The organism is Campylobacter concisus (genome assembly GCF_002913045.1).
In the GTDB taxonomy this organism is placed as follows: Bacteria; Campylobacterota; Campylobacteria; order Campylobacterales; family Campylobacteraceae; genus Campylobacter_A; species Campylobacter_A concisus_AP.
In genome coordinates this window covers 56,724-172,066 of the sequence record NZ_PPAF01000004.1, presented here as the reverse complement: position 1 = coordinate 172,066, position 115,343 = coordinate 56,724, and the positions used below count along the sequence as shown (strand labels likewise).

Here is a 115,343-nt window from a genome sequence, read left to right as displayed (position 1 = left end):
TAGCAATGGATGTTTTAACACCAAAAGAAAAAAAGATAGCAAGTTTAGAAAAGCAAATTCAGCAATTAAAAGATAAAAAAAACTAGACAAAGTATAAAAATTGATATCAAATTAACAAATAATATGTTTATATAAAAATATTATTTAAGGCAATAAGACTAAAAAATATCTTTACAAATTTATATCTTATTTTCTGAAAGTAGGATGTTTATGTATGGATTTAGCAACGTTTCACCGCGTGCTGCGTATAGCAAGACCTCTTTAAAGTAGTTGTCGTTTATGCCATACGTGTGAAACTCGTACGCCCCTATGCCATATCCCATAGGCGTGATATCAACCCTTGAATACCACGCATTTTGCGCTAGGATGTAGCGATTCGTATCTCTTGAATAGACATATAGCTTGATCTTATCTTTGCTCTTTTGCGCCATATACCAGATGAAAGAATTTGTGATGTCGTTAAAAAAGTAGATGTCGCCGTTTGGCATGATTGCCTGGGCTGTATCGTTGTTATCAGCGATAAGCGTCCTACTCTCATAACATATAAATTTATTTGGCGTAAGTTGCTCGATCGGCTCTGATTTGCCATTATTTAAAACTAAAATTTTATCATCACTTATGTCGGCATTATAGGCAAGCACAGCTAGAACTAGAGCCAACAAACACAAAGAAAAAATTTGCTTTATCAAAATAAAAATCCTCTTAACAAATAATATTTTAGGACATAAAGCGAGCATATCAGCACGCAAATACCTAGCCAGATCGATGAAAATTTAAGCTTGTGTGAGTAGTTTGTCTTTGTGATTATCGCAACAAGATATGGCATAAGGCCGTAAAATACACCGAGAAACAAACTACCCCAGATAAGGTAGCCAACATAAAAATAGTCACCTTTTAGCATACAGTATGGACATTTATGGTTTGGTTGCTCGTAAACGTAAAGGCCAAAAAAATAGGTGATGGCGTAGTAGCTAAGCACCAAAAATAGCAAATTTGCCACAAAGCTTGCCATGCTTTGCTTTAAGAAATTTAGCACCAAAATGACAAAAAAGAGCACATAAAATGCACTCACTAAGCCAAAATTTGTATAGCCAAATGGTAACTTTGGAGCTTGAAAAGTAACAGAACAGCAAAAGACCGGCACTTTTAGTGGGATATTGTAAAAAAACGAAATTTCTATACCAAGTTCGACTAATATCATGACAAAAAGGCAGATAAAAATGGCGTATTTTTTCTTTAGATAAGGGAAATTTAGAGCCTGCAAGTCAAGCTTATTTATAACCAGCCAAATGCCAAGCCCAAAGATCAGCAAAATTTTAGTGAGCATCAATATACCACCAAATTTATTCGAGCCGATCACTCCAGCCGAGCACATAGCACCAGGTACGATGTCAGAGAGCTCATTTAGGCAAAGTGCAAAAAATATAAACAAAACGATCTTTATGCAGACGCAAAAAAGCAAGATCGTATTTACAAGATAGTTTTGCTTTTCAAGTGAGTATTGAAGCGATGTTAGTGCATTATAGTCCCACGACCTCACGATCCTAACGACGTAAAAGAGCGAAATACTCATCAAAACTAACAGTACAAACTCCGCTAACAAAAAGGCAATAACGGCGTTTGATAAAAAGACACTCATACTATCTCTCCGTTTTGTAAAGAAACAACCCTATCTGTTGCACTTAGCTCATCAAAAATGCTATCGTGGGTCGCTACAATAACACTCTTTTTTAGCTTCTTAAACGACTCTAATAGACCCAAAAACGCACGTGCATTATCTCTATCTAAATTTGCCGTTGGCTCATCAGCCAAGATGATATCAGCATCCATAGATAAAGCTCTAGCCACCGCACATCTTTGACGCTCACCACCACTTAAATTTGATACGTTCTCATCTTTTTTATGAGCGATATTTGCGAGGCTTAGAGCCTTTTTTATCATCTCATCTCGCACATTTGCCTTGAAATTTGTTAGAGCAAATGGAGCTAGTAAATTTTCATAGACACTTAACCCCTCGATGAGATTAAAATTTTGAAAGATAAGTCCAAGCCTTTTGTGTCTAAACTCGGAGCAAAAGGCATCAGGTAGCTTTGCGATGTTAGTGCCATCTATCAAAATTTCTCCACTAGTTGGCTTTTGAAGTAGGGCGATAAGAGAAAGTAGGGTACTTTTACCGCTTCCACTAATGCCTTTTAGTATCACTAGCTCGCCGTCATTAATATCTAAATTTATATTTTTTAAAGCACAAAACTCATTTTGTTTGTTTTGGTTATAAACTAGGCTAACACCTCTTATATTTATCATTTTAGCCCCTCATTTATGTCACTACTTGCTACTCTCCATGAAGGTATGAGTACAAACGCTAAAAATGGTATCACACCAAAAACAAAGATCAAAAAGAACTTATCAAACTCTAAAATAGGCGTAAAATTTGTAAAATTTAAAAGCTCATCACCTAAAAATATCCCTTTTAAAAGTGGAGCATCTAATACAAAAACAAAGAGATAAGCCAGCATAACACCGAGTAAAAAAGCACTAACACTAACGATGAAATTTTGTATAAATTTTAAAAATATAATGTCTTTTATACAAAAACCAATGCTTCTTAAAATAGCTATTTCACGCTTTTTGCTACCATAGGCGAGTGAAATTTGGTTTTTAAGCAAGACAAAGAATATAAGCATAACACTAACGTAAATGCTCATAAAAATTCCACCCTTATAATAGTAAAGGTGCCTAACCTTAGCCACCTCATCTTCTATACTAAGAGCGAAAGAATTTGGATATAAATTCTCTATCTTTAAAGCTACTTCACTGATCTCATCGGTATTTGGCACCTCAACGTAGAGCTTTGTATACTCTTCATCTTTTAAATTTAAGATAGCTCTTAGCGTATTTGGATGCAAAAATATAGCGTTATTTGTGATTAAACCACTTTGTACCGGCATAGTCTTTAATATCTTTACTGGTATCATGCGCTCTTCAGTTAGAAAATTAAAGCTCTCATTGTAGTAAAGCTCATTCATCGCCGCCTTTACACCTTCTCCGACGATCATCTCATCCTCTTTTAAGCTATCATCTTCATATAGATGAAACCAAACACGCTTTTGCACGAAGTAGTACTCTCCATCAACCACGCCCCTAACGTCAGCCACGCCATCAATCTTCGAGATATCGTAGATATAACCAGGGTGCATGAGATCATTTTTGCCAGCACGAAATGCACTCACTACGATACTTGATCTATCTTTTACTAAATTTATAAGATCATGTTGGATCGATCCAGAGATAAAAAGTACCGAGCTTAGCACAAAAATAATGAGTGCAAAGAGGCAAAAGCTAAAAAGGTGATCCTTCCTATCTTTAAAAAGCAGAACCACGGCGTAGTTTATAAAATTTTTACCTATCATAGACAAAGCCTTTTTGCCCCTTTTGATTAAAACTAAAAGCAGCATTTGCTCTTGTTATCTTAGAAATTTCTCTTAGCTCATCTTGCTTTGCTTTATGATCAAAGCTAAGATAGTGTGCCGCTAAAAGCGTATAAGAAAGTCCAAAAAATAACGCCAAAAAAACTAGAAATTTCACACTATTTACCGATAAAATTCTTTATCTCGTCAAATCTTATGACACCTTTGCCGGCATGATCTTTTAAAAAGCTCTCTGCCTTTGCTTCATCTTTAAATGGAATAAACTCATCGCCCATTGGTCCGTAAACGTTTGAGCCATGAACATAAAATGCATCTTTTGCATCAAGCTTTTCTAGCGTGTAATAGTCACTCACATAAGCATCTTTCATTTTACCGTCCGCAAAATAAAATTGCGCCATATCTTTTACGCCATCAAAATAATAATCCTTGCCATCTGCTTTGATGAGTGTCGCCCATGGAGAATTTTTGACAATCATGCCACATACCGCACATCTTGCGCCCTTTGGTACGACTATTCTCTCAGGTTTTTTTATTTCTTGTTTAGGTTTTGAAGCTTGGTTGCCAGTACCTAAATTTGCTGGAGCGTCCCATAGATAAAGAGCAGCGGCTTGCAAGTGCTTGTCGTACTCTGGAGCTTTGTTAGCCTCTTTTGAGTCACATACTTGTTTAAGATGAGCTTTTAGCTCGGAGATAGCTTTAAAGCTTTTTGGATCTGTTTTTTCGCAGTTTACTTCATAAAATTCTTTACCATGTGCGTAAACGCCGTCCTCACGCTTAGCTTTGATCATTTTATTATCGCCTGCGAAGTCTTGTCCAGCGATCTCGTAAGCTTTAGCAAAATTCATTATCTCACCGCCATTTTCTGCTTGAAATTCTTTTGCGTCAGCCTCAGTTGAGAAGGCATATTTGCTATTTCTAGTCATCGTGCCTTTAACACTACTGCCAACGACATAAAAAGCTTTATTGACATCGATCAAATTTAGATTTTTAGTATCTACAACTTGTGCGTCACTTGGGATCTTTCCTTCTGTTAGCTCGTATAAGCAGTGGAGTGATGCTACTTGCTTGCCATTGTAGACGTGATTAGTCTTATAAAATTTAACCAAATTCATTCCACAAACAGCACAATACTCCTTGCCCTCGCCACTTCCTACTAGTGTAGCCTTGCTAGGATCCACGCTTTGAAACATCGGTTTCATTTTGACGGCTTGTTCATTTGTAGAAGCACTAAAAAGTAGGCTCGCCAGTAGTGCTGAACTCAAGATAGAACGTAAAATCATAATTATCTCCTTTAGTATTTTTTATTTTTATATTTATAAGCTTTAAATGCCACTGGGCTAACTTTATCAAGCATCAATGCTTTCCTAAAATTTCTAAATTCTCGCACGCTTCTTTTAAGCCATTTTTGCAGCTTCTAGTAAAAATTTCACGTGCTTTCTCCACGTCTTCTTTTACGCCTTTACCTTCAGCTAGCATGATAGCGTAATTATTGCAGCCCTTTTCATATCCATATATACACGCTTGCTCATAAAGTTTTGTGGCTTTTGTGAGGTTTTGATCAACGCCTTGTGCATAAACATATAAAAAGCCAAGATTATCACACCCTATGCCAGCTTCGTTTGCACAAGCCATTTCGTAGTTTGCTTTGGCTTTTGCATAGTCTTTCTCTACACCTTCGCCCTGCGCGTATAGATAGCCAAGGTTGCTACATCCAATGCCATCACCTGCCTTGCAAGCCTTTTCGTAAAGCTCTTTTGCCTTTTTAAGATCCTTTGTCACGCCGGTGCCATTTGCATAAAGCAAGCCAAGCTCTGTGCAACCCTCATTATCCTTACAAGCCTTTTCATAAAATTTAACTGCTTTTGCTAGGTCTTTCTCTACGCCTTTGCCTTTTTCATAGACGTAGCCAAGATTACTGCAAGCCATAGAGAAATTTTGATCACAAGCTTTTTCATAAAGCATTGCTGCCTTTGCTTCGTCCTTTTTGACGTTGCCATCACCCCTGCTGTAAAGCACAGCTAGATTGTAGCAGCCTGATGCCTTTTTCTCTTTATCGCAAGCATCTTCATAAATTTGTGCTAGCTTGTTGTGATCATCTTTTGCGCTTAAAGCCTCTTTGATATAGCCAGCATTCAATAGTCCCAAACAAGCAAACAATAAAACTAAACTCTTTTTCATCATATCTCCTAAATCTCTTTTATATCCTTACCTCTATAAGCAAAGACGATTAGCAAAGCCAAGAGCGTTAAAAGCAAATAAAGCAAATTTGAAACGCTAAATCCATCGCCATTTGCGTATGAGTGGAGTCCGCTTAGATAGAAATTTACACCAAAATAGGTAAAAATAACTGAACCAAAAGAGAGCACGCTAGCTACTAAAAAGGTAAAAATATTTTTTAATCTTGGGATAAATCTTAAATGAAGCACAATGGCATAAATAATTATCGTAATGTACGACCAGCTCTCTTTGCTGTCCCAGCCCCAGTATCTACCCCAGCTCTCATTTGCCCAGACGCCGCCAAGAAAATTTCCAATAGTTAGCAAACTAAGTCCTATGATGAGGCTTAGCTCATTAGTTGCGGCGAGGTATCTTATCTGCTCGCTGAGCTTTTGCTCGTTTTTTTTGTTTTTTATAGCCATTAAAAGAAGCCCAAGAAGTCCAAGCACAAAGCTAAAGCCTAAAAAGCCATAGCTTGCCGTGATGACACTTACATGCACACTAAGCCAAAATGACTTTAAAACTGGGACTAGATTTGTTATTTGTGGATTTATAAAATTTAGATGAGCGACAAGTAAGCTCACACTTGCAAAAAGTGAAGCGGCTCCAAGAGCAAAGCTTTGACGTTTAAAAAATAAAACTCCAGCTAGTACGCTTGCGAACGAGATATACACTAAGCTCTCATAGGCATCACTCCAAGGTGCATGCCCTGAGATATAAGCACGAAGAGCTAAATTTAGCAAATGCACCACAAAGCCAAAATAAAATGCAAGGCTTAATGCGCTCTCAAATCTAAATTTCTTTCCAGAAAATAGCCTATAAAAGCCAAGAGCAAGCAAAACTAGCCCAAGAATCATGTAAAAATATATAAGAAATTTAAAAATTTCCATTTGATTATAAAGCACTTCAAGCTCCACCTTTGCCTCGCTTGGCGCAAGAGAGCCTAGAGTGCTTCTTTGATAGCTTGAAATTTTCTCCAAACTCCTATCAGCTCCAGCACACTCGCCACTTTTTACGCAAAGGCTTAAATTTTCTATATAAGCGCCTAAAACGCTTTTAAGCTCGCTTGAAATTTCACTTGAGCCAAAGGCTTCATTTACGCCTAGCCACGTTAGTTTATCACCATTTTTAGCTGGGATAAATTTTAAAATTTCTCCCTTTAGTGCAAGATATAAGACATTTAATCTCTCGTCAAATTTGATAACGTCGTTGTCAAATTTATCTCTTTTTGAGGCGGATTTTTCATTTGCAACTTCTACAAATTTAGCCAGCTTATACTCGCCATTTTCGTTAAAGACATCGTTAAAACTAGCAAATTTTTCATTAACCCCCAAAAGCTCACCCACACGCTCGCTTGTGATCTTTACTATCCTTTTATCCATCCACTCTTTTGGCGAGATGGCAAAAGAGAGCATTAGCTCCTCGCTGCTAAGCCCAAATAGCGTAGTTTTGGTTGAAATTTTACTTATCACAGCTCTTGAGTAAGAGCTAGCTGGAGCGATTCTGCTATCAGCTTGAGTCAAAATTTTGGCAAATTTGCTTGCATGTGCCTCTAAATTTTTATTATTTTCATTAGCAAAATTTGGAGTAGCATTTAAAAGCAAAATAGCCAAAAATACGATTTGCGAACCTTTTATGAAATTTAGTAGCCTAAAAAAACGGCTCTTTTTGCTAAATAAATTTGCCAAAAAGCCAAGGCAAAGCAAAAAATATCCGATATAAGTTGGGATTTTACCAGGATCACGGCTGATCTCAAAAGCGCTTCCAAGCTCATCAGGATCGTATGAAGACTGAAAAATTTTATAGCCATCAATTGTCAGTGGATTATTTAGCGAGATGTCGTACTTACCACCAGCGATACTTACTTTACTTGTATAAGATGATGGACTATTTAGCCCTGCATATCGCTCTAAAATAAACTCGTCAAGCTTTAATGAAAATGGTAAATTTAAAGCCTTTGAGCTAAAGTAAAATTTCACCTCTTGCCCACCAAAACTTAGCACACTAGGCTCTAGCTCATATCCAGCTCCGCCTTTTAGCTTAACACTCTTTTTTTCGCCGTTAAAACTTATCTCCAAACTAAGCGTAGCTGGAGCGTTTTTCTCATCTTTTTTATAGCCAGCTATCTTTATCTCAAATTCTTTGCCGTTTATATCTTTTTTGAAGTAAAAGTCATTGTTGCCAAGTAGGCTAAGTCTTAGTGGAAAGCTAAAGCTCTCATTTGGCATCTCCACTCTCAAATAAGGCTTTACGCTTTGCATAGTGTTGCCGCTCTCGCCAACTCTTAGATGTAGCACGCCCTCCTCACCAAAGTGTCTCGTAAGCGCAGCTCCGATAAAAATAATAATAAAAGCAAGGTGTATCAAAAATGCGCCAGGTTTTTTATACATCTTGGTTTTTACGATACTAATGGCTAAACAAATAGTGCAAGCAAACATAACACACTCGTACCAAAGCGCTTCGTAAACAAGCACTCTGGCCGTTTGTGTGTCATAAAAATTTTCTAAAAAAGTCGCAAGCCCTGCACCAAAAGCAAGAATAAATAATAATATCAAAGACAAGCGGTAGATATTTAAAATTCTCATCGCTCGCCTCTACTTTAAATGCTATAAGTTTGTCCCGCATAAAGTATAAACACCCTAAGCAGTAAAACACCGATAACAGCCGCTAATGAACTGATATAAAAGCTAAATTTTAGACTAGCTACTTTTTTGCCAAATGCAAAATTTAAAACAAAAGGCACAATAAAGCCAACTAGCACAACACCAAGCCAAAAGAAATTTGCCCAAACGCCACTATAAAAAGCAACAGCTGCATTTTGTTGATAACTTGAACCAAGTAAAAGCGATACAAAAAGCATTAAAATGAGTAAAATTTCAGCTCCCAAAACGCTAAATTCTATGCTATGAAGCGAGTGAAGGTCGCTTGAATGCGGATCTTCTTTAAATAAAGCTGCTGCAACCAAACTACTTCCACTTATGCCAGCACTTAGTCCTGAAGCTATAAATAAAGCTGGAAGCACAGCTGTGTTTAAGAGTGGAAATCTAATCAAAACTGAGATCAAAAATCCAGTGTAAGCACAAATTATTACAGCAAAAATAAGACAAATGCGACTTAAAAATGGATAAAGCGGTATTAAAATTTTCATTATTAGTGCAAAAAGAGCGCTAAATGATTTTAAACTTTTGGCTAAGAAATTTGAAATCTCATCATTAAATGCATAAAGGCACATCAAAAAGCTAAGCGGTATAAATACACAAAGTCCAGCAACACCTATAGACATAACTGATGTGAAATTATAATTAATCAAAATTTTCCAAAATAAAAGTGGCTTTTCAAGATCAGCTATCAGACAAACCATACCAAGCATGATGCTAACAAATGCTAAAAGTGAAGCAGCCTTAAAAAATGGGCTAAAGCTCTCTTGCTTTTTATAGTGTTTTAAAAGTATGGCAGCGATTAGCGCTCCACCACTCATACCAGCTAGCAAAAGATAAACAGCGATCGGCCAGCCCCACTCTACTCCATGCGAAAATGTTGCAGTAAAATTTAATGCACCATCCATCTTACACCCCCATTTTTACTTTAGGAATATATCTAAGGCTTGGTTTTGTGCCAAGCTCTGCTCTTAGCCTTATGCTATCTTTTACGGCTAGTAGCTTGCTGATGTGTGAATCTTCATCGTTAAGATCACCAAAGACGATCGCCTCATATCTACAAGCTTCTACGCAAGCTGGCTCTTTGTCGTCCTTTAAATTTGTATCTACGCAAAAGTTACAGCTTTGAGCTGAATGAGTAACCTTATCGATATATCTCACGTCATATGGACAGGCTACGATGCAGTATTTACAGGCGATACAATCATCTATATTTGTAGTTTGTATGCCAGTTTTTTCGTCTTTATGACAAGCCTTAGTCGGACAAACAGCTACACAAGGCGCATCGACGCACTGCTGACAAGACACTCTTACAAATCTTTTATCTAGTAAATTTTTAGGATTAGTCTTATCTTCTATAAAAAGTCTCATCTGTCCTTTTGGGACTAAATTTACCTTTCTGCAAGCTATCTCGCAGTCTGTACAGCCAACACATTTATTTTGGTCAAATATCATACCAAAGTGTGGTTTTTTTACACTTTCTTCACTCTTAAAAGCAAAACCACTACTTGCCGCACCAGCACCAGCAGCCACAACTACCATGCTTTTTAAAAAGGCTCTTCTATTTTTTTGATTTTGCATTTTTAACTCCATTTTTTATCTTAATGAGGCTTTTTAATGCCCTCATTTAGTTCTTTTTCGTGAATTTTCTTTGCAGCCTCGGCTAACTCACCTGGCTTTAAGACCTTAACAAGTTCTATCTCAAAAACGATAGTCTTGCCTCCAGGTATGCCCTCCATGCCGCTATCGCCATACGCAAGTTCTGGCGGGATAACAAATTTAAACTTATCGCCCTCTTTCATGAGCATTAAGCCCTCTTCAAGACCTGGGATCAAATTTAGCATAGAAAGATGAGCTGGAGCCTCTTTTGTCTCATCAAAGACCTTACCATCGATAAAGCTAGCTTTGTAGTTTGCTATGATGATACTCTCTTGTTTTGGAGTCGCTCCCTTTTTGCTTGATTTTAAAATTTCATATTGCAATTTTGATTTTGTCGTTTTTACATTTTTATTTTTTGCATTTTTATCCATAAAAGCCTTGCCTTGCTTTAAATTCTCTTTAAGTGCGGCGGCTTCTTTTTCTTTTACTATCTTGTCTAAATTTTCAGCTCTTTTGTTTAGTAGCTTTGCTATCTCATCATCGCTTAGTTTTAGCTCTCCTTTTAGTGCATCACTAAAACCTTTGATAACGGCCTCAGCATCGTAGCTAATGCCTATTTGTTTTTGTTCAAGTAACCCTTTTAAAACATATCCACCACTTGTTGCTCCCATAGCATAAGACTCATTTGAATCTACATTTGCAAGCAAACCAGAAGTACTTAAGCTAAGAAGTAGTGTAAATTTTAAAACCTTATTTTTCATATCAAACCCTTAAGATTAAAGGGGCTAAAACTAGCCCCTAAATGCTATAAATTTTTATTCAAAATTCTCTGAGCTTCTTTTATATACTCTTTTGATGCATCGAGTTTTTGTTTAGTAAATTTAAATCCGTGCATACCCCACGAACCATCTTTTTCAACCATATCGATGATCTCTTGAGCATTTTGGATAAGCTCATAAACTCTTACTTTATCACTTGCATCAAGTTTTTTAGTCTCAAGTAGTGAGTAAAGTCCTTCAATACCAATCTTAACTTCAGAGAATTCATTCTTAACTGGAGTTTGCCATCCCATAACTTCATCATAAACTTGTTTTTGGTTTTTGAAGTGAAGTGTTGGTTTTAGCTCAGATAATACTGGGCTGTGGCAGCCTTTGGTATCTTTCATATCTTTATCAGCCCAAGATGTTCTAGCGCACGCCCACATCAAGTCAACGTAGTTATGGCCATTTTTATCTCTCTCAAAGTGCCAATCTTTAGCATCTCTTGGACCTTTAGCAGCATCGCCTGGTACTAGAGATTTCTCTTTTGGATCAACCATAATCTTCCAGATGTGAGATCTTCTTTGAGTATCAAAGCCAGCGTTGTCTTGGAACTGAACAGCATAGAAATTCTCACAACTCATCATAAATGGCATGTGGCAAGATGCACAAGTGTTGTCTTTGTGAGTATCTGCTTTAGATGCGATATATGCTTGAGTCTCGTGGCAATCTTTACACTCTTTTCTAATTTTTGGCTTAGTATAGAATGAGCTTAGATAGCCTTGCTCTGAGTTATAGTTCATACCTGTTACGCTCTTATCACCTACAACTGGACCTGTGTTGTCGTGTGGATCGTGGCAAGTAACACATCTCATACCTTTGTCATAGTGAGCTGTAAAGTATGATTGTGAACCTTCAGAACCACATCCTGGTCCCATTGATTTAAATTTAGAGCTTAAAGAAAGATCAAGCTTGCCGTTATTAAGCGGATTAGCACGAGCTAGATCTGGGCTAAAGTTAAACCTTTGGTGGCAGCGTTCGCAGTTTGATGTTCTAAAATTTGTAGCCCCATCAAGGTGACCGCCAGCTCCGTGACACTCCTCACAGCTTACGCCTTTTGAGATAGTGTGTTTTTGAAGCTCTTTAGCATTACCAAGTGCTGCGTAAAATTCTGCTTTTGATTTAAAGTCGAATTTAACTGGGTGACAAACTTCACAATATGATGAGTTTGCTTGGAAAAACATTGATTTTTTATGTTTTGCGGCGTATGAAGCTAGACCTCTAACATATCCGCCATTGTCGCCATACTCTTCAAGAGTGCCAGGAAATTCTGGGACAAGCTCTTTTATCTTTTTAACAGTAGCGTCGTCTAAATTTAACGCCCATGTTCTTTGCCATTGGTTACCACCAGCTACGATCTGACCCGTACCATCTCTTAGCAAACCGCCCTCAACGTAGTAAGTACCACGAAGTAGCCACGCATCAACGTAGCCCATTTTGGTTCTTAAGTGACCAACAGTTGCGTAGATAACATCTGGAGTGATACCTTTTGGAAGGATAGAAGCCGTATCTTTGTCAAATACTGGCTCAGTTAGGTTGTTATTAACCTCTGGGTGCTCACCAGGAAAACGCATAGTAGTTGCGTGGCGAGATCTGCTCCAAACTTCATACTGAGCTGGGTGACACTCACCGCACTTTTCTGGTCCTACAAATTTGTTAGGAAACTGAAGTGATGAAGTGGCTGGAATTCTATACATCATAGAGCTATAGCCCTTACCGCCATCTCTTTTACTAAGCTTTGACATATCAAAGCCATGTCCCTCGGCAAGCCACTCTAAGCCACGGTCATGAACGACCATTTTACCGACGGTTTTACCACCATATTTTGTAAAAATAGGGTGGTTTTTAAATAACCAGTTATACATCTCTTGCTCTTCTACAACGTAGTCTTGCAAGGAGATAACACCTCTACTTTGCAGTGTGCCTTTAGGATTTGCGATAACATCACGTGCTTTATCGGACATCTGCATATTATGCTCTTCGCAACAGGCTTGTGAAGCGAAGATGCTAACACCCATGAGCAAACCAGCTAAGGCTTTTTGTAGATTTCTCATGTGCCCTCCTTTAAATTTTTTATCCTAAAATCAAAATGATTTCATACTGATAATACTAACACCAAAAAAGGGTAGAAAAGGGGGAATTTTAATAAATTATAAATTTTCGAAACTAATTGTAAATGTAATACTATTTTCATCTACGTTTCTAGCAAAGATTAGGGCGTTATTTTTGCTAGCGATTAGCCGGCTCATATATAGACCAAGCCCGCTGCCAGACTCTTTTGTGCTAAAGTGTGGCTCAAAGATAACTTTTAAAAACGAAGCCTTTATCGCTCCCGCATTATTTTGAACGCATAAATTTTTACGATTATCTTTTATAAAAGTATAAATTTTTATTACTCTTGGCTTTACATAGCTTTGTTTAAATGCATCTTTTGCGTTATTTATAATATTTATTAAAATTTGGATTATTTCATTAAAATTTGCAAAAATCGTAAAATTTTCTCTTATATCGATCTCTATTTCGATTTGATATTTCTTAAGTGAGGCGTTTAGAATTTTTATAGTCTGATTTACTACTTCCTCTACACTAAACTCCCTTTTTAAAGTATTTGGCTTAAAAAAGTTTTTAAAATCATCAACCGTTTCAGACATAAAATTTATCTGTTTGCTAGTCTCTTCTATAAACTCATAAATTTTTGCTTCATCAAGCTTTTTTCGCTCCTGATAGAGTTCTAAATTTATTAAAGCTGAGCTGATTTGAGCTAAAGGCTGCTTCCACTGATGTGAGATATTGCCTATCATCTCGCCCATTGAGGCTAGGCGACTTTGATGTATCATTAGCTGTTCGGTCTGTCTTTTGCTCTCTTCGCCACGCCTATGCATCTTATAAACAAGTAGCAAAAATATCCCAAATACAAAGGCTATCGCGCTCATTATGATTACAACCTCTTTTAAATGGTAAGAAAAAATAGCACGTAGTGGGATTTTAAAAGATAGCATTGCCATCATCTCACTTGCTTCAGAAATTTTTCCATTTGAAATTTCATAACGATCCAACATCTGTTTTGGAGCACTTTCGCTATTGTGACAGGCTAGGCAAGATGTATTTTGACTTTTTATAGGAAGCCCTACAAAAAATTGTGAGCCGTTTTCATCTTTTATAATCTTTGAAAACTCACTAAATTTATTCTCTTTGAAGCCTCTTAATACCTGCGCTTCAAATTCATTTGGCTCATGAGCTTTATTTAAAGGTGCCATAGCGACTAGCTTGTAGTCAAAGTCAAGATTGTATTTTTTCTTTTGGATATTATAAATTTCACGGCTTATATATGAAGATGAGAGCAGTCTCTCATCAAAAAAATCCTCTTTTATAATGCCATCACGCTTTAGCTGCTCTATCAATGGACGCTGAACGCCTGCAATGTACTCTCTTACAGAATTTATACTCTCAAGCACATAATATGCCTCTTTTTTGGCATCTTTCATTGCAAGATTATTATAAAAATTTAAAACAAGTGCGGATATTAAGAGATAAACAAAGATAAAAACACTAACGATTAGCTGAAATTTATATTTCACAAAGGTAACCTACGCCGTATAAATTTTTAATCACATCTTTGCCAAGCTTCCTTCTAAGCTCTTTTACGATCGTCTTTATCGCCTCTTTGCTTGGCTGCTCATACTCCCAAATATAATCAAAAATTTGTTCATAAGTTATAGTTTGATTTTTGTTGTTTAAAAAATACTCCAAAAGCCTGCTTTCGCTCTTACTTAGATGAGAAATTTCACCATTTATATAAAGTACTTTTTTACCAAAATCGTATTCTAATTCATCATTTAGTCTAAGAGTCGGCTTACGTCCAACAAGCTCTAAAGCAACGTCTTCTAGGGCTTTTATAAATGACTTTTTATCATATGGCTTTGCAAGATACCTTGTGATCTTTAGCTCAACTGCTCTCCACAAATACTCTTGCTCGACGTGGCTTGATAAGATCACGATAGGAATTTTTTGATTTATAGTTCTTACTTTTTTAGCGATCTCTAGGCCATCGATGTTTGGCACGCTTATATCAAGCACCAAAGCATCATAAGTATCGCTCATCGCTAGCTCAAGTGCATCATAGCCATCTGTTACGCCATTTACCTCGGCAAAAAATAGTTCCAAAGACGCACAAATATTTTTTAAAATCGCCTCTTCATCTTCAAGGCAAAGGACCTTTTTATTTGATAAAACGTCTAAAATATCATATTCTTGCATAGCTTCATCTCGCTTTTTGAGCAGATATTATCACTTGGTAGCTTAAAAAATAAGATTATCTAAAAAATAATTCATACCAATATAAAAAACAGATTACTTTTAAAAATTAAACTATAAATTTTTGTTGAAATGATTTGAAGCCTTGATTAAAATTTTCTATGAATACTATTTTTGGATTTTTCTAAAAATTTTAGCTATCGATCAATTTTAAAAAAGAAAGATAGCTATATTTATAGTATAAATTTTAGTTGCCTCTGCTTCCAGGTTTGATTGCTTTGCTTCCATTTTTACAAAGTGGGCAATGCTCAGGCTCATAAATTTCAAACTCAAAATTTCCTAAAGCAAAAAATGGCTTATCGCTTGGCAGTTTTGCATTTGGCTTAGCTTCATTGTCTAAATTTACAACCTTACAAAAGCCACGGTTTGCAAGCGCTGCAAAGCCAACTACCTCACCACCAAGGCTCTCTATCACGTGCGCTGCTTCAAGTGCTGATCCGCCAGTCGTGATAATGTCCTCACAAACGATAAATTTCTCGCCTTTTTTCACTTCAAATCCACGCCTTAAGCTCATCACTCTATCAACTCGCTCTGTAAATATAAAACGCTTCTTTGCTGCGCGAGCTAGCTCATAGCCAGCTAAAATTCCTCCAAGTGCAGGTGAGCAAACGCTATCAAATTTAATGCCAAATTTCTCTATCACACGGGCAAGCTCATAAGCTAGCTTTCCAGCCAAAGCTGGGTCTTCAAGCACCTTTGCGCTTTGGAGATAAAACTGCGAGTGATTGCCGCTGCTTAGTAAAAAATGCCCCTCTAAATATGCTCCAGCCTCTTTATAAATTTTCTCTAAATCCATCGTTTTTTCCTTTTAAAATTTACTCAAAATCTTAACACAAGCCCACTTAAGCCACTCTTTTTAAAATTTAATAAGCCACACATTTGTATAATCTCTCAACACTCACAAAAAGGACGCTCATGCTTATATTTAACCCTGTTGTTTTTAGCATTTTGGTAATGACGATACTTTGTCTATTGCGTTTTAACATTTTGCTTTCTATCCTTATCTCTGCTCTTGTTGCGGGAGTAATGTATAAGCATGGATTTAGTGGATTTGAAAGTGGCATTGCAGGTGGGATAGATAGCCTCTTTACAGCCCTAAAAGAGACTACACAAAGCCTCATAAGCGGTATGCAAGGCAATCTTGAAACATCGCTTAGTTATATTTTGCTTGGTGCTTTAGCAGCCGCCATCGCAAATACAAATTTAACTGCTATCTTGATAAATGCTTTGAGTAAATTCCTTAGCTCAAATAAAGTGATTTTTACACTAACCATCGCATTTATAGCGTGCTTATCTCAAAATTTAATCCCAGTTCACATAGCTTTTATACCTATTTTGATTCCACCACTTCTTGCTATTATGAACAAAATGGGGATAGATAGACGTGCCGTGGCTTGTGCTTTGACATTTGGTCTTCAAGCACCTTATGTAAGCCTTAGCGTTGGCTTTGGTCTACTTTTTCACAATATCCTAAAAAAAGAGTTAGCAAATAACGGCATAACCACATCTATTTCTGATATCTCTTCTGTTATGTGGATAGGCGGTGCTTCGATGCTTATTGGACTTATCCTTGCCATACTTTTTTATGGTAAAAAAAGAGTTTATAAAACTTCAAAATTTGAAAAAGAAGAGCTTGATGAGATCGAGCGCGCAAAAAGCCTTGAGATGACTAAAAAAGAGTGGGCGGTTTTAGCTGGTGCAGTTGTGGCTTTTGGTGTGCAAATTTATACTGAGCTGCTACCTCTTGGCGCACTACTTGGACTTTTGGTTATGGTCGTTTTTGGCGGTATCGAATACAAAAAAGTAGATAAGATCATGGACAATGGCCTTGCTATGATGGGATTTATCGCATTTATCATGCTAGTTGCTGCAGGTTATGGCACTATCTTAAGAGAGAGTGGCGGTATTGATGAGCTAGTAAAATACGCTAGCTTGGTATCTGGCGGCAAGATAGGTGGAGCATTTTTGATGCTTCTTATCGGACTTCTTGTAACGATGGGTATAGGCACTAGCTTTGGTACGATACCTATTTTAGCTTCTATTTATGTGCCACTATGCGTTAGCCTTGGTTTTGGCGTACCAGCCATCATCTTGTTAGTTGGTATAGCTGCAGCTCTAGGAGATGCTGGAAGTCCTGCAAGCGATAGCACACTTGGGCCAACAAGCGGTCTAAATGCTGATGGTGAACACAACCACATATATGATACTTGTGTACCTACATTTGTATTTTTCAATATACCACTTATCATCGGTGGCATCGTTGGAGCTATGATACTTGGATAAAATTTGGCGTTAATTACGCCAAATTTCTTTTTATTTTTTCTACTTTTTATCAATATAAATTTTTGGAACATCTTTTGCTTTTGAAAAATATAAAAATTTAAAATGCAAAAAGGATAAGTCAATGATGAGATCACTTTGGTCTGGTGTTTCAGGCCTACAAGCCCACCAGATAGCCATGGACGTAGAAGGCAACAATATCGCAAACGTTAATACTTATGGTTATAAATACAACCGTGCAAATTTTGCTGATATACTAAGCCAAACTCCAAGAGTCGCTACTGCTCCACAAGGTCAGCTAGGCGGTCAAAATGCTATGCAAATAGGTCTAGGAACGACTATAAACTCAACTACAAGAATTTTCTCACAAGGCACACTAACATCTACTGATAAGCAAACAGACCTTGCACTTCAAGGAAATGGTTTCTTTGTCGTATCTCCAGATGGTGGAACAACAAGATACTATACAAGAAATGGTGACTTTGTCCGTGATAAAGCTGGAAATTTTGTAAACAATAGTGGTTATATCGTTCAAGGCTGGACAAGAGATGAAGAGACTGGCACTATCGACTCAACTGGACCGATAAAAAATATTGTGATCAAAGAGGGTCTTACCACTCCAGCAAGAGCGACAACAGAAGTAAAGATAAAAGGTAACCTTGACTCAGGCAATACCATAGGACAAAGAAGCACGCCTATTTATTCACTAGACTCTGTTGCTGGCGGACGTGACTATAACAATGACGGAATTTTAGATCCAAACGAAGTCCATAACGAAAATGATGTAAATAATGATCAGTTTTATACAAACTCAAGAAAAGAACAAAGCTTAACAGAGCGTGGTGTAGATCTAGGTGTTACATTTGATGAGCTTGGAAATGGTCTTGCTTTAAGAGATGGACAAGGTATCTGGGTGAGCTATGCAAATGCTAAAACTGAAAAATTTACTATAGGTAGTGGATCACCAAATAATGTTGGTTCACTTACTAATGGAACTGCAAAAAAATTAAATATAACATTAAATGGTGTAAATATAACCGGAGATGTAACAAACATAAGTGATGTTGCTGCTGCTATCAATGCTCAGTACAATAAAACTGGTGTTAGAGCTGAAATTTCAGAAGGTAATAAACTAACACTTATAAATAGAAATAATTCAGGTACTACAAAAGAGACAAAAAATATTCACTTAACTGTCAATACTGGTGATGAATTAGTAGCAGCAACGACAGCAATGGGAGTGGCAAATGGCGGTTTAAAAAATCGAGATATTATTACAGCTTATCAATATGTCTATACGAGCTCGCAAACAACAGCAGTTCACGAATACAATGATGCGAAAGAAAGGCAAGTAACTACAACAGAAGATCTTCGTGCTGCTATGCAAAAAGATGCAAGAAGTTACGTTGACTATAATGGCGACGGTCAAATAAGAGTAAACTCAGCTGTACCTAATGCTATAAAAAAAGCAACAGAAGCTCATAATACAACTCCGGGTACTGGTGGAGCAGCTATAGCTGATACAACATGCCAAACAGCTTATAATAATGCTTATAACGCTGCAGCTGGTACTCCAGATGACAAGCACGCAGCTGGTATCGCAGCACTTAAAAAACTTGCTGATGATTTAAATGATGGTACAAAGATCACTGTAAATAAACTAGGTCAATTTCAACTAGAAAATCCATCAAATGAAGTAGCAGATCATGCACTTTATATGACAACAACTGGTCTTACAAAGCCAGCTCAAGGTACAAATAATTCAGCTGTAAATGAAAATGTTAGACTTACAACTATTATGAAAGCACTTGATGGCGCACTAAGTCCGGGCCAAGCTTTAAGAGCAAGTGGAAAGATGATGATGTCAAGCCACGGCTCAACGGCAGAAATTTTTGACTCACTTGGCTCAAAACACACAGTTAGTATCAAATGGACAAAAACGGGCACTACAACAGATGGAGGAACTGAGTGGAGCATGGTTATACAAGTACCAGAGCCAGCTAAGATAAACTACACAGGCGAAGGTCCAGATAACGTTATAACTGGAACAGCTAGATTTAACGCAAATGGCTCACTTGCAAGTTTTCACCCAGCAACGATAACATTTTCAGCCAACAACGGCTCACAAAGTGGTCAAAACATTAGCTTAAATTTTGGTCTTGGAACTGACTTTAATGGCTTAACAAGCTTTGATAAAGACTCATCAACTGAGTCAATCTCGCAAGATGGCTACACAGGCGGCACTCTAAATGGCATAAAAATAGATGAGACTGGAACGATAATAGGCTCATTTTCAAATGGTCAAAGCTTTGGCCTAGCTAAAGTAGCACTTGCTACCTTTACAAATAACGAAGGTCTTCAAAGCGAGGGCGGAAATGTCTTTTCACAAACCGCAAACTCAGGCGAAGCAGTTATCGGTGCAGCTGGCACAGGCGATAAGGGAACGATCGCGGCTTCAAAACTTGAAGCTAGTAACGTCGATCTAAGCCGTGCGCTAACAGATCTTATCGTAATCCAAAGAGGTTTCCAAGCAAACTCAAAAACGATCACAACAAGCGATGAGATGCTAAATACGCTTCTTCAATTAAAACAATAATAACTAAGACTTTTACAAAAGGGAGCATTTGTCTCCCTTTAAAATTTACGCTTTAAATTTACAAATAAAATCAGCCTTATTTTTGTAAAATGTTAAAAAATTTTACAAAAGAGAAAAAATGCAAGTAACACTACTAAATCACACTCCACTAAATATTTGCTCTCACGCTATTCGCACATGCTGGCAAAGCTTTGACAAAGGCGATAACGGCGGCGAAAAAGATGTTGAGCTAATAGATAGAGTAGGCAATAAATTTAAGCATGCCTCGACCTTAGAGCACCTATACTATAACTTCTACATCCAAGGTATCTCTCGTGCGCTACTTCAAGAGCTAGCTCGTCACCGTTTGGCAAGTCTAAGCGTCAAATCAACTCGCTACACACTAAAAGAGCTAAAAAAAGAGGAAAAATTTGAAGTAGGGCAATTTGAGCGTGCGGCTAAATTTATCGTACTAACAAATGACGAACTAGTCGATAACGCAAGTATAAAAGCACTTGAAAATTTACGTGAAATTTTAGCCTCAACTACAAAAAGCCTTGACATCGTAAAATACTGCCTGCCAGAGTGCTACAAAACCGAGCTTACATGGAGCATAAATGCTAGAAGCTTGCAAAATTTCATCTCTTTAAGAAGCTCAAAATCAGCCCTTTGGGAGATAAGAAATTTAGCAAATGCCATCTATGATGCCTTGCCTGATGAGCATAAATTTATCTTTGAAAAATGCTTGCCAGAAGATGAGCAAAACTAACATTTACGTTAGTGCGGTTTGTGATTTAGAAGTGATGAAATGAGCGCTAAATTTACTTTTTTAAAACGTAAAGAAGCTCGTCTACGTGGATGTTTCTAGCTTTTAAATTTCTGCTGCCACGGTAGGCGTTATACTTTTGGCGCAATAGTTGAACTTTGCCCATTTTATTTAGGTTTTGATCAAATTCATCTTGGTTGATAAAACCCTCTGAGTTAAACGAAATGAGTACAAATTTTGCCTTTAAATTTGCTATCAACTCGAAAAATGCCTCACTTGCTGACGATTTTTTATTAAAAACTGATCTGTTCCAGTCTTTTGCGATGCCTGAAACTTTTGAAATTTTACTTGGTTCAGTGTTGCTTGCGATGAGATTTAGCATGAAGTAGTTTGAGCCGTATGGATGCTGGTTATATGGCGGATCAAGATAGACTAGATCAAGGTCGTCAAGCTCTTTTGCGAGTAAATTTGCGTCCTTTTGATAGACCTCAAATGGCACACTAAAATTTGAAAAAATTGGCTTAGTCAAATTTATATCGGAAGTTATCCTTGATATGGCATTTTGTCCCCTGCCACCAAACTGGCCAATGCCCTCTTTATTTTTATGAAAACCTTTAAAAATTCCACTTGTATTTGCATGCACGCTTGCATTATAAAGAAGTGGAGCTATGAAAAATTTCCTCATTTCAGCTGGCACTAACTCGTCTATAAGTTTTCTTGTAGTATCAATAAAAATGGCATTTTTTCTAGTATAAAAAACTCTCTCGCCCTCGGTAATATTTTTATCATCTTGTGGCGAATAAAGTCTTGTAATAAAGCCAGGTATTAGGTTGTTTTCTATCTCTTTCTTAAGCTTTTTTTGCCAAAAATTTATCTCATTTTTTAGATCATTTGTGGCGTTTTGCAGGTAGCATGAGTTTGTGATAAAGCTGTAAAGTTCCAAGTCATTTGCAACTAGAAATTCGCTATTTTGCTTTAAAAACCTAGCCACCACGCCACTTCCGCTAAAGAGGTCGCAGCAGCTAAGTTTTTCTTTTTTAAGCTCGTCTTTTGCGTATTTTATGCCTAGATCTATAAAGCCTAAAAGAGAGCGTTTGTTACCAAGATAGGTTAAAATTTGCTCTTTTAGATAGGCTTGATTTTCTTGTTTTACTGGCTTCAAATCAGTGCTTTTTTAGTCCCATAGCATCAACGTCGAGCTTGATCTCATCGTTATTTATGATGACTAAGCCAAGATCAAGAATTTTCTTTGCTATGGCGTGTGCTTCATCAAGTGAGTGCATCTTGTAAGTACCGCATTGAAATTTATTTAGCTCTGGGATTTTATCTTGGTCTTTGACTTCTAAAATATCTTTCATAGAGGCTAACCATGCCTTTTTTACGGCTTCTTCGCTAGGCGTACCGATCACGCTCATATAAAAGCCAGTTCTACAGCCCATCGGTGAGATGTCGATGATCTCTACGCCGTTACCATTTAGATGGTTTCTCATAAAGCCAGCAAAGAGGTGTTCTAATGTATGAGTACCTTTTTCTGGCAAAATTTCTTCATTTGGCTTGCAAAATCTCAAGTCAAAAACACTGATATCATCGCCTTTTGGAGTTTTCATACTTTTTGCTAGTCTTACTCCTGGGGCTTGCATTTTTACATGATCTACACAAAAACTATCAAGTAATGGCATATCTTCTCCTTTAAATTTTTGGTAATTCTAGCGTAAAAAATGTTTAAAATTTAAAGGCTCATACAAAATTTCAGATAAACCTTGTAATATCTGAATGTTTGTGAGTATTAAAATAACAAAACTTTTACTTACTATTATAAATTTCTCATATATTCCGTACTATAAATACCTTGAATACGTCTTTCCATGTCACCATACCAACTTTTTGGAAGAGTGGTAAGAGAATTAAATTTCTCTAGTAAATTTAAATTTTTACTTGGAGCGCAAAAAAGTCTATTTACTTCTAAAATGCTCATATGAACTGGATCTTTTTCTATAACTTCTATCACGTCGCCCACTTTGCAAGATCCTGGTGTTATTACGCGGTAGTACCAGCCAGTTAAGCCAGTTTCAAAGATGTGAGTAGCCATATTTTCATTGCCCCATCTTTTTGAGAGCTTAAAGCATGGTTTTCTAGGCTGCGAGACTTGAAGCACAAGCGAGCCAATCTTATGGATATCACCCACATAAACGCAGCTCTCATCAAGCCCATCAACACATAAATTCTCCCCCATAGCTCCATAAGCCATATTTTTTAATCCTAAAAAACTCTCCCAATCAGCGTAATTTGCAAATGAATTTGCAAAAACTGCCTTTTCAGGGCCACCATGGTGTTTTGTATCAGCGACACTATCACCCTTAAAGCCAAGCTCATTTGCAAAAATTTCGCCATTTTGAACTACTTTAAAAATAGCTGAGCTCCATGGTGTATTTAGCTTATTAGTAGCACTTTGCGAGCCATAATTTTTCACCTCACCAATTAGTAATGCTTTTACTATTGCCATCTTTTTCCTATCAAAATTTAGCTTATTTTTAAATTATTTGCGTGAGTTAGCGCGATCGCGATCGCATCGGTGATATCGAGCGGTTTTATCTCTTTATTTATACCTAAAATTTTCTTCACCATAAACGCTACTTGCTCTTTATCAGCTTTGGCCTTGCCAGTGACAGTTTTTTTCACCTGAAGTGGCGTATACTCGGCAAAATCACCATGAAGCTGTAAAATTTTAAGGCTAAGTGCTCCTCGAAACTGAGCGAGCTTTAAAACCGTTTTTGGGTTGTAGGCAAAAAATATATCTTCGATCGCGACCTCGTCAAATTTATGATTTTTAAAGATGAGATCAAGCCCCTCGCAAAGCTCGGTAATCTGATACTGAAGTGTGTTTGGTTTTATTTTTATGAGTCCTGCTTCAAGAAGAGTAGTTTTAAATTTATTTTTTTCAAGTATTGCATAACCACAATTCTTCGTACCTGGGTCGATTCCTAAAATTTTCATCACTATCTTTTCAATACTTTTTCACGACTTTTTCACGATGTGAAAAAGTTTGTCGGAGTTTAACAAAGGTTTTATTAAAATTAAGATAGTATCACTATAAAAATTCTCAAAATTTAAGGCATAAAAATTTGATAGCAGACGAAATTTTAGAAAATCTTTCAACACAAATTTCACCTGAAGAATACCAAAGTTATATCAAGCAATTAAAATTTAACGAAAAGGCTTCAGACGATCATATTATCGTATTTACTGCACCAAATGAGTTAATGGCTAAATTTATAAATACAAGATACGCTGATAAAATCGCTCACCTATATGAAGTTAGAACAGGCATAAAACCAAATATAGAAATTTCATCTACTAAAAGTAGTAAGGTATCAAAACAAAATCAAATAAATGTTAAGCAGATAAAAACACAAAGTAGCATTTTAAATCCAAGCTACACATTTGAAAATTTTGTCTGTGGTGCTTCAAATCAATACGCATTTTTAAGCGCAAAAGCAGCCGCTGAAAAACCTGGCGTACTTTATAATCCACTTTTTATCTATGGCACGACGGGACTTGGCAAGACTCACTTACTCCAGTCAGTCGGAAATCACTGCCTAAATAAAGGAAAAACCGTTATTTGCGTAACTAGCGAACAATTTATGATAGATTTTACCAGTCATATAAATAACCACTCAATGCCAAAATTTCGTGAAAAATATAGAAACTGCGATGTTTTACTAATAGACGATGTGCAGTTTCTTGGTAAAACTGATAAAATCCAAGAGGAATTTTTCAACACATACAATGAACTTTTAGCAAAAAATGGTCAAATAGTTATGACTTCAGATCGACCTCCAAAGACACTAAAAGGCTTTGAGGATAGGATGATTTCAAGATTTGATAAGGCTTTTATGGCTGATATTACGCCGCCTGAACTTGATACAAAGATAGCTATCATCATCAAAAAATGCGAATTTGATAAAATCGATCTAAATAAAGAGGTCATAAACTACATAGCTACAAATATGGGAGATAATATCCGTGAGATAGAAGGAGCTATCATAAATTTAAACGTATTTAAAACTCTTATGAAAGAAGAGATTACACTTGATCTTGCAAAAAGTATATTAAAAGATTTAATTAAAGAAAAACGTGAAAATATAAATTTTGATACTATCGTTGAAATAGTTAGTAAAGAGCTAAATATCAAACAAAGTGATATAAAAAGCAAATCAAGAGTTACAAATATTGTAGAAGCAAGACGAATCATCATATATCTTGCAAAGATGCTTACAACAAACTCAATGCCACAAATTGCAAACTATTTTGGTATGAAAGATCACAGTGCAGTTAGCCATAATATTAAAAAGATAAATGAACTAATACAAACTAATGAAATTTTTAGTCTAAAAGTTACTGAATTAAAAAACAAAATTTTGACAAAAGGATAAAATACAATATGAAATTTGTGAATAAATGTGAAAAAGAAAATATAATTTTTCACATTTCAAATAGCTGTATTTCGGTGTTGAAAAGCACTTTTCACTTTTTAACATCACCTACTAAAACAAAAAATTAAATTTAAAAATAGAAGGAAGTTTTTAATGAAAGTTTTAATAAACAAAAATATGCTTGAAAGCATAGTAACAAATACAAACCCATATCTTGAAAAAAGAGATCTTAGTGCTATAACTTCTCACATTTATATCTCAGCAAAAGATGGGGTTTTAAATATAAAAGCAACTGATCATGAGATAGGATTAGCATATAAGTTAAGTAATGTAAAAATTGTTGATCAAGGTTATGCAACTGCAAATGGTAAAAAACTACTTGACATTATAAAAAGTCTAAAAGACGAAGAAGTGATGTTGGAAACTGTAAATAACTATCTTTATATAAAACAAAAAAACTCAAAATACAAACTTCCAATGTATAAATTTGAAGATTTTCCAGAATTTCCAACGATTGAGGGTAAATCAAAATTTGATGTTGATGCTGTTATGTTAGGAAGAAGTTTAAAGAAAATTTTACCAAGTATTGATAGTAATAACCCAAAATTTGAACTAAATGGTGCATTCCTTGATATTAAACAAGACTTTATAAATATAGTCGGCACTGACACAAGAAGACTTAGTGTATTTAAATTTCAAACACCAACTGAAAAAGAATTTTCACTTATAATCCCTAAAAAAGCTATCAATGAAATACAAAAACTATTTTTTGACAAGATAGAAATTTACTATGATGAGAATATCTTAATCGCTCAAAGCCAAAATTTTGAGTTTTTCACAAAACTTATAAATGGTAAATTTCCAGACTATGAGCGTGTTATACCAAAAGAGGTAAGAAAAAGACTTCAGCTAAGTAGAGATAAAATGATAGAGGGTATAAAAACTATCTCAATGCTAAGTGATACAATGAAAATAACTTTTTCAAAAGACAATATAACATTTGAAAGTGTTATAGAAGATAACTCTGAAGCAAAAACTATGATTGATTATCAAACTGGCTTAGAAGATGAATTCTTTATAGGCATAAAAAATAGATACTTGCTTGATTTCTTAACTAGTATCGAAGATGAAAATTTTGAGCTTGGTTTTAATGAAAGCTCGTTGGCATTTGTTGTAAGTTCAAAGGAGCTAACAACAGTGATAATGCCAATAAATTTATAATATAAGGTCTAGGTTATGGAAAATAATTACGGCGCAGAAAATATTAAAGTACTAAAAGGACTTGAGGCAGTTAGAAAACGCCCAGGCATGTATATAGGTGATACTAACATAAGTGGTCTTCACCATATGATATACGAAGTCGTTGATAACTCTATCGACGAAGCGATGGCAGGATACTGCGATACGATAGACGTTGAGCTTACACGCGAGGGCTCGGCGATCATTAGTGATAATGGCCGTGGTATCCCAGTAGATATGCACCCGACTGAAAAAATTTCAGCTGCGACTGTTGTTTTGACAGTGCTTCACGCTGGTGGTAAATTTGATAAGGATACATATAAGGTCTCTGGCGGTCTTCACGGTGTTGGTGTATCTGTTGTAAATGCTCTTTCTAAAAAACTAGTCGTAAATATTAAACGTGATGGTAAACTTCATAGACAAGAATTTGCAAAAGGTATCCCACAAAGTGATCTTGAAGTTATAAAAACTACAAACCGAACAGGTACGCAAGTTGAGTTTTGGCCAGATGATAGCATATTTGAAGTGACTGAATTTGATGATGAAATTTTAGTAAAAAGATTTCGTGAGCTAGCCTATCTAAATCCAAAGATAACTATAAATTTCAAAGATCAAAGAAATGGCAGAAGTGAGAGTTTTCATTTTGAGGGTGGACTTGAGAGCTTTGTAACTGATATGAACAAGGCAAATCCTGTTAGCAAAGCTGTCTCATTTAGCGGCGGCGAAGATGACGTTATGGTTGATTTTGCGCTGCTTTATAACGATACTTATAGTGAAAATTTACTAAGTTTTGTAAATAACATCAAAACTCCAGACGGCGGTACTCACGAGGCTGGCTTTAGAGCGGGTCTTACAAGAGTTATCACAAACTACGTTCAAGCAAATGCTGCTGCACGTGAAAAAGATACAAAGATAACTGGTGAAGATATCCGCGAGGGACTTATCGCAGTTGTTAGTGTAAAAGTGCCAGAGCCGCAGTTTGAGGGACAAACAAAGGGCAAACTAGGCTCAAGCTACGTAAAACCTATCGTTCAAAAGATGGTTTTTGACGTGCTTACAAAGTATTTTGAAGAAAATCCTATCGAAGCAAGAGCGATAATGGATAAAGCTCTAATGGCAGCTCGTGGTAGAGAAGCCGCTAAAAAAGCAAGGGATCTAACTCGCAAAAAAGAGAGCATGAGCGTAGGCACACTACCTGGCAAACTAGCTGATTGTCAAAGCAAAGATCCAGTAATTAGCGAGCTATATCTAGTGGAGGGCGACTCTGCGGGCGGTTCTGCAAAGCAGGGACGTGATAGAGTTTTTCAAGCGATATTGCCACTTAAAGGTAAAATTCTAAACGTTGAAAAGGCAAGACTGGATAAAATTTTAAAATCTGATGAGATAAAAAATATGATAACAGCGCTAGGCTGCGGTATTGGAGATGAATTTGACGCTGATAAGCTTAGATATCATAAGATCATCATCATGACCGACGCCGATGTCGATGGTAGCCATATCCAGACGCTGCTTTTAACTTTCTTCTTTAGATTTTTAAATAAAGTTGTAGAAAACGGCCACATTTACCTAGCTCAGCCGCCACTTTACCGCTATAAAAAAGGTAAGAAGGAAATTTATCTAAAAGATGAAAAGGCACTAAACGAATTTCTTATCGAAACTGGCATCGAGGGAGTTGATATAGAGGGTATCGGAAGTGCGGATCTAATTGATTTCTTAAAGATCGTTGCAGCTTATAGAAGCGTCTTAAAAGAGCTTGAAAAACGCTTTAACGTCCTTTCAGCGATCCGCTATATGATAGAAAATCCAGACATCGTCTCAAAAAGCTACAATGAAATTTTTGAAATTTTAAGAGACTTCTTAAAAGCTGAGGGTCACAACATCCTAAACCACTACGTTAGCGAAGATGAGGTTAGAATTTATGTGCAAACTGAAAGCGGCCTAGAAGAGCTTGTGGTAAATGAAAATTTATTTACAAATCCACTTTACGAAGAGGCACTTTATATCAGCCAAAAGATAAAAGAGCGTGGCCTAGACTTGCATAGTGACGTTATAGACGTGCTTGATGAAGTAGAAAAAAATGCGAAAAAAGGTGCATATATCCAGCGCTATAAAGGTCTTGGTGAGATGAATCCTGAGCAGCTTTGGGAGACAACTATGAACCCTGAGAATAGAAGACTTTTAAAGATCGATATAAACGACGCTATAAGTGCTTCTGACACGTTTAATCTCTTTATGGGCGATGAGGTCGAGCCAAGAAGAAACTACATCCAAGACCACGCAAAAGACGTTAAACACTTAGATATTTAAAAGGTGATCAAATTTAAATTTGATCTAATTAGCAAAAAAATAAAGGATAAAAAATGAGCGAAGAGCTAGAGATGAAGTATGGTGAGAAAATTTTGAAAGAATTTGACGTAGAGAGTGACCTTGAGGTCTGGGAAAATAAGCAAACAAGGGACTATGTCATAAAGATCACTCTGCCTGAGTTTTGCTGCCTTTGCCCTCGCTCTGGTTATCCTGACTTTGCGACAATATACCTTGAGTATATCCCAAACAAGCTAGTTGTAGAGCTAAAAGCGATAAAGCTTTATATAAATAGCTTTATGAACCGCAACATCAGCCACGAAGATAGTATAAATGAAATTTACTCTGTTTTAGAGAAAAAACTAGAGCCAAAATTTATGAAGATAGTTGGCGACTTTAACCCACGTGGAAATGTCCATACAGTTATCGAGATCAGCTCTGATCTAGTAGTGAAAAAGCCAGTTGAAGAGAAAGAATTTACTCCAAGAACTAGAGAGAGAAGTAGCTTTAGTGACAGAGCTCCACGCGAAAGACGTAGCACAAGCGATCGTGGTAGCAGTAGAGGCACTGGTAGCAGAGGTAGCAAAGATGATAAATTTAAAAAAGATGACAAACCAAGAAGAAGCTCAAACAAAGAGGGCTTTAGAAAAATAAGCTACGCCGATGATAAGAAGCCAAAAGTAGTCAAAAAGGATAAATAATGATAAGTGCTAAGCTTATAGAACATATCTTTAAAGCAGCATCTATATCACGTTGGAACGACTATCCAAAGATGGCAAATTTAGTCGAGCTTGATAAGCAGGCTCATAAATTTATCATCGCTTATTTCATAGCAAAACAAGAACAAGACGCCGATATGAACTATATCATTGAGGCTGGAATTTTTGAGTTTTTAAGTAGGGTCGTAGTCACAGACATACGTCCAGACGTCTTTCATCACATACAAAAGACAAAAAAAGAGCAGATAAATAGCTGGGTTTTAAGTAATCTTGATAGCCTTATTTCAGATATTGAAGATGGGGAGTTTTTAGAGAGATTTAAAAGTTATTTTAAAAGTAATAAAAAGCATGAAAAAGAGCGTCTCATTCTAAAAGCAGCCAGCTATCTTGCCACGAGGTGGGAATTTTCAATCGTCTATCAAACGAGCCAGTTTTTAAGCGACATCGATGAGCTTAAAGCTAAGGTTGAAGAGGAGATGGAGGATTATTATGAGCTAATTGGCGTTAGAAAGATCGCTATGAATCAAAAATTAGCCCGCCTTGTTGATCTAAGTGGCAGGCTAAGGTTTCAAAAGCGCTGGGCACAAACGCCTCGTATCCCTGAAACTGCAGTCTTAGGGCATATGCTAGTAGTTGCAATACTTAGCTATTTTTATTCACTCAAAGCAAAAGCTTGCAAAAAACGCCTAGAAAATAACTTCTTTTGTGCACTATTTCACGACCTGCCAGAGAGTCTTACAAGAGATATAATAAGCCCTGTAAAATACGGCGTAAAGGGGCTAAATGAGATCATCAGCGAGTATGAGATGAGGCTTATTGATGAGAGGATTTTGCCATTTGTACCCGAAAAGATCAAAGATGAGTTTAGCTACATCCTTGGCATCAGAAAAGATGGTGAGAAATTTATAAAAGATGAGTTTGAAAATAGAACTTATGAGCGTAAAATCATCTGCCACGAAGGGACTATGGAAAACGTAAATGAGGATAAATTTAACCCGATCGACGGCAAAGCGCTAAAATACTGCGACAAGCTCTCAGCCTACATCGAAGCTGGAATTTCCATAAGCTACGGCGTCAAGTCAAAAGAGCTAACTGACGGCTTTAATAATATGTATAAATTTTTTAGCGAAAAACCTAAGATCGATGGAGTGGATTTTTTAGAAATTTGCGATGATTTTAATGAGCATTTTGGTTTAGAAAGACCCCCTCTCAGATAACTGCGGCACACACTTAATACAAGTGCTCTGCTGTGTTCCCACCCTGAAGCGGTGCTCATAAAAAGCATTGCACAGGTCTAAGAAGGAGCTTCGCAATCATACAAAAACTATACTTAAATTTAGTTTTATAGTTACATTTTTAAAAATTTAGCTTTAAAAGTATATAATCAGCCAAAATTTCATAAAAAGTAGAGTAATGTCTGGAAAGTTTAAACTTCGTTTTTTATCAGCTTTTAGAGATTTTTTTATCTATCATCACAAATCTTTAGAGTTTCGTGCCAAAATTTTTGCCGCTATGATCTCTGCTAAATTTGACCCAGACGAAGATGATTTTTTTGTTTTAAATGACATTACAAATGAAATTTATGAAAATGACCAAACCAGAAAAGACTTTTTGATCCAAACTGTTAAAGAGTATGTAGCAAGAGTTAAAAGAAACGATAGGATCACACTTGATGCACTACTTTTAAGTATTGATAAAGATCTAAAAGATCACAAAAGATACGCCAAAAAGATAGATTTTTCTCACCTTCGTCGATTGATGAGTGGCTGCGAGGAAGAAATTTTAGTTCAGCAAAGAGTTTATGAGTTTTTAATAAACGAAGTTAAACTCTATTCTTAAGATTATCATTCATTTTAAATTTTTAATCATCAACTAGCATAAAAATTATTTCTTCATCTGAATAGCAGTTTGGATCATCTCATCACTTGTTGTGATACTTTTTGCACTAGCCTCATAAGCCTTTTGCGTGACTATAACCTCACTTAGCGCTTGACCAAGATCGACATTACTCATTTCAAGTTTATTTGCAAGAATTTGTGAGCCATAAATGGTCTCACCAGCTTTATTTTTATAAAAAAATGCTTCACCTGAATTTGGAGTTGCTTCATAGAGATTATCGCCCACTTTTGATACGCCTTGCTCATTTTGGAAGTGATATAGAGCTATTTTTGCAACTATAAATGAACGAGAATTGTCAAAATTTGCCATGATATTACCACGGTCATCGACGCTATATTTTGTGAGATTTCCCTCGGCATAGCCATCTGCTTTTATGACAAAGTCTTTTTTTGAATTGGCTGAGCTTGTTATACCATTATAGACATTCGCATCTCCATCGCCAAGAAAATTTAAAGCCACGTTTCCAACGCTTGTTAATGTATTTGTAACAAGTCTGCCACTACCATCAAAAGTAAGTATTCCCATAGCTGTATTTTGCACAACACCATTAGCATCAGTTATCGTAGCTATGGCATTCCATGTAGTTTGATTGCCACCTTGAGGGATTTGCTTTGTAAAATTTATAGTTACTAAGCTCTTTGTACCATCACTGTTATATATCTCTGAGCTTAGTTTTTCTTTATTAGCTACTTCAACTAGTGATGTAACTTCGGCTTTTACATCTAAGCTAGCAAAATCCATAAATTTTAGGCTTTTATTGTTTATATGCCAGCTGCCATCGCTCTCTAGTGTAGTCGAAAACTCACTAAATTTACCATCACCGTCTTTTACTTTTACTACCACGCTGTCACCTGCTTTTGTACCAAAGTTCGTCTGACTTAGTGGGATTTGTCCATTTAGTGAGATAGTTTTGTTTGTATTATCAAGTGTATAGTTAAAATTTGCCGCATCAATGGCTGTTGTTCGCTTATCTGTTATAAGGCTTGAGTCTAGGTTACCTTTTAAATTTATATTTTTTGTTTGCTTGGCTGGCATATATAAAAAATGAGGTAAATTTATGCCTTTTTGTGAGCCAGTATCGCCTAGTTTTAGATCCTCTTCTTTTGCAGTAAATGCCTGCGTGGTACCTTTTGTTTGACCATATTTTCTAAGAGCATTAGCACTTGGGGTGACTGGAGTAAAACTTGTTAATGTACCAAGAAGCAAGTTGCCTTTATTATCTACTAAATTTCCAGCCCCATCTATATCGAAGCTACCTGTTCTTGTGTAGTAGTTTTTACCATTTTTATCAACGACACCAAAAAAGCCTTTACCGCCTATGGCTAGGTCGAAGTTATTATCGGTATTTTGAAAACTACCATTTGCCATTTTTAAAGCTGTCGTTTGTTTTGTAGCTCCAAGACCTACTTGATTGTTAGTTGGACCACTTCCAGCAGAAGCCATATGTTGATTGATTAAATTTTTAAACTCAGGGATTGAAGCTTTAAAACCTACGTTGTTGATATTTGAGATATTATTTGCCCAAACATCCATGCCAAAGCTTTGTGTTTTGATGCCACTAATTCCGTTGTAAAAACCTCTCATCATGGCTTTTATCCTTCGTAAAATTCAGATATTTTATCCATTGGGACATATTCGCCTGCGATTTTTATCATGGCTTTGCCGTCTACAAATTTTACTGCCTCAACCGGATAGCTACCTACTTGAGTCTTGTATGAATTACCATCTTTTCCAGTGTAATTAACAGAAACTGTATATGCGCCGTTTGGTAATTGTTTTCCAGAATCATCTTTACCATCCCAAGATATTCTGCGGACTCCTGATTTTAGATCTTTTATATCAATTGAACGAACGACCTCTCCATTTGCATTTTTAATTTCGAGCTTACCATTTGCAAGATCTGATTTAAAATAAAGTGCAAAATTTACAGTTTTTTGCTCATCTGTTAGTAAAACTGAGTTTGAACCAGTTGAGACCATTTTGCCAAGAGCTGATATGGCGTAGGCATTTGCATTTGATTTTAATTGATTTACAAGCTCTTTCATAGCTGAGTTTGTATTTTGTTGCATCTCTAGTGAAGCTAGCTGGCTAGTTTGCGTAAGCATCTTTTCAGTATCCATAGGGCTTGTTGGATCTTGATACTGAAGCTCTGTTAAAAGTAGCTTCATAAATGCATCTTTATCTAGCTGCGCATTTGGGTTAGTTCCTGTGCCAGCTGCTGCATCTTGCTTTGCTTTTGCCTTTTTCTCGGCGTTTTTTTGTTGAGTTGTTTGTGTAGTTATATCTGAAACTGAAGCCATAATCTCTCCTAAATATATCTTGGTATTACTAGCTCAAGCAAGCTTTGTTCCGCTTGAGCGTTTTCGCTCTCATCGCTTTGATTTGAGCTATATTTATTCTTTGCTTGTTCTTTTTTATCTTGTCTTTGATTTTGATCTGAGAAATTCATCTCAAGCTCGGTAAATCCCATATTTACAAGGCTATTTTTAAACTCGGCTTGATTTTGCAAAAAGAGATTCATCGTAGCCGTGGTTGAGTTAAAATTTACATGCAAGTTGTTGCCACGATTTACCATAGTGATCTCAACCTCGCCTAAATTTAGTGGATTAAGCGTTATGTTAAAACGAGTGATCGGAGCTTTGTAATTTTGCACCTGCTCTTTTAATGTAGAAGAGAAGTTACTAAGTGTCTCTTTTATCTCAGCCTTTGTTTGAAGCTGGTGTTTGGCGCTACTAGCGATATCTTTTATCATTTGATTTAGCTCTGATTTATTATCACTACTAAATGTCTCTTTGCTCTCTAAATTCTCATTTTTTTGCTGTTCTCTTTCAGGGAAGAGTAGCGACTCAAGAGTTGGAGCTTTTTGCGCCTTTTGCTCGTGTAAATTTACCTTTACTTTAGGCTGCTCCTCTGGCTCAACATCCATTATCTCATCATCAAGCTTTACTTCACTATCTAGCTTTTTAGGCTCTTCTTTCACTAAATTTTTAGCTTCATTAGTTGGATTTGCCACTACCTCTTTTAACAAAGTATCAAGCTTTACGACCTCTTTTGGTTTATTTTTGATAATGGTTTGCTCGACCTCATTTTTTAGCTCTTTTAGGTAAAAAGGCTTCTCTTCAGTTTTTATAGGTGTGAAAAATTCTTGCTTGCCTAAATTTTTAAACATCTCGTTTAGTTTTGGCACATCTTCATTTGAAATTTCTATATTTTCAAGGCCAAGGTCAAATTTCTTAGCAAGGTCGATAAGATCGCTAACGCTTTTAACGTTGCTAAGCTCTTCGACGTTTTGGGGCACACTTAAGAAATTTGCTATTTTGTCGCTGAAATTTGGAAATTTACTTACCTTTTCATTGCCATTTAGAATTTCTAAAACTTGTAAAAGCTGCATGAAATTTGCATTTTCATAGAGCTCATTTTTTGTATTTTCGTCCAAATTTTCTTCAAGTGCAGTTGAAATTTTTGCCACGCTTTCGCTTTGTACTTTTTGCAGTGTCTCTTTTTGAGTGGTAACCGTTTTTACTATCTCTTTAACATCTTTTTCAGTGATTTTTTGGCCGCTATTTGCCTTACTCGCAGCTGCATCTAAAACCATCGACAAAAATTCGCCGTTGTTTTGAGATTTTTTAGAAACAGAGTGCTTTTTACCTCCAGCAGGAGCCAGCAAATCTACGTTATTTTTCGCTGTATAAGCTTGCATTTAAACCTTTCAAATTTTTAAACTTAATGTCAAGCATGCAAAATCTATTCCAAAAATTAATTTCTTGATATCAGCTTAAAATTTATAAAAATTTGGCTATAATCTGCCCCTATTTTAAAACTGACAAACGAAAAATAGCAAACTAATAAACGGAGAAAAATTTGGAAAAGATACGAAATATAGCCGTTATCGCACACGTCGACCACGGTAAAACAACAATGGTTGATGAGCTTTTGAAACAGTCAGGAACATTTAACGAGCATCAAAACCTTGGCGAGCGTGTAATGGATAGTAACGACATCGAAAGAGAGCGTGGCATCACGATTCTTTCTAAAAATACTGCTATTCGCTACAAAGATACAAAGATCAACATCATTGACACCCCAGGCCACGCCGACTTTGGTGGTGAGGTAGAGCGTGTTCTTAAGATGGTTGATGGCGTTTTGCTACTTGTCGATGCGCAAGAGGGCGTTATGCCGCAAACTAAATTCGTCGTCAAAAAGGCACTCTCACTAGGACTTCGCCCAATCGTTGTCGTAAATAAGATCGATAAGCCAGCAGGCGATCCAGACCGCGTTATAAATGAAATTTTTGACCTTTTTGTCGCACTTGACGCAAATGATGAGCAGCTAGAATTTCCAGTCGTTTATGCCGCTGCTAAAAATGGCTACGCAAAGCTAAAACTAAGCGATGAAAATGTAAATATGCAGCCACTTTTTGAGACTATCCTAGCTCACGTACCAGCTCCAAGCGGCAGCGACGAGAACCCACTTCAGCTTCAAGTTTTCACGCTTGATTATGATAACTACGTCGGCAAGATCGGTATTGCAAGAATTTTTAACGGTAAGATATCAAAAAATCAAAATGTCATGCTCGCAAAGGCTGATGGTACAAAGACAACTGGTAGAATTTCAAAGTTAATTGGCTTTATGGGTCTTGAAAGAACCGATATTAACGAAGCTGGTACTGGCGACATCGTAGCGATCGCTGGCTTTGATGCGCTTGACGTTGGCGATAGCGTCGTTGATCCAAACAATCCTCATCCGCTTGATCCTCTCCACATCGAAGAGCCGACACTTAGCGTTGTATTTTCTGTAAATGACGGCCCATTAGCAGGCACTGAGGGCAAACACGTCACATCAAATAAGATCGATGAACGCCTTGCAAACGAGATGAAGACAAATATCGCGATGAAATACGAAAACATCGGCGAGGGTAAATTTAAAGTAAGTGGCCGTGGTGAGCTTCAGATTACTATTTTGGCTGAAAATATGCGCCGTGAGGGCTATGAGTTTTTACTTGGCAGACCTGAGGTTATTGTAAAAGAGATAAACGGCGTAAAATGCGAGCCATACGAGCTTTTAGTGATCGATGCGCCTGATGATACGACAGGCACAGTCATAGAAAAACTAGGCAAAAGAAAGGCTGAAATGGTCTCTATGAACCCAACAGGCGACGGCCAAACAAGGATCGAGTTTGAGATCCCAGCGCGCGGACTTATCGGCTTTAGAAGCCAGTTTTTGACTGATACAAAAGGCGAGGGCGTTATGAACCACAGCTTTTTGGAGTTTAGACCACTAAGTGGCGCCGTCGAGCACAGAACAAACGGCGCGCTAGTTTCTATGGAAAACGGCGTAACGCTTGCTTATTCGCTATTTAACTTACAAGATCGTGGCGTGCTATTTCTTGATCCACAAGCAAAAGTCTATGTGGGTATGATCATCGGCGAGCACAGCCGTCCAAACGACCTTGACGTAAATCCTATCAAGGGCAAAAACCTAACAAACGTGCGTGCTAGCGGTAGCGACGATGCGATCAAGCTTGTGCCACCTAGAAAGCTAAGCCTTGAGCGCGCGCTAGAGTGGATAGAAGATGACGAGCTAGTCGAGGTTACGCCTATAAATATTCGCGTTCGCAAGCGCTATTTAGATCCAACAGAACGCAAAAGAAAAGCAAAACTCTAATCAAAATTTATCATCTAGCCCCTTTGTAAAGGGGCTAATAATTAAACTCTAAAAACAGCAAAAAATTTACATAAATTTCTCATACTTTTTTGCATTATTTATTTAAGTTGGCTTTGTTTAAGACGATTAAAATTTATCAACCTTAAAACTATTTATGCTTTAAAATACCATACTTACTTTTCTATTTTTGCTTTTAATGTAATCAATACAAAAATGCTTAGTTTATGCTAGAATCGGCGAAAATTTAAAGGAAACCGATGAAAAAACTAAAATTTATCTTCACTCTCGCCGCCGCGTTTATTTTTAGCGGCTGCTACGAGACGACGCTGCTTACTCGCGTGCCGATCTCCATGCTTATTTCGGATAAAAGCTCGGACGTGAAATCCACGATCGTGCTAACGGATATAACGCCGCAGACGCACGTTACGAAAACAGTAACGGATAATGTGCGGGTTTTTGTCCCGGACGCTAAATTTAAGGACTTCCCGACGGGAGAAACCGCCTATGAGATGAGCGTTAGCGTCGGCAAGGGCGAAAAGGGTGGCAAAAACTCGGATAAGCGTGCCGTACGGATATATCTAAGCCAAGACGGCGACGTCTACGGCAAGCTTAGTAAAAACATGCTCGAGCAGTACGCGGGCGCAGCGAAGCAGAAAATGGAGCCGACGCTAAAAGCGGCGATCAAATTTGAAAACGACACGAAGGACGTCTATGAGCTGGTCGTGGGCAACGAATTTAAGGCTAGCGACGAGGCGCAGACGGGCGGCGTTTATACCTTGGCGCCGGGGCAGGTCACGGGCGCGATCTGGGCGGATAGTGCGGCGGTACGTGACGCGGTCGCGGGCAAGGCGGTCAAAATCGGCACTCTAAAAAAGTCGGCGAAATGAAAAGCGTAAAAATCGGCTTCATCGGCGGCGGAAATATGGGCGGCGCAATGATAGAGGCGCTTTGGCACGCGCAATCTAACGAAGCGGACGCGGGGCGAAGCTCGGCCGAGGACGAGCGGAAATCTAGCGGCGGTAGCGAGGCACACAGGGCGGAAAATTTAGCGCAAACGGACAAAACCCCGAGACCGCGCAAATGCGAAAAAAAGGCAAAATTTGAAATCATAGCCTGCGCCAGAAGTAAAAACGAAGCCTTGCGGCAAAGATTTGGCATAAAAATAGCCGCGAGCGAAACGGATCTAGCGTGCGAAGCGGATGCGGTCGTGCTGGCTACTAAGCCCGCTAGCTACGAGGCTATCTTGCGCCTGATTGCGCCTGATCTTGCGGGCAAAATTTTGCTTCTTTTGGCGCCGAATTTTGACATAAAACGCGCTAGGCAAATCGTAGGCGAGGGCGTTTATATCGCTCGCGCGATGCCAAATATAGCAGCTTGCATTGGCGCGTCGGCCACGGCTCTTTGCTTTGACGCTGGATTTAGCGAGGCCAAGAAAGAGACTGTGCGCGAGATAATCGCAAAAATAGGCAAAATTTACGAGATAGACGAGGCCAGGTTTGCCGCATTTACGGGCATCGCGGGAAGCTTGCTGGCGTATGCGTGCGCTTTTATCGAGGCTGCGGCGGATGCCGGCGTGCGGGGCGGACTACCTAGGCGGCTTTGCTACGACGCCGTCTGCGCATCCGTGGAAGGGACGGCGCGTCTGATCCAAAGCGGCAAGCACCCGGCCGCGCTAAAAGACGAGGTCTGCTCGCCGGCGGGAACCACGATCGAAGGACTTACCGCGCTTGAAAAAGGCGGATTTCGCGGCGCTTTGATGCAGGCCGTCGCCGCTTGCATCGCTAAAGCGAGGGATTAGGTAATTTTTTAAAAAGGATACGAATGAAATTCTTCATCATCGCACTATTTGCGGCGATAAATTTATTTTCTAACGAGCCCGGCCTTTCGCCATTGCTAGCCGCAGATACGCTAAAAAAGGTCAAAAAATGCAAAAATCCAGACCTAAACGCCACCAAAGAGTGCGTACAAGCGGGTATGATAGCGGCTAACTTAAAGCAAGACTACGGCGCGGCGGAGGGGCTATTTAGCCTAGCCTGCGCCAAAGGAGACGGCGAGGGCTGCTTTTATCTGGGCGAACTTTATAAAAATAACCTAGTAAAAGCCGCGGATAAGAGCGAGCGCGAGACTAAGATTAGCGCGTATTACAAGGCTAGCTGCGTCCTTTATGAGTATTTGCCCGGTTGCTTGGCGCTAGCTAATTTCATGCAAGAAGAGCTGGGCGACGAGGTGCAGTCGTTTGCGATAAACAATACCCTATGCAACAAAAAATACGCTCCCGGATGCTACAACGTGGGCTGGATGATAGAGCGAACGGGAGGCGATATAGGCGAGATGATGGAGTATTACGAGCGCTCGTGTAAGCTAGGCTACGTAGGCGGCTGCGAGAGGGCGGCGTGGCTGTATGAGGGAAATTTCAACGAAAACAGATACGAGCAAGTAAAAAAAGACGCGAAAAAGGCAAAACAAATGCGAAAAAAGGCTTGCGAGCTAGGCGATAAGCAAAGCTGTTAAATTGACAATAAGGCGTTTTGACAAAAATTTTAAAATGTTAAAACTCTAGAAAGTCTTAGCATGGCCAGCAATGTAGAGTAGTAACTTTTAGTATGTTTTTGAATACTGTAAGAAGTTTACTAGTTTGTATTTTTAAGTTTATCAAAGTCTTACCACATTTTTTGTGGTAAGTAGTGAAGTAAAGTAAAGTTTTTACTTCACTAGACTCAAAAGTAAAATTTTTATAGAGCTTGTGTTTGCTTATATTTTTAGCTATCAAAAACAATCGACAAAACCAATTGATAAATTTTCTGCTAAATCTTATTTCTAATAAAAGTAAATATTAACTTTCTTAAATAAAACTAAATATAACAATGTAATTTTAAGCCATTAGGTTATAAGATTTTTTTAAATTTTATTTTTAAGGATTGCAACATGAAAATGCTATTTTTAGCCCCTGTCTTAGCATGTAGTCTTGCTTTTAGCGCCGATGTGATCGCAAAAGATGCCAATATAACGCTAGATGGCAAGATGATCGGAAAGATCGAGGTTTTAACACCAGTTGAAGTCGTCGAAAAAGGCGATAAAACGAGCAAGATCAAGGTTAGTGGCGTAGTTTCGGCAAATTACTTAGCCCAACTTCAAAGAAGTATAGAAGATCCAGAAATCTTTGTAGCTTTTAATGACGAGAGTGAGGCAAATTTCAAAAAAGTAAAAGATCTTGAAGATGACTACGGCGAGGTTTGGTACCAAGCAGAGGGTGTTTACGAAGTGCCAAATGACGTACTTGGTGACGATACAAAAAAGCTTTACGTAAAAGCACAACAAATTTACGAAGAGACCTGCTCTGCTTGTCATAGACTTCATGAGCCAAATAGCTTTACAGCGGCTCAGTGGCCAGCAAATTTAGCTGGAATGGTCGATGCAAAATTTGTAGCACTAGACGAAACTGACCTAAATTTAGTGCTCAAATACTTACAACACAATGCCAAAAAAGTAAAATAAATTTTCATAAGGGAGAAAATATGAAAAGACGAGATTTTATAAAATTTTCTGCACTTGCAGCCACTGCGGCACAAGCGAACAAGATTGAAGGTGTGACAAAAACCATTTTTGACCAAAAGAAAACTTTTGGAGCAAATAGATTTGGTCTATTTTGGGCAAATACCAACTCAAATCAAATCGTCTCTGTTGATCCATTTGAAGGCGATAAATTCCCAAATACAATGAATAATAGCTTGCCAGATCTCATCCAAAATGAAAGTCGCGTACTTTATCCGTACGTAAGAAAAAGCTACTTAAAGGCAAAAGGCGCAGCAAAAAGTGAGCTTCGTGGCAAGGAAGAATTTGTACGTGTTAGCTGGGATACAGCACTTGACCTTGCTGCAAAAGCCTTAAAAGAAAATTTTGACAAATATGGCCCTGAGAGCATCTACGGTGAGTGCTACTGGTGGGGCGGCAGCGGTAAGATCAGCTGGGGCAGAACCGTTGGTCACAGGATGCTAAAAGTGCTTGGCGGATACGTCGAAGAGAGCGGCGACTACTCAACTGGAGCTGGGCTTGTCATCATGCCTCACGTCCTTGGAAATAGTGCAGTTTATGACGCTCCTACAAAATGGGAAGCTATGGTTAAAAATGCTAAGAACATCGTATTTTGGGGTACTGACCCGCTTGTAACTGGTCAAATTTCATGGCAGCCACCAACACATGACGGTTATCTTGGTATTAAAAAGATAAAAGAGGCAGGCATTAAAACTTATAGTGTTTGCGTCTTCAAAAATGACACCACAAGATACCTTGACTCTGAAACTATCATCGTCCGTCCAAATACCGACGTAGCAATGATGCTTGGCATGTGTCACTATCTTTATGAAAACAAACTCTATGATGAGGAATTTATAAAAAAATACACAGTTGGTTTTAATAAATTTAAAGATTATTTGCTTGGTACGACCGACAAAGTGGTAAAAGACGTAAACTGGGCTAGTAAAATTTGTGGTGTAAAAGCCGAAGAGATTGCAAAATTTGCTACCGTACTTGCAAAAGAGCCAAGCACTATTATCGCTGGTAGATCTCTTCAAAGACAAGATCACGGTGAGATGGGATTTTGGGGCATAGTAACACTTGGTGCGATGCTTGGCCACATCGGTAAAGAGGGTCTTGGATTTGAGTTTAACCTCTACTACGGAAACGGCAGCACCGACAAGATAGCACCTGCTCTAAAAGGTATCAGTACTAGGATAAGCGAGAAATATGAAAATGTAGATGGTGCTCCGTGGAAGAAATTTAAAAACGTAACCATCCCATCTTCAAGATCAATCGAAGCTTTGCAAAATCCTGGCAAAGAGATAGATTATGATGGCTCAAAGATTAAGCTACCGCACATGAGAGTGGCTTACATGGCGTCTGGATCGATGTTTACAAGGCATCAGGACGTAAATAATGCCGTAAAAGCGTGGCGTAAATTTGACACCGTAATAACCGCTGAGCCATACTGGACAAGCACAGCTAAACTAAGCGACATTGTCTTACCAGTGGCACTTGAGGTAGAGAGAAATGACATCAACCAAAGTGTCCCATCAAGCGAATACATCGTGGCATACAAACCAGTAGTTGAGCCAATGGGCGAAAGTAGAAGCGACTACTGGATATGCTCACAAATTTGCAAACGCTGGGGTAGAGAAGAGGTCTTTACTGAGGGTAAAGATGAGCTTGGCTGGGCAAAAGAATTTTACGCAGACGCGGTGGAGCAAGCCAAGGCACTAGATCTTAAAATGCCAAACTTTGATGAGTTTTGGAAAGAGGGATATGTCAAATTTGACAAAGACAATGAAGAGACAAAATACTACACAAGACTTAGTGCATTTAGAGAAAATCCACACAAAAATCGCCTTGGTACGCCATCAGGCAAGATAGAAATTTACTCTCCAACTATTGCTAAATTTGGCTACAAAGACTTTGCTCCACACTTTGCTTGGATCGAGCCGTTTGAGTGGCTTGGTAGTGAAAAAGCTAAGAAATATCCATTTAGCATCACAACCCCACACTCAAGATACCGCTTGCACTCTCAGCTAAATAACTCAATAATTAGAAACTACGCTGAAGTGAGCGCAAGAGAGCCGATGTTAATAAATACAAACGACGCTAAGAAAAAAGGCATCGCAACTGGTGATGTAGTGAGAGTCTTTAACGATAGGGGTGAAATTTTAGTAGGAGCGCTTGTCACTGACATCATCCCAGAGCGTGTCATCGCTATTTGTGAAGGTGCATGGTATGATCCTGAAGTGCTTGGAGAAAGAAGCCTTTGTAAGCATGGCTGCATCAATGTCCTAACACGCGACAAAGGCACATCTAGTATCGCTCAAAGCAACTGCGGACATACGATACTAGCGGATCTTGAAAAATATAAAGGCGAGATCAAACCAATAACTGCCTTTTCTAAACCAAAAATTTTACAATCTTTGTAGAATTTATATAAATTTAGCCCTCGTTCGGGGGCTAAATTATTTTTAGGTCATTTATATCTTCAAATTTGATCCTAGTTTTTACAACCATAAGAGTTTTGTTTTTGAAATTTACGTCAGAGATTAGTCCGCTAGCACTTGTATAGGTGTAGCCGTCATGATAGCTCACATATACTTCATCAGCTGGCCTTAGCTCGCTTATCTTTTTAAAAATTTCATCGACCTTGCTCTCATCAAGCTCTAGTTTTTCGCATTTTTCTCGCTCTTTTTGTCGCAAGGCTCGCTCTAAGGTTGATAGGGGATTAAACGAGCTAAAAATTTTTGCTCTATCTTTACTCGCCACTTTTGTGCCCTCCGATCTTTTTATTTCTATCTTGCCCAGTGGCTTCTGGTAGTAGATCGATCGCTCTTAAAACCGAGTTTTTACCAAATTTTTCTTTTATGAGATTTAGGGATTTTAAAATCGCCTTTTCTTTAGCGCCATCATCAAAAAGACTTTGATGAGCTAGGCTTTCTTTTACTACGTCGTTTGCACTGATGCTAATTTGCCTAATCAGCCCAACATTTTTTATCTTGTTTAAAAGTAGCTCCTCAGCCGCGCTCATCAGTACGCTTGAGACATTTGTTGGTGTCTTAAACCGAACGCTTGCACGTTGTAGTGGCTCGAGTTTGTCGGCAAATTTTATATTTATCGTTATTCCGCTCGCCATTACTTCTTTGTTGATCATCCTAAGTGCTAGTCTATCCGCCATCTCTTTTAGCACGATCACTGCCTCACAACGTTCGTAGTCTCTTGGTAAAATTTCAGAGCTAAAGTAGGATTTTGTACTTGGTTTATATGCTTTTATATCAGCTATTGTTGTTGGCTCTATGCCATTTGCGTGATCTATCGTTATATAGGCATCGACTCCAAAAAAATTCTCAAGCAAGCTTCGCGGAGCATTTGCTATATCTTTCATACAAAAAATTCCATGTTTTTCCAGCTTTAGCCTAGTTTGCTTACCGATACGCCAAAAGTCATCCAAGGGTTGATGCGTCCAAAGACGTTCTTTATAAAGCTGCTCGTCTAAAAATGAAATCCCATCATCACTGTGCTTAGCCAGGATATCAAGGGCGATTTTTGCAAGGTATAAATTTGTGCCCATGCCACAGGTGGCCGTCACGCCAGTAGTTTTTAAAATTTCATCCATTATCTTTTTGGCTATGGATTTTGCATCGGTATTATAAAATTTAACATAAGAAGTAAGATCAATAAAGGCCTCATCGATAGAATAGACATAGATATCATCTTTTGAGACATATTTTAGGTATATCTCATAAATTTTAGCCGCATAGTCGATGTAAAACTGCATTCTAGGCGGTGCGATGATAAATTTTATAACCTTTGGTATCTCAAAAAGTCTGCATCTATTTTTCACACCTTTAGCTCTAAGAGCCGGGCTAACGGCTAGGCAAACACTTCCATTGCCACGACTATCGTCAGCCACGACTAGATCGGCTTTAAACGGATCAAGTCCTCGCTCTACGCACTCAACTGAGGCGTAAAATGACTTTAGATCAATGACGGCATAAAATTTTTGTGCTTCGTTTTTCATGGAGTGATTATAGATGAAAATTAGTAAAAGTTCGTTTTTGAAAAATCGATCTTAAAGCTAAAATTTCTAATAAAAATTTTTTAGAAACAAAATAAGTAAAATGGATAAATTTTATTAGTGGAGCCAGAGCAAATGCAATGCATAAAGAAGTTAATATAATTGGCTCTACTATTGAAAAAAGTAGACAATCAGGTGTTTATATTGGTTTAATAGATAGAAGTGATGTAAATTTTAGTAAAGTAAAAATAAAAATGGCGAGTCTATGCTTGGGGCTTTTGCTATACCAACATTTGATAACAGCGATGAAGATGCCAAAATAGATGGTAGAGTTAGAAATTATGGATTTGGTATTTTTTCAAGGCTAAATTTACCACGTGATTTTTATATCGATCTCATGGCAAAAGCTGGTAGGAGTCAAACTAAGGTTGATGCGAAAAATGTTGATTATAAAATCTCAATGCCATATTACAATGCTAGCTTTGGCGTAGGCAAAAAGATAAAATTTGATAGTTTTATGCTTGATAGTGGGCTAAACTACACACTCTCTTATGTCGGTAGCGATGAGGCAGATATCGGACAAAGCACATTAAAATTTAGCAGCGTTACATCAAGTGGAGCCAAAATTTACTCAAAGATAGCCTATGATGCTGGTAAATTTAATCCTTATGGAAAAATTAGCGCTGAGTATAAATTTAATACAAAATCAAAAATAGCAGTGATCCAAGAAGACGAGGAGATAAGCCTAACTCAAAAAGGCACAAGCTCATAGGTTGAGGTTGGTCTAAGATATACACCAACTTATGCAACACTCATAAATTTTGACATAGCACAATCTTTTGGTAAAAAAGATCAAAGCAGCGCAAAACTTCAGTTTGCTTATAGATTCTAAAAATTTAGTGGCTTTTTGGGCCACTAAATTTACTTATTTTTATAGATTTAGCCGTAAATTTTCTTTAAATTTTCAAGCTTTGTGCTAGCATTTAGCAGTAACATATCGGCGATAACTAGCCTTATCATCGCGGTTGCAACGATGCTTCCTCGTATACCTATGCATGGATCATGCCTACCTCTTAGCTCAAAATCTACCACTTCGCCAGCTAAATTTAGCGTCTTTTGCTCTTTAAATATCGAAGGCGTAGGCTTAAAATGGCTCTTTAACACGATCTCAGCGCCGCTACTTATGCCGCCAAGTATACCACCAGCGTTGTTGCTCAAAAAGCCAAGTTCGTCCATCTCGTCGTTGTTTGCTGAGCCCATCATAGAGCTTACATTTACGCCAGCACCTATCTCAACGGCTTTTACACCATTTATGCCCATTAAAGCCGCTGCTAGAGCACTATCAAGCTTATCATAAAGTGGCTCACCAAGACCAGCTGGCACGCCTTTAGCCACGCTTAAAACCACAGCTCCTACGCTATCGTGCTCGCTTCTAGCTTTATTTATCACTTCTTTCATCGCTTCTTCATTGCCAAGAGCGTAAATTTGAGAATTTTTAGCAAAGTTAAAGTCTATTTTGTCGCTAAAAATTTTGCCTATACCAAGCACTCCACTTAAAATTTCTATATTAAACTCATTTAAAAGTAGCTGCGCAAAAGCTCCACCAGCTACTCTAACGGCCGTTTCTCTTGCGCTTGAGCGTCCGCCGCCTCTGTGATCTCTAAAACCATATTTTTTGAAATATGTAAAATCCGCATGGCCTGGACGGAAAATTTCACGTAAATTTTCATAGTCGTTTGACTTTTGATTGTTGTTAAAAATGGCAAAACCTATCGGCGCTCCAGTACTCATGCCATCAAAGATGCCGCTAAAAATTTCTATCTTATCGGCTTCATCTCTTGCGGTTGTAAAATTGCTTTGTCCAGGACGACGCTTATCAAGCTCACTTTGGATGAAGTCTGTATCTATCTTTAGCCCAGCTGGAAGTCCATCTATCACACCACCGATCGCCACCCCGTGGCTCTCGCCAAAGGTTGTTAATGTTAGTTTTTTGCCAAATGTATTCAAAATTTTTCCTATTTTTTGATTTTTTCTAGTGCGATTTTTGCTGCAAGCTGTTGGGCTTGCTTTTTAGAGCTGCCAACGGCGCGTGAAATTTCTTTGCCATTTAGTAGCAAGGCTATCTCAAATTCTTTCTTGTGGTCAGGACCTGACGTGCCGATGAGTTCGTATGTTGGGATGACACCAAGATTAGCCTGAGTGACCTCTTGAAGAGCGGTTTTGTAGTCCTTTTCAAGGTGTGCAAAGTCGATCTGTGGATAGCAAAGTTCAAGCAGAGCGATCGAAATTTCTCGCACTTTATCAAGTCCAGCCTCAAGGTAGATAGCGCCCATCACTGCCTCAAATGCATCGCTTAAAATGCTTTCTTTCTCGCGTCCGCCATTGTTCTCTTCAGCCGTACTTAGTCTTAAAAATTTACCCATTTTTAGATGCCTTGCCATATTTGCAAAGCTTTTTTCATTTACAAGCGCGGCTCTTAGCTTACTCATGTCGCCCTCTGCGATCTTGCTAAATTTCTTAAAAAGATACTCAGCCACAAGTAGATCCATAACCGCATCGCCCAAAAATTCGAGTCTTTCGTTATTTAACGCCTGTTTGGTACTTTTATGCGTTAGCGCCTCTTCTAAAAGTTCAGTTTTTTTAAATTTATATCCAAGATTTCGTTCAAATTCTTCTAAATTTTTCATATCTTATTCTCATCTTTTATTTTTAATGCCTCATCTCTTGCCATCTGGTCGCACTCCTCGTTTTCAGGGTGTCCAGCATGCCCCTTAACCCAGCTTGCCACGACTTTGTGAGGCTTTGAAATTTCTAAATACTCCTGCCAAAGCTCGACATTTTTTACGTTTTTAAAATTTCTCTTTTGCCAGTTGGAAAGCCACTCATTTATACTATTTACCACGTATGAGCTATCGGTAAAGAGCCTCACTTCGCAAGGCTCTTTTAGCGCTTTTAGCCCCATTATTGCAGCTTTTAGCTCCATTTGATTATTTGTAGTATATGCCTCGCCGCCACTCTCTTTTTTCTGCGCTTCATTAAATCTCAAAATATAAGCCCAGCCGCCAGCTCCAGGGTTTCCAAGGCACGAGCCGTCGCTAAAAAGTGTTACTGTCTTCACTTGGTTTTTCTGTGATGTGGGATAAAATTTTTACACTTCCTAGCTCGTGGCAGACTGGACAGCGGTAAAAGTGCATCGGAAATGAGTTTTTGCAGCTTTTACAAACGTAGTTAAAGCTTAGCCCAGCCGCCTCAAATTTAGCATCTTTTAGTTTTTTGATGACGTTTAGCTCAAAGCCATAAATTTCGCAAAGCTCATCTATATCGCCCTTTGCGTAAAAGAGTGATTTGTACTTTGGATCGCTTAAATTTATAGGCGTTTTTAGGTTGTAAAGCAGATCGATCACATCTTCAAAACGAGCAAAATCTTTTAAATTTTCTAAATTTTCATTGTGCCTTATGAAAAGTGCTAAGATCATACGTCTTAAAAGCTCAAAATTTTGGCTAAGACGGGAGAGAATTTCTACCTTTTCATTAAAGCTTAAATTTCTATCATCAAGCGTACTGATCGCCTTTATATAGGCCTTTTGATCTTTTACATTTACACCAAGCTCTTCAAGAGAATTTAGCGCATAAAGGGCTTCTTTATAGTTTTTAAGTTTTTCATCTATCATCGTTAAAAAGCGAAGTGCAAGCACATTTCTTGGACTTAGTTCAAGCACTTTTTCAAAGACTTCGCTAGCTTTTTTTAAAAATCCAGCCTTAAAATAGACCTCTCCAAGCTCGTTTAGGATAAATTCTTTTTCATTTTTATCTCTAACTTTGCCAAGTGCGATGAGATAAACACTAATTGATTTTTCAAAATCACCATTTTTAGCAAAAGTTTGCCCTAGCATGCAAAGGCTTTGAGCGTCTATCTCTGGGCTTTGTAGCATCTGTTTATGCTCGCTACTTATGCCATCTTTACTATCAAATTTTCTTATAAATTTTTCGATTCTTTTTTTCTCATCTTTACTTAAAAAGATACCCCAAGCGTAGCTTAATGCAGCTATCATCAAAATAATGCTAAATAAAATAATAAGGCTAAATATCGGATCTCTATGCCCAATGAAAAAAATATCCACGCTCATACTTTGTAATAAAATTTTACTTTAATTATAACAAAGCAGTTGTATAATTTTGCTTATGATAGATCCAAAATCCATTGAAAAACTCAAAAATCAAATCGATATCGTTGACATTATAGAGCACTATTTGCCAGTCAAAAAAATGGGTGCAAACTATAAATGTGTCTGCCCATTTCACGATGATAGAAATCCTAGCATGAGCATAAGCCAAAGCAAGCAAATTTTTCACTGTTTTGCTTGCAAGGCCGGCGGAGATGCGATCAAATTTGTAATGGATTATGAGAAATTAACCTATCCAGAAGCTATCGAAAGAATAGCTAGCCTTGTAAATTTTAGCCTCGAATACACAAGCGATAAAGCTCCAACACAAAAAGAAAATAAGCACATTTTAGAAAAGGCAAATGCCTTTTATAGGAGCGAATTTTTCAAGCATGAATCCGCTGTGAGATATATCTATTCTCGTGGCATAAATGATGCGATGATCGAGAAATTTGAGCTTGGCTGGGCAGGGGAGAGCGCTAGTACCATTAGGCTTTTGCAAAATGAAAATATCGAGCCAAAAGAGGCGCTTGAGGTTGGAATCGTAAAGCAAAACGAGAAGGGAATTTATGCTAGTTTTATCGAGCGTATCACATTTCCCATATATGCGCACACGGCAAAACTAGTTGGCTTTGGCGGTAGAACGATCTCAGATCATCCTGCAAAATATGTAAATTCTCCACAAAGCATAGTTTTTGACAAGTCAAAGCTACTTTACGGCTACCACTTAGCTAGGCAAAGCATCTTTGAAAAGAAGCAGATCATCATCACAGAGGGTTATTTAGATGTCATCATGCTTCATTTTGCAGGCTTTACAAACGCTGTTGCCGTACTTGGAACCGCACTTACAACTAATCACTTACCACTTTTAAAAAGAGGAGAGATAAGTGTAGTTCTTTGTTTTGATGGTGATGGAGCTGGTATAGGTGCAGCTATAAAATCATCTCGCCTTTTGGTTCAAAACGAGATAGACGGAAGTGTTGTTATCATAAAAGATGGTGCAGACCCTGCAGATATGGTTTTTGCAGGTAGAAGCGACGAGCTAAAAGAGATGTTTGGCTCTGGTACTGAACTTGGAGAGTTTTACATCGAGCAAATTGCCAAGAAATACGACATATCACGCCCAGTACAAAAGCAAAAGTGTTTAGAAGAGATAGTGGAATTTACAAATTCTCTAAAGCCAATAATCGCAAAAAGCTATGAGTCGTTAGTCGCAAATTTGCTCAAAATAGAGCTAAATACTTTTAGCCTTCATGGACAAAGATATATAAATAGACAAGATCAAAATTTTACAAATGCTACAACGACAAATAAACAAGTGGCTCAAAAAAAAGATAAAACTGATATTTTGGAATTTAGCGTTTTAAAGAGCATGCTTGCAAATAAAAATTACGAAACTATCGTTTTAAACGAGCTCGAGGAGAAATTCTTCTTGCATCATAAAGATTATTTTCAGGCTGTTTTATTGCCAAATATTGAAGATAACGCGGTACTTGTTAGAGAAATTTATGTTGATGAAAGCTCAAATGTAGCTTCTAGTGAAGAGAGCCTTAAAGAGGCCATTTTAAAGCTAAAACTAAAATACTATGAGAAGTTTCGCGAAGATACTAGAAAATCACAAAAACCAAATAAAATCGAAATAATGCAAAAAATTTCAGAGATCATTAAAGGCTTACACAACAAGCTACAAAAAAATTAGATTTAAAAATTTAACACTTATTCAGCTTTAAATCATAAAACTAAATGTAAAATGTTCAAAGTAATAAATGTTTTTAAGATTAGTTTTATTTTTAAGGATTTATTATGATAAATTTTAAAAGATTTGAGGCGAATTTTAATGCTATAAGCAGATTTGGAGCATTAAAAGGTGGAGGGCTAACAAGGCTTGCATTTAGCAAAGAAGACTTGGAAGCTAGAAATTTTCTTATAAATTTAATAGAAGAAAATGGCTTTAAACTTAAAATTGACAATGTTGGCAATATCTTTGCCATCTATGATGATGGCTGTGAGCCAGGTGAGAAGCCAGTTTGCGTAGGCTCTCACATAGATAGCGTGCCAAATGGTGGATTTTATGACGGCACACTTGGCGTTATGGCTGGATTTGAGGCATTAACCTCTATAAAAGAAGCTGGCATTAAACTAAAGCGCCCACTTTGGCTCATAAATTTTTGCTGTGAAGAGTCAAGTCGTTTCAAGACAGCGACCATTGGTAGCAAGATAATAAGCGGCAAACTTGGTCTACAAAGGCTTCATGAATTAAAAGACGAAGATGGCATATCGCTTTTTGAAGCGATGAGTAAATTTGGACTTGAGCCACAAAATTTAAATAATTCTATTTTAAAAGAACACTCGCTTCATTCATATTTAGAACTTCACATTGAACAAGGCCCAGTGCTTGAGCGAAGTGGCATAAGCGTTGGTATAGTAAGCGGTATCGCCGCTCCTATAAGATTTGAAATTATTATCCATGGTAAGGCAGATCACAGCGGTGCAACTCCGATGAATATGCGTAGTGATGCTTTGCTAGCTGCTTCACACATCATAATCGCTGCCAATAAATTTGCTAAAAACAAAAAAACAGCTGTGGCTACTGTTGGTTACGCACATGCAAAACCAGGCGTTTTAAACGTCGTACCAGGCGAGGCAAGGCTTGGAGTTGATCTAAGAGATATTGATAAGACAAGTCTAGAAGAGCTAAATTTAGAGCTTAGAAATTTTATAAAAGAGCTAAGCGGTGAGCTAAATTTTAGTTATGAGATAAGAGAACTAAGCAGTGACGAGCCAGTAAAACTAAGCGAGCATGCTATAAATTTACTAAGCGAAGAGGCTGCTAAACTGGGCATAAAAACGCTTACTTTGCCAAGCGGAGCTGGACACGATGCGATGAATTTAACAAAACTTGCAAGTAGCGTTGGCATGCTTTTTATACCTTGCGTTGGCGGCATCAGTCACAATATAGCAGAAGCTATAAATTTTGATGATGCTTTCAAAGCTACACAAATTTTAACAAATGCACTAATTAAACTATCAAATGAATAAGGAGAAATCTATGGATAAGATAGCAAATTTGGCTCTTTCTTTAAAAGATGAGCTGATCAAGGATCGCAGGTATTTTCACTCGCATCCAGAGACTGGTTGGTTTACATTTTTTACAACCGCCGTACTAGCAAAGAGGCTTAGTGATCTTGGTTATGAAATAAGCCTTGGTGACAAGGTTGTTAAAGCTGATGCAAGGCTTGGTCTTGGCTCAAAAGAGCAATGCGAAAAAGCAATAGAAAGAGCCAAAAAGCTCCTAAGTCCTGAAGAGGCAAAATATCTTCCTTATATGAAAGATGGCTTAACAGGCCTAACAGCTTTTATCGACACAAAAAGGCCTGGTAAATTTACAGCATTTAGATTTGACATTGATAGTGTTGATGTGACAGAGAGTGATGAGCCTACTCACAGACCTTATAAAGATGGTTTTGGCGCAGATATCGCTGGTATCACGCATGCTTGTGGGCATGATGGTCATATATCTATAGGCCTTGGTGTGGCAAAACTTATAGTTGAAAATTTAGATGAGTTTAACGGTAAGTTTAAATTTATCTTCCAAACAGCAGAAGAGGGCACAAGAGGAGCTGTGGCTATGGAAGCTGCTGGTGTGCTTGATGGTGTAGAGTATCTATTAGGCGGACATATCGGCTTTCAAGCAAAAACCAATAGGGGCATCATCTGTGGAACAAATAAGCTACTTGCAACTTCAAAATTTGACGTACATATCACTGGTCGTTCAGCTCACGCAGCAGGAGCACCTCAAGATGGCGCAAATGCCCTTTTAGCCGCATCTCAAATGGCACTAAGCATGCATGGTATCACAAGACATGCAAAGGGTGTGACTAGGATAAACGTAGGCGTTTTAAGAGCAGGTGAGGGCAGAAACGTCATCGCACCAAATGGCTATCTAGCTTGCGAAACAAGAGGTGAAGACACAAATTTAAATGATTTCATGTATGAAAGATGCATGGATATAGTTAAAGGTGTGAGCGAAATTTATGGCGTAGAGAGCAAAGTCGTAAAAACTGGCGGCACAAACGGAGCCGATAGCGACAAAGAAGTAACTGAAATTTTCTATGAAGCTGCAAAGCAAAGTCCTTTTATAGATGATGATAAGATCGTAAAAGAGCTTGATTTTGGTGCTTGCGAGGACTTCGCTCATTTTATGAGAGCTTTGCAAGATAGGGGCGCAAAGAGTGGCTATATGATGATAGGAACAAATTTAAAAGCAGGCCATCACAACTGTAAATTTGACTTTGATGAGGAGTGTTTGGTGGCTGGAGTCGATGTCTATCTAAGATCTGCTTACAAATTAAATGGAGTAAAAAAATGAAAAATGCTTTACTAATCAGTGCTTCAAGCTATCAAGATACTGGCTATTTAAGGCACTGCAAAAACTGGGTTAAGGAATTTTTAGGTGAATGCGGCAAGGAAGAAATTTTATTTATCCCTTACGCTGGAGTTAGGCGAACAAATGACGAGTATGAGCAAAAAGTAATTGATAGATTAAAAAATAGCAATATAAAATCAATCCATCACTATGAGGATAAAATTTCAGCTATCAAAAATGCTAGCAGTATTGCAGTTGGCGGCGGAAATACCTTTATGCTGCTTTACACGCTTTATAAGCTAAATTTGATTGAGCCTATAAAAGAAGCTGTGGCAAATGGTGCAAAGTATTTTGGCTGGTCGGCTGGCGCAAACATAGCTGGCAAGACGATGATGACGACAAATGATATGCCTATCATCATGCCAAAGTCATTTGATAGCCTAAATATCTTCCCATATCAGATCAATCCGCACTTCATAAGTGGTAAGCTAGCAGGTCATAACGGCGAGAGCAGGGAGGAGAGATTGGAGGAATTTTTGATAGCTAATCCAAAAGAGACCATTTACGCACTGCCTGAAGGCACGGCTTTGCTCATAGAGGGTAGCGAGGCCCAGGTCATAGGACACAGCGAAATTTTAAAATTTGAGTATCAAAAAGAGATAGAAAAAATAGAAGTTGGAACTAAATTTAAAATCTAAGCAAGGAGAGAGGTATGGAAACATTTAAGCTAATTGCTGCCATTCTTGGCATCGCAGCTGTTGTAGCACTTCTAGTCTTAAAAAAAGAGACAAGAACAGTGCTAATAGGTGTTGGTTTGGTGCTTTGTATAATCGCACTAAAACCGATGGGGGCATTAAGTGCTTTTACTGACTATATGACTAAAGCAGGGCTTATAAAGGCGATTTGTGCAAGTATGGGTTTTGCTTTTGTTATGAAATATACAATGTGCGATAAACACCTTGTTGCGCTTCTTACAAAGCCACTTAAAAATGTGGGCTTTATCTTGATCCCTGCAACAACCGTGCTAACTTATTTTATAAATATCGCTATCCCTTCAGCTGCAGGATGCTCCGCTGCTGTTGGTGCGACGCTTATACCGCTTCTAATGGCTTCAGGTATCCGCCCAGCTATGGCTGGTGCTGCTGTCTTTGCAGGGACATTTGGTGGAGTTTTAAGCCCAGGATCGGCTCACAACGTCTATGTGGCTGATCTTGTTAAAAAGACAGTTGAGGGCTACACAGTTCAAGATGTCATAAAAGTGCAAATTCCAAGTGCATTTACTGCTCTTGTTATCGTAGTGATCGCATTAGTTATTGTTGCGATACTACTTAAAGACTATCAAAAAAATACAAATTTTACTCTTGAAAGTAGTGCTGCTAGCGAAGAGAAACCGCTATTTAAAGTAAATTTCATCTACGCCATTATGCCTTTAGTTCCACTTGTTATCTTGGTTATTGGTGGAACAAGCCTTGCGAAAGACTACAGCTTTCTTGCATGGACAAAGATGGGCGTTGCTGAGGCGATGATACTAGGTGCCATCATAGCTATCTTTGCTACGCTTACAAATCCGCAAAAGATCACAAAAGAATTTTTTAACGGAATGGGCCACGCTTATGCTGATGTTATGGGTATCATCATCGCAGCTGGTGTCTTTGTCGCTGGCCTAAAGGCATGTGGAGCCGTTGATGTGGTCATCGCATGGCTAAAAACAGATCAAAGTTACGTTAAATTTGGCGGAACGTTTGTGCCATTTATCATGGGTATAGTTACAGGTTCAGGTGATGCCGCTACATTTGCATTTAACGAAGCTGTCACAACAAATGCCGCTGCACTTGGTTTTGAGCAAGATAAGCTTGGTATGGCTGCAGCTATTGCTGGTGCTTTAGGTAGATCAGCTTCTCCGATCGCTGGTGCTGCTATCGTTTGTGCAGGCATTGCGATGGTTAGTCCAGTTGAAATCGCTAAGAGAACATTTTTAGGTATGTTTATCTCTGTTGTAGCGATTGCATTTTTTGTCATCTAAAAGGATAAAAAATGGATATCGTAGAGAGATTTTTAAACTATACGAAATTTAACACCACAACAAATAAAGAAAATGGGTTAAAAGGCGTTATGCCTTCTAATCCAACCGAGTATGAGCTGGCTCTTTTTTTAAAAGATGAGCTTAGCTCGCTAGGTATAAAAGATATTATCTTACAAGACAATGCTATCTTGATAGCAAAAATTCCTGCAAACTGCGAAAATACTCCAAGTATCGCCTTTTTTGGGCATTTAGATACAAGTAGTGAGCAAAAAAACGACACAAAAGCTAAAATCGTAAAATACACTGGTGGCGACATCTGCCTAAACGAAGAGCAGGGAATTTATCTAAAATTTAGTGATAATCCAGAGCTTAAAAAATACGTTGGCGACGACATAGTCGTGACTGATGGCACTAGTCTGCTTGGGGCTGATGATAAGGCGGCGATCGCTAGTATCGTAAATATGGCCAGCTTTTTCATGCAAAATCCTGATGTAAAGCACGGTAAAATCGTGATCTGCTTCGTGCCAGATGAAGAGCAGGGCTTACTTGGGGCAAAAGCACTTGATGTAAATTTGCTGGGAGCTGATTTTGGCTACTGCCTAGACTGCTGCGAGATAGGCGAGCTAATATATGAAAACTGGAACGCGGCTGACTGCACAATGGTCTTTAAAGGCGTTTCGGCTCATCCGATGAATGCAAAGGGCAAGCTTGTAAATTCGCTACTTCTTGCGCATAAATTTATCTCGCTTTTGCCAGGCGGCGAAGTGCCAGAGTGCACCGAGGGCAAAGAGGGCTATTTTTGGGTAAAAGAGCTTAGCGGAAACAGCTCAAAAACGATGCTCAAGATCGACATAAGAGAATTTGACGAGGCGAAATTTCAAAAAAGGCTTGAGTTTTTAAGCGATATGACAAATTCATTTAATAAAATTTATGGAGATCGTTGCGAAATCACGCTAAAAACACGCTATGAAAATGTCTTTAAATTTTTAAAAGATGAAAACTCACTTCCGATAAAACTAGCAAAAGATGCCTTTAGTGAGCTAAATATCACGCCAAATATAAAGCCAATGCGTGGCGGATATGATGGCGCTGTGATATCTGCAAAAGGTGTACCAACGCTAAATTTATTCACAGGGGCAAATAACTTTCACTCCGTCTTCGAGTACTTGCCAGTTAGCAGCCTAAAAGCCGCGAGTGAAGTCATTAAAAAAATCGTAATTAACGCTGCTAAATAAACTTCATAAAAGCCTAGATTTAGTAAATTTAGGCTTTAAATTTTACTTTCAGGACAAAAATGAAGGCTTTAGCTTTGTTTAGCGGAGGGCTTGATAGCATGCTCTCAATGAAATTAATAAGCGATCAAAACATCGAAGTGGTCGCACTTTATATGGATACTGGATTTGGCGTAGATGAAGAAAAACATGAAATTTTAAGACGCCGCGCAGCTTTGGCTGGAGCTAGCTTAAAAGTGGTTGATATGAGAAACGAGTATCTTCGTGATGTGCTTTTTAACCCAAAATACGGCTACGGCAAGCAGTTTAATCCATGCATCGACTGCCACGGATATATGTTTAAAACCGCTCTTAATATGCTAAAAAGTGAAAATGCAAATTTTATAATCACTGGCGAAGTCGTAGGACAAAGACCGATGAGCCAGCGCAGAGACGCACTTTTTCAGGTTAAGCGCCTAGCTGATGACGAGGATGATTTGGTGCTTCGTCCGATGTGCGCTAAACTCTTGCCGCCAACTAAGCCAGAGCGCGAGGGTTGGGTTGATAGAGAGAAGCTGCTTGATATAAGTGGGCGTGATAGAAAGCCGCAGCTTGCTTTGGCAAAGGAATTTGGCTTTGAGGACTTTGCAACGCCTGGAGGTGGGTGTTTGCTAACGATCGAGAGCTTTGCTGTGAAGATAAAGGATTATCTAAATTTTGATAAAGAGATGCGAGATATCGATGTAACGTGGCTAAAGCTTGGTAGGCATCTGCGCTTGCCAGATGGTGCAAAAATGATAATAGGCCGTGACGAGAGCGATAATAACGCTCTTTTAGCGCATCCAAATGATAAATTTGAACAAGTAAAATTTAAAGAGAGTGATGACATCGTAGGAGCCGTTAGCTTCATAAGCAAAAACGCTAGTAAAGCTGACAAAGAGCTGGCCGCAAGGCTCGCATTAGCTTATACAAAAGCAAGTAAAGAAAATAAATTTGAAGTTAGCATCGCTGGCGAGAAATTTAGTATCACACCTGAGGATAAATCTCTAGCTCAAAATTATTTTGTAAAATAGACGTTTTGTCGATTCTTGGTGCTTTTACTTTGTGTTTGTAGATAAAGATGGTTTTTATCTACAAATAAGTTTAAAAATTATATAATCCGAAACTTATTTTAAAGTGTCACGGTAGCTCAGCTGGTTAGAGCGCTGGTCTCATAAGCCGGAGGTCGGGAGTTCAAGTCTCCCCCGTGACACCAGAACACACTATTTTAGACACTAGCAGTGATGCTTTTGTTCTTTCCCTTTCTTTAAAATTTCCTTTAAGAGTGGAACACTTAGTTGCTAAAGTGGGACAGCCTCTTAAAAATTCCAACAATTATAAAGTCATCACTCTTGTAATGCCATAAAAATAAATTTGTTTTAAATTCTTGCTTCTAGTTTTTATTTTAGGTCACCTTTAAAATACCCCAAGGAATATCCAGCTACTGCCAACTGTTAAGCTTCAGTAAGCTTAACAGTAAAGATGAAGAGCTTTCATAGTAGAGCCTTTGTAAAGAATTTTCTTAAAGGCTTTCAAGAAAGCTTTGAGAAAGACTATACCGCATAGCCTTACGTACAAAAAATGAAAGAGGAGGATATAATGACGAAAAAATAAAAGGTTATACGAGTTTACAAACCGGTGCTAGTTATATAAATTTCAAAAACATAACCGATACGAAAGATCTGGTAAAGACCATAACTCATGAAAACCAAAGATCGATGGATATACAAGATCATAGAGATATAAACAAAAATAGAGATGATGATACTAAGTATGAATCAAATTTCTCAAATTTTGCGAGAAGTAAAGCATTCAATTGGGGCAATATCAAAACAATGGAGAGATTTCTTAAATACAAAATCAATAAATAGGGAAGATAAATTATTAAATAATATGATAGAAAATGGTGGAAATATTTTTAGACATACAATTTTTCAAGGAGCAAATTATGAACTTCGCAATACAATAAAAGACAATACTATCGGCGGTAGTGGTAATGAATGATTTTTTTAATGCTTTCTGGCGAGAATTTCAATATAAAATCGTAGATTTAATCGTATATTTAGCCAATCATCACCCATTAGTTGCTTGGATTATCTTATATTTTTTGGGTTTACCCGTACTATATTTTTGTTTTAAGTTTATTCGCCATTGTTATATAATCTATAATAAATCTAAAAATATAAAAATTTTAAAAATAGGTATATTATTTTTTATTCCTATTGTTATTGTTTTTTACTTTCTCGTTAAATTCACAATCTACAAATCAAATGGATATTTAGTTTATTTTTGCATCTTTTCGTGGATTTCTACTATTGGTGTGATTTTTTGGGCTTTTCGACCTGAAAAATTTATACCAGATAAATCACAGAATAGAAACCATAAAAAACATAAGAAGCAAAAAGTTAAATTTGAAAAAAGTAAGAATTCGTTAAATTTTACAAATGTAAAATTAAAAAAATAAACAAAGCAGCGGTGATAAATAGAAATTTTAAAAATATCTCTAAAATAGGAATGACTGAAAGAATAAACGAAAAACTATTAGCCAATACTCCAAAAGGAGGAAAGCTAGGTAGCGACGGTATATTAAGACACAACGGCAAAGAGTATGTAGCTCGTAGTATGGATATAACGGGAAATAAAGTGATATATCAACAATTAGGTAAAAATAATAAACCGGTAGAGGTTTATAAAATTACTAACGATAAAGGTTATTTAGTGACAGCTTCTAAACCAAAGCTCTCTGCTTCGGAAAGCAGTCCTAGTACTTTAATAAAAGATGCAACAAAAGATATTAAATTTTATGATAGCTCAAAAACCCCGGGTATAGTAGCAGGCGCCACCATAGGCGGAGGTATAGATATTGGATCGCAGTATATAAATAACGGCTACAGTTTTAAAAATATTGACCATACAGAAGTAGTAATAAATGCATTAGGCGGTGCATATGGCGGAGCTGCTAGCGGTTTATTCTCGGCAATAGTCAGAGGCGCTTTTGTTAACTCATCTACCGAGCTATACTCCCAGCTTAAAGACAGATCAAAAGATGTAGATGCAGAGAGAGTGGTCGGAAAAGGTTTTGCCGGTGGAACTTTTGGTGCATTCGGCAATATAGCAGGAAATTTTGGTAAAAATATAAAAGTCGGCGATGGGGATTTACAGGCTGCAGCTGAAAGTATAGTATCGGTTGTGACAGGGGCAGGTCAAGCAGTAGCCGATAGCATAAAAAGCAAAAATGACAAAGATAGAAAGGATAACAAAAAATGAAAAAATTTCTAATTATTTTTTTTGGTAGCATATTATGTATTGGCTTTATAGTAATCCTAAAACTTCTTTTCGGAGAATATTATGTTGATGCCGTAGCCGCATCAATCATGCTTACAAATGTATATTTTATGATAAAAAACGGCATAAAAAAGAGCGACTTTTCGAAAAAGAATTTGAAAGAAATGGACGTCACGATAGGCGGCGTCTCTTTGATACAGGCTATATTTGTATTTATAATGTGGATTGGTTACAACGCCACAAGAGGGTAAACATAAAAGTGGGCGAGTAGAATAAGACCGCGGCTGAAGCTGGAGCAAGTATACTTACTGGAAATAATACAGGTGGCTGTAGCACAGGTGGCTGTAGATAGTATGATCAATAAATATAATAAAAACGATAAAAAAGAATAAGAACAGATATAAAAGTTTTGTTTAAGAACATTAATTTTAAAATGAGCATCATCTAAATTTTTTAGATATAATTACGCAAAAATAATATTATTAAAATCAGGTAAAGGAACTCATGAAAAAAATATTTAAATTTCTATCTTTTTTAGTATTTATGCTATTTCTTACAGGATGTGCAAAAGATCTTATTATAAGTAATATGCCAAATTCAAATTTGAACTATCATGGCGATAATGTTCCTATAACTATCATAGCTTATAAATTAAGAGATGTGGCTAAATTTAAAGAAGCTAGCATTATCGATCTAGCCGAGAGAAATGGTGAAATACTAGGTTATGACAAGATTGACTCTATAAAAACACAAATTCAGCCAAATACAAATAGATATGCTTTTACAAATGTATATCCTGACGAGGTTCCGTATGTCGGTATTTTGGTACTTTATGCTGATCAGAGCAAGACAAATATCAAGGCTTACAAAGCTACAAAAGAGATAAAAGAAAAAAATATAGTTTTTGAAATAACAAAAAATGGCGTAAATGTTTTAGACGCTAGTAGCTCTAAAATACAAGCAAGCAAATAAAATGTCTGAAAAGCTAAAAGTCGTTTGGTATAACGGAATGAACGTCGATAAGGTTCATTTCGAGCAACAAGAAAGATATTTTGAGAGAAATTTAAACCTAAAAACCATCTCTTCTTTTTCAAATTTATATGGTGTTTTAGATTTAGAAATTTCAAGCGATCTTTTGCTTCAAGGTAAAATAGGGCTAACTAAAATTTCTTGTATCTCTCAAGATGGCACGATTTTTAACGCGCCAGATCAAGATGAATTACCAGAGCCACTTGAGATAAGCCCAAGTGAACTAAACTCAGCCATTATAGTGTTAAAACTACCTATTAGCTCAGGTTTGGTTGATATTAGCTTGCAAAATAATTTACCAAATCTAAAATTTACAGCTAAGCAAGCACTTATCAGCTCAAGAGTGCATGATGAAGCTAGCAACGATATATTAAACGAGCTAGACGATAAAGATGATTTTGAACTATCTTCTGCCTTTACACAAGATAAAGAAAATCTAATCCTAGCAAGCCAAAGATCATCTCTTGGAGTATTTGGCTTAAAGATGCCTTATGAGCTTAGCATACCAATTTGTAAAATAAAAAATATAGACCTAAATAAGCAAATAACACTTGACGAAAAATTTATTCCAACTTGTATTGACATCAGTAAAAACACCTTCATAACAAATTTTATAGAGGAGCTTAGCTTTGCTACAAAGCAACATCAAGAGAGTTATTTTGGGTTGTTAGGAGGTGTTGACCAAGCTAAAAATAGACTTGATTTTTCAACGTATTTAACACTAAATATGCTAAAAAAATGGTATTTAATATTCTCTTATTTGTTAAAGAAAGATAAATTTCACCCAGAGTATTTCTATGAAAAATTAGTTGATTTCCAGGCTGATTTGTTAGCACTTAGCCACGATAATAGTTTTAGCGAATTTATAGCCTACGATCACAATAATCTAACTCAAACTTTTGTGCCTTTGATAAATAATCTAAGACTTTTATTCTCACATATCTTATCTCCAAAATATATAATGGCACAGATTGTTAAAAATAATCACGGTTTTTATGACTGTATTTTTGATAATCCAAGCATTATTGAAAACTCAGAAATTTATTTTGCTATTCACAGTGATACGAAAAATGAGTATCTTCTTAAAAATTTTAAAGAGCAGTGTAAAATCCATACTCAATCAAATATAAAAGGCATAGTTTCTTCACAGCTAAGAGGTATAAACGTAGAGCAAATTTCTGTTGTTCCTAGTACTTTACCAAAGTTAAACGATTATATCTACTATAAGATAGACAAAAAAGATGAAATTTTTAAAAGCTTTGCAAATCAAAATGTGATTAGCGTTTATATAACGGCAAATTTACCAAATGCTGACATTAAAATGTGGGCTTTATTATAAGGATAAAAATGAACGAAAATCAAAATGAAACCTCAGTTTTAAGTCAAACAAATCTTTTGGGTCTTGGCACAAATCTTGCACTAGATCATGTGTTACCATTACTTCTTTTGGCAAATAGGGTTTCAAAATTACAAAATTTTTCACAAAGTGAAATGGCAAATTTACGTGAAAAATTGATAAACGACATCTTAAGCACTACTTCAAAAATATCAAATCTAGGCATTTATGAGGAAGACGATATTATTAGACTTAGATATTGCCTTTGTGTTTTTATAGATGAGAGCTTGCTAAAAAATGAAATTTTTATGAACAGCTTTTGGGCCAATAATACCCTGACAACAAGATTTTTTAATGAAAATCTAGGTGGAAATAAATTCTTTGGCATTATGGATAAGTGGTTTGAAAATGTTGGCAAAAATAAAGATTTCTTAGAATTTATATATGCTTGTTTGGTGCTTGGCTATAAAGGAAAATATGAAACACAAGAAGATTGCAATGAAAAAATTTCTTATCTTTGTGAAAATATAGCTGCAGCCGTTTCTCCGCTCATAAAGGCCGATGAAAATGTATTTGAAAAGAGTTACTTAAAACAGACAAAGAAAAGTTTTCTTGAGGTATTTTCGTTAAAGCGTTTAAAATTTTATTTCATTTTGCTAGCTATTGCCATGATTGCAGCTGCATTTTTATATAGTACATATTCTATGGATCAAAACAATATCAGAAACGATAGCATCCTAAATAATAAGATAGAGAATTTTATGGATAATAAGTAAGTGCAAGATAATTTTTGTAATAAATTTAATGAAGATTTTTTAGAGAATGAGCTTTATATTAGTTTAACTGATGAAATGTCAAAGTATAAAACTTTGATGCATGATAGCATAAAGTGGGATTACGTATTTAGCTCATCTTTAAAAGCCTTAAGTGAGTTTAGCCTTGATGCTAAGCTTTTAAATTTCTTAGCGATTTCTGCTATAAATTTAAACGATAAAGAGGCTTTTAAGACACTTATAAAAGCTTTTGCCTTTTTTCTATCTATTTTAAAAAAAGAGCCAATTTCACTTGCAAAAAATGAAAAACAACTACCTGCTAAAAAAAAGATAATAGCTCAAACAATAGAGCTTTTTACGCAAGCTAATGATAAAGCTTTGGATCAAGCTGAGGCAAAAGCATTTAATGACCTTGTACCTGAGCTTTCGCAAGAGCTTGGCACACATTTTGATACGCTTTATATAGAAGAAAAAAAAGAAGAAATTTTAAAAGCTAAAGAGCCAAAAGTCATTACTAAAACTGAGTCAACTTACCATCAAAGCGTTTCGTTTAGCGGTAATGACATTAGTACATTTAATGATAGAGAATTTAGAGAATATTTTATAAATTTATCACTAATGCTTTTAAGGAGTGATATTAAAAATTTTAATGCTTATACTTTAATTTCTGAAGCAATGTGGGGCAGAATAAAGGCGCTTCCATCAAGTAGCGATCAAATAACTCAGATACGTTATCCTGATGAAAATCTAATTATGCTTTTAAAAAAAAGTAGCGAACTAAATCTTGACAATTTAGAAAAATTTATAAGAAATTTAGCACTTAACCCATTTTGGATAGAAGGCATTAAGATATTTTGCGAGTTTTTAAATAGCGCTGGACTTGCAAGACAAAGTGATCTTATTTGTGATATGGTTTTAAATTTTATTGATAAATTTCCAGATATGAAAAAGCTCAAATTTCAAAGTGGAGAAGCTTTTTTTAGTGAAGATATAAGTAAATTTTTTATTAAAAGCAACTCTTTGGAATTTACTTCCAGCAGTGATAGTAAAAAAGATATGAGTTTTGAAGATCTAATAAAAGAACTAGACAAAAGCAAGCATGCCTCAAGTACTCAAAGCGAGCTTAATTTTATGCTTGAATTATCAAAAATTTTTACTGCTCAAGGCATGAATAATAATGCAAAAGCTACCTATGCACAAATAGTTAATTTTATAGAAAATACCGAGCTTAAAGATTATTTATCAGACATATATATAAAGGCAAAAACATTTGTGTGATAAAATATGTTTTTTTAAATCACCTTTAATTTTATTTAAATATAATTCTTAAATCATTTACGAAAAAAAGGATGTTACTATGGCAGATAATCTAATCCCACCAAAAGAACGCATAAATATAGTCTATAAAACTAAGACAAATGACCAAGAGGCTGATGTAGAGCTTCCATTAAAACTTATGGTAGTTGCAAATTTAACTGGTGAAAACCAAACTCCACTTGAAGATCGTGAAGTGATTTCTATCAATAAAATAAACTTTGATCAGGTTATGAAAAGCTTAGATATTCATACAAATTTCTCTGTAAAAAATAAGCTAAATTCTAATAATGAAGATTTAAATATTGACCTTGATTTTGAGAGCATCCATGATTTTAATCCAGATAATATTATAAATCAAATTCCTGAGCTAAAAAAACTCTTACAGCTTAGAAAAGCTTTAGTTGCACTAAAAGGTCCTATGGGCAATATGCCTGATTTTAGAAAAGCGGTTTTAGAAGCTATAAAAGATGAAGATAGTAGAAAACAACTTCTTTTAGAGATTAAAGACGAACAAGATAAGGAATAAAAATGTCTGAAACTAAAGTTAAAACTCCTATCATTGAAAGCATAATGCAAAGGAGTAAATATTCAAAAGATGACGAGAGTTATAGTGTTGTAAAGCAAGGAGTTGCTGAGTTTATTTCAAACATAATAACAACAAATAATGCCGAAGATAAAATAAATAAGCTCGCACTAGATGAGATGATAGCTCACATTGATACCCTTTTATCTGCTCAAATGGATGAAATTTTACACAATAAATCTTTCCAAGAACTAGAATCAACTTGGCGTGGAATTAGATTTTTGGTCGAGAGAACGAATTTTAATGAAAATGTAAAAATTGATCTTTTAGACGCCACAAAAGAAGAAATTTTAGATGATTTTGAAAACAATCTAGATATAACTCAAAGTACACTTTATAAACAAATTTATTCAGCTGAATATGGACAATTTGGTGGTGAGCCAGTTGGTGCGATAGTGGCTGATTATGAGCTAGATAAATCAAATCAAGATATGACTTTTTTAAATAAAATGTCATCAATTGCTGCAATGAGCCATTCACCGCTTCTTACATCTCTTTCTGCTAAATTTTTCGGACTTGATAATTTTGGTGAGCTTGAAAATATAAAAGATCTAAAAAGCATGCTAGAAGGCCCACAATATACAAGATGGAGAACTTTTAGAGAAAATGAAGATGCAAAATACACAGGATGTATGGTAAATAGATTTCTTACAAGATCTCCTTATGTGCCAGAAGATAATCCTATAAAGAGCTTTAATTATAGAGAAACTGTAAATAATCACGATGATATGCTTTGGGGCAATGGGGCCTATGCGTTTGCTACAAGGCTTACAGATAGTTTTGCTGATTATAGATGGTGCGGCAATATCATTGGGCCAAAAGGTGGCGGTGCTGTAAAGGATCTTCCAACTTACACTTACGAAAATTATGGAAGCGTTCAAACAAAAATTCCAACCGAAGTTTTGATCACAGATAGAAGAGAATTTGAACTTTCAGAAAATGGATTTATCGCTCTTACTTTAAGAAGAGATAGCAATAACGCTGCATTTTTCTCTGCTAACTCTGCTTTAAAGCCTAAAATTTTCCCAAATACTCCAGAAGGTAAAGCTGCTGAGACAAATTTCAGACTCGGAACCCAACTACCTTATGTATTTTTGATCTCTCGTTTGGCTCATTATCTAAAAGTGCTTCAAAGAGAAGAGATAGGTACATGGAAAGAGCGTAGCGATGTTGAGCGTGGCTTAAATGAATGGCTAAGACAATACATCTCAGATCAGGAAAACCCACCAGCAGATGTTAGAAGTAGAAGACCATTTAGGAGCGCAAAAGTAATCGTCAGTGATATAGCTGGCGAGCCTGGTTGGTATAAAATAGAGCTTTTGGCTAGACCTCACTTTAAATTTATGGGAGCAAATTTCGAGCTTTCTTTGGTTGGAAAACTAGACAAAGAGTAAGCTTACTATGTCGCTGATAGATAAAATTTTATATGAATTTAGCGATGAATCAAAGCTACGTCCATATTTTAAAGATCTAGACAGCGACATAAAAGATCACATTGATACTATTTTAAACTCTAGACTTGGTAACTACGGCCGATTAAATGATAGTATTATTGATCTTTGGTCGATGGGCGTTGAAATAAATGAGCTTGGTCATAAACTTGGCATGGCAATATATGAACTAATCAGCTCAAATGAGAATAGAATAGAAGTAACATCTATCGGATATGATGACTCACTAAAGCCTTGGCGTATCATCTTTAATATAAATTACAAGCATAAAAACGATAATTTCAAAGAGTATTTGCTAAAAGTTATTTTTAAAAACAATAGATATTGTGAGATTTTATAATGGATTATAATGAAAATAATCTAGCTTATTTTCAAAAAGAGATGGCATATCTTGATGAAACAAGAGCCCTTTTTATTAAAAATTTTCCAAAAGTAGCACCCTTTTTAGATACTAAAAGCAAAGATCCTGATATTGAGAGTATAATAGAAAATATGGCTATTTTAACATCGAGGATCAGGCAAGAACTAGATGAAAATATCCCACTAATCGCTGAGTCTTTAGTAAATATATTAATGCCAAGCTATACAAATCCTTTTCCATCAGTTTGTATGCAAGAATTTACCTTAAGAGATGACTTCTCGGGGGTGAGAGAATTTATACCAAAAGGAAGTATAGTTGAGTCAAAGAAGATCAATGGCATAACGTGCAAATTCCAAACGATCTTTGACATAAATTTGCTTCCATTAAAGATAACAAAAGCTTTTATGTCAAACAATAAGAGTGATTATCTTCTAAATTTAAATATAAGCGTTACAAAGGACGAGCTTAGCACTAAAGAACTTGATATAGACTTTTTAAATTTATATCTTGGAGATAATGTTTACTTCTCTTCTACGCTCTTAATGTGGCTAAAAAATTACTTGAAATTTATTACAATAAGTTTTGAAGATAGCGATCAAGAGATAAAGTTAAGCCCTGATAAACTTAGTTTAGATGAGTTTGATGAGCGTTTGATAAAGAGTGATGAGTTTGGATTTGAAGCATTTGAGCTTTTAAAAGAGCTATCATTTTTTCCTTCAAAGTTAAATTTTGTGCGATTAAACGGCCTTAGCTTTCTTAAAAATTTTTCTATAAAAAGCTTTAATATTAAATTCATATTTTCAAAAGATATGCCAAGTGGATATGTGCCAAGGCTAGAGTATTTTTCTCTTTTTGCTACGCCTGCAATAAATTTATTTGTAATGAGTGCCGAGCCTATTTTGAATAACAATAGACGAAGCGAATATAGAATTTTTCTAGATCGCTCAAATATCGATGCTTATGAAATCGTTTCAATAAATAAGGTGGTCGCCCATAGTAGTAATAATGAAAAAAGGATATTAAAAAACTATAAAAGTTTTGAGAGATTTGAATTTTTAAATGATGAGCGAGCAAAAGATTATTATTTTGTCAGCAATAAAACAGATATAAAACTAAACTCTTATAAAGAAATTTCCTTTTTTAAAAGTGACTCTAAAGATCAAACCATTAGCATAGATGCACTTTGCTGCAATGGTGATTTACCTTGCAAGCTAAAACTTGGCGAGATAGATAGAGTTTTGTCCCACCAAGGTGTAACAACTAAAAATTTAACCATTCCAACTAGTGTAAAGCGAGTAAAAATAGATGGAAATCTTCTTTGGAAACTAGTTAGTATCTTATCTTTTAGCTATCAAAGCATACTAGAGAAGGGCTCTTTTTTAGCACTTCTTAATACCTTTAGCACACCAGATGATGAGTTTTTTAAAAAATTTGCAAACTCGCTTTATGATATAAAAACGAAGCAAATTTATAGAGTTGACCAAGGCTTTGCAAAAAGAGGGTTACTATGCATATTCTATATAGATGAAAGCGAATTTGAGAGTATTGGAAATGTATATACTTTAGGTATAAATTTGGCTAAATTTTTATCAAAATTTGCCTCAATCAATTCATTTTGCGAGCTTAAAATAAAGTGTATAAAGAGTAAAATTTTGCTTAATTATGACTTTTTAGGTGGTACAAAAAAATTAATATGAACAAAGAACTAAATCAAGCTTCTTTTTTTAAGTTAGTAAAAAACTGCCTAAAGCACCAAGATAGAAGAGATGTTTTTTTAAAAAATAGCCCAAGTTTTGCTTATCCGATTAATGAGCTTGAGAGCTTAAATAAAGAGGATGTAGTAAAAATCGTCGTAAATTTTATGGGTCTTTTGGGAAGTGGCTCGCATCTTACAAGCTATATTTTGGAGAAAATTTCAAAGAGTAGCGATAATAATTTCGAGAAATTTTTTGACTTTTTTGATAATTACTTGCTTTGGCTTTTCTTTGATAGCATTAGTCTAAAAAATTATGCAAGATCCTTTGAAAAAGAGCTTGATGATAAAATTTCAAAGATTTTATTGGATATATTAAACATAAGCAATAAAAAATTAGCAAAAAAATTCTTACCATTTTCTCCGCTTATTATTAGTCAAAGAAGGCCTAAAAGAGAGATCGAGTTTGCCTTGCAGCGTCATTTTAATTTAAAAAATAAACTATTTTTACTGGAAAATCTACCAAATCAAATTTTCATAGCGCCTTCAAATTTAAATTCGCTTGGTATCAAAAATAAGACTTTGGGCAGAAATTTTATACTTGGTAAAAAGCTTTTTGAGAAACAAACTAAAATAGCAGTTTATATAAATGGCATAGATTATGAAGAAGCTATTGATTTTTTCCCAAAAAGAAGAAAATTTAAAGAGCTTCAAGATACTCTTATTTTGTTTACAAACAATGAATTTGTTGCTGATTTATACATAAAAATAAACTATTCTCCAAAGATGCAATTAAAGCTTGGGATAGATGAAAGTTATAGTAAAATAGGCCTTGGTGCAAGGCTTAAAAGTAATAAAAATATGTCAAATTTTATAAAATTTAGGCTTTGCTCTTAAATTTTCAGATATAAAATCTAAAATATTTGTTATTATTACATTAAAGAAATATATTTATTTGTAAAAGGATGTGCATCAATGGCATTTATCGATTACCTAAGAAGATTTTTTGTCTTTTTTAGATTTAAACACAGTACCATTTTGGTAGTTTCTATTGCATTAAGCATCTTATTTTGGCTTTATGCTCCACTTATAGCTTTTAACGATGTATATAGCTTTGCTAGTATAAGTTCAAGAGTCACTATATTAATTGCATTTTGGGCAGTTATTTTGTTTTTTGTTTTAATCAAACCATTAATGCACTATTTAGCATCTCAAAAAGATGAAAAAAATAACAAGCTAAAAGAGATCAAAAAAGAGTCTATGGATAGTTTTGGTAAGGCAAAAAGAAATTTTATGCTTTCTTTGAAAGATGCCAAAACAACATGGAAAAAAGATATAAATTTTAAAAAATTACCTTTAATAATGATAATGGGTAACGAAGGTGCTGGAAAGAGCGCATTTATAAACTACTCAAATATCGAATTTCCGCTATCTGATAGTTTAGATACTTATAAAAAAATACATAAAAGTACGACAAACTTTAATCTTTATATTTCAAAATTTGGTGCACTTTTAGATACTGAGGGTATACATTTTGCACAAGAGAGCTTGTACCAGCCAACAGCTACTGAAGAGCTTCCTGAAGATGATGTGGATAAAAATAGGGATTACTTGCTTAAAAAAAGTATCTGGAGTGAATTTTTACACTTTTTAAAACGAAATGATTTTAACGCTAGATTAAGTGGCGCGGTTTTAATCATAGACACTAAAAAATTCCTCGAAGGCACTCAAGAATATTTTGATGAATTAATTAGATATATGATAAAAAGGGTTAATGACTGCGAGAAACATCTAAAGACTAAATTTCCTATTTATATTGTTTTTAGCAAGCTTGACTTAATAGATGGTATGGGAGATTATTTTAGGCTTTTCAATGAAGATGTGGCAAATAAGGCTCTAGGAATAAACTTAGATCCAAATTTCTCAAAACAATCACTAGAAACTGAACTAAAAAACCTAAGCGAGTCACTATTTAAACATCTCATGAGTAAGAACTCGATTTCGCATTTATTGGAAGATAAAAAACGTTCATATCTCTTTTTAAAACAACTTGATAATTTTTTTGCTTTAGTGAAAGATTTTGTAACAAAGCTAAGCTCTCAAAATGCACTTAAAAATAGCTCAACCATAAATGGAATTTATTTCGTTAGTGCTTATCAAGAAAATATACCTATAAACTACCTTACAAACACTATTTGCGATAGATATAACATCAAAAAACCACTTTTAAGAGCAGTAAATAACTATAGTAAACAAAGCTATTTTGTAAAATCATTTTTAAAAGAGATAGCTTTTAAAGCCAACTTAAATAAATTTAGTGCTCAAAATAGATTTACAAAATTTGCAAATTTTATTTTAGTAGCCATACTTTGTGCCGGAGTATATTTGGGTTCTAGTTTTATTCTAGATACTAAAAATATAAAAGAGCAAAATGCTATAAATAATGCAAATAAAATTTCTTCATACCTTGATGGTAAAAAATACAAGGATCTCTCTCCAACACAAAAGATTGAGCTTCTAAATTTACTAAAACAAAGTCTAAATGACTATCCAAGAATCTTTAGTGGTGATACTAAATTTGAGTATATAACACTAGATACTTCGTATAAAGGCTTCACTCCAGTTAAAGCACTTTACTATGATTTAAATGCTGATTTTTTCAAAAATACAGTTTTAACTGAAATGGAAAATATACTAAAAAATGAAATTGATCCAGATAAGCTAATAAAAGCATTTTATATGTATGATTCACTCTTTGATAAAGATTACACAAATGTGGATTTATTTAAAATTTGGATTAGCACAAACTGGGATAAATTTGAAAAATATGGCGTTGCAAAAGATGAATTCTTAGCTCATATTGAGGCTATTTTAAAGGCAGAAAATTTAAACATAACTGCGGACACAGTTGCTCAAAGTATAGCAAATACGAGGCTATCACCCGTTCAAAGAGCACAAAGACTCTACTATATACTTGAGTTCATATCATTTAAAGACGATAAATCTTTTTATGATATTAAAAAAGATATTGAAAATTTATACACAGTAGTCCAAGAGAAAGAAGCATTTAAGCCATTTAATAAAATTTATACAAAAGAAAATTTAAGAGATTTCTTATCAAAGCTTAGCTCAAACATAGATCAAACAGCTGGAATAGAATCTTGGCTAATGGAGACAAATTCTTCTTTAAAAGATATTAGCTCAAATGATAAGAAAGAGTTAAGTATTGCTGTAATAGAGCTTTATTTGCAAAATTATGCTGATAAGTGGAGCCAAATTTTAAGAGAAATAGAACCAAATGAATTTACCACAAAAAAAGAGGTCATAGAAGAGCTCGACATCTTGTCAAAGAGAGAAAATCCTTTAAATTCTTTAATAAAATTAACTAATCAAAATACAAATTTAAATGATGAGAATTTACTAAAATATATCTATTCTCTAGGATTTGCTTCAAGTGAGATAAAGCGTGTTTTCAGTGATTTTAGTGCTAAATTTACTAACTATCATGCGTTAAATTCTAATGACTTGCTAGATATTATAAGCAATGATGTAACAAGCGTTTATAAAAAAGTTAGTGACTATAACTTCGAAATGCTTCAAAGCAACGATGATAAAATAGTTTATGCAATAAATGGTATAAAAAATGAAAACGACCCATTCATTGTCTTAAATAATGATGCTAAGAAGCTTCCAGATGAGTTAAATGAATATTATCAAAAGTTATCGACACTTGCGTGGAAACAAGTAGAAAATGGCGCTTCAGCGCTTTTATCAACAGCATATAGAGATGATGTTTTTGATGATTTTGAAAGTCTTATCAAACCATTTTATCCATTTAACGAACAATCTCCGAAGGCTGTCAGTATAGAAGAATTTAAAAGATTCTTTGGCAAAAACGGAACTTGGAATAGCTTTTATGATAGATATCTAAAACAAATCTTAAGCAAAACTGCCGATGGTTATAAAATAAGACCAAAATACGCAAAAGAGCTAAGATTTAGTAGGGATTTCCTTAAAAATATTGCCTATATAGACAGAATTTCAAATTTAATGCTTGATTCAAATGATGAGCTAAAATTAAATTATAATTTAAAAGCTGTCGACTTATCAGCAAATTTTAGCCATATAAATATTAGTTATTCTAATAACTCTTTGACTTATGATCATACAATTGCCTCAAATTTGATAGTTTCAAGCAAAAATTTTGATATATCAACACAGTTTAAATTCAATGCAGTTTCAAGCACTGGAAGCGAGAGAAAAGAGCTAAGCTTTGATGGAGAGTGGGGCTGGTATAAGATATTAAAAGCTTCAAATTTTAGTAGCGTTGGCGTTAGTACACTTAATTTTGATGGTAGAAGAGATTCGTATTTTGGCTTTGAAGTAACACCAAATGGAGGAGAGCTTTTAGAGCTTATGGATATCATACCAACGATAAATTTACCAAAGAAGATGCTTTATTAAGGATAAAATATGCAACAAATAGCAGCAGTTATACAAAATTACGATAAAGCGTCAAGCTTTTCAGCTCAATTTATCATTTTTGATGAAAATGGCGGTGATATAGGCTCACTAGACACTACAAAATTTTCTTGTAATGATATGAGTGATTCAATCGCACCAAAACACGCTCATGTTGGATTTGAAGAGGGGGTTTTCACAATTTGTGGCTATAAAGATTGTGAAATTTTTTATAGTGATTCATATTCAAAGCTTCCAGATGACTATGAGAGCGTCATAAATTTGGGCGATGTCTTTAGGATGGGGGAGTTAAAATTTATATTTATAGACCCTTCTAGGATTGATGAATATATAGGAAAAGCCCATAAGATAATAGAAAATACGAAAAATTTTGACAAGCTTGATGATAAACGTTTTGAGCCAGTTGGTAAAATTTCAAATGTTGATTTTAAAGAAGAGCCAAAGATAAACTCATTAATAAATGATAAAAAAGATATCACTTTAAATGAAAATGCGCACGATGCAGTTTTAAATTTAAATGAGATAGCTCAAAATTTTGATGAAGAAGAAAATGCAAATAATCAAAATATGCTTACTGCAAAAAGCATGGATGAGCTTTTGACAAAGATAGTTGAGAGTATAAAATTGCAACCAAATATGAGCCCTATAAGTGAGCAGACTAGGACTTTAAATACAAAAGATATGGAAACAATCATGAAAACTCTTCCTCTTAGTGACTCGACAGAACTAATAAATACTGTTTTGGTTAAGCTTATATGCAAAGAGCTATATAGTCAAATGTATGATATAGTCGAGAATAACTCATTTTTTAAATATCTTTCAGGAGCTGTGCTAAAAAGTACCAAGGAAGATAAGGAAGCGTTTAATTATCTATTGCATAAAGCTCTTCAAAGCTATATGTTAAAAAAGTAATGTTTTTAATAAAACAGAAAGTAAATAAAAGATAGAATAATCCAAACTTTTTAATAGGAGTAAATATGTCACAACCAGTGTATATTAAAGTGAAAGGTTCTACACAAGGACTTATTTCAAGTGGTGCTTCAACAGAAGCTAGTATAGGTAATCGCTATCAGTCAGGTCACGAAGATGAGATCATGGCTCAAGAGGTTTCTCATATAGTAACAGTTCCAACTGATCCACAAAGTGGCCAACCATCAGGTCAAAGAGTCCATAAGCCATTTAGTTTTACTACATCACTAAATAAAGCTGTTCCACTTCTTTACAATGCTTTAACACAAGGTGAAAGACTTCCAGAGGTTGAGATCTATTGGTATAGAACATCAACTAGTGGTGGTGCGGAGCATTTCTTCACTACAAAACTAGAAGATGCAACTATAACAGATATTACTCTAGTAAGTCCAAATGCTCAAGACAAGCTAAACAGCGACAAAACAGAGCTTTTCAAAGTTTCAATGAACTATAGAAAGATAGTTTGGGAACACGTAGCTGCAGGCACAAGCGGAAGCGACGACTGGAGAGAAGCTACTAAAAAAGCTTAAAACCAACCTAGGGTTTACCCCTAGGGTTAATAAAATCATCTTCTAGCTAGAAGGACACAGATGAGCCCTTTTTATCTTTATCTTTTAAATTAATATGATATGTGAAATGCGATATGAAACACCTAGCTATAATCATATTTCTCATAACATCTTTATATTCACACGAAGCAAATTGTACGGATATGTTCGCTGTTATATTTGATAAAAATGTAAGTGATGAAAATACCACTAAAATCATAGATTACTATATAGACAAGTTTAATTGTGATGCGAATATAACTTTTAAAAGTAATAAACTTAGATATGAGCCAAATTTATTAGAAATCGCCTTTTTAATGAAAAAATTTAAGACTTTTGATAACCTTCTAGATAAAGGCACAAAGCCAAATGGTAGATTAGCTTTTTCTATGGGATCAGAATTTTTATTCTTTTTTCAAGATAATGGAGTTGGATTTGAGAGTAAAACACCTAGCAAGGAGCTACTAGAATTTATAAAAACTCAGAAATATAAAGAATTTAAAGAAGAGAAATTCAAATTAATCAAAAAACTATTAGATTATGGACAGGATCCGAAAGATTATTCTACTTTAAAATCTATTTTAAAAATTTTAAATGATGAAAAAGATTTAGATAATTTATTAAATAATGGAACTAAAAAGGAATTAGTGCAATGAAGCAATTGGCAATAATCATATTTCTCATAACATCTTTATATTCACACGAGGCAAATTGTTTAAATATGTTTGCTATGATTTTTGATAAAAATACGACTGATGAAAATACTGCTAAATGTATAGAATATTACATAGATGAGCTTGGGTGTGATGCTAATATAGTCCCAAGTTTCGCTAATGATGGCTCCAATTTACTAGATGCTGCTTATGAAAATAATAAGACTAAAACGTTTGACTTACTTTTGAATAAAGATATTACGCCAGACAAATGGCTAACTGCAATTATAGCAACAGAATTCCTAGTCTTTTTTAGAGAAAACAGTGTTGGCATAAAAGACAAAAAAGCAAGCCCTGAGCTATTAGAATTTATAAAAACACCAAAATATAAAGAATTTAAAGAGGAAAAATTTAAATTAATCAAAAAACTATTAGATCATGGGCAAGATCCTTATTATTATGGTTATTTGAGAGTTATATTAAAGATAGTAGGAGATGAAAAAGATTTAGACAAGCTTTTGGAAAGTGAGAAAAGATGATGGATTTTTTTAACACTAGCAAAAAGAAACTTGATATAAAAAATGATAATACAGAATTAAAAAATTTTAATGAAGAAAATAATAAATTTACTAACTCACAAAATGCTATTGATGCCTTTACTTATCCTTTCTCAAAAATACCAATTATTGGAGAGATTTTTAAAGGAAATGCAGATGCCGCCAAAAATTATATAGATAAAGATGCCAATCTTAAAGAAAAAATAAACAAAGAAGCTGAACGTGGTGGAATAGAAGAAGAAGTTAATAGATTTTATAATATTAAAGAACCAGAAAAGAAATACTTTAAAAAACTTAGAGAAGAAGAAAACGAAAAAAGATTGAAAGAGCAACAAATGGACAAAAATTTAACATCACCAACATCATCACTAACCAAGCCTGTCATGCTAGCATCTGGCAACTCGGTGGCAACAGACGGCCTTGTGGACTACGGCGTATCTAACGATACTTTCTCGACTCTTCAGATAGCAAACGAGTCAAACGATAAATTTATCGTTACACGTGCAGATATTTATGAAAATTTAGAAAGTATATTTAGCATAGAGTGCTTTGCCTATATAAATTTGGTGAAAAACCCGCTTTATGAAAATTTAGACACCATCTACAATAACGATAAAAGCTACTCAAGCATATATAAATATCTTGATAAAAGTATAAAGCTAAGCATAAAAAGGCCGTCTTCAACAAATAAAAATATCGTCCCAGATGGTAGCTCAAACGATATGCACTTTAGTGGAATAGTAAGCGATGTAGAGTATCTTGGAGTAGATGATGAGACTAGTACAAATATAGATAAAAAATACTTCTTTAAATTCAAGCTAACTTCACCACTATATAGACTAAGCATAAATAGAGCAAACAGAATTTATACAGACCAGAGCATTTTAGAAGTAGTAAAAGATATTTTGGCTTTTAATAAACAAAGACTAACCAAAGAGCTAGACTTCTCAAATATCAAAAATAACTACAACAAGAGAGAATTTATAGCCCAGTACAATGAGAGTGACCTAGCTTTCATAACAAGGATTTGTCATGATAGTGGTATATATTTTTATGAAGACAATGAAAAAATTTATTTTCATGATACATTTATACTAGCTTATAGCAATCAAAATGAAAATTTTACTTCAAGCGATACAAGCAGTGGCAAGGAAGCTAGAAAAGTAAGCTTTAATGTAAATTTGAATAATAATCTAGCAACCGAACACATAAATAAAATAACAAAGAGCGAGACGCTAAAAGCAAATAGCTTTACGCACTCTTTTCAAAATACAGCTTATCCAAATGTGCTGGAGAGTAAAAATGAAAAGATATTTGACGAGCAGGTAAATATCTATGATAAGCATATAAATTTAGATGAGTATTCATTTAGCGACACTAGTTTGCTTGAAGTTAGTACCTATCTTAAAAAACTAAGAAGCGATATGCTTTTAAAAGAATTTACCGCTAGCTCAAATGTATTTGCACTAAATTTAAATGATAATATCTCGGTAGCTATTGATGCTAGCAAGGGCGAATATGAGTTTAAAATAATAGCTTTAAAGCATACTTATATTGATGAGAGCGTTTTAGAAAATACTTTAAATTTAGGCGATAATGTCCCATTTAAAGATAAAAAATTTATAAGCTCATACACAAACGAGATAAGCATCATTCCAAGTAGTGTAAAATTTATCCCAAGCTACAAGCAAAAGCCAAAAGCACCAGATATCACGCTAGGTCTTGTAGTAGGTCAAGATGGACTAAACAGCCAAAATAACACGATCCATACTGATAGCTATGGTAGGGTAAAGGTGAGGTTAAATGCTTTTAGTACGCAAGAGATAATCGATAAAGACGATGCCATCAACGCAAGCTATCACAAGAGTGCTTATCTAAGAGTTATAACGCCTATTGCTAGCAATAGCTCAGGATTTTTTGCCATACCAAGGATCGGCGATGAGGTTATCATCTCGTTTTTACAAAATGACATAGACAACCCAGTAGTAAGCGGTAGCCTATATAATGCTTCAAATACGCCACTTGTAAATGTAGATAGTAACTATCACCAAACATCTCTTAGCTCAAAGACAATCGGTGCAAATGAGACTGGTATAAACGAGATCACTTTATCAAATTTAAAAAATAAAGAGCAAATTTATGTAAAAGCAGAAAAGGACTATGACGAGCTTGTAAATAACGACTTTTCTCAAACAATACTAAACGACAAAAGCTCACAAGTGCATGGGAGCTACACTGAGCGTGTTAAAAAAGCTCACATCCAGACGATAGATCTTGCTAAAAACGTAAATGTCGGAGGCGAGTATCTAACAACAGTTGGACTTTCAAAAGATACAGTAGTTGGTGTCTCAAATACGCTAAATGTAGCTGTTGATAATAACACAAGAGTAGGTCAAGATAGTCATGAATTTGTAGGACATGATAAATTTGTAGAAGTAAAATCAAATCTTAATACGACCATACATAACGATGAGATGAAAGAGGTAAAAGGCACAAAAGAGCAGAACATAGATGGTGGCTATAAACTAAATTCACAAAAAGGTATAAATGAATTTAGTAACGAGCATATCGTGCTTCAGGCAAATAGCTACATTGATATAAATGCTAAGTCAAATTTCACAACAAAAACAGCTGCCCAGCACACTGAGATTGCTGATTCAAAATTTAGCAATATAGAGACGACTTATGAGGTAAATGCCAAAGATAAGATAATCCATCAAGTAGGTAGTACAAAAGTAACGATAGAAGGATCAAGTGTCGTGATAGAAGTAGCTGGCGTAAAGGCGATATTTGATAGTAGAGGGCTAAGAGTTATTGGTGGAGATATAAAGGCTTTATAAGATTATGTTTAAAGACTTGCTTTGTTGGCAAGTTTTTAAATTTTTTAAATAAAATCAATTTCTACTAAAACTAATGCTAAGAATTTTAAAAGCAAAGGCTAAATTTTAGGGCTATGATAAAAGCTAGCCACACAAATTTTTCAATATCGTACCCCAGTACAATAGACAAGCCCTTTTAAAATTTATATAATTCATTCAAAATTTCAAATACTATAAACAATAAGGAGAACATGATGGCTAAAGAAGCCGGAGTAGTTAAAAGCGTAAACGGAGGAATAGCAAGAGCACTTAATGACTTAACAGGAGAGGTAAGACAATTAAGTGTAGGAGATATTGTATACCAAGGTGAAAAGATAGTTACAGAGGGTTCTAATTCTAAAGTAACAATAACTCAAACTGATGGTAAAGATATAACTTTAATAGGTAAAGATACTCTAACTCTAGATCAAGACTCTAATAATAACGAAACAGTAGCTGATATCTCAGCTTTACAACAAGCCATCTTAAAAGGAACAGATCTTAATGCTCTAGAAGAAACTGCTGCAGGTGGTCCACAAGCAGGTGGTAATGGTGGAGATGGTGTAAGCTTATCTTCTACTAGCTTTGCAGAAGGAGGCCACATTAGTAACATCAATGCTAATGTAGGAAGCATAGATGCTTTATCTCTAGCAGCAGGTGGAGATAATAGCTTTGGTGTAAGTGGAGGAAGTGCTGTTGGGGCTGGAGCAATAGAACCTACTTTACCAGCAGGAAGTATAAAAATTCCTTTGTCAGCGTATCTAAACGAAAATATAAACGACGGATTCGTTTTTCATATGCGAAGTCTAGTAAATGATATGTCTAATGCCGGATCTACTTTGAATGGATATAGTATAGTTAGATGGATAGACGGTAGGGATTATCTAGTCCCTAACGCTGGAGTAAATACATTTACCTTTCAAGACGGCTGGTTTAAAAGTAACGACGGCAAGCTAGCTATTGGTCAAGATAATGCTAAAGACTTGGTGCTAACAAGTAGTGCTAATTCGGCAAATCATACTGGAGATGTGGCCAAAATAGTAAACCCTTCAAGCGATCTTAGCGTATTTGGCGGAGATAATGGAAGCAAGATTACTTCAGATGGTGCTAATATAGATACTAAAATTTATAGCAGCGTAAAGGGCGACGAGATCAATATAACTTCTGACGTAACAGGTACCGGTACTTATGAAATAGATCCGTTTACTCATGAATACATAGGCGGTCAATCTTATATAAGTACCGGTTCAAGTTCGGACAACTTAAATATAGCTCCTGGCGTCACTTTAACTAATACTATAATAAATATGGGCGCTGGAAGCGAAACCGTAAATTTAAAAGGAACCGCTACGGATAAGATTAATTTTAAAGGATCTATCTTAATGGCCGGTGCCGATAACGATGTAATAAATATCGAGAACGCTTCGTTTGATGTAACCGATGAGAGAGTTAGTGTGATAGACGGTGGAAGCGGCAATGACATTATAAATGTAAATTCCGGAGCCGAGTTAAAAAAAGGTACCATGATCAGAAGTGGAAGCGGTAATGACACTGTAAACGTAAATTCTGGAGCAAATATTCACGGTGCCGGATCTGAAGAAGCTCTTATACATATGGGTAAGTCTGCTAGCCCTTTGGATAAAGGCGAGCAAGGAGATACTTCTGAGCTAAACGTGAAAAACGGAGCATCTGTATCTAATACCATAATAAAAACGGAAGCCAAAGAAAATACGATAAATTTTGAAAAAGGAGCTACTACTACTGGTGTTAGAATCGTAGCGGAAGATGCTGGTACAAAAAGTACGATCAATATTAAGAGTGATCTAGAAAGATCGCTGGAAGGTAAGAGATCTAGTATTAGCACCGGAGCCGGAGATGACATCGTAAATGTAAGTGATAAAGCTGAGCTAACCAGTGTCAAAATGAGATTAGGAGAAGGTCTAAATAAAGTAACTATAGACGATGCTACTATGAACGGCGGTAGTATAGAAAACGGTGATGGCGGTAACGAAATAACATTAACCAATAATGCGGTATTTAGTGATGCTTATATAAGCACTGGAGATGGCGTCGACCAAGTCAATGTATACGATGGGGCATTGTTAAATTTTGCGGAAGTAAATACCGGCGGAGGCAACGACATAATAAGATTTGAGCATTTAACCACAAACCCGCTTCAAGGTTACAGCTACTCTGCAGCAACGCAAACTGAGATAAATATGGGCGACGGCGACGATACCGTAGTACTAACCGGTATGGGTAATAGCGGCAACTATGCGGGCAGAGTATCTGACTTCCAACAAGTAAATATAGATATGGGAGATAACGGTATCAAGCACGTACAGATAAACAGGGGAAAAGTTGAAACTACTAATATAAAGACCGGTAGCGGAAACGATTTGGTACAAATACAAGGCGACTCTTTAATGGAGGGTAGAAACAATATAGAAACCGGTGCAGGAGAAGACGACGTAGAAATTAGGGATTCTAAACTTAATGGTACTGCTACCGAAAAAACAGTTATAAATACCGGTGCCGACAAAGATCACGTGGTGATTAACAATTCTACTTTAACGCATGCGGAGATTAACACAGGTACTGGAGTAGATACTGTGGATATCGAAGATGGAATGATATTTGACGATAGCTCTATAAATACAGGTGCAGATAATGACGAAGTAAATATCAATAGTGATATAACTGGAACTATTCAGTCAAATATTCAAACCGGCGAAGGTTCTGACACTGTAAATATTGCTAGCGGAGTAACGCTTACTCGTACAGTTATAGATATGGGTGCCGGAGAGGATACTATAGAAATTAGCGGAAATAGTGCTACTGATCGTATAACATTTAAGGGATCTAAGCTATATACGGATGATGCGGGTTATACTGCCAACGATAATGATCATGTAACGATCTCAAACACTACTTTTATGAAAAGTGACGACGGCAAATTGTCTGGTGTAGAAACCGGTGGCGGAAATGATGAAATCACCATAAAAGCTGGAACTATTTTCCAAGACTTCTCTTATATAACTACTGGAAATGGTGTAGATACCATAACTTTAGAAAGTGGAGCTAAATTTAATCAAGCTAATGTGTATGCAGATGCTGGCGACGATATAATAAATGTTAACGGAGCAGAATTTAAAGGCGAAAATGCATATAACCATAATGCCGGCGTACATGGTGGAGCAGGAAATGATACAATTTTCGTTAACTCTGGAAAATTTGATAATGCTAAAGTAGAGGGTGATGCTGGTAATGACACAATCCATATCAAATCTGGAGCTAGATTTGAAAATGCTTCTATATATGGTGATAGCATAGATGGTCTAACGACCGGTAACGATACTATCATAGTAGACAAAGGTGCAACGCTAATTAATACGACTATAGACGGCGGAGCCGGATTTGATACATTAAAAGTAGCTGACAATAGCATAGACTTTAGCCATGTTAAAAATATCGAAAAACTAGATATGACTAATGGAGAAAAGACAACCTTAACTCTTACAGCTGGCAATGTTCAAGATATATTACGTGATAGTAACGAGAATAAGCTAAAAATAGATGGTGATAGTAACGATGAGCTTACTCTTGGAAGTAGCTGGACTAAAGGTGCTAGTTCTGGTGGTTATACTACTTATACTAGTGGTACAACTACAATCGAAGTTCAAGACCAAATACACGTACTTTAATATCTAGACTTTTAATCCCAAAGGAAATTCCTTTGGGATATTCTTTTCTATCATTAAATTTTTATAATTTTTTATCTTTTTAATTAGTGTCAAATCCACAAATTTTTAGTTATTTAAGTAGTTAGTGTATATAAATCAGTAAGTCTGGATGATAAGCAAAGGCTAAAAATGGATTAAAATTTATCGGCAAATGTAGATAAATTTACCGCCGTAAGGACAAATTATTTTCCAGTTGGGTCTAAGCCATTTAAGATGTAATTTACTTCATCATCGCTTAGCTCATAGTGTAAAAATTCTTTATAAAATTTCTTCGTTTCAGCTGCTATATCTATATCTTTAAAAATTTCAGGATGTAATCTTAGCTGCCCATAAAATTTGCAAAGCTCCCTCGGCTCCGTATCTATCCCAGCTAAAAACGCCAGTTGGATTTACGTAAACTCTTTTATTTTTTACAGCGTTAGTATCTGCGTAGATAGGATTTTCGTATATCTTTTGTAAAATTTCGGGAGCTTTGGCTCTGCCTATGATGATGACATTAGGGTTCATATTTGGTATCTCTTCAGCATTGATTTCAAGCATATTGCCGGCTTTTTGAACCGCATTTTGACCACCTGCGACTCTTATCCACTCGTCTATGATCGTATTTGTACCATCAACCTTAAATAAATTCTTGCCGTCTGCTATGTGGAGTACTTTTGGTCTATCTGACTCAGCGATCTTATCCGTTTTGCTTAGCACTCTTTTTAGGTTGCCGTCAAAATATTCGTTAAATTTTTAAGCGATCTTCGGCGCGTCGCCGCCTATGATCTCAGCCATTATAGATACGCTTTTTTCATATCCGCATGATTCGTAAATGACGGATAAAGCACGGTAAAGCCGTTTTTGGTTAGCTCTTCTTTGTTCTTTTTATCGGTGGCTATGACGATGTCTGGGCTTAGTTTAATCAGCTCTTCTACTTGTAAATCTTTGCCGTTTATGCCGTTTGGGATGCCTGAAATTCTAGGATAAACGTGCGCAAACCATTTGTTGTTTTTGATTAGATCGGTGGTCACTACTATCTTGTCCGCGCCGCCTAGCATTAATATGATTTGATTATTCGCATACCAAAGCGTAGCGATTTTTTCTACTTTTGCGGGAACTTTTACGACGTCGCCAGTGATATCTTTGACATCTCTAAACTCAGCTGCATTAAGCAAAAGGCCTGCAAACAACACTATTAAAGCCATGAAAAATTTTTTCATTTTTTCTCCTTATGTTAAATATATATTTTTATATATAAGTACTAATCCTATATGTTATCGCCTTAATAAACAATATCCTTACAATATAAATTTCTAATTTAGAGCTTTAAAATTTATGAGCGAATGTGGATTTTTATCTGTTATTGATAGATTAAATTTATAGCAAGAACTCCCCTTCTTGCACTTGGCAAAAAAGGGAGAAAAGAGAGATTATTTCTCAAAAGCTTTTTGCAAGCTAAATGGAAATGCCTGATAGCCCATCGCATTTGTCATTTTTATCTCGATGCCAGGCTCTTTTGCGCCCCACTCAAACTCATCTATATGTGGGCTAGGAAGTCCTACTGGGCGACCTTTGGCGATGTCAAACTGCATGCCAGCAACGGCTGAGTAGACCATCACGCTATCAAGGTCATCTTGATACTGCGTAAGGCTAGTAACTGAGCTGTACCACTCTTTGCCACGCTCTTTGCCGTACTCCCAAATTTGCTCAACAGTCTTTTTCTTTTCATCGATCTTATAAACGACTGCGCGAGAGTATTTCATGCCAGCGATGGCTGGTTGCTCCATGCCCCTTGTGTCGCCATTGTCAAAGACACTTAGATAAATTTCGCCTTTTTTAGACTTGCTATCTATCCTAAATGCAGTATGTTGCGTCCATTGCCAGTCAAAGCCACCTTTGTCGCTCTCGTATCCTGGGCATTTTGAGTATTCATCTTCGCAGACTATTTTGTTGCCTTTGCTATCAACTGGCTGAAGGAGTTTATCTTTAAATTTATCGCTCCAACCCTTGTGAGCACCCATGATCCATTTTACTTGTTTATCACGGCCGATCTTGATGACTGCGTCTTGGTGGCGGCTTGAGATGATGATACTATCATCGCTTGGGTCGTAATCCACGCTATTTACATGCGCCCAGTTGCGTCCCGGACCAGCGCCAACTATGTCGCCCCATTTATCGTGCGTATCCATAGACTGAAGCTCATCAGAGCTTGCTGTGTGGCCTGCTTTTTTAGCGTCTATGTTTAAGCAAACCGCACCTTGATCAAGCGTTTTTAGCACGATGTCGCGGTAAGGATCTAGGATTTCATATAGTCTAAAGTCATCAACTACATTACCATCACGATCAAGCTCAACGATCACGTCACGCACTGTTCTTACGTTTTTGCCATCAGCTCTTTTATAGTCAGCATTTGCCACGCGCAAGAAATAGTGTCCGTTTTGTGCTACATCCATTGAGTGAGAGAAGTCGTTGTAGCTAGCTGGTAGCTCGCGGTTGAAAATTTCTCTACCCATGATGTCGTATTTTGCGTATCTTTGACCATATCCCCAAGTCATAGCGCCATCGTCATTTTGCTTAAAGCCCATCATTACGCCAGCGTGAAATGGCTGTTTTAGATCGTAAATTTTGCTTGGCTCAAGGTACCATCTAACCTCGCCTTTTGTATCAAGGATGAAGTTATTTGGGCTATAGTTCCACTCGATCGCACCGCCAGCTGGGTTGTTCCAAACGACTTTTGTGCCCTTGCCTGTTTTATTTACGAAGTTATTTACGTAGTAGAGGCGGTTAGCAAATTTAGCGCTCGCAGGCTTAGTAACCTCGATCTTGTCAAATAGTGCGCCCTTTTGATTTGGCGTGCCAGCACTCTCTAGATAGATAGCTGGAGCGTAAATTTTATAGCTCTCTTTTATGTGTTCAGTCTTGCCTTTATAGCTCTTGTCGTACTCGACTTCAACGGTGTTTTGATAGTCAGGATACATTCCAAAAACAGGTATGCCACCATGTGTGCGAAGATGCTTATCAGCCACTTTGTAGCTTATCACCTGACCGCCTTGTTTTGGTACAATCGTTACTTTTGCATTACTTAATGTGTAGCCGCCATTTTTGATGACTGCTGTAAGTGGAGCAGTGTCGTAAGGATTTACCACTACTTCGCCTATTTGCCCAGTGATAGCATAGTCTAGTTTAGCCCCGCTTGGACCGCCTATCGCAAAAGCGCTTGAGCAAAGCATAGAAGCTAGCGCAACACAACTCAAAGTCTTTTTCATAACATCTCCTTTGGATAAATTTTATAAACTCTACTCATAAAGCTTATAAAATTTAGAAAAAGCCTTGGAACGCCCAAGGTTTAAAATAGGTAAAAGGAGTAATAAAAAATATTGCGTCCTTCGTAATTGTAATAAAACCTTATAACATAAAAATCACGATAAACTTTATAATGGCTTAAAATCTAAATTTATATTAAAAATTTTGCCTTTTTGGACATTAAGCTAGCATTTACGCTTTAGCACTTATAATCAGCCCCAAACAATGGAGCAAAACTTATGACACTAACTTACAATGCAAAGAAAATTTATGAAAATTGGTTTGATTCAAAAAGTGAGCTTGAAGAGAGCAACGCTAGCTTTTTAGAGGATTATTTAAATTTTTTAGGCGATATTAGTGAAGTGATAAATATTGATGAAAAAACAAGACTTTCGGTTATCATCGCCTCTCTTTGCGTGAGCAAAGGTGCAAAAAGCTCATTTAAAAGCTTCGTTAGGGCTGCTTTAAATGTAGGCATATCAGCAAAAGAGATAAGAGAAATTTTATATCAAGCAGTGCCTTATGCTGGGCTTGGCAAAGTAGAAGATTATATATTTTTAGCTGATGAAATTTTTAATGAGCGCTACATAGAGCTTGAAAATATGCCTAAAAAATCAAGAGAAGGCAGAGGTGAACGAGGCCTTGATATACAAAGAAAACTTTTCCCAGCGGTTGATAAATTTATCGCATCAATGCCAAATGATCAAAAACATATAATGGAGTTTTTATCGCAAAACTGCTTTGGTGATTTTTATGCAAGAGATGGGCTTAGCTTAGAGCTTAGAGAGCTTTTGACATTTGTCTACATCACGACTCTTGGCTTTGCAAAACCACAGCTTTTAGGGCACATTGCTGCAAATTTTGGCATCGGCAACGATAGAGCTAAACTAATAAGCGTTGTTACGACACTTATACCATTTATAGGCTATCCGAGTGCTTTAAACGCATTATCAGCAATAAATGAGATAAGCTCTAGCAAAAATTAAATTTTTAATCAATGCAATATCTTATAAATTTCAGCCAAAATTTATTCTAGCGTTAAATTTGCGGTTGAGCTTGGTTGTAGAATAACTCAAAATAAATCATCTAAAGGAGATTGTTATGAGTTTTCTATCTAAATTTAGCAAGGCTATCTTTGCTGTTGCGGTGGCTGGAGCGATTAGTGCTAGTGCATTTAGTGAGGGTGAGGACTACGTCAAGCTTGAAAAGCCACTAAGTGTGGGACAAAATACGCTAGTTAAAATTTTTAGCTACGCTTGCCCATTTTGCTACAAGTACGACAAGAGCGTCACTCCAAAGGTAGTTGAGAAAATCCCTGGACTAAAATACGAGCCATTTCACCTAAAGACAAAGGGCGATTATGGCGAGGTTGCGAGTAAGGTTTTTGCCGTGCTTATCGTTATGGATGAGGCAAAAGGTGTCGGCTTATTTGATGAAAATTCGCTATTTAAAAAGGCTAAATTTGCCTACTACAAGGCTTATCACGACAAAAAAGAGCGCTGGAGTGATGGCAAAGACGCTGAGGGTTTTTTAAAGACTGGTCTTGAGGCAGCTGGCGTTAGCAAGGCTGATTATGAAAAAGAGCTAGCTAATCCAAAAGTGACTGAGCTGCTTAAAAAGTGGGATGAGAGCTATGACGTGGCTAAAATTCAAGGCGTGCCAGCATTTGTCGTAAATGGCAAATATCTCATCATGACAAAATCGATCAGCTCGCTTGATGGCATGGCAGCACTCATTGAAGAGCTTCTTAAAAAATAAGGCGTCACATGAGCTTTTTTAAAAAAATGGCTAAATTTCAAGACTCACGCATCTCTTGGGCGATCTTAGTCTTTGTGAGCGTCGTGCTTGTCGTTATCGCGCACTCGCTCTTTCAAAACTACGCTTATATGCCTCCTTGCGAGCAGTGCGTCTATATACGTTTTGCATTTTTATGTATGGCACTTGGCGGCGCGATCGCTATCATAAATCCAAAAAAATTGCTCTTTGCCCTAGTTGGCTACGTCTTTGCCTTTTGGGGAGCGGTGCAGGGCATAATGTATAGCGTAAAGCTAGCTAAAATTCACGATGCGGTGCATGGCGATGATCCTTTTGGCGTGCAGGGCTGCTCGACTGAGCCACACTATCCATTTGGTTTGCCGCTTGAAAAGTTGGCGCCTGACTGGTTTATGCCAACAGGCGACTGCGGATATGACAGTCCTATGGTGCCTGATGGTGCGGTGCTAAGCGATCTACAAAAGAGAATAGTTGATCTTTACGCTGATGGCTGGTATCTTGTGCCATCATCTAAATTTATGTCGATGGCTGATTGCACGCTGCTTGGGTTTAGTGTTTGTTTTGTAGTGCTTGCGCTTATGCTCGTTTCAAAGCTTTTATCCTTTTTAAAATGAAATTTAGTTAGCCCAAATTTGGGCTAACTTAGGATATACTGCACGCATGGGTATTAATTTAAAATCACAAAATATTAAAATCTACGCCATCATCTTGCTTGCTAGCCTTTTTGTAATACTTCTTGGGCTAAATATTTACAGCAACGCCAAAGAGAAAATCATAGAGCTATCTGATAAAAATAACATAGCAGTTAGCAAAAATATCGTAAACAACTTTCAAATTTGGCTTGATGAGCGTATAAATTCACTCATTCGTGCGTCAAAATTTATACAAAATGCAGACATCGTAGATGACGATGAAAAGATAGCTGGCTTTATAAAGCTCTTTAAGCAAAACGCGAAAGAATTTGATCTAATGCAGCTTTTAAGGGATGATGGAGAAATTTTTGTAGATGGAGAAAAAATTTTAGAAGAAGTTATGCCAAAGAGCGAAAGAGCAGGGCTTATCTGGTATGTTGAGACAAAAAATACAAATGCCCCAAGCGTAAATTTCATGCAAAAACATAAAATTTTAAAAGGCTCAACTCTAAATTTATGCGTTCCAGTCACAAAACAAGCGAAATTTAAAGCAGCGCTTTGTGGCGTCGTGCGTATAGAAAATATCTTTAACAGCATTAAAAATTTTAGCCTTGCGCCAAATTCTTACTCATTTTTGGTGACTCATAGCGGTGAAATTTTAACATCGATACCTGATCTTGCTTTAAAAAAAGAGATTGAGGAAAAATTTAAAGAGTTGTTTTTAAAAGATGAAGACATTACAAGCTTAAAAATAGGACAAAATTTAATCCAAGTAGCTGATATACCAACGATAAATTGGTTCATAGGAGCTGGCACAAATAACGAAGAAGAAATTTCAGCTTTAACAAAAGAAGCTTTAAAGAATGCTCTAAGCTTGCTCTTTGCCTTCGTTGCGCTCACATTTTTGGCAAATATCCTTCATAATTTTATGTATAACAAGATAAAAAAGATACAAGATGAGTATGAAACATTGCTAACTCATAGAGCCAAAATGAGTGAGGCTGGCGAGCTAATAAGTGGTATCAATCATCAATTCATTCAACCTGTAAATTCGCTAAAACTAATGCTAAGCTCTTGCATAATGTTAAAAAAGGAAGGTAAATTAAGCGACGAGGAGCTAATAAATTTACTTGAAAAAGGGCAAAGCTCGGTCAAACTTCTTTCAAGTACTATTGAAATTTTTAGAAATTTTTACAAAAGCGCTGAAAATGTGAGCGAATTTGAGGTGCAAACAAGCGTTAAAAACCTAATAACTCTCATGCATACAGAGCTAAGTCGTGCAAATGTTAGTGTAAAATTTAGTGGTTTTAATGAACAAAAAGTTCGTCAGATAGAAAACATAATCCAACAAATTTTACTAATCCTAATACACAACGCAAAAGACTCACTTGTCGAAAGCTACAAAAATGAGCCACTAAAACGTATCATCGAGATAAAATTTAGGAGCTTTGAAGATAAGTGCTACATCGGAGTTTATGACAATGGAAATGGCGTAAGCGAGCAAATGAGCGAGAAAATTTTTACATGGCTAAATACTACCAAAAAGCAAGGAAATGGAATAGGGCTTTATTTTGCTAAAAAGCTAGCGCAAGAAAAGCTAAATGGTGACGTAAGACTCGTAAATAACGCAAAGCCAACGGTGTTTGAGCTAAGTTTTGATATAAATTTAAAGGACTAAAATGCAAGAAGTCTTAGAAATTTTAAAAAAGACGTCCGTCTTGGTAGTCGAAGATGACGATATGGCAAGAGAGCTTATTATTAGTGGGCTTAAACCTTATTGCGAGCAGGTAATTGGTGCTTGTAATGGACAAGATGGCGTGGAGAAATTTAAAAAGCAAGGCTTTGATATCGTGATGAGCGATATTCACATGCCAGTGCTTAATGGCTTTGAGATGATGAATGAGATGAAGCGCACAAAGCCGCACCAAAAATTTATCGTCTTTACCTCTTATGATAGCGATGAAAATTTGATAAAAAGCATGGAGGAAGGGGCGATGCTCTTTTTAAAAAAGCCTATTGATATGAAGGATCTTAGGGCAATGCTTATTAGTTTAAGTTTTGAACGAGATGAAAAGCTAGTTTATTTAAGCGATGAGGTGAGTATAAATTTAAAAAGAGAGAAAATTTATAAAAACGGCATTGAAATTTATCTTAGCTTTTTACAAAATAAGATTTTTTGGCTATTTGCTTATAACCTAAATAAGCTAGTTACTTATGAGATGATAGAAGAATTTGTCTATGAGAGCGATGTTAGCAAGGCGGCTATCCAAAATGTGATACTTCGTCTAAAGCGTGAGCTTGGTGTGAAATTTAAAAATATTAGTGAGAGTGGATATATTTTAATCACAAAATCTGAATGATTTAGAATTATCGCTACCTTGTACCATAGTACAATATACAAAAGTAATTAAATATACTAAAATACCGACAAATAAAAATAAGGAATAAAGATGGCAGCAGTAGCTGGTATAGTTAAAAGTGTTTCATCTGATGTTATAGCGATAGACCAAAATGATCATGTAAGAGTTTTAGATGTAAATGATAAAGTATATATCGGAGAGGCTATAAAGGGCGAGAGCGAAAGTGCAAGCATTACAATCACTGCAAATGATGGACAAGATATATCAATAAACGGATACGATACTCTTTGGCTAGACAGTAGCGTAGTAAGCGATGATGTTGGTGAGTCTAGCATAGATACTGACGCATTGTTTAAAGCGCTTCTTGGCAATGATTATGTATCGATTTTAGATCATATAAATGAAAAAGTAGATGATATTCTTAGTACAACCAATTTAGAGCAAGAAGAGCCAAATTATGAGGCTAGCGTAAATATTAGTTTTAATGAAATAGATCCAAATTTAGCAAATGAGCATGGATTAAGAGAAGATGATTTTTTAGCTAAAATAAACGAACATAAAGAGAGCGATAAGCAGATGATAGATCCTAGCTTTGAGCATACAAATCTTAATGCAACTACGATATATATAGATATCGATAACGACTTAAATAAACTTTCATAAATTTGAGCGTTTTGCTCAAATTTCTTCTGTTTTAAAAAACTCAAATTTATATAATATCCTCTATAATAAGCCAAAAATTTCAAAGGAAAACGATGAAAAAAATTCTAATCATCGCAGGCTCTTGTAATAGTGGCACAGCTGGGCTTCAAGCAGATATAAAAACATGTGCTAGGCTTAATTGTTATAGTGCAACAGCGGTAACTTCTTTGGTCGCTGAGACTACGGATGCCGTAAAAAGCGTGGTTTGCTTAGAGCCTAGTTTTGTCAAAGATCAGCTAAATACGCTTGCGGAAGAATTTAGCTTTGATGCGATTAAGATAGGTATGTTATTTAGCGAAGAGATTATGGAAGTGGTGCGTGAGTTTTTACTAACTCAAAACACTAAAGTAGTGCTTGATCCAGTTTGCGTCTCAAAAAGCGGACACAAGCTTATAAAAGATAGTGCGGTGGCAAAACTAAAAGAGCTAATGAGCTTAGCTACAGTAACTACTCCAAATTTAGATGAGGCAAATGTGCTTTTTGGCGATAATTATAAAGATTTGCCTTGTGATGTTATCGTAAAGAAACATATCAGCAAAGATAGCAGTATAGACACACTTTATAAAAAAGATGGTTCGCTAAGAAATTTTAAGACCCCACTTGTTAATCCGCTTGTAATGAGTGGAACTGGTTGTAGCTTCTCAACTGCACTTGCTTGCTTTTTAGCAAAGGGCAAGAGCTTAGAGGAGTCTATACAACTTTCAAAAGAGTATATTTGCTCTATCATAAAAGAGAGCATCGATACAAAACTTGGCAAAAATCGCCTACTTTGGCATGGAGCGAAGTAAAATTTATCCCTCTGATCTTTGCACGGCAGCTGAGTGAGTGATGATGTCGTGCAGATTTAGTTTATCTTTTCTAAAGAAACAAAGGCAAAGTCCAAGTATGCTAAAGCCAGCAAAGGCAAAGCAAATTTGGCGCAAGATGGTGTGAAAAAAGCTTAGTTTTCTACCGGTTTTTAGGTTTATTAGATAAATTTCTTGTGCTTTATAGCCTGGAGTTTGTGCTTTTATGCTAAAAAAAAGGCATATTATAAGCGAGATCAGGCTATTTGCACCAAAAATGGCAATTTGGTTGTGCAAAAATACCTCTTTGCCATCAAGCACAAGATATGTTGTCGCATAAAATATCGGCATACCGATGATAAAAAGATCGATGATAAAGGCTTTTACTCTAGCCCAAATAGGTGCGATTTTTGCCTTTTGCTTTGCCAACTCAATTTCCTGTATTTATGTAGATACGGCTAAATTTCTCCCAGTCATATAGATAGACTAGGTTGTCACTCTCGCCGCTATCATGCGTGACGCAGAGCATAGTAGAGGCGCGTGAGACCTTGCACCAGTGATTATAGAAATCAAGTTTTTTGATATCGCTTTCTAGTACACCAAAACAGCCTATATATTCATAAATGCTAAGATCAAAAAAGCTCTTATCTTCGGTCCTTAGCAAGCGTTTTTTGCTATTTTCTTGCATTAAACTAGCTCTACGCCTTTACCGTTTATAACTTCGCCGATCACGTAGCCATCGCTGCTAGCTATGGCAGCATCGACGTTTTCTTTAGGCACAACTAGGATCATGCCAACGCCCATGTTAAAGGTTCTCATCATCTCGCTATCTTCTACTTTTTGAGCGATGATTTTAAAAATTTCAGGCGTTTTTATAGCGCTTTTTTGCACCTTTGCACCAAGCCCAGCAGGGAAGACGCGAGGCAAGTTTTCAACTATGCCGCCGCCAGTTATATGCGCCATTGCTGTAATCTTATCTTTTAATCTTAAAAAGTCGCTCACGTAAATTCTAGTTGGCTCAAGAAGTACGTCGATGAGCTTTCGCTCACCTACTTTTTCATCAAATTTTAGTCCAAGCTCGCTTACCACTTTTCTTGCTAGTGAAAAGCCATTTGAGTGCAGGCCACTGCTTGGAAGTGCGACTAAAATATCACCAGCTTTTACAAATTTGCTTCTGTCGATCTCATCAGCCTCAGCGATACCAACGGCAAATCCAGCAAGATCGAAGTCGCCTTTTTCATACATCGATGGCATCTCCGCTGTCTCGCCGCCGATAAGTGCGCATTGCGCCTTTTTGCAGCCATTTGCGATACTTTTTACCACCTCTTTGGCACTCTCTATCTCAAGCTTTGCAGTCGCGTAGTAATCAAGGAAAAAGAGCGGTGTAGCGAAGTTGCAGATGAGATCATTTACGCACATTGCGACTAGATCCTCACCCACGCCGTCAAATTTCTTAGCGTCGATAGCTAGGCGAAGCTTTGTGCCAACGCCATCAGTCGCTCCCAAAATGGCTGGATTTTTATATCCGCTTGGTAGTCTGACCGCTCCTGAAAATGACCCAATGCCACCTATAACGTTTGGTGTTTGTGTAGATTTTACGAAAGGCTTTATCGCCTCAACAAAGCTATTTCCAGCATCTATATCCACTCCAGCATCTTTATAGCTTATCATCTTTGCCCTTTTTTGTAATTTTTTAAAACTTTAGCCAAAAGTTGCTAAAATTGTCATCAATTTTCAAAAATGGAGCGAGTTTGCAGAAATTTCCAAACGCTTATGTCATTACAGGCTCTATTGCTAGCGGTAAAAGTACGGCTATAAATTTGCTAAAAGAGCGAGGCTTTAGCGTGATTGATGCGGACGTGATCGCTCATGAACAGCTTGAAATTTGTAAATGTGAGATAATGAAATTTTTTGGAGAGCAAATTTTAGATGAGACTGGCAAGATAGAGCGCAAAAAACTAGGTGCCATTGTCTTTAATGATCCAAAAAAATTAAAAATTTTAGAGCAAATTTTGCATCCAAAGATAAAGGAAGAAATTTTATCTCGCGCTACGAAGCTTGAGCATTTGGAGCAGGTTTATTTTGTCGATATTCCTTTATTTTTTGAAAAAGAGGATCGCTACGCTGAGTTTAAAAATGTTGCCGTGATTTACGCACCAAAAGAGCTTTTGCTAAGCCGCCTAATGAGCCGAAACGGTCTAAAATTAGAAGAAGCAAAAGTAAGAGTGGAGCTTCAGATAGATATTGAGCAAAAGCGAAAAAAAGCAAATTTCATCATAGATAATAGTGGCGATAAAGAAAATTTAGAGCAAGAACTAGAGAAATTTCTAAGGCAAATTTGTGGCTGAGTTTATATAAATTTGGCAAAAATAAGTAGAGTAATTTTAAAGGAAAAATAATGCAAGTGTCAAAGTACAACGCTAGTGGCAATGATTTTGTCATATTTCATACATTTTTGAACAAAGATAGAAGCGAGCTAGCAAGGCAAATTTGCAGCCGAACAAATGGCGTAGGAGCTGACGGGCTAATAGTACTTTTGCCTTACGAAAAGGGTGTGAAATGGGAGTTTTACAACAGCGACGGAAGCTACGCTGCGATGTGTGGCAATGGTTCGCGTGCGGCCGCTAGATATGCCTATCTAAACGGCCTTGTAAGATCGAGCGAATTTGCTCTGCTAACTGGTAGCGGTGAGGTGATGGCAAGCGTGAAAGATGAGTGCATCGAGGTTGTGCTAACAAGTCCAAAAATTTTAAGCGAGCCACTAAATGAAGGCGGTAAAACTTGGTATTTTTACGATACAGGCGTGCCACATCTTGTAAATTTCACGCAAAATTTAGATGAATTTGACGTCAAAGAGTGCAAAGCGCTTCGTCAAAAATACAATGCAAATGTAAATTTAGCCAAATTTGATGGCGAAGTTTTAAAGGTTAGAACCTACGAAAGGGGCGTAGAGGACGAGACGCTAGCTTGTGGCACTGGCATGGCGGCTTGCTTTTACGGCACTACTTTAAATTTAAACGCAGCGCAATGCCTAAAAGTCTATCCAAAAAGCGGCGAGGAGCTTGGTCTTAGACTAGAAAACGGCAAAATTTTATTTAGTGGAGCGGTGAAACACTGTTTTGATACGAGTATTGAAATTTAGCTTTTAGGGTGAGTTTTATACTTGCTCTTGGCTAGTTTGGCTATTAATGATAAGCAAATTTTTCAAATTTATATTACTAAATTTGCACCTAGCTGATGAGGTAAAATTTTATAGTGGCAATTATTTAAATTTTGAATACAAAATAACTAAATTAAAATCTCAAAAAATAAATTTTAATAAAAATTTGAATAGAAATTTAAAAAAAAGAAGATCTCCGCCGAAGCGGAGAAAAGGTGTTATTTCAAAGCATCTTTTGCTTGTTTTGCAAGTGCCGCAAATGCCTTCGCGTCATTCATAGCTAGATCAGCTAAAATTTTTCTATCAAGTTCGATCTTAGCTTTGTTTAAGCCATTGATAAATCTTGAATAGCTAATGTCGTTTAGTCTGCAAGCTGCGTTGATACGAACGATCCATAAACGTCTGAAATCGCGTTTTTTCTGGCGTCTGTCGCGGTATGCATAAACTAAACTTCTCTCTAGTTGCTCTTTAGCTTTTCTAAAGTGTTTATGTCTAGCACTGAAAAAGCCACGTGCTAGCTTTAAAACTTTCTTATGGCGTCTTCTTCTAACTACGCCTGTTTTTACTCTTGCCATATTTATCCTTTTACAAATTGGCGCTCACGAAGTGAGTCTTGCCCCTAAATTTGGGGGAGTTTGAATGACTTTTTGTCAAAAACTTAAAACTACGCTGCTTTATACGCCGAGCATTTTGCGAACGGCTGGGACATTTGTGCTGTCCACGTATTGTGGGCCACGCAAATCTCTCATACGCTTACTAGGTTTTTTTGTTAAGATATGGCTTCTAAAAGCAGAGCCTCTTTTTATCTTATTTTTACCTACTTTAAAGCGCTTAGCAGCACCGCGAACGGTTTTCATCTTTGGCATGCTAATCCTTTTTGAAATTTTATACGCAATTGCGTAAGTTTTGGATTATAGCGAAAAATCCTTTAGAAAATTTAAATTTCACTTAGACAAAATTTGCAATAAATTTACATTTAACTTAAAAAGATTTTAAAATATAGAACTAATTTATTAAATTTGGCGTATAATCACATAAAGAAATTTTATTTTACTAAAGGAGTAAAAATGAAAGGCAAAATTCTTGCATCAATCGTCGCTATGAGTGTGATTTTAGGCACAAGTAGCTTGGCATGCACTACCATTTTAGTAGGAGATAAAGCTTCAAACGACGGCTCCATGCTGGTTGCCAGGAGTGCAGATAGTAAGGCTGTAAAGGCACAAGTCTTTTTGATCCATCCAGCAAAGAAAAACCAAACTGGTATGCATAGCTCAAAGGCACATGACGGCGCAAATGACTTTACATATCCGCTTCCAAAAGATGGCATGAGATACACAACCATCGCAAACTCTCATACAAAACTTCACGGAGCGGTCGGCTACAACGAGGCTGGCGTTGGCCTAAGCGGCACTGAGACTATTTACGCAAAAGATGAGCTTTTAAAGATCGACCCATATAACGAAGAGAGTGGCATCACAGAAGATGACATCCCAGACGTGCTTTTGCCACGTATGAAGAGTGCAAAAGAGGGTGTTAAGCTTCTTGGCGAGATAGTGGAGACAAAGGGCGCTGGAGAAGGCTTTGGCGTAGTATTTATTGACGCAAACGAGCTTTGGTACTTTGAAACAGGTACAGGCCACAAATGGATCGCCACAAAGATCGCTCCAGATGAGTATTTCGTTACCGCAAACCAAGGCAGACTTCAAAACTATAAAGAGAATGATCCAAATTTCATGGGAGCAAAAGACGTCATTAAATTTGCGATCGATAACAAGACTTATGACCCTGCAAAAGATGGCGAATTTAACTTCACAAAGGCTTATACAAGGGATGATGAAAGAGATGTGACTTACAACTACCCACGCGTTTGCTGGGTGCAAAGCATGTTTAACCCAAGCTTAAAACAAGACTTCGCCGATGGTCAGAAATTCCCAGTATTTTTAAAACCAGAGAAAAAACTAAGTGTTGAAGATCTAAAAGCTGCGATGAGAGCCCACTACAACGGCACTGCGTTTGATAACTACGCTAGTAAAGATGAAGATAAGAAAAACATCTACCGCGCTATAAGCGTCTTTAGAACATACGAGTCTCACGTCATGCAGGTGCGCCCATGGCTACCAAAAGAGATTGGACGCGTAACTTATGTCGCTCTTGGTATGGCTGATCTTAGCGTTTATTTGCCGTATTACGAGGGGCTTGATGGCTTTATAAAAGGCTACTCAGATGGCTCATACGACGCTGATGACACTTCGATATACTGGGTTTATAGAAAGCTTCAAACCCTTGTAATGACTGACTATGAGAAGTATTCGCCAGTGGTAAAAGAGGCATACGCTAAATTTGAAAAAGAGTTGGCGGTAAAACAGGCTAAATTTGAAGATGAGTATGTGAAACTTTATAAAAAAGATAAGAAAAAAGCGGACAAACTCTTAAATGAATTTAGCCAAAAGACAATGCAAGAGGCTAAGGACTTAACACAGGAGCTTACGAACAAGGTCTTTACTATGCTTACAGCTGATATGGATGCTAAGCTAAAATCCCTAAATAAAGGCAAAAAAGACTAAATATTTTGGGCGTGAAATTTAGTAGCGCCCAAGCCTTAAACAAAAATTTGGCAAAGAGCGTTTATAATGCCGGACAAAATTTATCTCAAAGGAAAAACGCTGATGCCTTGTCCCATGCATAAAGCTCATTAATCTCGGCAAAAAACATATCAGCGATTTTCAAAAATCACGCAAATTTTTAAATGATTTTACATTTTTTCACATTGAGATAAATCCATTTTTGCTAGCAGGTCCGCTGCATTGTAACTGCATTTTTAATAGCAAAGCTAAGCAATGCCTGAAATTTGGCAAGGATCTTTTTAGCAGGGTTTTTTATAAATTTTACTTTAGTCTAAGAAGAAGCGGGTGTCATCCACCGCGTGTGGTGTGACCCAGACTTGTGCGCAGCACAACAACATTGAACGTGCTGGGGTTTGGGTCGCAGGGATAAGGGAGCGGTTTCGTAATTCTAGCCCCATTGTACCTGCATAAAAATATTCAAGGTTGCTGTGCATGACACAGTTTTATAGTAGTCCGCAGAGCGAATTTTCGTCTGTAAATTTAAATTTAAAAAGGATAAAAATGATAAAAAGTTATGTTTTAGGTTTTCCAAGAATCGGAGAGAAAAGAGAGTTAAAGCGCGCGTTAGAGGGTTTTTGGGCTGGCAAAGAGGGCTTTAGTGAAGAGAATTTACAAGAGACTGCAAAGACGCTTCGCCAAAGACACTGGAAATATCAACAAGATGCTAGCATTTCGGCCATTAGCGTTAATGATTTTTCATTTTACGACCTAATGCTTGATAACATCATCGCTTTTGGCGCTACGCCTCCAAGGTTTGCAAATTTAAGCGGCTTGGAGCAATATTTTGCTTGTTCAAGAGGCAACAAAAATGGCGTTGCGATGGAGATGACAAAGTGGTTTAACACAAACTACCACTACATCGTGCCAGAGCTTAGCAGCGAGAGTAAATTTAGCCTAAAAGCGGACAAAATTTTAAATGAATACAAAGAGGCGAAGGCTAACGGCGTAAAAGGCAAGGTAAATTTGATCGGCCCTATCACATTTTTGGCTCTTTCAAAGACGACTGACGGCAGCTGCCCATTTAAGCACCTTGACTCTCTTGTAGGAGAGTATAAAAAGCTACTTGAGCAAATTTCTAAGCTTGATGATGAAATTTTAGTGCAGTTTGACGAGCCGATCTTTGTAACTGACAAAAACGAAAGCGACCTTTTGCCACTTATCACAAAGGTTTATAACGAGCTAACAGGCGTTGCAAAAAACATCAAGATCGTGTTTGCGACATATTTTGAGCATGCGATCAAGGCAGTTAGCGAAGTGGCTAAAACTAAAATTTATGGCATAGCACTTGACTTCATTCACGGCAAGAGAAATTTCGAAGCACTTGAGACTATCAAAAATAGCCATTTGACACTATTTGCTGGCGTGATCGATGGTAGAAACATCTGGAAAAGCAACATCGATGAGAAAGTAAAACTCGTAGGTGAAATTTCAGAAAAAATAGGCGGAAAAGACTTTTACATCGGCACTTCATGCTCACTTCTTCACGTGCCTTATACATTAAAATATGAAGAGAATTTAAACCCAGAGATCAAAAGCTGGCTAAGCTTTGCGGTTGAGAAGCTTGATGAGATCAAGATCATCACAAAACTAGCAAATGGCGAGAAACTAAATGATGCTGAAGCTAAAATTTACGAAGAGAACAAAAATGCTGTTAAAACTCGCGCTACTTCAAAACTCATCCACTCTGAAAGCGTTCAAAACCGCATTAAAAATTTAAGTAAATTTGAGCGTGACGAGAAATTTGAAGACCGCATCAAGATCCAACGCGAAACACTAAAATACGGTATCTTGCCAACAACAACGATAGGCAGCTTCCCTCAAACAGTTGATCTTCGCGTACTTCGCCAAAATTTCAAAAAAGGCGAGATCGACGCAGCTGCTTATGAAGCAGGCATCAAAAAATACATCGATCACTGCGTGAGATTCCAAGAAGATATCGGCCTAGACGTACTGGTACACGGCGAGCCAGAGAGAAACGACATGGTTGAGTACTTTGGCGAGCAGATCAGCGGATATGCATTTAGCCAAAATGGCTGGGTGCAAAGCTATGGCAGCCGCTGCGTCAAGCCACCACTTCTCTTTGGTGACGTGAGCCGCCCAGAGCCGATGACTGTTAAGTGGATGAAATACGCTCAAAGCATCACAAAACACGTAATGAAGGGCATGCTAACAGGTCCTGTGACTATGCTAAACTGGAGCTTTGTGCGTGACGATCTGCCAAGAAGTGAGGTAGCAAAGCAACTTGCACTTTGTATCTATGACGAGATCGCAGACCTTCAAAATGCAGGCATCAGAGTGATCCAAGTCGATGAAGCGGCGTTTAAAGAAGGCTATCCGCTAAGAGCTGAAAACATCCCAGCTTATGAGAAATTTGCGGTTGATTGTTTCAAGCTTTCAGTAAGCTCAGCCGAGGCAAAAACTCAGATCCACACACATATGTGCTACTCTGAATTTAACGATATTATTAAGACTATTGAAGCTATGGACGCTGATGTTATTAGTATCGAGACTGCAAGAAGTGGCAACGAGCTACTTAAAATTTTTAAAGCCGTTGGCTACAAACAAGAGGTCGGACCTGGCGTTTACGACATCCACAGCCCACGTGTGCCAAGTGTCGAGGAGATCGTCGCTCAGATCAAAGCTCTGCTTGAAGTCTTACCAAAAGAGCAGCTCTGGATCAACCCAGATTGTGGCCTAAAAACAAGAAAATGGGAAGAGGTCGAGCCAAGCCTTAAAAACATGGTAGAAGCTGTCAAGATCGTAAGAGGTCTATAATCCAAATTTTAGCGTCTAGCTAGCCTAGGCGCTAAACTCCGTTTAAATTTCAAAAAAAGTTAGAAAATGTTAAAAGATAAGATCATAAACAATGAAAGTGGCATAGTGCTTTATGGCCTAACGCCTCCAAAGGCTGAATTTGACGAGGCGAAGCTTAAAGAGATCGCCGCAAAGTGGAACAAGAGGATCACGGACGTGCAGGCTGATGGCTTGGTGCTTTATGAGATCCAAGATGAAAGTAGCCGTATAAAAAGCGAGCGAACTTTTGAATTTAGTGATACATTAAGCCCTGAAATTTACTACTCAAAATATCTAAATTTAAAGACGCCAAGCATCTTTTATAGGGTCGCGAATAAATATAATGAGAGTGAATTTAGAGCAAATTTAGCCAAAAGTAGTAGCGATATAAATGTTTTTGTTGGCGTTGCTTCTGGTAAAGTAGAGCCCAAAATGAGCCTAGAGCGTGCTTATGAGATCGCTAGAGACGAGTTTAAAGAGCTTGTAGTGGGTGGTGTTTGCATAGCTGAGAGGCACGCTAAAAAGGGTGATGAAGAGCAAAGGATGAGCCAAAAGGCCAAAATGGGAGCAAAATTTTTCATCTCACAGGCGGTTTTTGATATAAATTTGGCTAAAAATTTACTAACAAGCGTGGCAAAAAGTGGGTTAAATTTGCCTATTATTTTGACATTTACGACTTGTGGTACGCCAAAAACGCTAGAGTTTATCAAGTGGCTTGGCATAAGCGTTGATGAAAAGAGCGAAAAAAGGATGCTTGGGAGTGGTGATCTTTTAGCTACAGCATCGCAGATTTGCCTTGAAAATTTTGCAGAGCTTTATGAATTTGCTAAAAAGCTTGGTATAAATATTGGTGTCAATGTTGAAAGTGTAATGGCAAAAAGAGCCGAGATTGAAGCGAGCCTAGAGCTAACGCATAAGATGAGAGAGGTATTTTGATAGTTTAAAAGCTATCAAAACTTATATTTTATATGGTTTTAGTAAGTTCTTAGTCTTTTTTAGCTTTAATTATATAAGATTTTTAAGCTCATTTTAAAGTAGATAAAATTTATGACAAATATATTATTATGTGGTGGTTCTGGTACGAGGTTGTGGCCTATTAGCAGGACTTTGATGCCAAAACAATTTATTAAATTATTTGATGACAGATCACTTTTTCAGCTAACTGCACTACGAAATAGCAAAATTTGTGATAATACATTCGTGATAACAAATATCGATCATTACTACTTGGCGATGGATCAGATAGAAAATTTAAATATTACAAATTTTAAATATCTGCTTGAGCCAGTTGGTAGAAATACTGCACCAGCGATCACATTAGCTTGCCTTGCACTTGATCCAAATGAGATTGTTTTAGTAACGCCATCGGATCATTTGATAAAGGATATTAAAGCATATCACACAAGCGTAAAAGCCGCAAAGGAGCTGGCAGAGCAAAATTTCTTGGTTACTTTTGGTATAAAGCCAAGGTCGCCTGAGACGGGATTTGGATATATAGAGAGCTATAATGGTGATGTGAAGGCTTTTTATGAAAAGCCAGACTATGAAAGAGCGGTGAAATTTCTAAAAGATCAAAATTTCTACTGGAATTCAGGTATGTTTGTCTTTAAGGCAGGCGTTTTCTTGGATCAGATGAAAATTTTTGCTCCTGAGATACTTGAAGCATGTAAAGTAGCTTTTGATAATGCAAAAAAAGACGAATTTGATATTAAAATAGACACTACCGATATGCAAAATATCCCACAAAATAGTATAGACTATGCTGTGATGGAAAAGTCTGGTATTGTAAAAATGGTAGCTTTAGATGCACCTTGGAGTGATCTTGGAAGCTTTGATAGTTTGGATGAGCAGCTACCAAAAGATATAAATGGCAATACAATAAATAGTGATCTTTTACAGATAAATTCTCACAACAATCTAGTTTTATCTAGTGGCAAAAAAATAGCCTTAATAGATGTCGATGATCTAACTGTTGTTGATACAAAAGATGCTCTTTTGATATCTAAAAAGTCCTCTAGCCAAAAAGTAAAAAATGTCGTGGAAATTTTAAAAGAGGAGAGCTCTGAGCTTTGCAATGCCCATGTTACGACAAATAGGCCTTGGGGAAGCTACACTGTCCTTGAAAATCAAGATGGTTATAAGATAAAGATAATAGAGGTAAAACCTGGCAAAAGGCTATCCTTACAAAAGCATTTTCATAGAAATGAGCACTGGATAGTACTATCAGGTAGTGCCACTGTTACGATAGGTGAGACAACTAGACTCGTTTGTCCTAATGAGTCTATCTATATAAAAATGGGCGAAGTTCATAGGCTGTCTAATGAAGGAAAAATTCCTGTGGTTTTGATAGAAGCTCAGGTCGGTGAATATACAGGTGAAGATGATATAATTCGCCTAGACGATGATTTTAAAAGGTGATTTATGGATAAAAAAGTAGCATTAATAACTGGTATAACTGGTCAAGATGGATCGTATTTAGCGGAATTTTTACTAAAAAAGGGCTATGTAGTCCATGGTGTAAAAAGGCGAACGAGTCTTTTTAATACAGATAGGATAGATCATCTTTACCAAGATCCACACGTTGATAATAGAAATTTTTTCTTACATTATGGTGATATGACGGACTCTATGAATTTAACAAGGATCATCCAAGAAGTACAGCCGGATGAAATTTATAACCTAGCTGCCATGAGCCACGTGCATGTAAGCTTTGAAACTCCAGAATATGTCGCAAATGCTGATGGCACAGGCACTCTTAGACTACTTGAAGCTATAAGGATACTAGGGCTTGAGAAAAAAACTAAAATTTATCAGGCATCTACCTCTGAGCTCTACGGAAAAGTACAAGAGACACCGCAAAGTGAGACTACACCATTTTATCCAAGAAGCCCTTATGCAGTCGCAAAGATGTATGCATACTGGATAACGGTTAATTATAGAGAGGCTTATGGTATTTTTGCTTGTAATGGCATATTATTTAATCACGAATCACCAGTTAGAGGTGAGACATTTGTAACTAGAAAGATCACAAGGGCAGCTAGTAAGATAGCGCTTGGGCTTCAAGACAAGCTTTACCTTGGAAATTTAGACGCCAAAAGAGACTGGGGTCATGCAAAAGATTATGTAAAGATGATGTGGATGATACTACAAGCCCCAGAGCCAGAAGACTGGGTGATAGCAACTGGACAAACAACAGCAGTTAGAGATTTTGTAAAATTTGCATTTGCTTATGCTGGCATAAATTTGAGATTTGAAGGGGTTGGCGTAGATGAGGTAGGAGTCGTTGACTCACTAAATTTTGAAAAAGCAAAAGAATTAAATTTAGATATATCACATTTAAGTATCGGACAAACTGTGGTTTGCGTAGATCCAAGATATTTTAGACCAACGGAGGTTGATTTGCTACTTGGAGATCCGAGTAAAGCAGAGAAAAAACTAGGCTGGAAGAGGGAATTTAATCTTCAAGATCTAGTAAATGATATGATGAAATCGGACTTAAAGCTCATGACAAAAGATGTCTATCTAAAAGATGGCGGATATGAGATAATGAGCTATTTTGAGTAAAAAATGGATAAAAATAGCAAAATTTATGTAGCAGGACACAAGGGTCTAGTAGGCTCTGCTATAGTGAAAAATTTAAAATCAAAGGGCTATGAAAATATAATCACAAGAACTCATAGCGAGCTTGAACTTATAGATCAAAAGGCAGTTTGTGAGTTTTTTGAAAAAGAAAAGCCTGAGTACGTGGTGCTAGCTGCTGCAAAGGTCGGTGGAATAGTGGCCAATAGCACTTATAGGGCTGATTTTATATATGAAAATTTACAAATTCAAAATAATGTGATCCACCAAAGCTATGTACATAAGGTAAAAAAACTATTATTTCTGGGAAGTACTTGTATATATCCTAAAAATGCTCCACAACCAATGAGTGAAGATGCACTTTTGACATCTCCACTTGAATACACAAATGAGCCATATGCGATCGCTAAAATAGCCGGGATGAAGATGTGTGAGAGCTATAATCTGCAGTACAGTACAAATTTTATATCTGTTATGCCTACAAATTTATATGGTCCAAATGATAACTTTGATCTAGAAACCTCACATGTGTTGCCGGCGCTTATAAGAAAGATACACCTAGCAAAACTTTTAAGCGAAGAAAAATTTGATGCAGTGATAAAAGATCTAAAAGTAAAAGATCTAAATGAAGCTATGGCTTATCTTAGTAAATTTGGTATTTCAAAAGACAGAGTAGAAATTTGGGGCACAGGAGAGCCTAGACGAGAGTTTCTATATTCAGAAGATATGGCTGATGCTTGCGTATTTTTGCTAGAAAATAGAGACTTTAAAGATACTCATGACAAAAATAGCAAAGAGATAAGAAATACGCATATAAATATAGGAACTGGCAAAGATATCTCTATAAAAGAGCTAGCAAATTTGGTTAAAAATATAATTTGCTTTAAAGGCGAGCTATATTTTAATGATAGTAAGCCTGATGGCACGATGCTAAAACTAACAGACCCTTCTAAGCTCCACTTTCTTGGCTGGAAGCATAAAGTAGAGCTTGAAGATGGAATAAAGGCGCTTTATGAGTGGTATTTGGAAATAAATGATAGATAAAATAATATCATTAAAAAATCATCAAGGCTTTATGAAGTATTTTAAAAATACATCATGGCTTTTTTTTGAAAAAATACTCCGTATGTTAGTTGGACTTTTTGTAGGAATTTGGGTGACTAGATATTTAGGGCCTGAGAGATTTGGGCTTTTTTCATATGCCCAAAGTTTTGTAGGACTTTTTGCTGCCATTGCCACACTCGGACTAGATGGTATAGTGGTGCGAGAGATAGTAAAAGATGAAAGTAAAGCAACCGAGCTGATAGGTACAGCTTTTTATCTTAAGCTCATGGGTGCTGTTGTAACACTATTGGTTTTAGTAATTGCTACCCAGTTTACTTCAAATAATAGATATACAAATTTACTAGTATTTATTATAGCTAGTGCTACTATATTTCAATCATTCAATGTGGTTGATATGTATTTCCAATCAAAAGTTTTATCAAAATATGCAGTATTTTCTAATATCATCTCTCTTTTTATAAGTAGTATAGTAAAGATTACACTCATTTTGATTAACGCTCCGCTTGTAGCTTTTGCGTGGGCTATTCTATTTGATAGTGTAGTTTTGGCTATGGGTTTTATTTATTTTTTTCTAAAATATTCAACTTGTGAGATAAAAAAAATAAAATTTAATAAGACTATTGCCATATCCCTCCTAAAAGATAGCTGGCCACTTATTTTAAGCGGAGTTGTAATATCTATATATATGAAAATAGATCAGGTTATGATTCAAGAGATACTAGGAAATGAAGCTGTTGGACAATATGCAGCTGCAACTAGATTAAGTGAAATTTGGTACTTTATACCCACTATTCTTGTATCCAGTTTATTTCCTGCAGTAGTAAACGCAAGAAAGCAGAGTGAAGAGTTATACTATAGTAGGCTTCAAAAGCTTTTTGACCTTGTTGTATGGATAGCCATTGCAATAGCACTACCAATGACTTTTTTATCTGATATTATAGTAAATATGCTTTATGGTGAACAATATAATCAGGCAGCAAGTGTATTGACAATACATATTTGGGCAAGTATATTTGTCTTTTTAGGGGTTGCTAGTGGCCAATGGTTTATTGCTGAAAATTTACAATTATTAGCTTTTTGGAGAACTTTTTGTGGAATGGTTACAAATATATTTTTAAATTTATTATTAATTACAAAATTTGGAATTAAAGGTGTTGCTATAGCAACACTGGTTAGCTATATGATTGCTGGTTTTATGTTTGATTTTGCTAGTTACAAATTAAGAAGAATTTTTTTTATGAAACTAAATACAATTAATCCAAGGAGAATATGGTGATTAGAAAGATAGTGGGGAAATTTATTCCTGTACGAATTAAAAAACAATTTCATAATTTTAAGGTATTGGCTTATGACTATTCTCAATATAACACCATAAAAAAATGGGACTGTATAGATATTTATGGAAATAAAATACCTTGGTATACGTATCCAGCTGTAGAATTCTTAAACACTTTTGATTTTTCTGAAAAATCAATTTTTGAATTCGGAAGTGGTAATTCATCGGCTTATTGGGCCAAAAAAGCTAAATGTGTGATTTCTGTTGAGCACGATAAAGAATGGTTTGAAAAAGTAAATTCTAGTCTCAATGACAACCAGACCTTACTATATAGGGAGAACAGTGAAGATTATGAAAAATCTATACTGGATTTTGATAAAAAATTTGATGTAATTATAATAGATGGTATCAGAAGACTGGAATGTTCAAAAATAATTGAGCAACATTTAAATAGAGAGTCAATGGAGGGCAGTATTGTTATACTGGATAATTCTGATTGGTTTAGGGAAACATCAAAATATTTAAGAGAAAAATTAGATCTTATAGAGATAGATTTTCATGGTTTTGGACCTATAAATGATTATACTTGGACGACTTCCGTATTTATAACAAGAAATTTTAGATTTAAACCAATTGACAACATACAGCCTATTTTTTCTATATCGGCCATTAAACAGAGTGGAGAATAAATGTCACTACAAAAAATATGTAAAAAATTTTTGCCAAAAATAGTAAAAGAAAAGATTATCGAGTTTAGAAATAATAATTTAGATGGATATACCACAAAGTCATATTCCCAAGAGGGTGAAGATATGATTTTGAGAAGGTTGTTTGGAGGACAGAAATTTGGTTTTTATGTAGATGTGGGTGCCCATCATCCCAAGCGTTTTTCAAATACATATTATTTTTATAAAAAAGGATGGAGAGGTATTAATATAGATGCCATGCCCGGCAGTATGATTGCTTTTGATAAATTTCGTCCAAGAGATATAAATATAGAAAGGCCAATATCTGATAAAAAACAAATTTTAACTTACTATGCCTTTAATGAACCTGCTTTAAATACTTTTTCAAAGGAGTTGGCAGTAGAGTATGAAAAGGAAAATTATTTTATAAAATTTACAAAAGATATTGAAACTACAACACTTGAGGATATTCTTGATAGAAATTTGCCAAAAAACCAGGATATAGACTTTTTATCGGTAGATGTTGAAGGATTGGATCTTATGGTATTAAGATCAAATAACTTTGAAAAATACAAACCAAAAATAGTTTTGATAGAAATTCTAGGAAATAGCTTTAGTGAAATTGAAAACAATAAAATAGCTGATTATTTAAGGCAATATGGCTATTCTATCTTTGCAAAGACTGTTAATACTGTATTTTTTGTAAACAATAGTTTTAAAAAAGATAAGCTTTTATAGACTTGTAGTTTAATATTTGTATTGGTTTATAAGATAATTATATGAAGGATCTGTAAAAGTATATGTGTGGAATATTAGGAACGATACCATCTTCAAATGAAACTAAATTTAAAAGTGCGTTAAATAGATTAGAGCATAGGGGTCCTGATGGTTTTGGGATAGAAACAATTGAAAATAGTATTACATTGGGACATAGAAGACTGGCTATTGTGGATTTGTCAGATGGCGCTCATCAGCCAATGTATGATAAAACAAAAAGATACTGTGTAATTTTTAATGGTGAGATATATAATTTTTTGGAAATTAAGAAAGAGTTAGAAGCAAAAGGGCATGCATTTTGTTCATCATCGGATACAGAAGTTTTGCTTTATTCTTATATAGAGTGGGGTGAAGAGTGTGTCTTAAAATTTAATGGAATGTGGGCTTTTGCTATATGGGATAATCAAAAAAAAGAGCTTTTTTTATCCAGAGATAGATTTGGTAAAAAACCACTTTTTTATGCCTCAACTGATGGTAAATTTATATTTGCCTCAGAAATGAAGGCCATCTATCCATTTTTAAAAGAAATAAGACCATCACAAGATTTTCACTGGATGAAAGATAATATTTTTTCATATGAAGCAACTGAAAAATGTTTGATAGATGGAATTAAAAGATTTCCGTTTGGACATAATGGAATTTATAAAAATGGAAATTTAAAAATAAAAAGATATTGGAACACGCTTGATAATATTGTGGAGCCACCAAAAACATATGATGCTCAAGTAGAGCGATTTAGGGAATTGTTTTTAGACGCCTGTAAGATTAGGATGAGAGCAGATGTATCCATAGGAACAGCCCTTAGTGGAGGGCTTGATAGTAGTGCAACTATTTCAGCTATGGCTCATCTATCAAAATCTTATGTTGATTATGGCAAGAATGACTGGCAACATGCTTTTGTTGCATCTTTTCCAGGTACTCCACTTGATGAATCACATTTTGCAAAAATGGTTGTTGATCATATAGGAATTGAAGCTACCTATATAAACATTGAGCCTCTTAAGTATTGGGATAACCTAGAAAAATATTTTTATATGTTTGAGGATTTATATATAACTAGCCCGATACCAATGATGGCTACATATGGAGCTGTAAAAAAACATGGAACGACAGTGACATTAGATGGGCATGGAGCAGATGAGCTTTTTAGTGGCTATGGACATTTAGTTGAAGCCTTATGGAATAGTAAATTTTCGATAAAAAATAGTATTGACATACTTAATACCTATCAAGAGACATTGGGTAATGGAACACAGTTTGATAGGAATAGTAATTTTAATATATATGTTAAATTTATGATAAAGAAAATAGCAAAAATAATTTTTGGAAAAGAAATTAGGTCAAAAGATGCCAACCATAAAAATTTTAAAAAACTTGATAGCTTTTCTCAGCAACTATATATAATTTTTCATGAAACAATATTGCCAACCTTGCTTAGGAATTATGATAGGTATTCTATGACAAATAGCGTAGAGATAAGGATGCCTTTTATGGATCACAGGATCGTCTCTTTTGTAACCTCTTTGCCGTATTCTAGTAAATTTGGAAATGGCTATACAAAAAAGCTCATAAGAGATGCCATAGATCCTTATATGCCAAAAGAGATAACATGGAGAAAGTCTAAGATTGGATTTAACTCTCCAATAGTTGATTGGATGCAGGGTGATTTAAAGGAATGGTTCTTGGATACGGTTCACGAAAAAGGCTTTATGGAATCTAGCTTGATAGACAATCCATCTGATCTTCAAAGTCAAATTTTGAGTATCGTAAATAAAAATACAAATAGCTATGCGTTGGCTGAAAATTCTTGGAAGAATTTAACACCATATATTTGGGAAAAAGCAATTAAAAAATTTGGAGCCGGCAATAATGCAACAAATTGATATAAAATCGTATAATTTAGCGCCAATAGTGCTATTTGTCTATAATAGATTGGATCATACGAAGCAGACTATAGAGGCCTTGCAAAAAAATAAATTTGCAAATAAAAGTGATCTTTTTATATATTCTGATGCGGCTAAAAATGAAGAGTCAAAACAAAAAGTAGCAGAGGTAAGAGAATATATAAAAAGTATAAATGGATTTAAAAATATTACAATCATTGAAAGAGAAAAAAACTATGGTCTCGCAAATAGTATCATAGACGGCGTTACAAAAATTGTAAATGAATATGGCAAAATAATTGTTCTTGAGGATGACTTAATAACAAGTCCGAATTTTTTAAAATTTATAAACGAAGCACTAGAAATTTATAAAAATGAGGGCAAAGTATACAGCGTTACTGGGTATTCTTTTACTGATAATATATCAGATATCGAAAGTAGCTATTTTTTGAAACTTACTAGCTCTTGGAGCTGGGGTACTTGGGCGGATAGATGGCAAAAATTTAAACGAGATAAAAGGGATTTGGAGCAAATCATCAGCAGCTCAAAACAGGAAAAAAATCTTTTTAATTTTGATGATTCTTATGATTGTGTCAGTATGGCTAAGACGCAGATCGATGGTAAAATAGATTCATGGGCGATTTATTGGTATCTATGCGTATTTAAACAAAAAGGACTTACGCTATATCCTGCTAAGAAATTAGTGAAAAATATTGGGTTTGATGGAAGTGGAACTCACTGCTCTTTCTCGGAACACGAGGACGAACTAGTAAATTTTTATCCTAGTTTTACAAAAGATATTGTTGAAAAAACAATAAATAGAAATGTAGTGTCTAGTATATTAAGAGAAAAAAATAAAATAAGTATAAAAAGAAAAATAATAAATAAACTAAAAAAATATCTATCTCAAAAACAAAAACAGATTTTACTAATACTATTTTCAAAAGTAAAATTACTATTTCATAAAAAAGATATAGGAAAAAATACATATATTGATAAAACGGTTAATGTATTTGGATGGGAGAGTGTTGGTATCGGTTCGAATACCCTCATAGGAGAGTGGTCGTGGCTAAATGTAAATGGGCGAATTAAGAATTTTAAACACATTAAAATAGGCAATTATTGTTATTTAGGACGGAGAAATCTTTTAAGTTCAAGCAAGAAGCTTATTATTAGTGATTATGTAATGACTAGCAACGACTGTAAATTTCTTGGAAGTAATCATATATACAAGGATCCAATGGAGCCATATATAGCAACTGGAACAACAAATGGCGATACATTAAAAATAGGGGCGAATGTTTGGATCGGTGCTGGCGTGATAGTCCTTGGAGCAGTTAGTGTAGGTCATGGCTCTATCATAGGTGCCGGCAGTGTTGTTACAAAAGACATTCCTCCATTTAGCATCGCCGTTGGTAATCCTTGTAAGGTAATAAAAAGATTTGATTTTAAAATAAATCAGTGGTGCAGAGTAGAAAATTTTGATACAAATTTAGAGAAGTTTATGCCAAGCGAAGAGGAATATTTAAAGATATTGCAAAAGAATAAGCCAAATATTAATATGCCTATAATGGCGGCTACTTCTAGATATGGGGATTTAATTTGAATTGCAAAATATGTAATGGTCTTGCTAAAAAATTTGATCACGGTTTTATTTTAAATAAATATCATATTAACTACTTTCAATGTGAAAAGTGTGGTTTTGTACAAACAGAAAACCCATACTGGCTTAAAGAGTCATATAGTGATGCTATTAGTGTATCTGATACTGGAGTAATTGCAAGAAATATTATTTTTTCTAAAATAGCTACTTTTGTAATGTCATCATGCGTAAATACAAAATGTGATTTTTTGGATTATGGTGGAGGGTATGGCATTTTTACACGGATGATGCGTGATAATGGCTTTAATTTTTATTGGTATGATAAGTATGCTATAAATTTAGTTGCTAGAGGATTTGAAGGCAGTATATCTGATAAAAAGTATGAAGCTGTCACTTCTTTTGAAAATTTTGAACATTTTGAAAATCCGATAGAAGAAATAGAAAAAATATTTAGCTTAACAGATTTTGTACTTTTATCAACAGAACTAGTAACGGTACCTGCACCATCCACTAATAACTGGTGGTATTATTGTCTTGAACATGGACAACATATATCTATATTTTCGAATAAAACATTAGAGTATATAGCTAAAAAGTATGGTTATAATCTTATAAGCAATGGAAGAAATTTACATATATTTTCTAAAAAAAAGTTAAATAACAGGATATTTTTATTGGAGAAAATCATTAGAAAGTTAAAGCTTGAAAATTTTTTTAAGAAAAAGCCAAAAACAGATAGCGATATGAATATGATGATTGAAAAGATGAAAATGGTATGAAAAAAATATTAATTACTGGAGCCAAGGGTTTTTTAGGTTCAAGCATAGCAAATCATTTTAAAGCTCTAGGATATCAGACATATGGTATAGGACACGGCGGACTGTCTATAGAAGAGTCAAAAGAGATCGGGCTTGACTATTGGAAAAAGGATGATGTGTCGATAAAGTCAATTTTGGAATTCGAACAAGTCTTTGATGTTATAGTGCATTGTGGCGGTAGTGGCTCTGTCGGTTTTTCTGTTAAATGTCCATACGAAGATTTTAAAAAAACAGTAAATGGTACACTTGAAGTTTTAGAATATATGAGGGTGTACAACAATAATTCCCATCTTATCTACCCATCAAGTCCAGCGGTACAAGGCGAATGTGAGGATAAGCCGATCGTAGAAGAGTATTTTGGAAGACCAGTTTCTCCTTATGGGTATCATAAAAAAATAGCTGAGGACCTGTGTCAGAGTTATAGCGAAAAATTTGATTTAAATATTTCCATAGTAAGACTCTTTTCAGTATACGGAAATGGTCTTAAGAAGCAGTTACTTTGGGATGCTTGCCAAAAAATATTAGATAGTAGTAACGAAGCTGTCTTTTGGGGTACAGGGAAAGAGACAAGGGATTTTATACACATAAGTGATGTTTTGCGTTTAGTTGATATGTTGTTAAAAAAAGATGAGAAATTTTATATCATAAACGGTGGAACTGGTGTAAAGCATACCATAAAAGATGTAGTAGAAATGATAAGAAATCTAGTAAATCCAAATATTAATATAAAATTTAATAATCAAGAAAATGTTGGTAACCCAATATACTACTGGGCGGATACACACAAATTAGAGAAAAATGGCTTTAAGGCGGATAAAAATTTAAAACAAGAGATAATAAACTATGTAGAGTGGATAAAGGGACTAGATGATTAAAGTTGGATTTATAGGTAGTGTGTCAAAAGAATGGATGGGTGGATTAAACTATTTTAAAAACTTGCTTTTTGCTATAAATTCTGTAGAAAAAAAAGAGCTTGAAGTATTTGTTTTTGTTGGTAAAAAAATAGATATAGAAACAAAAAGAATGTTTCAAGAATATGCAACTGTAATAGAAGATAGCGTATTTGACAGAAAAAGTATAAAATGGTTTCTTAGTAAAATAGAAAAAAAAATATTTAAAACGAATATTTTGCTCGAAAATATCCTTAAAAAACATAATATACAAATACTTTCTCACGCAGCTATAACAAATTTAAAAAATGTAAAAACTATAAATTGGATACCTGATTTTCAACATATTCATTTACCTCAAATGTTTTCTGAAAAAGAGATACGAAATAGGAATAATGATTTTTTAAAGTTAATAAGAGATAGTGATCTAATTGTTCTTAGTAGTTTTGATGCATTAAAAGATATGAAAAAATTTGCACCTAATTATGAAGACAAGGCAAGAGTTTTGCAATTTGTTTCGCAACCAAATAGTAGATATTTTGAACTAGGTGAACATGATAAAAGTTTGTTATTGCAAAAGTATGAAATAAAAGATGATTTTTTTTATATACCAAATCAATTTTGGAAGCATAAGAATCACATGATGATATTTGAAGCCATTAGTGAATTAAAAAAAGATGGCATTGAGATTAATATTGTTTGTACTGGGTATCTAGGTGATTATAGAAATAAAACATATATTGATGATACAAGGGAATTTATAAAATCAAATAATCTTGAAGACAATATAAAACTTTTGGGACTCGTGGATTATGAAGATGTTTTTGCATTGATTAAATTCTCAAAAGCAGTAATAAATCCATCTTTGTTTGAGGGTTGGAGTTCTACCGTCGAAGAGTGTAAAAGTGTAGGAAAAAATATGATCTTGTCTGATTTGGATGTGCATAAAGAACAATATCCAAACGCAGCTTTTTTTAAAAGAGATAGTATTGAGTCTTTAAAAGAAGTACTAAAATTTTATAAGATAGAAAATGAGAGTAATGTAGAGCCATTAGAAGCAAGGACAAAAAAGTTTGCAAATATTTATGTATCAGTATGCAAAGAAGTTTTGAAAATGAATGAGAAAAAATAATAATAGAAAAGATAATTTTAACATGAATTATTTAGAAGCATCTAATAATAAGCCTATGATTTCTATCATAACAGTCGTTTTTAATGGTGAGAAATATTTAGAGCAAACTATTAAAAGTATCATAAATCAGACTTATAAAAATTTTGAATACATCATAATAGATGGTGGAAGTACTGATGGTACTTTAGAAATTATAAAAAAATATGAAGACAAAATATCATATTGGATTAGCGAAAAAGATAAGGGCATAAGCGATGCTTTTAATAAGGGTGTAATGGCTGCAAAAGGTGATTATATAAATTTTCAAGGTGATGGCGATGGGTTTTTATCTAGTGAAACTTTAGAAGAGATTTTTAAAGATATAAAGGCTGGAGAATTATCTATAATAAGCACAAGGATACAAAGAGTGGACGAAGATGGAAATGAAATTTATAGGTCTAAATTTGTAAAGAATTTTGATAAAAGATCACTGCTATTTAGGATGTCCTTGCCGCATCAGGGATTGTTTGTACCAAGGAGCTATTTTGAAAAATATGGACTTTTTGATCTAAATAATAAATTTTGTATGGACTATGAGCATTTGCTTCGAAGTTATCGAAATTTTCCAAGCGTTATAACTAAAGATATCGTTTCTGCCAGATGGCGAGATGACGGCATTGGGAATGGAAGAACTCTGGAGATATTTAAAGAGTATGATAAGATAAAAAGAGATAATAAAGTAGCCAGTGCATTAGTTTTGGATCTAATTAAATATTGGATTTTATTTAAATACTATGTCAAAAGGTTTATTGGGAGATCATGAAATGCTAAATGTATTAAAATATATATGGAATAAAAATAATGGTATATATAAAATAAAATATTTGTTTATTGGCATATCTTTTCAAATTTTTAAAAGATTATCAAAAAAGATAATATCAAAGACCATTTTTAATGGCAAAAATATTTTTTTATATCCTAATTGCAATGTGTCGAGCATGTATGCATATACCGATATACCAGATAGAGAAGAAATTTTACTATTAAGAGAATTTGCAAAGCAAAACAATTGCCAGAAATGCGGTAAAACTATATTTTTAGATATTGGTGCAAATATTGGTTCCTATAGTATCTCAATGATGGATGTTTGTGATAGTATTATAGCCTTTGAGCCACATCCATATACTTCCAAAAGATGTAAAATAAATTTTTTGCTAAATAATTTGGACGAAACAATTGTAAAACAATTGGCTCTATCAGATAGTATAGGTAGTGTTCATTTCTCAGATTATGGCGGGAGTTCAACTGTAAATCATATAATTCAAACGGAAGATGGCATAGAGGTACAAGCAATAACATTAGATAAATTTATCGTTGATAATAATTTTGCCCAAGATGATAGATATATAATAAAAATAGATGTTGAAGGCTTCGAAGAACAAGTGCTAAAGGGAGGAAGGAACTTTTTTACACAATATAATGTTCAAGCTATTGTATTTGAATGTTTTTCTCAAAATAGAGTATTTAATATATTAAAAACGTATGGTTTTACAGAAATTAAAAAATTAAGTGAGAATAACTATTGTGCAACAAAGAGTTGAATGGGTTGATACTTTAAAATTCATAGGAATATTGTCGGTTAT

General features: G+C 36.0%; 102 protein-coding genes, 1 tRNA gene, 1 other RNA gene and 2 pseudogenes (2 of these 106 cut by a window edge). 70 read left to right on the top strand and 36 right to left on the bottom strand.

Going from position 1 to position 115,343, the window contains the following annotated elements; translation table 11 throughout:
- Nucleotides 1-86, top strand: the end of a protein-coding gene (locus CYP43_RS00890; RefSeq protein ID WP_103582156.1) for a hypothetical protein. It extends 550 nt beyond the left edge of the window; 86 of the gene's 636 nt are visible here — the last part of the coding sequence; its start codon lies beyond the left edge, outside the window; its stop codon occupies nucleotides 84-86.
- Between the two features lie 93 nt (nucleotides 87-179).
- Here the strand turns inward: CYP43_RS00890 and CYP43_RS00885 are convergent, their stop codons facing one another.
- The 15 genes from CYP43_RS00885 to pyrE all read right to left on the bottom strand — a co-directional run bounded on the left by CYP43_RS00885 (nucleotide 180) and on the right by pyrE (nucleotide 15,829).
- Nucleotides 180-659, bottom strand: coding sequence for a hypothetical protein (locus CYP43_RS00885; protein WP_258032112.1), 480 nt, complete (start codon nucleotides 657-659; stop codon nucleotides 180-182).
- A 26-nt stretch (nucleotides 660-685) separates the two neighbouring features.
- Complete coding sequence (locus tag CYP43_RS00880) at nucleotides 686-1,639, bottom strand: hypothetical protein (RefSeq protein ID WP_103582155.1); 954 nt, start codon at nucleotides 1,637-1,639, stop codon at nucleotides 686-688.
- A complete protein-coding gene (locus tag CYP43_RS00875; RefSeq protein WP_103582154.1) occupies nucleotides 1,636-2,304 on the bottom strand; it encodes an ABC transporter ATP-binding protein in 669 nt (222 codons plus the stop codon). Before CYP43_RS00875 ends, CYP43_RS00880 begins: the two co-directional genes overlap by 4 nt.
- Nucleotides 2,301-3,410: an ABC transporter permease gene (locus CYP43_RS00870; RefSeq protein ID WP_103582153.1), complete on the bottom strand. Its 1,110-nt coding sequence runs from the start codon at nucleotides 3,408-3,410 to the stop codon at nucleotides 2,301-2,303. Before CYP43_RS00870 ends, CYP43_RS00875 begins: the two co-directional genes overlap by 4 nt.
- A complete protein-coding gene (locus CYP43_RS00865) occupies nucleotides 3,400-3,585 on the bottom strand; it encodes a hypothetical protein (protein WP_054197437.1) in 186 nt (61 codons plus the stop codon). Before CYP43_RS00865 ends, CYP43_RS00870 begins: the two co-directional genes overlap by 11 nt.
- Nucleotide 3,586: 1 nt before the next feature.
- The gene (locus CYP43_RS00860) at nucleotides 3,587-4,708 is read right to left on the bottom strand and encodes a nitrous oxide reductase accessory protein NosL (RefSeq protein ID WP_103582152.1); all 1,122 of its coding nucleotides are present in this window, start codon (nucleotides 4,706-4,708) and stop codon (nucleotides 3,587-3,589) included.
- A gap of 73 nt (nucleotides 4,709-4,781) precedes the next feature.
- Entirely contained in the window at nucleotides 4,782-5,606 is an 825-nt protein-coding gene (locus CYP43_RS00855) for an SEL1-like repeat protein (RefSeq protein WP_103582151.1), read from the bottom strand.
- A gap of 8 nt (nucleotides 5,607-5,614) precedes the next feature.
- A complete protein-coding gene (gene ccsA / locus CYP43_RS00850) occupies nucleotides 5,615-8,230 on the bottom strand; it encodes a cytochrome c biogenesis protein (RefSeq protein ID WP_103582150.1) in 2,616 nt (871 codons plus the stop codon).
- A 14-nt stretch (nucleotides 8,231-8,244) separates the two neighbouring features.
- Nucleotides 8,245-9,210, bottom strand: coding sequence for an NrfD/PsrC family molybdoenzyme membrane anchor subunit (gene nrfD, locus CYP43_RS00845; protein WP_103582149.1), 966 nt, complete (start codon nucleotides 9,208-9,210; stop codon nucleotides 8,245-8,247).
- Between the two features lies 1 nt (nucleotide 9,211).
- A complete protein-coding gene (locus tag CYP43_RS00840) occupies nucleotides 9,212-9,883 on the bottom strand; it encodes a 4Fe-4S dicluster domain-containing protein (protein WP_103582201.1) in 672 nt (223 codons plus the stop codon).
- A 20-nt stretch (nucleotides 9,884-9,903) separates the two neighbouring features.
- Nucleotides 9,904-10,662, bottom strand: a complete 759-nt coding sequence (locus tag CYP43_RS00835) for an FKBP-type peptidyl-prolyl cis-trans isomerase (RefSeq protein WP_103582148.1) — start codon at nucleotides 10,660-10,662, stop codon at nucleotides 9,904-9,906.
- A gap of 44 nt (nucleotides 10,663-10,706) precedes the next feature.
- Nucleotides 10,707-12,773: a multiheme c-type cytochrome gene (locus CYP43_RS00830; RefSeq protein ID WP_021090404.1), complete on the bottom strand. Its 2,067-nt coding sequence runs from the start codon at nucleotides 12,771-12,773 to the stop codon at nucleotides 10,707-10,709.
- Between the two features lie 96 nt (nucleotides 12,774-12,869).
- A complete protein-coding gene (locus CYP43_RS00825; RefSeq protein WP_103582147.1) occupies nucleotides 12,870-14,297 on the bottom strand; it encodes a c-type heme family protein in 1,428 nt (475 codons plus the stop codon).
- Nucleotides 14,287-14,976, bottom strand: a complete 690-nt coding sequence (locus tag CYP43_RS00820) for a response regulator transcription factor (RefSeq protein ID WP_103582146.1) — start codon at nucleotides 14,974-14,976, stop codon at nucleotides 14,287-14,289. Before CYP43_RS00820 ends, CYP43_RS00825 begins: the two co-directional genes overlap by 11 nt.
- Before the next feature lie 244 nt (nucleotides 14,977-15,220).
- A complete protein-coding gene (pyrE, locus tag CYP43_RS00815) occupies nucleotides 15,221-15,829 on the bottom strand; it encodes an orotate phosphoribosyltransferase (RefSeq protein WP_103582145.1) in 609 nt (202 codons plus the stop codon).
- 119 nt (nucleotides 15,830-15,948) lie between these two features.
- Between pyrE and CYP43_RS00810 the strand changes: the two genes are divergently transcribed.
- The 3 genes from CYP43_RS00810 to thyX all read left to right on the top strand — a co-directional run bounded on the left by CYP43_RS00810 (nucleotide 15,949) and on the right by thyX (nucleotide 20,657).
- On the top strand, nucleotides 15,949-17,316 hold the full coding sequence (locus tag CYP43_RS00810; RefSeq protein WP_103582144.1) for a Na+/H+ antiporter NhaC family protein: 1,368 nt from the start codon (nucleotides 15,949-15,951) through the stop codon (nucleotides 17,314-17,316).
- A 121-nt stretch (nucleotides 17,317-17,437) separates the two neighbouring features.
- Nucleotides 17,438-19,909 (top strand): flagellar hook protein FlgE, encoded by a 2,472-nt coding sequence (gene flgE / locus CYP43_RS00805; RefSeq protein ID WP_103582143.1) that lies wholly within the window; start codon nucleotides 17,438-17,440, stop codon nucleotides 19,907-19,909.
- A 118-nt stretch (nucleotides 19,910-20,027) separates the two neighbouring features.
- Nucleotides 20,028-20,657: an FAD-dependent thymidylate synthase gene (gene thyX / locus CYP43_RS00800; protein WP_103582142.1), complete on the top strand. Its 630-nt coding sequence runs from the start codon at nucleotides 20,028-20,030 to the stop codon at nucleotides 20,655-20,657.
- 52 nt (nucleotides 20,658-20,709) lie between these two features.
- Here thyX and CYP43_RS00795 read toward each other — a convergent pair whose 3' ends face one another.
- From CYP43_RS00795 to ruvC, 4 genes are all read right to left on the bottom strand, one after another.
- Nucleotides 20,710-21,816, bottom strand: coding sequence for a DNA adenine methylase (locus CYP43_RS00795; protein ID WP_103582141.1), 1,107 nt, complete (start codon nucleotides 21,814-21,816; stop codon nucleotides 20,710-20,712).
- 1 nt (nucleotide 21,817) lies between these two features.
- Nucleotides 21,818-22,333 carry an S-ribosylhomocysteine lyase gene (gene luxS, locus CYP43_RS00790; protein WP_072595298.1) on the bottom strand — a complete coding sequence of 172 codons (516 nt, stop codon included), beginning with the start codon at nucleotides 22,331-22,333 and terminating at the stop codon, nucleotides 21,818-21,820.
- A gap of 134 nt (nucleotides 22,334-22,467) precedes the next feature.
- Complete coding sequence (locus CYP43_RS00785; protein ID WP_103582140.1) at nucleotides 22,468-23,157, bottom strand: MOSC domain-containing protein; 690 nt, start codon at nucleotides 23,155-23,157, stop codon at nucleotides 22,468-22,470.
- Between the two features lie 17 nt (nucleotides 23,158-23,174).
- On the bottom strand, nucleotides 23,175-23,654 hold the full coding sequence (gene ruvC, locus CYP43_RS00780) for a crossover junction endodeoxyribonuclease RuvC (protein WP_180998622.1): 480 nt from the start codon (nucleotides 23,652-23,654) through the stop codon (nucleotides 23,175-23,177).
- A 122-nt stretch (nucleotides 23,655-23,776) separates the two neighbouring features.
- On the opposite strand from ruvC, the gene dnaA reads away from it, so the two are divergent.
- From dnaA to CYP43_RS00755, 5 genes are all read left to right on the top strand, one after another.
- Entirely contained in the window at nucleotides 23,777-25,087 is a 1,311-nt protein-coding gene (gene dnaA, locus CYP43_RS00775) for a chromosomal replication initiator protein DnaA (RefSeq protein ID WP_054195855.1), read from the top strand.
- A 153-nt stretch (nucleotides 25,088-25,240) separates the two neighbouring features.
- Complete coding sequence (dnaN, locus tag CYP43_RS00770) at nucleotides 25,241-26,308, top strand: DNA polymerase III subunit beta (RefSeq protein WP_103582138.1); 1,068 nt, start codon at nucleotides 25,241-25,243, stop codon at nucleotides 26,306-26,308.
- A gap of 15 nt (nucleotides 26,309-26,323) precedes the next feature.
- The gene (gyrB, locus tag CYP43_RS00765; protein WP_103582137.1) at nucleotides 26,324-28,633 is read left to right on the top strand and encodes a DNA topoisomerase (ATP-hydrolyzing) subunit B; all 2,310 of its coding nucleotides are present in this window, start codon (nucleotides 26,324-26,326) and stop codon (nucleotides 28,631-28,633) included.
- A 53-nt stretch (nucleotides 28,634-28,686) separates the two neighbouring features.
- The gene (queF, locus tag CYP43_RS00760) at nucleotides 28,687-29,331 is read left to right on the top strand and encodes a preQ(1) synthase (RefSeq protein WP_258032111.1); all 645 of its coding nucleotides are present in this window, start codon (nucleotides 28,687-28,689) and stop codon (nucleotides 29,329-29,331) included.
- Nucleotides 29,331-30,566, top strand: a complete 1,236-nt coding sequence (locus tag CYP43_RS00755) for an HD domain-containing protein (protein WP_103582136.1) — start codon at nucleotides 29,331-29,333, stop codon at nucleotides 30,564-30,566. Before queF ends, CYP43_RS00755 begins: the two co-directional genes overlap by 1 nt.
- Here the strand turns inward: CYP43_RS00755 and ffs are convergent.
- An RNA gene (ffs, locus tag CYP43_RS00750) (signal recognition particle sRNA small type) lies at nucleotides 30,553-30,650 on the bottom strand. The two genes, CYP43_RS00755 and ffs, sit on opposite strands and share 14 nt — an antisense overlap.
- A 112-nt stretch (nucleotides 30,651-30,762) precedes the next feature.
- Here ffs and CYP43_RS00745 point away from each other — a divergent pair.
- Nucleotides 30,763-31,188 (top strand): hypothetical protein, encoded by a 426-nt coding sequence (locus tag CYP43_RS00745; RefSeq protein WP_072595304.1) that lies wholly within the window; start codon nucleotides 30,763-30,765, stop codon nucleotides 31,186-31,188.
- A 45-nt stretch (nucleotides 31,189-31,233) separates the two neighbouring features.
- Here the strand turns inward: CYP43_RS00745 and CYP43_RS00740 are convergent, their stop codons facing one another.
- The 3 genes and pseudogenes from CYP43_RS00740 to CYP43_RS09830 form a co-directional block, all read right to left on the bottom strand.
- Nucleotides 31,234-32,835, bottom strand: coding sequence for a flagellar hook protein FlgE (locus CYP43_RS00740; RefSeq protein ID WP_180998616.1), 1,602 nt, complete (start codon nucleotides 32,833-32,835; stop codon nucleotides 31,234-31,236).
- Nucleotides 32,836-32,840: 5 nt separating this feature from the next.
- Nucleotides 32,841-33,548, bottom strand: coding sequence for a flagellar basal body rod modification protein (locus CYP43_RS00735; protein ID WP_021090228.1), 708 nt, complete (start codon nucleotides 33,546-33,548; stop codon nucleotides 32,841-32,843).
- Between the two features lie 8 nt (nucleotides 33,549-33,556).
- Nucleotides 33,557-33,943 (bottom strand): annotated as a pseudogene (locus CYP43_RS09830) (flagellar hook-length control protein FliK); the annotation flags it as partial.
- Between the two features lie 1,166 nt (nucleotides 33,944-35,109).
- Between CYP43_RS09830 and typA the strand changes: the two are divergent.
- The 6 genes from typA (at nucleotide 35,110) to CYP43_RS00700 (ending at nucleotide 42,869) form a co-directional block, all read left to right on the top strand.
- On the top strand, nucleotides 35,110-36,912 hold the full coding sequence (gene typA / locus CYP43_RS00725) for a translational GTPase TypA (RefSeq protein WP_103582134.1): 1,803 nt from the start codon (nucleotides 35,110-35,112) through the stop codon (nucleotides 36,910-36,912).
- A gap of 257 nt (nucleotides 36,913-37,169) precedes the next feature.
- Nucleotides 37,170-37,799 carry a hypothetical protein gene (locus tag CYP43_RS00720; RefSeq protein ID WP_103582133.1) on the top strand — a complete coding sequence of 210 codons (630 nt, stop codon included), beginning with the start codon at nucleotides 37,170-37,172 and terminating at the stop codon, nucleotides 37,797-37,799.
- Complete coding sequence (gene proC, locus CYP43_RS00715) at nucleotides 37,796-38,710, top strand: pyrroline-5-carboxylate reductase (RefSeq protein ID WP_103582132.1); 915 nt, start codon at nucleotides 37,796-37,798, stop codon at nucleotides 38,708-38,710. Before CYP43_RS00720 ends, proC begins: the two co-directional genes overlap by 4 nt.
- 23 nt (nucleotides 38,711-38,733) lie before the next feature.
- Nucleotides 38,734-39,423: a tetratricopeptide repeat protein gene (locus CYP43_RS00710; protein ID WP_103582131.1), complete on the top strand. Its 690-nt coding sequence runs from the start codon at nucleotides 38,734-38,736 to the stop codon at nucleotides 39,421-39,423.
- Between the two features lie 414 nt (nucleotides 39,424-39,837).
- Nucleotides 39,838-40,407: a hypothetical protein gene (locus CYP43_RS00705; protein ID WP_103582130.1), complete on the top strand. Its 570-nt coding sequence runs from the start codon at nucleotides 39,838-39,840 to the stop codon at nucleotides 40,405-40,407.
- Nucleotides 40,408-40,427: 20 nt separating this feature from the next.
- Nucleotides 40,428-42,869, top strand: a complete 2,442-nt coding sequence (locus CYP43_RS00700) for a molybdopterin-dependent oxidoreductase (RefSeq protein ID WP_103582129.1) — start codon at nucleotides 40,428-40,430, stop codon at nucleotides 42,867-42,869.
- Nucleotides 42,870-42,900: 31 nt separating this feature from the next.
- Here CYP43_RS00700 and CYP43_RS00695 read toward each other — a convergent pair whose 3' ends face one another.
- Both CYP43_RS00695 and CYP43_RS00690 read right to left on the bottom strand, forming a co-directional pair.
- Nucleotides 42,901-43,209, bottom strand: coding sequence for a YolD-like family protein (locus CYP43_RS00695; protein ID WP_223155376.1), 309 nt, complete (start codon nucleotides 43,207-43,209; stop codon nucleotides 42,901-42,903).
- Nucleotides 43,199-44,461, bottom strand: coding sequence for a DNA repair protein (locus CYP43_RS00690; protein WP_103582128.1), 1,263 nt, complete (start codon nucleotides 44,459-44,461; stop codon nucleotides 43,199-43,201). The genes CYP43_RS00695 and CYP43_RS00690 overlap by 11 nt, the downstream gene beginning before the upstream one ends.
- A 262-nt stretch (nucleotides 44,462-44,723) precedes the next feature.
- On the opposite strand from CYP43_RS00690, the gene CYP43_RS00685 reads away from it, so the two are divergent.
- Nucleotides 44,724-45,230 carry an autotransporter domain-containing protein gene (locus CYP43_RS00685; protein ID WP_103582127.1) on the top strand — a complete coding sequence of 169 codons (507 nt, stop codon included), beginning with the start codon at nucleotides 44,724-44,726 and terminating at the stop codon, nucleotides 45,228-45,230.
- A gap of 167 nt (nucleotides 45,231-45,397) precedes the next feature.
- Here CYP43_RS00685 and aroC read toward each other — a convergent pair whose 3' ends face one another.
- From aroC to CYP43_RS00665, 4 genes are read right to left on the bottom strand one after another with little or no spacing between them, the layout of a single operon-like run.
- On the bottom strand, nucleotides 45,398-46,465 hold the full coding sequence (gene aroC / locus CYP43_RS00680) for a chorismate synthase (protein WP_103582126.1): 1,068 nt from the start codon (nucleotides 46,463-46,465) through the stop codon (nucleotides 45,398-45,400).
- An 8-nt stretch (nucleotides 46,466-46,473) separates the two neighbouring features.
- Entirely contained in the window at nucleotides 46,474-47,145 is a 672-nt protein-coding gene (gene rnc / locus CYP43_RS00675; RefSeq protein WP_103582125.1) for a ribonuclease III, read from the bottom strand.
- Nucleotides 47,142-47,576, bottom strand: coding sequence for a ribonuclease HI (rnhA, locus tag CYP43_RS00670; RefSeq protein ID WP_103582124.1), 435 nt, complete (start codon nucleotides 47,574-47,576; stop codon nucleotides 47,142-47,144). Before rnhA ends, rnc begins: the two co-directional genes overlap by 4 nt.
- On the bottom strand, nucleotides 47,554-48,585 hold the full coding sequence (locus tag CYP43_RS00665) for a tetratricopeptide repeat protein (RefSeq protein WP_258032108.1): 1,032 nt from the start codon (nucleotides 48,583-48,585) through the stop codon (nucleotides 47,554-47,556). Before CYP43_RS00665 ends, rnhA begins: the two co-directional genes overlap by 23 nt.
- Before the next feature lie 55 nt (nucleotides 48,586-48,640).
- On the opposite strand from CYP43_RS00665, the gene dnaG reads away from it, so the two are divergent.
- The 27 genes from dnaG (at nucleotide 48,641) to CYP43_RS00530 (ending at nucleotide 81,859) form a co-directional block, all read left to right on the top strand.
- Complete coding sequence (gene dnaG / locus CYP43_RS00660) at nucleotides 48,641-50,320, top strand: DNA primase (RefSeq protein ID WP_103582122.1); 1,680 nt, start codon at nucleotides 48,641-48,643, stop codon at nucleotides 50,318-50,320.
- 104 nt (nucleotides 50,321-50,424) lie between these two features.
- Entirely contained in the window at nucleotides 50,425-51,660 is a 1,236-nt protein-coding gene (locus CYP43_RS00655; RefSeq protein WP_103582121.1) for a M20 family metallo-hydrolase, read from the top strand.
- 10 nt (nucleotides 51,661-51,670) lie between these two features.
- Nucleotides 51,671-52,990 carry an amidohydrolase gene (locus CYP43_RS00650; RefSeq protein ID WP_103582120.1) on the top strand — a complete coding sequence of 440 codons (1,320 nt, stop codon included), beginning with the start codon at nucleotides 51,671-51,673 and terminating at the stop codon, nucleotides 52,988-52,990.
- Nucleotides 52,987-53,685 (top strand): dipeptidase PepE, encoded by a 699-nt coding sequence (gene pepE, locus CYP43_RS00645; protein ID WP_103582119.1) that lies wholly within the window; start codon nucleotides 52,987-52,989, stop codon nucleotides 53,683-53,685. Before CYP43_RS00650 ends, pepE begins: the two co-directional genes overlap by 4 nt.
- 14 nt (nucleotides 53,686-53,699) lie before the next feature.
- On the top strand, nucleotides 53,700-55,010 hold the full coding sequence (dcuC, locus tag CYP43_RS00640; protein ID WP_103582118.1) for a C4-dicarboxylate transporter DcuC: 1,311 nt from the start codon (nucleotides 53,700-53,702) through the stop codon (nucleotides 55,008-55,010).
- An 11-nt stretch (nucleotides 55,011-55,021) separates the two neighbouring features.
- The gene (pepT, locus tag CYP43_RS00635) at nucleotides 55,022-56,245 is read left to right on the top strand and encodes a peptidase T (RefSeq protein WP_103582117.1); all 1,224 of its coding nucleotides are present in this window, start codon (nucleotides 55,022-55,024) and stop codon (nucleotides 56,243-56,245) included.
- Nucleotides 56,246-56,304: 59 nt separating this feature from the next.
- Complete coding sequence (locus tag CYP43_RS00630; RefSeq protein ID WP_103582116.1) at nucleotides 56,305-57,294, top strand: argininosuccinate synthase domain-containing protein; 990 nt, start codon at nucleotides 56,305-56,307, stop codon at nucleotides 57,292-57,294.
- A 105-nt stretch (nucleotides 57,295-57,399) separates the two neighbouring features.
- A tRNA-Met gene (locus CYP43_RS00625) sits at nucleotides 57,400-57,476 on the top strand.
- A 545-nt stretch (nucleotides 57,477-58,021) separates the two neighbouring features.
- Nucleotides 58,022-58,264 carry a hypothetical protein gene (locus CYP43_RS09385; protein ID WP_141081842.1) on the top strand — a complete coding sequence of 81 codons (243 nt, stop codon included), beginning with the start codon at nucleotides 58,022-58,024 and terminating at the stop codon, nucleotides 58,262-58,264.
- A 471-nt stretch (nucleotides 58,265-58,735) separates the two neighbouring features.
- Nucleotides 58,736-59,527 carry a hypothetical protein gene (locus CYP43_RS00615; RefSeq protein WP_103582114.1) on the top strand — a complete coding sequence of 264 codons (792 nt, stop codon included), beginning with the start codon at nucleotides 58,736-58,738 and terminating at the stop codon, nucleotides 59,525-59,527.
- Nucleotides 59,524-59,796: a hypothetical protein gene (locus CYP43_RS00610; protein ID WP_103582113.1), complete on the top strand. Its 273-nt coding sequence runs from the start codon at nucleotides 59,524-59,526 to the stop codon at nucleotides 59,794-59,796. The genes CYP43_RS00615 and CYP43_RS00610 overlap by 4 nt, the downstream gene beginning before the upstream one ends.
- A gap of 253 nt (nucleotides 59,797-60,049) precedes the next feature.
- Nucleotides 60,050-60,517, top strand: a complete 468-nt coding sequence (tssJ, locus tag CYP43_RS00605; RefSeq protein ID WP_054195914.1) for a type VI secretion system lipoprotein TssJ — start codon at nucleotides 60,050-60,052, stop codon at nucleotides 60,515-60,517.
- 1 nt (nucleotide 60,518) lies between these two features.
- On the top strand, nucleotides 60,519-61,913 hold the full coding sequence (tssK, locus tag CYP43_RS00600) for a type VI secretion system baseplate subunit TssK (RefSeq protein WP_103582112.1): 1,395 nt from the start codon (nucleotides 60,519-60,521) through the stop codon (nucleotides 61,911-61,913).
- Between the two features lie 8 nt (nucleotides 61,914-61,921).
- Nucleotides 61,922-62,686, top strand: a complete 765-nt coding sequence (icmH, locus tag CYP43_RS00595; protein WP_084110013.1) for a type IVB secretion system protein IcmH/DotU — start codon at nucleotides 61,922-61,924, stop codon at nucleotides 62,684-62,686.
- A complete protein-coding gene (locus CYP43_RS00590; protein ID WP_103582111.1) occupies nucleotides 62,687-63,961 on the top strand; it encodes a type VI secretion system domain-containing protein in 1,275 nt (424 codons plus the stop codon).
- Nucleotides 63,962-64,040: 79 nt separating this feature from the next.
- The gene (gene tssB / locus CYP43_RS00585; protein ID WP_054195918.1) at nucleotides 64,041-64,526 is read left to right on the top strand and encodes a type VI secretion system contractile sheath small subunit; all 486 of its coding nucleotides are present in this window, start codon (nucleotides 64,041-64,043) and stop codon (nucleotides 64,524-64,526) included.
- A gap of 2 nt (nucleotides 64,527-64,528) precedes the next feature.
- Nucleotides 64,529-65,977, top strand: coding sequence for a type VI secretion system contractile sheath large subunit (gene tssC, locus CYP43_RS00580; protein ID WP_054195919.1), 1,449 nt, complete (start codon nucleotides 64,529-64,531; stop codon nucleotides 65,975-65,977).
- A 7-nt stretch (nucleotides 65,978-65,984) separates the two neighbouring features.
- The gene (locus CYP43_RS00575) at nucleotides 65,985-66,374 is read left to right on the top strand and encodes a hypothetical protein (RefSeq protein WP_054195920.1); all 390 of its coding nucleotides are present in this window, start codon (nucleotides 65,985-65,987) and stop codon (nucleotides 66,372-66,374) included.
- The gene (tssF, locus tag CYP43_RS00570; RefSeq protein ID WP_103582110.1) at nucleotides 66,374-68,092 is read left to right on the top strand and encodes a type VI secretion system baseplate subunit TssF; all 1,719 of its coding nucleotides are present in this window, start codon (nucleotides 66,374-66,376) and stop codon (nucleotides 68,090-68,092) included. Before CYP43_RS00575 ends, tssF begins: the two co-directional genes overlap by 1 nt.
- The gene (locus CYP43_RS00565; protein ID WP_103582109.1) at nucleotides 68,089-68,985 is read left to right on the top strand and encodes a type VI secretion system baseplate subunit TssG; all 897 of its coding nucleotides are present in this window, start codon (nucleotides 68,089-68,091) and stop codon (nucleotides 68,983-68,985) included. Before tssF ends, CYP43_RS00565 begins: the two co-directional genes overlap by 4 nt.
- A gap of 78 nt (nucleotides 68,986-69,063) precedes the next feature.
- Complete coding sequence (gene tssM / locus CYP43_RS00560; protein WP_103582108.1) at nucleotides 69,064-72,552, top strand: type VI secretion system membrane subunit TssM; 3,489 nt, start codon at nucleotides 69,064-69,066, stop codon at nucleotides 72,550-72,552.
- A 9-nt stretch (nucleotides 72,553-72,561) separates the two neighbouring features.
- Complete coding sequence (locus CYP43_RS00555) at nucleotides 72,562-73,482, top strand: hypothetical protein (protein WP_103582107.1); 921 nt, start codon at nucleotides 72,562-72,564, stop codon at nucleotides 73,480-73,482.
- Nucleotides 73,483-73,547: 65 nt separating this feature from the next.
- Nucleotides 73,548-74,069 carry an Hcp family type VI secretion system effector gene (locus CYP43_RS00550; protein ID WP_054195925.1) on the top strand — a complete coding sequence of 174 codons (522 nt, stop codon included), beginning with the start codon at nucleotides 73,548-73,550 and terminating at the stop codon, nucleotides 74,067-74,069.
- A gap of 182 nt (nucleotides 74,070-74,251) precedes the next feature.
- On the top strand, nucleotides 74,252-74,743 hold the full coding sequence (locus CYP43_RS00545) for a hypothetical protein (protein WP_103582106.1): 492 nt from the start codon (nucleotides 74,252-74,254) through the stop codon (nucleotides 74,741-74,743).
- Nucleotides 74,740-75,279, top strand: coding sequence for a hypothetical protein (locus CYP43_RS00540; protein ID WP_258032105.1), 540 nt, complete (start codon nucleotides 74,740-74,742; stop codon nucleotides 75,277-75,279). Before CYP43_RS00545 ends, CYP43_RS00540 begins: the two co-directional genes overlap by 4 nt.
- On the top strand, nucleotides 75,279-78,137 hold the full coding sequence (locus CYP43_RS00535; protein ID WP_180998615.1) for a type VI secretion system Vgr family protein: 2,859 nt from the start codon (nucleotides 75,279-75,281) through the stop codon (nucleotides 78,135-78,137). The genes CYP43_RS00540 and CYP43_RS00535 overlap by 1 nt, the downstream gene beginning before the upstream one ends.
- Nucleotides 78,138-78,370: 233 nt before the next feature.
- Entirely contained in the window at nucleotides 78,371-81,859 is a 3,489-nt protein-coding gene (locus CYP43_RS00530) for a beta strand repeat-containing protein (RefSeq protein ID WP_103582105.1), read from the top strand.
- Between the two features lie 221 nt (nucleotides 81,860-82,080).
- On the opposite strand, the pseudogene CYP43_RS00525 reads toward CYP43_RS00530, so the two are convergent.
- Both CYP43_RS00525 and CYP43_RS00520 read right to left on the bottom strand, forming a co-directional pair.
- Nucleotides 82,081-83,100, bottom strand: a pseudogene (locus tag CYP43_RS00525) (ABC transporter substrate-binding protein).
- Between the two features lie 210 nt (nucleotides 83,101-83,310).
- The gene (locus CYP43_RS00520; protein ID WP_103582104.1) at nucleotides 83,311-85,146 is read right to left on the bottom strand and encodes an aryl-sulfate sulfotransferase; all 1,836 of its coding nucleotides are present in this window, start codon (nucleotides 85,144-85,146) and stop codon (nucleotides 83,311-83,313) included.
- Between the two features lie 276 nt (nucleotides 85,147-85,422).
- On the opposite strand from CYP43_RS00520, the gene CYP43_RS00515 reads away from it, so the two are divergent.
- The 7 genes from CYP43_RS00515 to CYP43_RS00485 all read left to right on the top strand — a co-directional run bounded on the left by CYP43_RS00515 (nucleotide 85,423) and on the right by CYP43_RS00485 (nucleotide 91,438).
- Entirely contained in the window at nucleotides 85,423-86,169 is a 747-nt protein-coding gene (locus CYP43_RS00515; protein ID WP_103582103.1) for a carboxymuconolactone decarboxylase family protein, read from the top strand.
- A gap of 115 nt (nucleotides 86,170-86,284) precedes the next feature.
- Nucleotides 86,285-86,941: a thiol:disulfide interchange protein DsbA/DsbL gene (locus tag CYP43_RS00510; RefSeq protein ID WP_103582102.1), complete on the top strand. Its 657-nt coding sequence runs from the start codon at nucleotides 86,285-86,287 to the stop codon at nucleotides 86,939-86,941.
- A gap of 8 nt (nucleotides 86,942-86,949) precedes the next feature.
- On the top strand, nucleotides 86,950-87,570 hold the full coding sequence (dsbI, locus tag CYP43_RS00505; protein WP_103582101.1) for a protein-disulfide oxidoreductase DsbI: 621 nt from the start codon (nucleotides 86,950-86,952) through the stop codon (nucleotides 87,568-87,570).
- A 46-nt stretch (nucleotides 87,571-87,616) separates the two neighbouring features.
- Nucleotides 87,617-89,266 carry a sensor histidine kinase gene (locus CYP43_RS00500; RefSeq protein ID WP_103582100.1) on the top strand — a complete coding sequence of 550 codons (1,650 nt, stop codon included), beginning with the start codon at nucleotides 87,617-87,619 and terminating at the stop codon, nucleotides 89,264-89,266.
- 1 nt (nucleotide 89,267) lies between these two features.
- Nucleotides 89,268-89,948, top strand: coding sequence for a response regulator transcription factor (locus CYP43_RS00495; RefSeq protein WP_021090255.1), 681 nt, complete (start codon nucleotides 89,268-89,270; stop codon nucleotides 89,946-89,948).
- Between the two features lie 90 nt (nucleotides 89,949-90,038).
- Complete coding sequence (locus CYP43_RS00490) at nucleotides 90,039-90,611, top strand: hypothetical protein (protein ID WP_103582099.1); 573 nt, start codon at nucleotides 90,039-90,041, stop codon at nucleotides 90,609-90,611.
- 92 nt (nucleotides 90,612-90,703) lie between these two features.
- Nucleotides 90,704-91,438: a hydroxymethylpyrimidine/phosphomethylpyrimidine kinase gene (locus CYP43_RS00485; protein WP_103582098.1), complete on the top strand. Its 735-nt coding sequence runs from the start codon at nucleotides 90,704-90,706 to the stop codon at nucleotides 91,436-91,438.
- 3 nt (nucleotides 91,439-91,441) lie between these two features.
- Here CYP43_RS00485 and CYP43_RS00480 read toward each other — a convergent pair whose 3' ends face one another.
- The 3 genes from CYP43_RS00480 to purM are packed head-to-tail and all read right to left on the bottom strand — an operon-like array spanning nucleotide 91,442 to nucleotide 93,106.
- On the bottom strand, nucleotides 91,442-91,864 hold the full coding sequence (locus CYP43_RS00480) for an RDD family protein (RefSeq protein ID WP_103582097.1): 423 nt from the start codon (nucleotides 91,862-91,864) through the stop codon (nucleotides 91,442-91,444).
- Between the two features lies 1 nt (nucleotide 91,865).
- Nucleotides 91,866-92,123, bottom strand: a complete 258-nt coding sequence (locus CYP43_RS00475; RefSeq protein WP_103582096.1) for a hypothetical protein — start codon at nucleotides 92,121-92,123, stop codon at nucleotides 91,866-91,868.
- On the bottom strand, nucleotides 92,123-93,106 hold the full coding sequence (purM, locus tag CYP43_RS00470) for a phosphoribosylformylglycinamidine cyclo-ligase (protein ID WP_103582095.1): 984 nt from the start codon (nucleotides 93,104-93,106) through the stop codon (nucleotides 92,123-92,125). The genes CYP43_RS00475 and purM overlap by 1 nt, the downstream gene beginning before the upstream one ends.
- Nucleotides 93,107-93,186: 80 nt before the next feature.
- Here purM and coaE point away from each other — a divergent pair, with 80 nt between their 5' ends.
- Both coaE and dapF read left to right on the top strand, forming a co-directional pair.
- Nucleotides 93,187-93,783: a dephospho-CoA kinase gene (gene coaE, locus CYP43_RS00465; RefSeq protein ID WP_103582094.1), complete on the top strand. Its 597-nt coding sequence runs from the start codon at nucleotides 93,187-93,189 to the stop codon at nucleotides 93,781-93,783.
- A 50-nt stretch (nucleotides 93,784-93,833) separates the two neighbouring features.
- Entirely contained in the window at nucleotides 93,834-94,577 is a 744-nt protein-coding gene (dapF, locus tag CYP43_RS00460; RefSeq protein WP_103582093.1) for a diaminopimelate epimerase, read from the top strand.
- 236 nt (nucleotides 94,578-94,813) lie between these two features.
- On the opposite strand, the gene rplT is transcribed toward dapF, so the two are convergent.
- Nucleotides 94,814-95,170 (bottom strand): 50S ribosomal protein L20, encoded by a 357-nt coding sequence (gene rplT, locus CYP43_RS00455; RefSeq protein WP_004317321.1) that lies wholly within the window; start codon nucleotides 95,168-95,170, stop codon nucleotides 94,814-94,816.
- A 99-nt stretch (nucleotides 95,171-95,269) separates the two neighbouring features.
- The gene (rpmI, locus tag CYP43_RS00450; RefSeq protein ID WP_012000969.1) at nucleotides 95,270-95,461 is read right to left on the bottom strand and encodes a 50S ribosomal protein L35; all 192 of its coding nucleotides are present in this window, start codon (nucleotides 95,459-95,461) and stop codon (nucleotides 95,270-95,272) included.
- 201 nt (nucleotides 95,462-95,662) lie between these two features.
- On the opposite strand from rpmI, the gene CYP43_RS00445 reads away from it, so the two are divergent.
- The 17 genes from CYP43_RS00445 to CYP43_RS00360 form a co-directional block, all read left to right on the top strand.
- A complete protein-coding gene (locus CYP43_RS00445; RefSeq protein ID WP_103582092.1) occupies nucleotides 95,663-97,159 on the top strand; it encodes a C69 family dipeptidase in 1,497 nt (498 codons plus the stop codon).
- A 561-nt stretch (nucleotides 97,160-97,720) separates the two neighbouring features.
- On the top strand, nucleotides 97,721-99,994 hold the full coding sequence (metE, locus tag CYP43_RS00435) for a 5-methyltetrahydropteroyltriglutamate--homocysteine S-methyltransferase (protein ID WP_103582091.1): 2,274 nt from the start codon (nucleotides 97,721-97,723) through the stop codon (nucleotides 99,992-99,994).
- Nucleotides 99,995-100,060: 66 nt separating this feature from the next.
- Nucleotides 100,061-100,948, top strand: a complete 888-nt coding sequence (locus tag CYP43_RS00430) for a DNA-binding protein (RefSeq protein WP_103582090.1) — start codon at nucleotides 100,061-100,063, stop codon at nucleotides 100,946-100,948.
- Between the two features lie 111 nt (nucleotides 100,949-101,059).
- Complete coding sequence (locus CYP43_RS00425) at nucleotides 101,060-102,430, top strand: mannose-1-phosphate guanylyltransferase/mannose-6-phosphate isomerase (protein WP_103582089.1); 1,371 nt, start codon at nucleotides 101,060-101,062, stop codon at nucleotides 102,428-102,430.
- A 3-nt stretch (nucleotides 102,431-102,433) separates the two neighbouring features.
- The gene (gene gmd, locus CYP43_RS00420; RefSeq protein ID WP_103582088.1) at nucleotides 102,434-103,576 is read left to right on the top strand and encodes a GDP-mannose 4,6-dehydratase; all 1,143 of its coding nucleotides are present in this window, start codon (nucleotides 102,434-102,436) and stop codon (nucleotides 103,574-103,576) included.
- A 3-nt stretch (nucleotides 103,577-103,579) separates the two neighbouring features.
- Complete coding sequence (locus CYP43_RS00415) at nucleotides 103,580-104,635, top strand: GDP-L-fucose synthase family protein (RefSeq protein WP_103582087.1); 1,056 nt, start codon at nucleotides 103,580-103,582, stop codon at nucleotides 104,633-104,635.
- The gene (locus CYP43_RS00410; protein WP_258032102.1) at nucleotides 104,625-105,932 is read left to right on the top strand and encodes a flippase; all 1,308 of its coding nucleotides are present in this window, start codon (nucleotides 104,625-104,627) and stop codon (nucleotides 105,930-105,932) included. Before CYP43_RS00415 ends, CYP43_RS00410 begins: the two co-directional genes overlap by 11 nt.
- Nucleotides 105,929-106,621 (top strand): hypothetical protein, encoded by a 693-nt coding sequence (locus CYP43_RS00405; RefSeq protein WP_219808128.1) that lies wholly within the window; start codon nucleotides 105,929-105,931, stop codon nucleotides 106,619-106,621. Before CYP43_RS00410 ends, CYP43_RS00405 begins: the two co-directional genes overlap by 4 nt.
- A complete protein-coding gene (locus tag CYP43_RS00400; protein ID WP_103582085.1) occupies nucleotides 106,622-107,356 on the top strand; it encodes an FkbM family methyltransferase in 735 nt (244 codons plus the stop codon).
- Between the two features lie 62 nt (nucleotides 107,357-107,418).
- Nucleotides 107,419-109,278, top strand: a complete 1,860-nt coding sequence (gene asnB / locus CYP43_RS00395; RefSeq protein WP_103582084.1) for an asparagine synthase (glutamine-hydrolyzing) — start codon at nucleotides 107,419-107,421, stop codon at nucleotides 109,276-109,278.
- A complete protein-coding gene (locus CYP43_RS00390; RefSeq protein WP_103582083.1) occupies nucleotides 109,265-110,884 on the top strand; it encodes a glycosyltransferase in 1,620 nt (539 codons plus the stop codon). Before asnB ends, CYP43_RS00390 begins: the two co-directional genes overlap by 14 nt.
- Complete coding sequence (locus CYP43_RS00385) at nucleotides 110,881-111,660, top strand: class I SAM-dependent methyltransferase (RefSeq protein ID WP_103582082.1); 780 nt, start codon at nucleotides 110,881-110,883, stop codon at nucleotides 111,658-111,660. Before CYP43_RS00390 ends, CYP43_RS00385 begins: the two co-directional genes overlap by 4 nt.
- A complete protein-coding gene (locus CYP43_RS00380) occupies nucleotides 111,657-112,574 on the top strand; it encodes an NAD-dependent epimerase/dehydratase family protein (RefSeq protein ID WP_087578164.1) in 918 nt (305 codons plus the stop codon). Before CYP43_RS00385 ends, CYP43_RS00380 begins: the two co-directional genes overlap by 4 nt.
- Entirely contained in the window at nucleotides 112,567-113,721 is a 1,155-nt protein-coding gene (locus CYP43_RS00375; protein ID WP_087578165.1) for a glycosyltransferase family 4 protein, read from the top strand. Before CYP43_RS00380 ends, CYP43_RS00375 begins: the two co-directional genes overlap by 8 nt.
- Nucleotides 113,708-114,523 carry a glycosyltransferase family 2 protein gene (locus tag CYP43_RS00370; RefSeq protein ID WP_219808127.1) on the top strand — a complete coding sequence of 272 codons (816 nt, stop codon included), beginning with the start codon at nucleotides 113,708-113,710 and terminating at the stop codon, nucleotides 114,521-114,523. Before CYP43_RS00375 ends, CYP43_RS00370 begins: the two co-directional genes overlap by 14 nt.
- Nucleotides 114,495-115,301, top strand: coding sequence for an FkbM family methyltransferase (locus CYP43_RS00365; RefSeq protein ID WP_103582081.1), 807 nt, complete (start codon nucleotides 114,495-114,497; stop codon nucleotides 115,299-115,301). Before CYP43_RS00370 ends, CYP43_RS00365 begins: the two co-directional genes overlap by 29 nt.
- Nucleotides 115,285-115,343: the start of an acyltransferase family protein gene (locus CYP43_RS00360; RefSeq protein ID WP_180998614.1), read on the top strand. The gene runs 877 nt beyond the window's last position; 59 of the gene's 936 nt are visible here — the first part of the coding sequence; the start codon lies at nucleotides 115,285-115,287; its stop codon lies beyond the right edge, outside the window. Before CYP43_RS00365 ends, CYP43_RS00360 begins: the two co-directional genes overlap by 17 nt.

Coding starts and splice junctions, on each gene's coding strand:
- CYP43_RS00830 (WP_021090404.1), bottom strand. CDS start 12,773: ATGAGAAATCTACAAAAAGCCTTAGCTGGTTTGCTCATGGGTGTTAGC.
- CYP43_RS00380 (WP_087578164.1), top strand. CDS start 111,657: ATGAAAAAAATATTAATTACTGGAGCCAAGGGTTTTTTAGGTTCAAGC.
- CYP43_RS00705 (WP_103582130.1), top strand. CDS start 39,838: ATGAAAATGCTATTTTTAGCCCCTGTCTTAGCATGTAGTCTTGCTTTT.
- CYP43_RS00610 (WP_103582113.1), top strand. CDS start 59,524: ATGAAAAAATTTCTAATTATTTTTTTTGGTAGCATATTATGTATTGGC.
- purM (WP_103582095.1), bottom strand. CDS start 93,106: ATGATAAGCTATAAAGATGCTGGAGTGGATATAGATGCTGGAAATAGC.
- nrfD (WP_103582149.1), bottom strand. CDS start 9,210: ATGGATGGTGCATTAAATTTTACTGCAACATTTTCGCATGGAGTAGAG.
- CYP43_RS00545 (WP_103582106.1), top strand. CDS start 74,252: ATGTTCGCTGTTATATTTGATAAAAATGTAAGTGATGAAAATACCACT.
- dsbI (WP_103582101.1), top strand. CDS start 86,950: ATGAGCTTTTTTAAAAAAATGGCTAAATTTCAAGACTCACGCATCTCT.
- CYP43_RS00685 (WP_103582127.1), top strand. CDS start 44,724: ATGCTTGGGGCTTTTGCTATACCAACATTTGATAACAGCGATGAAGAT.
- luxS (WP_072595298.1), bottom strand. CDS start 22,333: ATGCCATTACTTGATAGTTTTTGTGTAGATCATGTAAAAATGCAAGCC.
- CYP43_RS00510 (WP_103582102.1), top strand. CDS start 86,285: ATGAGTTTTCTATCTAAATTTAGCAAGGCTATCTTTGCTGTTGCGGTG.
- CYP43_RS00410 (WP_258032102.1), top strand. CDS start 104,625: ATGATAGATAAAATAATATCATTAAAAAATCATCAAGGCTTTATGAAG.
- flgE (WP_103582143.1), top strand. CDS start 17,438: ATGATGAGATCACTTTGGTCTGGTGTTTCAGGCCTACAAGCCCACCAG.
- dcuC (WP_103582118.1), top strand. CDS start 53,700: ATGGAAACATTTAAGCTAATTGCTGCCATTCTTGGCATCGCAGCTGTT.
- CYP43_RS00575 (WP_054195920.1), top strand. CDS start 65,985: ATGTCGCTGATAGATAAAATTTTATATGAATTTAGCGATGAATCAAAG.
- CYP43_RS00700 (WP_103582129.1), top strand. CDS start 40,428: ATGAAAAGACGAGATTTTATAAAATTTTCTGCACTTGCAGCCACTGCG.
- queF (WP_258032111.1), top strand. CDS start 28,687: ATGAGCGAAGAGCTAGAGATGAAGTATGGTGAGAAAATTTTGAAAGAA.
- gyrB (WP_103582137.1), top strand. CDS start 26,324: ATGGAAAATAATTACGGCGCAGAAAATATTAAAGTACTAAAAGGACTT.
- thyX (WP_103582142.1), top strand. CDS start 20,028: ATGCAAGTAACACTACTAAATCACACTCCACTAAATATTTGCTCTCAC.
- CYP43_RS00495 (WP_021090255.1), top strand. CDS start 89,268: ATGCAAGAAGTCTTAGAAATTTTAAAAAAGACGTCCGTCTTGGTAGTC.
- rnc (WP_103582125.1), bottom strand. CDS start 47,145: ATGAAAAATTTAGAAGAATTTGAACGAAATCTTGGATATAAATTTAAA.
- CYP43_RS00400 (WP_103582085.1), top strand. CDS start 106,622: ATGTCACTACAAAAAATATGTAAAAAATTTTTGCCAAAAATAGTAAAA.
- CYP43_RS00880 (WP_103582155.1), bottom strand. CDS start 1,639: ATGAGTGTCTTTTTATCAAACGCCGTTATTGCCTTTTTGTTAGCGGAG.
- rpmI (WP_012000969.1), bottom strand. CDS start 95,461: ATGCCAAAGATGAAAACCGTTCGCGGTGCTGCTAAGCGCTTTAAAGTA.
- CYP43_RS00650 (WP_103582120.1), top strand. CDS start 51,671: ATGGATAAGATAGCAAATTTGGCTCTTTCTTTAAAAGATGAGCTGATC.
- asnB (WP_103582084.1), top strand. CDS start 107,419: ATGTGTGGAATATTAGGAACGATACCATCTTCAAATGAAACTAAATTT.
- CYP43_RS00835 (WP_103582148.1), bottom strand. CDS start 10,662: ATGAAAAATAAGGTTTTAAAATTTACACTACTTCTTAGCTTAAGTACT.
- tssF (WP_103582110.1), top strand. CDS start 66,374: ATGGATTATAATGAAAATAATCTAGCTTATTTTCAAAAAGAGATGGCA.
- proC (WP_103582132.1), top strand. CDS start 37,796: ATGAAAAGCGTAAAAATCGGCTTCATCGGCGGCGGAAATATGGGCGGC.
- CYP43_RS00365 (WP_103582081.1), top strand. CDS start 114,495: ATGTCAAAAGGTTTATTGGGAGATCATGAAATGCTAAATGTATTAAAA.
- tssM (WP_103582108.1), top strand. CDS start 69,064: ATGGCATTTATCGATTACCTAAGAAGATTTTTTGTCTTTTTTAGATTT.
- tssK (WP_103582112.1), top strand. CDS start 60,519: ATGTCTGAAAAGCTAAAAGTCGTTTGGTATAACGGAATGAACGTCGAT.
- CYP43_RS00550 (WP_054195925.1), top strand. CDS start 73,548: ATGTCACAACCAGTGTATATTAAAGTGAAAGGTTCTACACAAGGACTT.
- CYP43_RS00490 (WP_103582099.1), top strand. CDS start 90,039: ATGGCAGCAGTAGCTGGTATAGTTAAAAGTGTTTCATCTGATGTTATA.
- ccsA (WP_103582150.1), bottom strand. CDS start 8,230: ATGAGAATTTTAAATATCTACCGCTTGTCTTTGATATTATTATTTATT.
- CYP43_RS00860 (WP_103582152.1), bottom strand. CDS start 4,708: ATGATTTTACGTTCTATCTTGAGTTCAGCACTACTGGCGAGCCTACTT.
- CYP43_RS00720 (WP_103582133.1), top strand. CDS start 37,170: ATGAAAAAACTAAAATTTATCTTCACTCTCGCCGCCGCGTTTATTTTT.
- CYP43_RS00370 (WP_219808127.1), top strand. CDS start 113,708: ATGAGAAAAAATAATAATAGAAAAGATAATTTTAACATGAATTATTTA.
- CYP43_RS00535 (WP_180998615.1), top strand. CDS start 75,279: ATGGATTTTTTTAACACTAGCAAAAAGAAACTTGATATAAAAAATGAT.
- CYP43_RS00520 (WP_103582104.1), bottom strand. CDS start 85,146: ATGAAAAAGACTTTGAGTTGTGTTGCGCTAGCTTCTATGCTTTGCTCA.
- CYP43_RS00710 (WP_103582131.1), top strand. CDS start 38,734: ATGAAATTCTTCATCATCGCACTATTTGCGGCGATAAATTTATTTTCT.
- CYP43_RS00425 (WP_103582089.1), top strand. CDS start 101,060: ATGACAAATATATTATTATGTGGTGGTTCTGGTACGAGGTTGTGGCCT.
- CYP43_RS09385 (WP_141081842.1), top strand. CDS start 58,022: ATGATACTAAGTATGAATCAAATTTCTCAAATTTTGCGAGAAGTAAAG.
- tssC (WP_054195919.1), top strand. CDS start 64,529: ATGTCTGAAACTAAAGTTAAAACTCCTATCATTGAAAGCATAATGCAA.
- CYP43_RS00555 (WP_103582107.1), top strand. CDS start 72,562: ATGCAACAAATAGCAGCAGTTATACAAAATTACGATAAAGCGTCAAGC.
- dapF (WP_103582093.1), top strand. CDS start 93,834: ATGCAAGTGTCAAAGTACAACGCTAGTGGCAATGATTTTGTCATATTT.
- CYP43_RS00375 (WP_087578165.1), top strand. CDS start 112,567: ATGATTAAAGTTGGATTTATAGGTAGTGTGTCAAAAGAATGGATGGGT.
- CYP43_RS00785 (WP_103582140.1), bottom strand. CDS start 23,157: ATGGCAATAGTAAAAGCATTACTAATTGGTGAGGTGAAAAATTATGGC.
- CYP43_RS00745 (WP_072595304.1), top strand. CDS start 30,763: ATGTCTGGAAAGTTTAAACTTCGTTTTTTATCAGCTTTTAGAGATTTT.
- CYP43_RS00390 (WP_103582083.1), top strand. CDS start 109,265: ATGCAACAAATTGATATAAAATCGTATAATTTAGCGCCAATAGTGCTA.
- dnaN (WP_103582138.1), top strand. CDS start 25,241: ATGAAAGTTTTAATAAACAAAAATATGCTTGAAAGCATAGTAACAAAT.
- CYP43_RS00530 (WP_103582105.1), top strand. CDS start 78,371: ATGGCTAAAGAAGCCGGAGTAGTTAAAAGCGTAAACGGAGGAATAGCA.
- CYP43_RS00630 (WP_103582116.1), top strand. CDS start 56,305: ATGAAGGCTTTAGCTTTGTTTAGCGGAGGGCTTGATAGCATGCTCTCA.
- CYP43_RS00445 (WP_103582092.1), top strand. CDS start 95,663: ATGAAAGGCAAAATTCTTGCATCAATCGTCGCTATGAGTGTGATTTTA.
- CYP43_RS00540 (WP_258032105.1), top strand. CDS start 74,740: ATGAAGCAATTGGCAATAATCATATTTCTCATAACATCTTTATATTCA.
- metE (WP_103582091.1), top strand. CDS start 97,721: ATGATAAAAAGTTATGTTTTAGGTTTTCCAAGAATCGGAGAGAAAAGA.
- CYP43_RS00735 (WP_021090228.1), bottom strand. CDS start 33,548: ATGGCTTCAGTTTCAGATATAACTACACAAACAACTCAACAAAAAAAC.
- gmd (WP_103582088.1), top strand. CDS start 102,434: ATGGATAAAAAAGTAGCATTAATAACTGGTATAACTGGTCAAGATGGA.
- CYP43_RS00565 (WP_103582109.1), top strand. CDS start 68,089: ATGAACAAAGAACTAAATCAAGCTTCTTTTTTTAAGTTAGTAAAAAAC.
- CYP43_RS00415 (WP_103582087.1), top strand. CDS start 103,580: ATGGATAAAAATAGCAAAATTTATGTAGCAGGACACAAGGGTCTAGTA.
- pyrE (WP_103582145.1), bottom strand. CDS start 15,829: ATGGATTTAGAGAAAATTTATAAAGAGGCTGGAGCATATTTAGAGGGG.
- tssB (WP_054195918.1), top strand. CDS start 64,041: ATGGCAGATAATCTAATCCCACCAAAAGAACGCATAAATATAGTCTAT.
- CYP43_RS00870 (WP_103582153.1), bottom strand. CDS start 3,410: ATGATAGGTAAAAATTTTATAAACTACGCCGTGGTTCTGCTTTTTAAA.
- CYP43_RS00665 (WP_258032108.1), bottom strand. CDS start 48,585: ATGAGCGTGGATATTTTTTTCATTGGGCATAGAGATCCGATATTTAGC.
- CYP43_RS00500 (WP_103582100.1), top strand. CDS start 87,617: ATGGGTATTAATTTAAAATCACAAAATATTAAAATCTACGCCATCATC.
- CYP43_RS00740 (WP_180998616.1), bottom strand. CDS start 32,835: ATGATGAGAGGTTTTTACAACGGAATTAGTGGCATCAAAACACAAAGC.
- CYP43_RS00485 (WP_103582098.1), top strand. CDS start 90,704: ATGAAAAAAATTCTAATCATCGCAGGCTCTTGTAATAGTGGCACAGCT.
- CYP43_RS00755 (WP_103582136.1), top strand. CDS start 29,331: ATGATAAGTGCTAAGCTTATAGAACATATCTTTAAAGCAGCATCTATA.
- rplT (WP_004317321.1), bottom strand. CDS start 95,170: ATGGCAAGAGTAAAAACAGGCGTAGTTAGAAGAAGACGCCATAAGAAA.
- CYP43_RS00855 (WP_103582151.1), bottom strand. CDS start 5,606: ATGAAAAAGAGTTTAGTTTTATTGTTTGCTTGTTTGGGACTATTGAAT.
- CYP43_RS00430 (WP_103582090.1), top strand. CDS start 100,061: ATGTTAAAAGATAAGATCATAAACAATGAAAGTGGCATAGTGCTTTAT.
- tssJ (WP_054195914.1), top strand. CDS start 60,050: ATGAAAAAAATATTTAAATTTCTATCTTTTTTAGTATTTATGCTATTT.
- CYP43_RS00875 (WP_103582154.1), bottom strand. CDS start 2,304: ATGATAAATATAAGAGGTGTTAGCCTAGTTTATAACCAAAACAAACAA.
- icmH (WP_084110013.1), top strand. CDS start 61,922: ATGAACGAAAATCAAAATGAAACCTCAGTTTTAAGTCAAACAAATCTT.
- CYP43_RS00475 (WP_103582096.1), bottom strand. CDS start 92,123: ATGCAAGAAAATAGCAAAAAACGCTTGCTAAGGACCGAAGATAAGAGC.
- CYP43_RS00810 (WP_103582144.1), top strand. CDS start 15,949: ATGCTTATATTTAACCCTGTTGTTTTTAGCATTTTGGTAATGACGATA.
- CYP43_RS00655 (WP_103582121.1), top strand. CDS start 50,425: ATGATAAATTTTAAAAGATTTGAGGCGAATTTTAATGCTATAAGCAGA.
- pepE (WP_103582119.1), top strand. CDS start 52,987: ATGAAAAATGCTTTACTAATCAGTGCTTCAAGCTATCAAGATACTGGC.
- CYP43_RS00820 (WP_103582146.1), bottom strand. CDS start 14,976: ATGCAAGAATATGATATTTTAGACGTTTTATCAAATAAAAAGGTCCTT.
- CYP43_RS00515 (WP_103582103.1), top strand. CDS start 85,423: ATGACACTAACTTACAATGCAAAGAAAATTTATGAAAATTGGTTTGAT.
- CYP43_RS00690 (WP_103582128.1), bottom strand. CDS start 44,461: ATGAAAAACGAAGCACAAAAATTTTATGCCGTCATTGATCTAAAGTCA.
- dnaG (WP_103582122.1), top strand. CDS start 48,641: ATGATAGATCCAAAATCCATTGAAAAACTCAAAAATCAAATCGATATC.
- pepT (WP_103582117.1), top strand. CDS start 55,022: ATGGATATCGTAGAGAGATTTTTAAACTATACGAAATTTAACACCACA.
- CYP43_RS00840 (WP_103582201.1), bottom strand. CDS start 9,883: ATGCAAAATCAAAAAAATAGAAGAGCCTTTTTAAAAAGCATGGTAGTT.